This window comes from Christensenella hongkongensis (assembly GCF_000981035.1).
GTDB lineage: Bacteria > Bacillota > Clostridia > Christensenellales > Christensenellaceae > Christensenella > Christensenella hongkongensis.
Map to the genome: position 1 here is coordinate 57,672 of NZ_LAYJ01000088.1, position 114,234 is coordinate 171,905.

Annotated in this window: 109 protein-coding genes and 1 tRNA gene (2 of these 110 running past the window's edge); 43 read left to right on the top strand and 67 right to left on the bottom strand. The window is 49.7% G+C overall.

Annotated elements, in window-relative coordinates; genetic code table 11:
- Positions 1-209 carry the 3' portion of a hypothetical protein gene (locus tag CHK_RS06625; RefSeq protein WP_046443245.1) on the top strand. It extends 16 nt beyond the left edge of the window, so 209 of the gene's 225 nt are visible here — the last part of the coding sequence; its start codon lies off the left edge, out of view; it ends in the stop codon at positions 207-209.
- A 371-nt stretch (positions 210-580) separates the two neighbouring features.
- Positions 581-1,090: a helix-turn-helix domain-containing protein gene (locus CHK_RS06635; RefSeq protein WP_046443247.1), complete on the top strand. Its 510-nt coding sequence runs from the start codon at positions 581-583 to the stop codon at positions 1,088-1,090.
- Positions 1,091-1,167: 77 nt separating this feature from the next.
- On the opposite strand, the gene CHK_RS06640 is transcribed toward CHK_RS06635, so the two are convergent.
- Positions 1,168-1,797: a DedA family protein gene (locus tag CHK_RS06640; protein ID WP_046443248.1), complete on the bottom strand. Its 630-nt coding sequence runs from the start codon at positions 1,795-1,797 to the stop codon at positions 1,168-1,170.
- 213 nt (positions 1,798-2,010) lie between these two features.
- On the opposite strand from CHK_RS06640, the gene CHK_RS06645 reads away from it, so the two are divergent.
- Complete coding sequence (locus tag CHK_RS06645) at positions 2,011-2,871, top strand: putative RNA methyltransferase (RefSeq protein ID WP_046443249.1); 861 nt, start codon at positions 2,011-2,013, stop codon at positions 2,869-2,871.
- A 2-nt stretch (positions 2,872-2,873) separates the two neighbouring features.
- On the opposite strand, the gene CHK_RS06650 is transcribed toward CHK_RS06645, so the two are convergent.
- Both CHK_RS06650 and CHK_RS06655 read right to left on the bottom strand, forming a co-directional pair.
- Positions 2,874-3,563 (bottom strand): response regulator transcription factor, encoded by a 690-nt coding sequence (locus CHK_RS06650; protein WP_046443250.1) that lies wholly within the window; start codon positions 3,561-3,563, stop codon positions 2,874-2,876.
- On the bottom strand, positions 3,563-5,113 hold the full coding sequence (locus CHK_RS06655) for a sensor histidine kinase (RefSeq protein WP_046443251.1): 1,551 nt from the start codon (positions 5,111-5,113) through the stop codon (positions 3,563-3,565). Before CHK_RS06655 ends, CHK_RS06650 begins: the two co-directional genes overlap by 1 nt.
- A 270-nt stretch (positions 5,114-5,383) precedes the next feature.
- On the opposite strand from CHK_RS06655, the gene CHK_RS06660 reads away from it, so the two are divergent.
- The gene (locus CHK_RS06660) at positions 5,384-6,043 is read left to right on the top strand and encodes an SGNH/GDSL hydrolase family protein (RefSeq protein WP_046443252.1); all 660 of its coding nucleotides are present in this window, start codon (positions 5,384-5,386) and stop codon (positions 6,041-6,043) included.
- A gap of 130 nt (positions 6,044-6,173) precedes the next feature.
- Here CHK_RS06660 and CHK_RS06665 read toward each other — a convergent pair whose 3' ends face one another.
- Together CHK_RS06665 and rho are read right to left on the bottom strand one after the other, a co-directional pair.
- Entirely contained in the window at positions 6,174-6,518 is a 345-nt protein-coding gene (locus CHK_RS06665; RefSeq protein ID WP_046443253.1) for a TIGR04076 family protein, read from the bottom strand.
- 224 nt (positions 6,519-6,742) lie between these two features.
- On the bottom strand, positions 6,743-8,341 hold the full coding sequence (gene rho, locus CHK_RS06670) for a transcription termination factor Rho (RefSeq protein WP_046443254.1): 1,599 nt from the start codon (positions 8,339-8,341) through the stop codon (positions 6,743-6,745).
- A gap of 407 nt (positions 8,342-8,748) precedes the next feature.
- On the opposite strand from rho, the gene CHK_RS06675 reads away from it, so the two are divergent.
- From CHK_RS06675 to CHK_RS17010, 3 genes are all read left to right on the top strand, one after another.
- On the top strand, positions 8,749-9,027 hold the full coding sequence (locus CHK_RS06675) for a DUF4190 domain-containing protein (protein ID WP_046443255.1): 279 nt from the start codon (positions 8,749-8,751) through the stop codon (positions 9,025-9,027).
- 151 nt (positions 9,028-9,178) lie between these two features.
- The gene (locus tag CHK_RS06680; protein WP_160295606.1) at positions 9,179-9,961 is read left to right on the top strand and encodes a prolipoprotein diacylglyceryl transferase; all 783 of its coding nucleotides are present in this window, start codon (positions 9,179-9,181) and stop codon (positions 9,959-9,961) included.
- Between the two features lie 327 nt (positions 9,962-10,288).
- Complete coding sequence (locus CHK_RS17010; RefSeq protein WP_131924740.1) at positions 10,289-12,793, top strand: FILTED domain-containing surface protein; 2,505 nt, start codon at positions 10,289-10,291, stop codon at positions 12,791-12,793.
- A 55-nt stretch (positions 12,794-12,848) separates the two neighbouring features.
- Here CHK_RS17010 and CHK_RS06690 read toward each other — a convergent pair whose 3' ends face one another.
- The 3 genes from CHK_RS06690 to CHK_RS06700 all read right to left on the bottom strand — a co-directional run bounded on the left by CHK_RS06690 (position 12,849) and on the right by CHK_RS06700 (position 15,655).
- Positions 12,849-14,333, bottom strand: coding sequence for a DUF1846 domain-containing protein (locus CHK_RS06690; RefSeq protein ID WP_046443257.1), 1,485 nt, complete (start codon positions 14,331-14,333; stop codon positions 12,849-12,851).
- A 163-nt stretch (positions 14,334-14,496) separates the two neighbouring features.
- Entirely contained in the window at positions 14,497-15,165 is a 669-nt protein-coding gene (locus CHK_RS06695) for an MBL fold metallo-hydrolase (protein WP_052740431.1), read from the bottom strand.
- A gap of 55 nt (positions 15,166-15,220) precedes the next feature.
- Entirely contained in the window at positions 15,221-15,655 is a 435-nt protein-coding gene (locus CHK_RS06700) for a YwiB family protein (protein WP_082103439.1), read from the bottom strand.
- Between the two features lie 304 nt (positions 15,656-15,959).
- Between CHK_RS06700 and CHK_RS06705 the strand changes: the two genes are divergently transcribed.
- Positions 15,960-16,133: a zinc-ribbon domain-containing protein gene (locus CHK_RS06705; protein WP_046443259.1), complete on the top strand. Its 174-nt coding sequence runs from the start codon at positions 15,960-15,962 to the stop codon at positions 16,131-16,133.
- A gap of 55 nt (positions 16,134-16,188) precedes the next feature.
- Here the strand turns inward: CHK_RS06705 and CHK_RS06710 are convergent, their stop codons facing one another.
- From CHK_RS06710 to CHK_RS06720, 3 genes are all read right to left on the bottom strand, one after another.
- Entirely contained in the window at positions 16,189-16,902 is a 714-nt protein-coding gene (locus CHK_RS06710; protein ID WP_046443260.1) for a class I SAM-dependent DNA methyltransferase, read from the bottom strand.
- A gap of 165 nt (positions 16,903-17,067) precedes the next feature.
- Positions 17,068-17,538, bottom strand: coding sequence for a GNAT family N-acetyltransferase (locus CHK_RS06715; protein WP_046443261.1), 471 nt, complete (start codon positions 17,536-17,538; stop codon positions 17,068-17,070).
- A 10-nt stretch (positions 17,539-17,548) separates the two neighbouring features.
- Positions 17,549-18,403, bottom strand: a complete 855-nt coding sequence (locus tag CHK_RS06720) for an aldo/keto reductase (RefSeq protein ID WP_046443262.1) — start codon at positions 18,401-18,403, stop codon at positions 17,549-17,551.
- Positions 18,404-18,711: 308 nt separating this feature from the next.
- Between CHK_RS06720 and CHK_RS06725 the strand changes: the two genes are divergently transcribed.
- On the top strand, positions 18,712-19,344 hold the full coding sequence (locus CHK_RS06725; RefSeq protein WP_046443263.1) for an HdeD family acid-resistance protein: 633 nt from the start codon (positions 18,712-18,714) through the stop codon (positions 19,342-19,344).
- A 52-nt stretch (positions 19,345-19,396) separates the two neighbouring features.
- Here CHK_RS06725 and CHK_RS06730 read toward each other — a convergent pair whose 3' ends face one another.
- From CHK_RS06730 to CHK_RS06740, 3 genes are all read right to left on the bottom strand, one after another.
- Positions 19,397-20,563: an amidohydrolase family protein gene (locus tag CHK_RS06730; protein WP_046443264.1), complete on the bottom strand. Its 1,167-nt coding sequence runs from the start codon at positions 20,561-20,563 to the stop codon at positions 19,397-19,399.
- Positions 20,564-20,684: 121 nt separating this feature from the next.
- Positions 20,685-21,407 (bottom strand): nitroreductase family protein, encoded by a 723-nt coding sequence (locus CHK_RS06735; RefSeq protein ID WP_046443265.1) that lies wholly within the window; start codon positions 21,405-21,407, stop codon positions 20,685-20,687.
- 13 nt (positions 21,408-21,420) lie between these two features.
- Positions 21,421-22,314, bottom strand: coding sequence for an amino acid kinase family protein (locus tag CHK_RS06740; RefSeq protein ID WP_235811557.1), 894 nt, complete (start codon positions 22,312-22,314; stop codon positions 21,421-21,423).
- A gap of 142 nt (positions 22,315-22,456) precedes the next feature.
- On the opposite strand from CHK_RS06740, the gene CHK_RS06745 reads away from it, so the two are divergent.
- Complete coding sequence (locus CHK_RS06745) at positions 22,457-23,326, top strand: MBL fold metallo-hydrolase (protein ID WP_046443266.1); 870 nt, start codon at positions 22,457-22,459, stop codon at positions 23,324-23,326.
- Positions 23,327-23,636: 310 nt separating this feature from the next.
- On the opposite strand, the gene CHK_RS06750 is transcribed toward CHK_RS06745, so the two are convergent.
- From CHK_RS06750 to tkt, 3 genes are all read right to left on the bottom strand, one after another.
- Positions 23,637-24,077 (bottom strand): OsmC family protein, encoded by a 441-nt coding sequence (locus tag CHK_RS06750; protein WP_046443267.1) that lies wholly within the window; start codon positions 24,075-24,077, stop codon positions 23,637-23,639.
- Between the two features lie 133 nt (positions 24,078-24,210).
- Positions 24,211-24,702 carry a hypothetical protein gene (locus CHK_RS06755; RefSeq protein ID WP_131924737.1) on the bottom strand — a complete coding sequence of 164 codons (492 nt, stop codon included), beginning with the start codon at positions 24,700-24,702 and terminating at the stop codon, positions 24,211-24,213.
- A gap of 233 nt (positions 24,703-24,935) precedes the next feature.
- On the bottom strand, positions 24,936-26,918 hold the full coding sequence (gene tkt / locus CHK_RS06760; protein WP_046443269.1) for a transketolase: 1,983 nt from the start codon (positions 26,916-26,918) through the stop codon (positions 24,936-24,938).
- Between the two features lie 381 nt (positions 26,919-27,299).
- On the opposite strand from tkt, the gene CHK_RS06765 reads away from it, so the two are divergent.
- Positions 27,300-28,061, top strand: a complete 762-nt coding sequence (locus CHK_RS06765; RefSeq protein WP_046443270.1) for an SDR family NAD(P)-dependent oxidoreductase — start codon at positions 27,300-27,302, stop codon at positions 28,059-28,061.
- Between the two features lie 55 nt (positions 28,062-28,116).
- Here CHK_RS06765 and CHK_RS06770 read toward each other — a convergent pair whose 3' ends face one another.
- From CHK_RS06770 to CHK_RS06800, 7 genes are all read right to left on the bottom strand, one after another.
- Positions 28,117-28,665 (bottom strand): hypothetical protein, encoded by a 549-nt coding sequence (locus CHK_RS06770; RefSeq protein ID WP_046443271.1) that lies wholly within the window; start codon positions 28,663-28,665, stop codon positions 28,117-28,119.
- Positions 28,607-30,496, bottom strand: a complete 1,890-nt coding sequence (locus tag CHK_RS06775) for a DUF2207 domain-containing protein (RefSeq protein ID WP_046443272.1) — start codon at positions 30,494-30,496, stop codon at positions 28,607-28,609. Before CHK_RS06775 ends, CHK_RS06770 begins: the two co-directional genes overlap by 59 nt.
- A gap of 33 nt (positions 30,497-30,529) precedes the next feature.
- Positions 30,530-30,937 (bottom strand): hypothetical protein, encoded by a 408-nt coding sequence (locus tag CHK_RS06780; RefSeq protein ID WP_046443273.1) that lies wholly within the window; start codon positions 30,935-30,937, stop codon positions 30,530-30,532.
- A gap of 36 nt (positions 30,938-30,973) precedes the next feature.
- Positions 30,974-33,070, bottom strand: a complete 2,097-nt coding sequence (locus CHK_RS06785; RefSeq protein ID WP_160295607.1) for a M13 family metallopeptidase — start codon at positions 33,068-33,070, stop codon at positions 30,974-30,976.
- Between the two features lie 107 nt (positions 33,071-33,177).
- Positions 33,178-33,993 (bottom strand): LytTR family DNA-binding domain-containing protein, encoded by an 816-nt coding sequence (locus tag CHK_RS06790; RefSeq protein WP_046443275.1) that lies wholly within the window; start codon positions 33,991-33,993, stop codon positions 33,178-33,180.
- Between the two features lie 233 nt (positions 33,994-34,226).
- Positions 34,227-37,337 carry an isoleucine--tRNA ligase gene (gene ileS, locus CHK_RS06795; protein ID WP_046443276.1) on the bottom strand — a complete coding sequence of 1,037 codons (3,111 nt, stop codon included), beginning with the start codon at positions 37,335-37,337 and terminating at the stop codon, positions 34,227-34,229.
- A gap of 380 nt (positions 37,338-37,717) precedes the next feature.
- Positions 37,718-38,518, bottom strand: a complete 801-nt coding sequence (locus tag CHK_RS06800; protein WP_082103441.1) for an IclR family transcriptional regulator — start codon at positions 38,516-38,518, stop codon at positions 37,718-37,720.
- Between the two features lie 138 nt (positions 38,519-38,656).
- Here CHK_RS06800 and CHK_RS06805 point away from each other — a divergent pair, with 138 nt between their 5' ends.
- Together CHK_RS06805 and CHK_RS06810 are read left to right on the top strand one after the other, a co-directional pair.
- Positions 38,657-40,075 (top strand): four-carbon acid sugar kinase family protein, encoded by a 1,419-nt coding sequence (locus CHK_RS06805; RefSeq protein ID WP_052740432.1) that lies wholly within the window; start codon positions 38,657-38,659, stop codon positions 40,073-40,075.
- 18 nt (positions 40,076-40,093) lie between these two features.
- The gene (locus tag CHK_RS06810; protein ID WP_046443278.1) at positions 40,094-40,753 is read left to right on the top strand and encodes an aspartate/glutamate racemase family protein; all 660 of its coding nucleotides are present in this window, start codon (positions 40,094-40,096) and stop codon (positions 40,751-40,753) included.
- Between the two features lie 57 nt (positions 40,754-40,810).
- On the opposite strand, the gene CHK_RS06815 is transcribed toward CHK_RS06810, so the two are convergent.
- Together CHK_RS06815 and CHK_RS06820 are read right to left on the bottom strand one after the other, a co-directional pair.
- Complete coding sequence (locus tag CHK_RS06815; RefSeq protein WP_046443279.1) at positions 40,811-41,377, bottom strand: DUF3795 domain-containing protein; 567 nt, start codon at positions 41,375-41,377, stop codon at positions 40,811-40,813.
- Between the two features lie 57 nt (positions 41,378-41,434).
- Complete coding sequence (locus CHK_RS06820) at positions 41,435-42,751, bottom strand: replication-associated recombination protein A (protein ID WP_046443280.1); 1,317 nt, start codon at positions 42,749-42,751, stop codon at positions 41,435-41,437.
- A 183-nt stretch (positions 42,752-42,934) separates the two neighbouring features.
- Between CHK_RS06820 and serC the strand changes: the two genes are divergently transcribed.
- From serC to CHK_RS06835, 3 genes are read left to right on the top strand one after another with little or no spacing between them, the layout of a single operon-like run.
- Entirely contained in the window at positions 42,935-44,017 is a 1,083-nt protein-coding gene (gene serC / locus CHK_RS06825) for a 3-phosphoserine/phosphohydroxythreonine transaminase (protein WP_046443281.1), read from the top strand.
- 10 nt (positions 44,018-44,027) lie between these two features.
- The gene (locus CHK_RS06830) at positions 44,028-45,197 is read left to right on the top strand and encodes a phosphoglycerate dehydrogenase (RefSeq protein WP_046443282.1); all 1,170 of its coding nucleotides are present in this window, start codon (positions 44,028-44,030) and stop codon (positions 45,195-45,197) included.
- Between the two features lie 14 nt (positions 45,198-45,211).
- Positions 45,212-45,421, top strand: coding sequence for a hypothetical protein (locus CHK_RS06835; RefSeq protein ID WP_046443283.1), 210 nt, complete (start codon positions 45,212-45,214; stop codon positions 45,419-45,421).
- A 66-nt stretch (positions 45,422-45,487) separates the two neighbouring features.
- Here the strand turns inward: CHK_RS06835 and CHK_RS06840 are convergent, their stop codons facing one another.
- Both CHK_RS06840 and CHK_RS06845 read right to left on the bottom strand, forming a co-directional pair.
- Positions 45,488-46,174, bottom strand: coding sequence for a DUF308 domain-containing protein (locus CHK_RS06840; RefSeq protein ID WP_160295608.1), 687 nt, complete (start codon positions 46,172-46,174; stop codon positions 45,488-45,490).
- Positions 46,122-48,365, bottom strand: a complete 2,244-nt coding sequence (locus CHK_RS06845) for a penicillin-binding transpeptidase domain-containing protein (RefSeq protein WP_046443285.1) — start codon at positions 48,363-48,365, stop codon at positions 46,122-46,124. Before CHK_RS06845 ends, CHK_RS06840 begins: the two co-directional genes overlap by 53 nt.
- Before the next feature lie 268 nt (positions 48,366-48,633).
- On the opposite strand from CHK_RS06845, the gene CHK_RS15660 reads away from it, so the two are divergent.
- Positions 48,634-50,058, top strand: coding sequence for a 3D domain-containing protein (locus CHK_RS15660; RefSeq protein ID WP_052740433.1), 1,425 nt, complete (start codon positions 48,634-48,636; stop codon positions 50,056-50,058).
- A 126-nt stretch (positions 50,059-50,184) separates the two neighbouring features.
- Positions 50,185-51,027, top strand: coding sequence for a 16S rRNA (adenine(1518)-N(6)/adenine(1519)-N(6))-dimethyltransferase RsmA (gene rsmA / locus CHK_RS06855; protein ID WP_046443286.1), 843 nt, complete (start codon positions 50,185-50,187; stop codon positions 51,025-51,027).
- A 93-nt stretch (positions 51,028-51,120) separates the two neighbouring features.
- On the opposite strand, the gene CHK_RS06860 is transcribed toward rsmA, so the two are convergent.
- From CHK_RS06860 to spo0A, 3 genes are all read right to left on the bottom strand, one after another.
- Positions 51,121-52,188 carry an HAAS signaling domain-containing protein gene (locus CHK_RS06860; RefSeq protein WP_046443287.1) on the bottom strand — a complete coding sequence of 356 codons (1,068 nt, stop codon included), beginning with the start codon at positions 52,186-52,188 and terminating at the stop codon, positions 51,121-51,123.
- Entirely contained in the window at positions 52,181-52,531 is a 351-nt protein-coding gene (locus tag CHK_RS06865; RefSeq protein WP_046443288.1) for a PadR family transcriptional regulator, read from the bottom strand. The genes CHK_RS06860 and CHK_RS06865 overlap by 8 nt, the downstream gene beginning before the upstream one ends.
- 395 nt (positions 52,532-52,926) lie before the next feature.
- A complete protein-coding gene (gene spo0A / locus CHK_RS06870) occupies positions 52,927-53,700 on the bottom strand; it encodes a sporulation transcription factor Spo0A (RefSeq protein ID WP_046443289.1) in 774 nt (257 codons plus the stop codon).
- Positions 53,701-53,900: 200 nt separating this feature from the next.
- On the opposite strand from spo0A, the gene CHK_RS06875 reads away from it, so the two are divergent.
- From CHK_RS06875 to CHK_RS06885, 3 genes are all read left to right on the top strand, one after another.
- The gene (locus CHK_RS06875) at positions 53,901-55,265 is read left to right on the top strand and encodes a TrkH family potassium uptake protein (protein WP_052740434.1); all 1,365 of its coding nucleotides are present in this window, start codon (positions 53,901-53,903) and stop codon (positions 55,263-55,265) included.
- Between the two features lie 51 nt (positions 55,266-55,316).
- On the top strand, positions 55,317-55,976 hold the full coding sequence (locus CHK_RS06880; RefSeq protein WP_046443291.1) for a potassium channel family protein: 660 nt from the start codon (positions 55,317-55,319) through the stop codon (positions 55,974-55,976).
- Between the two features lie 90 nt (positions 55,977-56,066).
- A tRNA-Ser gene (locus tag CHK_RS06885) sits at positions 56,067-56,158 on the top strand.
- Between the two features lie 75 nt (positions 56,159-56,233).
- Here the strand turns inward: CHK_RS06885 and CHK_RS06890 are convergent.
- A complete protein-coding gene (locus CHK_RS06890) occupies positions 56,234-56,452 on the bottom strand; it encodes a hypothetical protein (protein ID WP_046443292.1) in 219 nt (72 codons plus the stop codon).
- A 238-nt stretch (positions 56,453-56,690) separates the two neighbouring features.
- A complete protein-coding gene (locus CHK_RS06895; RefSeq protein WP_131924725.1) occupies positions 56,691-57,110 on the bottom strand; it encodes a sigma factor-like helix-turn-helix DNA-binding protein in 420 nt (139 codons plus the stop codon).
- Positions 57,111-57,600: 490 nt separating this feature from the next.
- Here CHK_RS06895 and CHK_RS06900 point away from each other — a divergent pair, with 490 nt between their 5' ends.
- From CHK_RS06900 to CHK_RS06910, 3 genes are all read left to right on the top strand, one after another.
- Positions 57,601-58,077: a sigma-70 family RNA polymerase sigma factor gene (locus tag CHK_RS06900; RefSeq protein ID WP_046443294.1), complete on the top strand. Its 477-nt coding sequence runs from the start codon at positions 57,601-57,603 to the stop codon at positions 58,075-58,077.
- 69 nt (positions 58,078-58,146) lie between these two features.
- Positions 58,147-58,548, top strand: coding sequence for a hypothetical protein (locus tag CHK_RS06905; RefSeq protein WP_046443295.1), 402 nt, complete (start codon positions 58,147-58,149; stop codon positions 58,546-58,548).
- A gap of 36 nt (positions 58,549-58,584) precedes the next feature.
- Positions 58,585-59,352 carry a hypothetical protein gene (locus tag CHK_RS06910; protein WP_046443296.1) on the top strand — a complete coding sequence of 256 codons (768 nt, stop codon included), beginning with the start codon at positions 58,585-58,587 and terminating at the stop codon, positions 59,350-59,352.
- A gap of 76 nt (positions 59,353-59,428) precedes the next feature.
- On the opposite strand, the gene CHK_RS06915 is transcribed toward CHK_RS06910, so the two are convergent.
- From CHK_RS06915 to ttdA, 3 genes are all read right to left on the bottom strand, one after another.
- A complete protein-coding gene (locus CHK_RS06915; RefSeq protein WP_046443297.1) occupies positions 59,429-60,127 on the bottom strand; it encodes a DUF1361 domain-containing protein in 699 nt (232 codons plus the stop codon).
- Between the two features lie 230 nt (positions 60,128-60,357).
- Complete coding sequence (gene ttdB, locus CHK_RS06920; RefSeq protein ID WP_046443298.1) at positions 60,358-60,975, bottom strand: L(+)-tartrate dehydratase subunit beta; 618 nt, start codon at positions 60,973-60,975, stop codon at positions 60,358-60,360.
- Positions 60,972-61,871: a L(+)-tartrate dehydratase subunit alpha gene (ttdA, locus tag CHK_RS06925; protein WP_046443299.1), complete on the bottom strand. Its 900-nt coding sequence runs from the start codon at positions 61,869-61,871 to the stop codon at positions 60,972-60,974. Before ttdA ends, ttdB begins: the two co-directional genes overlap by 4 nt.
- Positions 61,872-62,000: 129 nt before the next feature.
- Here ttdA and CHK_RS06930 point away from each other — a divergent pair, with 129 nt between their 5' ends.
- From CHK_RS06930 to nifU, 5 genes are all read left to right on the top strand, one after another.
- On the top strand, positions 62,001-62,933 hold the full coding sequence (locus CHK_RS06930) for a LysR family transcriptional regulator (protein ID WP_052740435.1): 933 nt from the start codon (positions 62,001-62,003) through the stop codon (positions 62,931-62,933).
- 185 nt (positions 62,934-63,118) lie between these two features.
- Complete coding sequence (locus CHK_RS06935; protein WP_046443300.1) at positions 63,119-64,456, top strand: MATE family efflux transporter; 1,338 nt, start codon at positions 63,119-63,121, stop codon at positions 64,454-64,456.
- Positions 64,457-64,774: 318 nt separating this feature from the next.
- A complete protein-coding gene (locus CHK_RS06940) occupies positions 64,775-65,227 on the top strand; it encodes an RrF2 family transcriptional regulator (protein WP_046443301.1) in 453 nt (150 codons plus the stop codon).
- A gap of 25 nt (positions 65,228-65,252) precedes the next feature.
- Positions 65,253-66,431, top strand: coding sequence for a cysteine desulfurase NifS (nifS, locus tag CHK_RS06945; RefSeq protein WP_046443302.1), 1,179 nt, complete (start codon positions 65,253-65,255; stop codon positions 66,429-66,431).
- A gap of 18 nt (positions 66,432-66,449) precedes the next feature.
- Positions 66,450-66,863 carry a Fe-S cluster assembly scaffold protein NifU gene (nifU, locus tag CHK_RS06950; protein WP_046443303.1) on the top strand — a complete coding sequence of 138 codons (414 nt, stop codon included), beginning with the start codon at positions 66,450-66,452 and terminating at the stop codon, positions 66,861-66,863.
- A 50-nt stretch (positions 66,864-66,913) separates the two neighbouring features.
- Here nifU and CHK_RS06955 read toward each other — a convergent pair whose 3' ends face one another.
- A complete protein-coding gene (locus CHK_RS06955) occupies positions 66,914-67,417 on the bottom strand; it encodes a hypothetical protein (protein ID WP_046443304.1) in 504 nt (167 codons plus the stop codon).
- A 205-nt stretch (positions 67,418-67,622) separates the two neighbouring features.
- On the opposite strand from CHK_RS06955, the gene CHK_RS06960 reads away from it, so the two are divergent.
- Complete coding sequence (locus tag CHK_RS06960) at positions 67,623-69,245, top strand: putative polysaccharide biosynthesis protein (RefSeq protein WP_046443305.1); 1,623 nt, start codon at positions 67,623-67,625, stop codon at positions 69,243-69,245.
- 81 nt (positions 69,246-69,326) lie between these two features.
- On the opposite strand, the gene CHK_RS06965 is transcribed toward CHK_RS06960, so the two are convergent.
- The 11 genes from CHK_RS06965 to CHK_RS07015 form a co-directional block, all read right to left on the bottom strand.
- Complete coding sequence (locus CHK_RS06965) at positions 69,327-70,088, bottom strand: DeoR/GlpR family DNA-binding transcription regulator (RefSeq protein ID WP_160295609.1); 762 nt, start codon at positions 70,086-70,088, stop codon at positions 69,327-69,329.
- 76 nt (positions 70,089-70,164) lie between these two features.
- The gene (locus CHK_RS06970; RefSeq protein ID WP_046443307.1) at positions 70,165-70,839 is read right to left on the bottom strand and encodes a D-lyxose/D-mannose family sugar isomerase; all 675 of its coding nucleotides are present in this window, start codon (positions 70,837-70,839) and stop codon (positions 70,165-70,167) included.
- 20 nt (positions 70,840-70,859) lie between these two features.
- A complete protein-coding gene (locus CHK_RS06975; RefSeq protein ID WP_052740436.1) occupies positions 70,860-71,798 on the bottom strand; it encodes a carbohydrate kinase family protein in 939 nt (312 codons plus the stop codon).
- A gap of 32 nt (positions 71,799-71,830) precedes the next feature.
- Entirely contained in the window at positions 71,831-73,201 is a 1,371-nt protein-coding gene (gene lpdA, locus CHK_RS06980) for a dihydrolipoyl dehydrogenase (protein ID WP_046443309.1), read from the bottom strand.
- Between the two features lie 45 nt (positions 73,202-73,246).
- Entirely contained in the window at positions 73,247-74,455 is a 1,209-nt protein-coding gene (locus CHK_RS06985; RefSeq protein ID WP_046443310.1) for a dihydrolipoamide acetyltransferase family protein, read from the bottom strand.
- Positions 74,456-74,470: 15 nt separating this feature from the next.
- The gene (locus tag CHK_RS06990) at positions 74,471-75,376 is read right to left on the bottom strand and encodes a class II fructose-bisphosphate aldolase (protein ID WP_046443311.1); all 906 of its coding nucleotides are present in this window, start codon (positions 75,374-75,376) and stop codon (positions 74,471-74,473) included.
- Between the two features lie 12 nt (positions 75,377-75,388).
- On the bottom strand, positions 75,389-76,408 hold the full coding sequence (locus CHK_RS16795; RefSeq protein WP_046443312.1) for an alpha-ketoacid dehydrogenase subunit beta: 1,020 nt from the start codon (positions 76,406-76,408) through the stop codon (positions 75,389-75,391).
- On the bottom strand, positions 76,408-77,385 hold the full coding sequence (locus CHK_RS16800) for a thiamine pyrophosphate-dependent dehydrogenase E1 component subunit alpha (protein WP_046443313.1): 978 nt from the start codon (positions 77,383-77,385) through the stop codon (positions 76,408-76,410). Before CHK_RS16800 ends, CHK_RS16795 begins: the two co-directional genes overlap by 1 nt.
- Before the next feature lie 37 nt (positions 77,386-77,422).
- Positions 77,423-78,571: a sugar ABC transporter permease gene (locus tag CHK_RS07005; RefSeq protein ID WP_046443314.1), complete on the bottom strand. Its 1,149-nt coding sequence runs from the start codon at positions 78,569-78,571 to the stop codon at positions 77,423-77,425.
- Positions 78,568-80,085, bottom strand: a complete 1,518-nt coding sequence (locus CHK_RS07010) for a sugar ABC transporter ATP-binding protein (RefSeq protein WP_046443315.1) — start codon at positions 80,083-80,085, stop codon at positions 78,568-78,570. Before CHK_RS07010 ends, CHK_RS07005 begins: the two co-directional genes overlap by 4 nt.
- 99 nt (positions 80,086-80,184) lie before the next feature.
- A complete protein-coding gene (locus tag CHK_RS07015) occupies positions 80,185-81,321 on the bottom strand; it encodes a sugar ABC transporter substrate-binding protein (protein WP_052740437.1) in 1,137 nt (378 codons plus the stop codon).
- A 396-nt stretch (positions 81,322-81,717) separates the two neighbouring features.
- On the opposite strand from CHK_RS07015, the gene CHK_RS07020 reads away from it, so the two are divergent.
- Both CHK_RS07020 and CHK_RS07025 read left to right on the top strand, forming a co-directional pair.
- On the top strand, positions 81,718-82,881 hold the full coding sequence (locus CHK_RS07020) for a uroporphyrinogen decarboxylase family protein (RefSeq protein ID WP_046443316.1): 1,164 nt from the start codon (positions 81,718-81,720) through the stop codon (positions 82,879-82,881).
- Between the two features lie 336 nt (positions 82,882-83,217).
- Positions 83,218-83,988, top strand: a complete 771-nt coding sequence (locus tag CHK_RS07025) for a DeoR/GlpR family DNA-binding transcription regulator (RefSeq protein WP_052740438.1) — start codon at positions 83,218-83,220, stop codon at positions 83,986-83,988.
- A gap of 91 nt (positions 83,989-84,079) precedes the next feature.
- On the opposite strand, the gene CHK_RS16600 is transcribed toward CHK_RS07025, so the two are convergent.
- From CHK_RS16600 to CHK_RS07035, 3 genes are all read right to left on the bottom strand, one after another.
- Complete coding sequence (locus CHK_RS16600; RefSeq protein WP_160295610.1) at positions 84,080-84,235, bottom strand: hypothetical protein; 156 nt, start codon at positions 84,233-84,235, stop codon at positions 84,080-84,082.
- A gap of 49 nt (positions 84,236-84,284) precedes the next feature.
- A complete protein-coding gene (locus CHK_RS07030) occupies positions 84,285-84,902 on the bottom strand; it encodes a hypothetical protein (RefSeq protein WP_131924719.1) in 618 nt (205 codons plus the stop codon).
- 105 nt (positions 84,903-85,007) lie between these two features.
- On the bottom strand, positions 85,008-85,289 hold the full coding sequence (locus CHK_RS07035; RefSeq protein WP_131924716.1) for a hypothetical protein: 282 nt from the start codon (positions 85,287-85,289) through the stop codon (positions 85,008-85,010).
- Positions 85,290-85,633: 344 nt separating this feature from the next.
- Here CHK_RS07035 and CHK_RS07040 point away from each other — a divergent pair, with 344 nt between their 5' ends.
- The 4 genes from CHK_RS07040 to CHK_RS07055 all read left to right on the top strand — a co-directional run bounded on the left by CHK_RS07040 (position 85,634) and on the right by CHK_RS07055 (position 89,709).
- Positions 85,634-86,182 carry a DUF308 domain-containing protein gene (locus CHK_RS07040; RefSeq protein WP_046443319.1) on the top strand — a complete coding sequence of 183 codons (549 nt, stop codon included), beginning with the start codon at positions 85,634-85,636 and terminating at the stop codon, positions 86,180-86,182.
- 100 nt (positions 86,183-86,282) lie between these two features.
- On the top strand, positions 86,283-86,906 hold the full coding sequence (locus CHK_RS07045; RefSeq protein ID WP_046443320.1) for an SOS response-associated peptidase family protein: 624 nt from the start codon (positions 86,283-86,285) through the stop codon (positions 86,904-86,906).
- A gap of 259 nt (positions 86,907-87,165) precedes the next feature.
- Positions 87,166-89,208, top strand: a complete 2,043-nt coding sequence (locus CHK_RS07050) for a hydantoinase/oxoprolinase family protein (RefSeq protein ID WP_052740439.1) — start codon at positions 87,166-87,168, stop codon at positions 89,206-89,208.
- Between the two features lie 36 nt (positions 89,209-89,244).
- A complete protein-coding gene (locus tag CHK_RS07055; protein ID WP_046443321.1) occupies positions 89,245-89,709 on the top strand; it encodes a VOC family protein in 465 nt (154 codons plus the stop codon).
- A gap of 24 nt (positions 89,710-89,733) precedes the next feature.
- Here the strand turns inward: CHK_RS07055 and CHK_RS07060 are convergent, their stop codons facing one another.
- The gene (locus CHK_RS07060) at positions 89,734-90,024 is read right to left on the bottom strand and encodes a hypothetical protein (RefSeq protein ID WP_046443322.1); all 291 of its coding nucleotides are present in this window, start codon (positions 90,022-90,024) and stop codon (positions 89,734-89,736) included.
- A 124-nt stretch (positions 90,025-90,148) separates the two neighbouring features.
- On the opposite strand from CHK_RS07060, the gene CHK_RS07065 reads away from it, so the two are divergent.
- Complete coding sequence (locus CHK_RS07065; protein ID WP_046443323.1) at positions 90,149-90,388, top strand: helix-turn-helix domain-containing protein; 240 nt, start codon at positions 90,149-90,151, stop codon at positions 90,386-90,388.
- 261 nt (positions 90,389-90,649) lie between these two features.
- Here the strand turns inward: CHK_RS07065 and CHK_RS07070 are convergent, their stop codons facing one another.
- Positions 90,650-90,850 (bottom strand): DUF3006 domain-containing protein, encoded by a 201-nt coding sequence (locus CHK_RS07070; RefSeq protein ID WP_046443324.1) that lies wholly within the window; start codon positions 90,848-90,850, stop codon positions 90,650-90,652.
- A gap of 50 nt (positions 90,851-90,900) precedes the next feature.
- Complete coding sequence (locus CHK_RS07075) at positions 90,901-91,950, bottom strand: DUF2776 family protein (RefSeq protein WP_046443325.1); 1,050 nt, start codon at positions 91,948-91,950, stop codon at positions 90,901-90,903.
- Between the two features lie 314 nt (positions 91,951-92,264).
- On the opposite strand from CHK_RS07075, the gene CHK_RS07080 reads away from it, so the two are divergent.
- The 4 genes from CHK_RS07080 to CHK_RS07095 all read left to right on the top strand — a co-directional run bounded on the left by CHK_RS07080 (position 92,265) and on the right by CHK_RS07095 (position 97,883).
- Positions 92,265-92,975, top strand: coding sequence for an ABC transporter ATP-binding protein (locus CHK_RS07080; protein ID WP_046443326.1), 711 nt, complete (start codon positions 92,265-92,267; stop codon positions 92,973-92,975).
- Positions 92,968-94,563, top strand: a complete 1,596-nt coding sequence (locus CHK_RS07085) for a hypothetical protein (RefSeq protein WP_046443327.1) — start codon at positions 92,968-92,970, stop codon at positions 94,561-94,563. Before CHK_RS07080 ends, CHK_RS07085 begins: the two co-directional genes overlap by 8 nt.
- A gap of 222 nt (positions 94,564-94,785) precedes the next feature.
- Positions 94,786-96,270 (top strand): polyphosphate:AMP phosphotransferase, encoded by a 1,485-nt coding sequence (gene pap / locus CHK_RS07090; RefSeq protein WP_046443328.1) that lies wholly within the window; start codon positions 94,786-94,788, stop codon positions 96,268-96,270.
- A 218-nt stretch (positions 96,271-96,488) separates the two neighbouring features.
- Positions 96,489-97,883, top strand: a complete 1,395-nt coding sequence (locus CHK_RS07095) for an APC family permease (RefSeq protein WP_046443329.1) — start codon at positions 96,489-96,491, stop codon at positions 97,881-97,883.
- 29 nt (positions 97,884-97,912) lie between these two features.
- On the opposite strand, the gene murJ is transcribed toward CHK_RS07095, so the two are convergent.
- From murJ to CHK_RS07115, 4 genes are all read right to left on the bottom strand, one after another.
- Positions 97,913-99,451, bottom strand: a complete 1,539-nt coding sequence (gene murJ, locus CHK_RS07100) for a murein biosynthesis integral membrane protein MurJ (RefSeq protein ID WP_046443330.1) — start codon at positions 99,449-99,451, stop codon at positions 97,913-97,915.
- A gap of 143 nt (positions 99,452-99,594) precedes the next feature.
- Positions 99,595-99,960 carry a VOC family protein gene (locus CHK_RS07105; RefSeq protein ID WP_046443331.1) on the bottom strand — a complete coding sequence of 122 codons (366 nt, stop codon included), beginning with the start codon at positions 99,958-99,960 and terminating at the stop codon, positions 99,595-99,597.
- Complete coding sequence (gene mscL, locus CHK_RS07110) at positions 99,957-100,478, bottom strand: large conductance mechanosensitive channel protein MscL (RefSeq protein WP_046443332.1); 522 nt, start codon at positions 100,476-100,478, stop codon at positions 99,957-99,959. The genes CHK_RS07105 and mscL overlap by 4 nt, the downstream gene beginning before the upstream one ends.
- A gap of 49 nt (positions 100,479-100,527) precedes the next feature.
- Positions 100,528-100,836 (bottom strand): MGMT family protein, encoded by a 309-nt coding sequence (locus tag CHK_RS07115; protein WP_046443333.1) that lies wholly within the window; start codon positions 100,834-100,836, stop codon positions 100,528-100,530.
- A gap of 112 nt (positions 100,837-100,948) precedes the next feature.
- On the opposite strand from CHK_RS07115, the gene CHK_RS07120 reads away from it, so the two are divergent.
- Entirely contained in the window at positions 100,949-101,212 is a 264-nt protein-coding gene (locus tag CHK_RS07120; RefSeq protein WP_046443334.1) for a glutaredoxin family protein, read from the top strand.
- A gap of 171 nt (positions 101,213-101,383) precedes the next feature.
- Entirely contained in the window at positions 101,384-102,199 is an 816-nt protein-coding gene (locus CHK_RS07125; protein WP_046443335.1) for a methyltransferase domain-containing protein, read from the top strand.
- A 12-nt stretch (positions 102,200-102,211) separates the two neighbouring features.
- Here the strand turns inward: CHK_RS07125 and CHK_RS07130 are convergent, their stop codons facing one another.
- From CHK_RS07130 to CHK_RS07170, 9 genes are all read right to left on the bottom strand, one after another.
- Positions 102,212-103,228 carry an LCP family protein gene (locus tag CHK_RS07130; protein ID WP_160295611.1) on the bottom strand — a complete coding sequence of 339 codons (1,017 nt, stop codon included), beginning with the start codon at positions 103,226-103,228 and terminating at the stop codon, positions 102,212-102,214.
- A gap of 70 nt (positions 103,229-103,298) precedes the next feature.
- A complete protein-coding gene (locus tag CHK_RS07135) occupies positions 103,299-103,910 on the bottom strand; it encodes a hypothetical protein (protein WP_046443337.1) in 612 nt (203 codons plus the stop codon).
- A gap of 60 nt (positions 103,911-103,970) precedes the next feature.
- Positions 103,971-104,966 (bottom strand): class B sortase, encoded by a 996-nt coding sequence (gene srtB / locus CHK_RS15665; RefSeq protein ID WP_052740440.1) that lies wholly within the window; start codon positions 104,964-104,966, stop codon positions 103,971-103,973.
- A gap of 336 nt (positions 104,967-105,302) precedes the next feature.
- Entirely contained in the window at positions 105,303-109,013 is a 3,711-nt protein-coding gene (locus CHK_RS07145) for a phosphoribosylformylglycinamidine synthase (RefSeq protein WP_046443338.1), read from the bottom strand.
- A 119-nt stretch (positions 109,014-109,132) separates the two neighbouring features.
- On the bottom strand, positions 109,133-110,089 hold the full coding sequence (locus CHK_RS07150) for an AEC family transporter (protein ID WP_046443339.1): 957 nt from the start codon (positions 110,087-110,089) through the stop codon (positions 109,133-109,135).
- 28 nt (positions 110,090-110,117) lie between these two features.
- Positions 110,118-111,434, bottom strand: a complete 1,317-nt coding sequence (locus CHK_RS07155; protein WP_046443340.1) for an aspartate kinase — start codon at positions 111,432-111,434, stop codon at positions 110,118-110,120.
- A gap of 3 nt (positions 111,435-111,437) precedes the next feature.
- Entirely contained in the window at positions 111,438-112,766 is a 1,329-nt protein-coding gene (locus tag CHK_RS07160; protein WP_046443341.1) for a DUF1015 domain-containing protein, read from the bottom strand.
- 220 nt (positions 112,767-112,986) lie between these two features.
- Positions 112,987-113,451, bottom strand: a complete 465-nt coding sequence (locus CHK_RS07165; protein WP_046443342.1) for a TM2 domain-containing protein — start codon at positions 113,449-113,451, stop codon at positions 112,987-112,989.
- Between the two features lie 175 nt (positions 113,452-113,626).
- Positions 113,627-114,234: the 3' portion of an alanine-zipper protein gene (locus tag CHK_RS07170; RefSeq protein WP_046443343.1), read on the bottom strand. 613 nt of this gene lie beyond the right edge of the window; the window shows 608 of its 1,221 coding nt (coding positions 614-1,221); its start codon lies off the right edge, out of view; its stop codon occupies positions 113,627-113,629.

A 114,234-nucleotide genomic window follows, 5' to 3' on the forward strand; every position in this document is an offset into this window, starting at 1 on the left:
ATAGTATTAATGCCAGTGCACAAGATAGCGGTACAAGCGTTGCAACAAATCATAAAAAATATACTATTCTAGACTCAGGTAGAACCATTGCCTGTAATTTCAGTATGACGCTTGGTGTCAAGCAATTTGGCGGTGGTTTTGCATATTACGATAGAGCAGCGTATGTTGAAATTGGGGCTAGTGGAAAAGGCGGATATGTAAGAATGTAATTGTAATATCTTAACATAAACACATTGAGAATGCAGGATATACCAAGGCCATACCTTTACAGGTATGGCCTTGGTGTGTCCAGAAAATAACGTCTTTTCTGATCCTGTTTTTCATCATAACCAATCCCCTTTTCCCACTCAAAATAAACCATTGTAATATTTCGAGACCTGTTCATTTGATTATATCCCGAAAAACAATTTATTTTATCTGTTTTTATATTGATAAATGCTTCGAGTTTCAGCTCTTTTTTGCAAGGTACCAAACAGCATATCACGGCCATAAAGCTTGAATGTTAATATGCGTTGCTTGTGGCAACGGGCAGTTTCTCATACAATAGTGGTAGCGATTGAAAGAAAGGCGGTTATACCTGATGTTAAACGAAAACATGAAAGCAATCAGAAAATCAAAAGGACTTTCGCAGGAAGAGCTCGCTATTAAGCTGAATGTGGTGCGGCAAACAGTCTCTAAATGGGAGCAAGGATTGTCAGTACCTGATTCTGATATGCTGATTTCTATATCAGAAGCGCTTGAAACACCAGTAAGTACTTTGCTTGGAGAATCTGTTATTGAAACAAAGGTTAATGACTTAAAAGCTATTTCCGAAAAATTGGAGATTATAAACTTACAGCTTGCACAAAGAAAGATTACACGACGAAAAACGTTTCATTGGCTGCTTATCTCATTGTGTGTTGCCATAGTAATAATTTCTGCGGTCTTAATCGTATTAAATAGCCCTTACTTAGGTTGGGACTATAATGATCCTGAAACCGCCGTTGTCGGAGTCGCTTTTCACGCATTTGAATGGCTGTTTGTCAGATTGGTACCGATTATCCTTATAGGGGCAATCATCGGAATTATCCTGACACGGAAAAAAGTATAAAACCGCTCTATGTTGTGGGTAAAGTTCAGGCTTCAAAAAAGACCGTGCAAAGCCACGGTCTTTCCTTCGCCGTTTGTTTATTCCTTTTCAGCCTCAGCCTTTTTTGACAGCCTCTTTTTATAGAACAAAATCCCCGCAACCGCCACGACTGCAATGATAATTACCAGAACAATATGCGCATAGGTATCGACTGCCGCCGCAATCTTCTCCCACGAGGCCCCCGCCAGCACGCCCAGGTTTACGAGCACCAGGTTCCAGAGGAATGTCCCCGCAGTGGTAAACGCTGCAAATTTGCCCGGATTCATCCCTGTCATTCCTGCCGGTATGGATATCAGGCTGCGTACGATTGGAATGAACCGGCAGAAAAACACGGCCTTTCCACCACGCTTTTCAAACCATCCCTGCGCCTTCTCCACGTCATCCGGCTTTAAGCGAAGGATACGTCCTGCCTTGCCGGAAAGCAGGCGTTCCAGGCGTTCCGCATTCAGGATACGTCCAATCAGATAAAGCACAACCGCACCGATGACAGATCCGATTGTCGCCGCGAGCACTACGCCCCATACGTTCATACTCGTATAGGTCGTCATAAACCCTCCAAACGTCAGAATAACTTCCGAGGGGATGGGCGGAAAAATATTTTCAACTGCGATCAGCAGCGCGATTCCAAAATATCCAAATTGGTCCATAAGCGTAATGATCCAATCCATATTCTTCACCTCCACCTCTATTACTACGCCATATTTCTAAATAATCTATAAACGCGTTCTAAAAAAACCAACAAATCCGAACGATCTTCTGCCGCTTTTGTTTTTGAAGGGCTGTTTTCATGGTATGATAGAAACAGAACGGCAAAAAGGGAGCTCTGCAACAGAGCTGTAAGGCTTCTGTGAATTTTGACGACAACGGGGGAAAGTCCTGCGATGAAAATAAGTACGGTGGTCAAACAATTTGACGGGAGCGGGCATGTTTTGCGCTGCCCTTTGTGTAAGGGCAATCTTATGCCTGTAAGCACCGGCAGCTTTGTATGCTCAAACGGGCACTGCTTTGACCTTTCATCCAAAGGATACCTGAACCTGATCCCCCATCAAAACCAAAGTAAAATAAAATATGACGGGGCGCTTTTTGAAAGCAGGAGCCTCGTTTTCAATGACGGATTTTATGCGCCCGTTGTTTCGCAGCTGCTTGACGCCCTGCAAAAACACGGACAGGAAAAGTCCCCGCTTACCATGCTCGATGCGGGTAGCGGGGAGGGTTATTATTCGCTTGCGCTCAAAAAAGCCTTGCCGGACGTGGACGTATATGCGGTTGACAACAGCCGGGACGCGGCGCTTCTCGCGGCGCGCAGATCCAGAGAGGTCAAATGGATCGTTGCAGACCTTGCGGAGCTGCCCGTTAAAGACCATTGCGTCGATCTCCTGCTTAACATCCTCACACCCGCCAATTACAATGAATTCATGCGCGTGCTCGCCCCCGGCGGCATACTTTTAAAGATCGTGCCGGGAGACAGCTATCTACAGGAAATCCGCAACTGCATAAAATCCGGATTACACCGCAAAACATATTCCAATCAAAAAGTCCTGGACTATTTTTATGCGCATACGAAGCTTCTGGAACAAAAAAAAATCAGCTACCGGCTGCCTGTAGACAGAAGACAGCTGGAAGCCTTTTTTCGCATGACTCCAATGACGTTTGGCATAGATGCAGGCCCGCTGGATTGCGGGGGCGTCACGCACATCACAATCGACCTCATTCTTCTTGCAGGAACGCATCCCTCAGAATAACGCTATGCCCGGAACCGGTATCCCGATCCCCATACGGTTTCGATGTATTTTTCTTCCCCATTTTCAATTTTCTCACGTATCCGGTTAATGTGCACCGTTACAGTTGCCGTGTCCCCAAGGGACTCCATATCCCAAATCCGGTCAAACAGTTTTTCCTTACTGAATACGATATTCGGATTCTCCGCCAGAAAAATAAGCAGCTCGAATTCCTTATTTTTGAGCGTTACTTCCTCCCCCTGCACAAAAACCCTGCGCGCATCTGCGTCGATCCTGAGCCCTCCTACGGTAATAACCCGTCCGGCCTGCGGCTTTTCCTGCGTTTGCGTCAGCCGTTCAAAACGTGCGATGTGGGCCTTTACCCGCGCGACCAGCTCGGAAGGACTGAAAGGCTTCACCATGTAATCGTCAGCGCCCAGGCCCAATCCGCGAATCTTATCAACATCGTCCCGCCTTGCCGAAACCATGAGCACAGGCGTATCTTTTTCCGTCCGTAGCCGCCGGAGCACCTCAAACCCGTCCATGCCGGGCAGCATCACATCAAGCACAATAAGCGCGTACTCCTGCTTTTTTGCAAACCGCAGGCCTTCATCCCCGCAGGCGGCTGTCTCCACCGCAAATTCGTTCGCTTCGAGGTAATCCCGTTCCAGTTCCGCAATGCTTTTATCGTCCTCTATGATCAATATTTTTTTCATTACGACCTCCCTGTTTCCGGCAGCACGATCGTCACGATCAGCCCAAGCTGCGGGCTGCCCTTGGCAACTACGCGTCCGCCCACGCGTTCGACAATCTGCCTGACGATTGATAATCCAAGCCCGCTTCCCTTTTCCGTGTTGCTGCGCGCGGGATCGGTACGGTAAAAGCTATCGAATATTTTCTCTTCCTCCGTGCTTTCAATCCCAATTCCATTGTCCGCAAACCGAATCACAGCATACGCATCTTCGCTCGTCAGGCTGATTTTTATTTTCAGCTTCACGCCCTGCTTCCGGTATTTTACACTGTTATCCACAAGGTTTGACAGCACGCGGTCAAACTGCAGCCTGTCTATTCCTGCATAAACAGCCCTGTTGCATTCGTTCTCAAAGGACACCTCCGCGCCGTCCTTCTCAAGCTTGATCCGAAGGCCTGCACAATATTCCTTCAGATATGCGCCGAGCTCCACCGCTTCCATGTGAAACGGCTCTTTTTCCATATCGAGCTTGGAATACAAAAACAGGCTTTCCACCATTTGTTCCATGTCGGCCGCCCGGTCGTAAATCGTCTGTAAATAATGCCTCTTTTTTTCAGGCGTATCTGCGATCCCTTCCATCAGGCCGCTGGCATATCCCTTGATCGACGTGATCGGTGTGGAAAGGTCGTGCGAAATTCCCGCTACCATTTTTTTGCGTTGCTGCTCATATTTGCGCTGCATAACCATGGACTCCCGCAGACGCAGGCGCATTTCGTCAAATTCCTCGCAAACCTGTCCAAGCTCGTCGTTTGAAACGTATCCGACAGGACTGTCAAGGTTTCCATTACGCACCTGCACGGTTGCGGCGGAAAGCCTGCCAAGCGGTATGAGGATGCTGCCGGAGAGCTTTTTTGACAGCCATATCCCCGTAATTACGATGATCACAATCGCCGCGCCAAACACAGCCACCAGTATCAATTTCAGGTAATCCTTCATTTCCTCATAGCTGTAATATTCGCCGTTTTCATACAAAAACCCCGGCGCGGACGCTTCGATCAGGTACTCGCTTCCATCAGGCGTGCGTAAAAGCTCACGGTACGCAAAACCGTCCTGTGTGCGGCTGAACAAATGCCCATCGCCGCCTGCTAAATTCCGAACCTCGCTTCGCACCTGCCCCGCTGTCTTTCCCGGCGATACATAAAGCGCGCGCCCGTCCGATTCGATTGCCACGCTGATCCCCATCTGTTCAAGTTCCCCGCAGATTTCAAGCAATGCGGAGCCTTCTTCAAATGCCCTGCTGTTTTCCACAATATCCTCGCTGACCGAATCCATCATAAGCTGCAGCTGGTAATTCGTGGTGGTTCCACTCAGCTTCTCCACAGCGGCAATCGTAAAGCTTGAACCCGCACCGGCGAGGATTCCGATCAAAATCCCCACCATAATCACGACCACAAGAGCCACCGGTATTATGATCATCATAAAATTGGTAAGCGTTATTTTTTTATGTAACGGCAAATCGCGCAGCTTCAAATTTTTATGTTCCTTCCCTGTTGTTTCCTTCTTACTGTATAGCATAAAAGCCGCCTGAATACAAGTATTACCACCTATATACGCGTCCTGAAAATATATCGCGCGGCATTGCCATCCCGTTGATTTTGATGTATCCTTATGATGTAGTAATTAAAAGAATGAGACAAAACATTTGTCGGAATTTTTTTGCTGGCGCAGCATACAGCCTGCATGATTGTCCTGATCATTATTCAAAAGGCTGAAAAAGGAATAAATGGCGCCTGTTGTAAGATACCGGCATTCATAATCCAATCATAATCACAGGAGATTTTGACGATGAAAACAATTCTTTGTTATGGAGATTCCAACACCTGGGGATTTGATCCTGACGGTCACAACGAGGAAGCGGGAACCGAAACCCGATTTCCTTACGACGTTCGCTGGACGGGCGTACTGCAAAAGAAACTTGGTGCGGATTACCTTGTATGCGAAGAGGGGATGAACGCGCGAACCACTGTGTTTGACGATCCCATCTGCCCCTACCGCAACGGGCTTGCCTATATCACGCCCTGCCTGCTTTCCAAAGCGCCGGTTGACCTTATTATGATCATGCTTGGAACCAACGACGTCAAAGTACATCTTCATCAAACGGCCTCCACTATTTCCAAGGGCCTCGAGCGCATTGTCACCACTGCGCAGGATCCGGTCTTTGGGGTAAATGGCAAGGCGCCGGAAATATTGATCGCAGGCCCGATCGATGTAGGCCGGAAGGTCGGCACGCGCTGGACCGGGGCTTATTACAATGAAGACGCGCATACGCTGATGAAGAAACTGCGTCCGCTCTACGAAAATATAGCGCGCATCCACGGATGCCACTACATCGACGCTTCCCTGTATGCACAGCCAAACGAAGCCGATTACCTGCACATGGACGCGCAGGGGCACGCAGCCTTTGCGCAGGCTGTAGCGGGCAAAGTAAAGGAAATCCTCGGCTGACCAAAGCAAACCGCGGGCATTTTGCCTGTTATTTTATGAAAAAGCTCCGGCTGCTGTTGCATTCGGAGCTTTTAAATCCTTACAATATTATACAAACGCGCCGCAAAACCGGCAGCACAAAAAGCGCAGGCTATTCCACCGGATCGTAATCGATTTTTGACTCCTCGTCCGTTGCTTCTATTTTAAATATGACCGGACGCAGTCCGTCGTTACAACTGCAAATCGCCACGCCCGGTTTCCTGATCCAGTCCCCATAATAAAAGAGCCCGTCCTTTGCGCCGTGCGAAAGGGCAAACACATATTGGTAAATAGCTTTCCACGCTTCGTCGCACAACCCTTCCGGTTTTGCATAGTCCGCATAAAATACTTCCCCTGCCCTGTGCATTGGGCAGGCTGTCAGGCCTTCCACGCCATATTCCTTTGCCAGTTCCTCATCCAGCGTTTTTTTCAGAACGGTAATCTTACATTTTTTCATTTTTCCTGATCCTTTCCGCTGACTTCCATCCATAGCTCACCCTCGCCCGGCATATACGGCCACCGCCTTGTTATCTGCACCATCCTTAGAAACACGCCTTTCTCAAATGTAAAAATGGCAGAAGGTTTTCTTCCTCCTGCCATCCGTTTCCATAGAGAATACCTGCGTACCGATTACAAGCAGGAATACGGTTATTCGCCCTTTTGCTTCCCATCCAAGGCGGCTTAATACCTACTGTTTCCCGAACGCGAGTTATAGCCTTCCTTTTCCCAGATACGGAACCACTCGTGCAGCCTCGCCAAAAACTCTTCGTTTGTCTGCGTACGCACGATCATACCGATCAGCTGCTCCGTAACCTCTGTCGTATTGCCGGAGGAAAGGGCCTTCCTGAGCGCCCACGTACCCTCGAGCTCCTTCTGGGACAACAGCAGATCCTCACGCCGCGTACCGGATTTCGCAAGGTCCACCGCAGGAAAAATACGTTTTTCCGAAAGCTTGCGGTCAAGGTGGATTTCCATGTTGCCAGTCCCTTTAAATTCTTCATAAATGATCTCATCCATGCGCGAGCCCGTCTCTACAAGGGCCGTTGCAATGATGGTCAGCGATCCGCCGCCTTCAATATTCCTCGCCGCACCGAAAAACCGTTTGGGCTTATACAGCGAAGCGGGATCAAGACCGCCGGACAGCGTCCTGCCGGAAGGCGGGACAATCAGGTTGTATGCGCGTCCAAGGCGCGTAAGGCTGTCGAGCAGGATCACAACGTCGCGCCCATGCTCTACCAGCCGCTTTGCACGCTCGATCACCATATCCGAAACGCGCGCATGGTTTTCAGGCTTTTCATCAAATGTCGAGTAAACGACTTCCCCTGCAATCGACCTTTGCATATCCGTCACTTCCTCCGGACGCTCGTCGATGAGCAGAACAAGGAGCTCCACCTCAGGGTAATTTGTTGTAATGCTGTTTGCGATCTTTTTCAGCAGGATCGTTTTACCTGCCTTTGGCGGTGCGACAATAAGTCCGCGCTGCCCTTTACCGATCGGCGATATCAGGTCTATCATCCTGATTGCAAGGTCGCGCGACGCACGCACGTTCTCGAGCGTAAACCGCTCCTCAGGATAGATTGGAGTCAATTCCTCAAACGGCCTGCGCGTCTGGCAGTTCTCTACCGGCTCGCCATTCACAGTTTCAATATACAGCAACGCGAGCAAACGCTCTCCGTCCTTGGACGGACGCGTCTTCCCATACACCTTATCGCCTGTTTTCAGGTTGAATTTCCTGATCTGGGCCTGGGAAACATATACGTCCTTTGTGCCGGGCAGGTAATTTTCGCTGCGCAAAAAACCATACCCCTCCGAATGCACCTCCAGGATGCCGTTTGCTTCCTTGCATTCGCCGGTATTCAGGATTTCATTGACCGCATCGTTGTTCGGCACATATTCAATAATCCTGCGGCGGCGGGAATCATGATGCTGTTCTTCCTCATCCTGTCCGTCGTCGCTCAAATCCTGCATTTCAGGTTTTTCCGATGGTACCGGCTGCGTTTGCTCTTCCACCGGCGCTTCCACTTTGGGGGAACGCGCAGTACGCCTGCGCTTTTCCACAACCTTTTCAGGTTCCGCCGGAGCCTCAATGGCCACTTCCGGCGCCACGGCCTGCATCAGTTCTTCTGCCTGCGGCGTTTCTTCCGGCTCATCCTGCTCCAGCTCAAGCAATTTCCCGAGCAAATCGGCTTTTTTGTACTTGGTTGGGGACTTCACGCCAGCTAATTTTGCAATCTCCCGCAGATCAGCTAAGCTTTTCGATTCTAGTAAACTGGTATCCACAAAAATACGCTCCTTAAATATGATAAAAATATGAAAAATTTTAACAAACTATTAATCAAATAATTGAAAAAAAGGAAGAAAGTGACAAAAATACATTCGCAAGAAAGACGGCCGGATCTCCGTCTGAATAAATTTCCACTATCTGTCTTCCTTTATTATGCTAAAAAACAGCAGTTTTGTCAATGAAAATCAACTTTTTTTATTCGAATATATACATAATATACTGCTTTGCCACAACTGAAACAAAAATTTCACTAAAAGTTCATATTTTACGTGTTTTTTCGATGAATCGATTTGACTTTTACGGGGTTTTCCCTATATAATATAGTTGGAAAGAAGAGGGAGTTATTTCCTGTTTTTTCTGGAACTATATACCATAATAAAATATATATCACGGAGGTATCATTATGGAAAACAACAACAACACACTCGCAATCGTATCGCTTGTACTCGGTATCGTTTCGGTCATCTTCGCATTCGTATTCGTATGGGTTGGCCTTATCTGCGGTATCGTTGGTCTCATTCTTGCTTCCAAAGCAAAGAAGCAGAACCCCAACGGCATGGCGACGGCAGGCTTCGTTCTTTCTTTGATCGGCCTGATCCTTTCCGTCATCCTGGTCATCGTTGCACTTGCTTGCGCAGGCATGATCATTGGTGGTATGGCAGCAGCAGGAATGCTTTCCTAAGCGCATTCTGGAAATTAACAGGCAAGCCTTTCATGGTTTGTCTGTTTTTTTATCCTGACACTGCGCGCTCGCGCGCAAATAATATTTTCCCGGATACGGCCGCTCCTGCCGGATGCAGGGGCGGTAATGAGGTAATAATGATATGCACCCTATGATAGAACTTTTTGGCCAGCCCATTTCCACCTATGCCGTTATGATCATAATCGGCTTTGCCCTTGGCGTCGCCGTGGCGCTTTTCCGCCGAAAGATTAATGGCATGCGGGCTGACGATGTCATCGCCTGCCTTGTACTTACCGCCGCGGGCGCAATGCTTGGCGGAAAGTTTTTCTATATGGCGCAGGGATTTCCGCAATTTTTGGAGCTCGCACGGACTACAGGCTATACGTTCCTTCAATATTTCAGCGAAGCAGGGCTTGTGTATTACGGCGGTTTTATCGGCGGCATACTGTTTTTGCTGCTCGCCGCAAAAGTCGTCAGGGTTCCTGCATGGTCGATGCTCGATACGGTGCTTCCTTCCGTTCCCCTTGCCCACGCCCTCGGGCGGGTTGGCTGCCTGTTTGCAGGCTGCTGCTACGGCCTTCCAAATGATACGTTTGGTTTTTATTTCAACGCCTCTCCATTTGCGCCGCACGATGTACGCCTTCTTCCTGTGCAGCTGATCGAGGCCATATGCGTATTCGGCCTGTTTCTCTTTATGGTCTGTTACGGCAGGAAAAAACGCGCGCCCGGAAGGATTCTTTCGATCTACCTGATTGGCTACGGAATCATCCGTTTTATTCTCGAATTTTTCCGCTACGACGCATACAGGGGCATCTATGGGGAATTCTCCATTTCCCAGTGGATCAGCCTTATCCTGATTGCGCTCGGGCTGTTTTTTGTATTCCTCTACCCGCGGCTTTCCAAAAAGGTCTCGCCGGATAAAGCAAAGTCCTGATAAGTCCTTTGCGCTTACCGGGACGCTTCGCTGCATTCCAGGCAGCAACAAACAAATACCCTGCATACAAAACCGCAAATGCGGTTTTTTTTGTGCCTTGATACAGATGGTATCATATTCGATTTTATCCTGAAAATATAATACACAAGCAAAAAAGATCTGCAAAACATGCTTTTTATTACCGGTTTTGTGACCGGTGCGGAATAGAATGGATATATAGAAAATTCAAATGAGGTGGAATAAATATTGAAACTCAGAAACCAAAAAAGAAATAGGAACGGGAAAAAATTACGGCTGAGAATTTTATCTCTCGGTATCATTGTTGTTATGGTCTTCGGATTTAGCGGCGTTGCCTTCGCCGCCGACTGGTATCTCGACGACGGAGACATCAGCGTTGAAGCCGGTGAGGGCGGGCATAACGTAACCCAGAATAATACGACACAGTGGGACGATACAGAGGTTGTGATCAAGCAGCATGACAACGAAGTCCCAACAGATCATACGCTTACCGTAAAGGGTGACGAAGACAACAAAGCGCAGGTAACGCTCGACGGCGTCAATGTAGAAGCAAAAGACGGACAGGCCGGTATCAAGGTGGAAGGCGACGCAGAACTGAACCTCGCGGAAGGCTCCGAAAACAAAGTGACCGGCGGAAAGAATGCCGCAGGCGTCGAAGTGGAGGATGGAGACAGCGTCACAATCAAAGGCGACGGCAGCCTGACGGCGAATGGCGGGCAGGATGCAGCCGGGATTGGCAGCGGCAACAGCCAAAACGCCGGCGACATCACGATTGAAGAAGGTACGGTTAACGCAACCGGCGGCGGATATGTGCAGGGCAACGGCGGCGGTGGCGCAGGCATTGGCGGCGGCGCAAGCGGCCATGGCGGCACGGTTACCATCGACGGCGGAAATATCACCGCACAGGGCCAGGGCGGCGGTGCAGGCATCGGCGGCGGCTCCAACGGATATAACAGAGAAACAGGCAACGGCGGTACTGTCGTCATCAACAATGGAACGGTAAATGCAACCGGCGGCCTTCAGGGCGCGGGCATTGGCGGCGGTTTCCAGAGGACAGGGGATGTAACGGTCAACGGCGGCAAAGTCAACGCGCAGGGCGGTAATGGCAGCGCGGGTATTGGCGGCGGCCTCTACAACTGGGGCGATACCAATAAGGTAACGATCACTGGCGGCGATATCACCGCAAACGGAGGGAATTCAAACGGTGCAGGCGGTGGCGCAGGGATTGGCAGCGGCGCAAGAGGAAGCAGCGACGGTACCGGCGGTACCATCACCATCAAAGGTTCCGCAACCATACGCGCGACTGGCGGCGAGGGCGGCGCAGGCATCGGCGGCGGTGCAAAACAGGGCAGTGGAACGATCGCAATCTTAAACGGCGTTATCAGTGCAATCGGCGGCAATAACGCGGCAGGTATCGGCAGCGGTTCGGACGGCGTTGCGGGTATCATCACGATCAGCGGCGGCAAGGTCAATTCCACTGGCGGTTCAGGCGGCGCAGGCATTGGCAGCGGCGCAAGGGGAACATTCGGCACGATTGAAATTGGAATGGACGCATCCGTTACGGCAGTCGCGGGAGCGGGCGCCGCAGGCGTGGGCGGCGGCAGTTATTCAAAATCAGGCGGTACGGTTATTGTCAAGGAAGGCGCTAAGGTATATGCTTTTTCAGACGGAACCCAAAAATGGGCCATCGACGTTTCCGCAAGCGATCTGTCAGCCGTCGAAAATATGCTCAACGGCAGGTTTGACGGTATCAGCGCATCAGGAAAAGTCGATGATACAACGGCTCTTCCCCTCGGTACCGAGGTTTCGCTCGACATTGTAAATGAAAACGGCGAAATAATCGATACCATTACCTTGCCTGTATTTGTAGAGAACAGAATCGTTAAAGACGAAAACGGGAAAACAATATGGGAAAACGGCGAACCAAAAACAGAGCAGGTATTCCATACCTTCCATTCTTTTGCGCTTCAGCTTCCTGACGGCGCATACTATATCAAAAACAGCGACGGACAGTATGACGGAAAATTTACGGATTATCCGTTTGACCTTTCGGATTTAAGCAATAGAGGCATGTTGTTTGTTGTAGAAAACGGGCAAATGAAAAACTACGACGAGATACGGTTTACGGACGCGAATCCGCTCCCTACACCCACGCCGGAGCCTACGCCCACACCGGAACCTACGCCTGCGCCGGAATTAATCCCCGGGACAACAGAGTCGCAGCCCCCGGTTGGCCCCGGCGCACCGGTTGTTCCTGCAGCGCCGGATGCGGCAGTGCCTGTAGCGGCAGTTGTACCGGAAGCGGCAAATCCTGTTGCATCGGCAGAAGCGCAGCCTGAAAGCACAACCATCCCGGATAATCAAACGCCGCTTGCAGGCACAGGTACAAACGATACCAGCCAGCCAGCGGAAACCATCCCCGAAAACCAGACGCCGCTTGCAGGCGGGCTTAGCGGATCGTGGGCATTGCTGAATCTGATTCTTGCAATCGCGACGGCAGTCGTTATGCTCGTCCTCCTGATCGGCTACTTCTTTGGAAAGAAGAAAAAGAAGGAGGATGAAAATGACCAGCAGGATGAAAACGGGAAGCTGAAACGAAAGGGAATTTTCCGTGTTCTCAGCATTCTGCCCGGAATTGGCGGCATCATAGCGTTTATCCTGACGGAAAACATGAACAATCCGATGATTTTCGCAGACCAGTGGACGCTCCTGATGATAGTGATCGCATTCGTACAGGCTATTTTCACAATATTCAGCGTCAAAAAGCGCAAAGATAAAGATGACGAGACGCCGGAACCTCAGGTTCAGGCCTGACGGGAACCGACAAAAAAGCGACGGCAATTTGCCGTCGCTTTTCATTTGCTTCTATTTATACGTAATATAAATCCTTGGACGGATAAGTCGGCTCGCACGTCAGGTTGATGTTGAGCTTTTTTAATATGGATTCGTCCACCTGCGTCAGCATGCACGTAGAGTGCACCTCGCAGCCTGCAAGCTCCTTCAGCTTCTCCATCCCCACCTCTGCCATGGGGTTCATCGCCGCACTGATGGAAAGCGCGATCAGCACATCTTCAATGTTCAGGATCGGATCGAGCTCCTGCAACGCAGAGCTCTTGAGTTTCAGGATCGGCTCCAGTACCATTGGAGCAATCAGGCGAATTTCATCCGCAATATTGCCAAGCTGCTTGACCGCATTGAGTACCATACTGGAAATGTTGTTCATCAGCTCCGTCGTTTTTCCGGTCACAATGGTGCCGTCCTGCATTTGGATTGCCGCGGCAGGCACGCCTTCTTTTTCCGATTTCCTGAGCGCCGGCCCAACCACCGCGCGGTGATCCGGCTCAAGCTCAAGCTGCTTCATCAGCATCAGGTTTTTTTGCAGCGCATCCGGCGAAATCAGTCCCTTTTTAAAATCGCACTGCGCGTTGTAATAACGGCGGATCACTTCCTGACATGCGGCCTCACGGCACACTGCGTCGTCTGTGATTGCATAGCCCGCCATGTTCACACCCATATCGGTTGGCGACTGGTAATAATCCTTATTGCCGGTTATTTTCGCGAGGATTGTTTTTACAATCGGAAACGCATCAATATCGCGGTTATAGTTGACCGCCGTTTTGCCATAAGCTTCCAAATGGAACGGATCGATCATATTCACGTCGTTGAGGTCGGAGGTCGCCGCCTCATAGGCCATATTCACCGGATGCTTCAGCGGAAGGTTCCAGATTGGGAAGGTCTCAAACTTTGCATAGCCGGCTTTTGTGCCCTTTTTGTACTCATGATAAAGCTGTGAAAGGCAGGTTGCCAGTTTACCGCTGCCCGGTCCGGGCGCGGTCACCACAACAAGCGGGCGCGTCGTCTCGATATACGGATTCATGCCATACCCCTCGTCGCTCACAATCAGCTCGATTTCCGATGGATATCCCTTTGTGTGTTTATGGATATACGTTTTAACACCGCGCCGTTCCAGCTTTTGCCGGAACATATCCGCCGCCTGCTGCTCGGTATACTGCGTGATTACGACGCTGCCAATCAAAAGCCCCATGCCACGCAGGTTATCAATCAGCCTCAAAACGTCAAGGTCATAGGTAATCCCAAGGTCGGCACGGATTTTGTTTTTTTCAATATCCCCCGCATTGATGCAAAAAATGATCTCCGCCTGATCCTTAAGGCTTTGCAGCAGCTTTGCCTTTCCGTTTACGTCAAATCCGGGCAGCACGCGCGACGCATGGTAATCGTCAAACAGCTTGCCTCCAAACTCAAGGTACAGCTTGCCCTTGAAAAGCTCGATGCGCTCCAAAATCTTTTCTGTCTGCTTCTTGATGTATAGCTCGTTATCAAACCCGGTTTTCATTGTAAAGCCTCCTCATTGAACCTCTTCCTTCCCACGTGCTTACCCACATACTTAAACAAAACGATACGCACCTGCCAGCCCATGCCCGCAGATGCGCATCCTTAAAAAATCCTCTTGAACAGCATATTAACAAATCGCCGTGCCCGTTTGCCGCATAAAAATATTAGCAGCTTGTGCACTCCATCACAACAATCCTGTTGCGTTTTTTGAGGTTATCTGCCGTAATGTCAAATACCCCGCCCCCAAGGCGCGAAACGTCGTATTCCCTGCTTGACGCACGCGCCAGAAAATCATGCGCGCTCGCAAGTTCGGTCATATTGAGCGTACCGGTCAAATAGTGCATTGGGATGGTGATATTCGCATGAATAATATCCATAATGTTAAGCGCTCCCTTTGCATCCACAGTGTAAAAACCTCCCACCGGGATCATCAGGATATCGATCTTGCCAATTTTTTCAAAATATGCAGGCTCCGGCATTGCGCCAACATCGCCCATGTGAAGCAGCCTCATTCCGTCCGTTTCTATCACATAGGTGATCACGATACCGCGCTGCTTTCCCTGCTCTTCGTCGTGAAACACAGGAATCCCCGTAATTTTCACGCCATCCACCTCATAGCTTCCCTCTTTTTCAATCACCGTACTTTCTTTGGGAAGCGCGTCAATATACTCCTGGTTGCGGTGATCAAAATGATCATGCGTAATCAGGACAATATCTGCGGGTTTCGTTGCGACTTTCAGTCCGATCGTATTGTCATACGGATCGATGATAATCGTTTTCCCATCCTTTGTTGTAAGATAAAAGCACGAATGTCCAATCCATTCCATCAACATTGTATCAATCCTCCTTGGCTACCTCAAACTCCTGAAAAATTTATCCGCGGCAACTTTATGCCTTCGGTATTTTTTTGTAATTGATATTCAGCTTGTTGACCGCCTGCTGGTCGCCGATACGGATCACATACTCAAGGTCAATCTTTCCGCTCTCTTCCGATACGTCGCTCAATATCTGCGTGGGCAGCACCGACATCTGCATCATGCCAAACGGCGTTTCATACGCTGTCTCAAAAACGCGGCTTTTCAAAAACACAAACTCCGTTTCTACGGGGCCGGTGCGCTTAAGCTGCACCCTCTCGCCTTCCACCGTAAGCAGTGTTTTGGTGTTTCCCATACCCGAAAGCTCGCTTTCGTCGTACTCTATGATATATTTTCCGTCCGAATGCGTCAGCATTCCTTCGGTATAAAGCTCCATCGTATTACTGTCCTGCTCGTCCGCTTGCGTGCCACGGATGTTGACCATAATATTCTGTCTCGTAACCGTCATAACCAATCTTTATCTTTCTGCTCCAAACCTGCATGGGTAAAGGCTTTTTCAGGCTTTGGAGGCTTCTTTGCTCTATAAAAAATAACATATACCCATGATATATTATTTTTATTATAACACAAATTTTTGACACAGAAAAATATTTTCACAGAAAAAACTGATTTTTATTGTCATTTCCGCATTTTCTGTGCTAAAATACAATCAGAAAAAGAACCAAATTTTAAAACTTGCCTTCGAAAGATTTTTGGGGGAAATTTTTAAGCCGGTCTCTTTTCCCAAAAATTTTTAGGAGGATGCTATTACCATGGCAGACAGAACGTTAACTTGTAAAGATTGCGGCAACGAATTTGTTTTCACAGAAGGCGAACAGGATTTCTACAAAGAAAAAGGATTCGAAAACGATCCGGTCAGGTGCCCGGCTTGCAGAAAAGCAAGAAAGCAGCAGAGAAATAACTTCAGAAGAGGTTATGACGACTAAACATAAGACGTCAAAAAAGCCATCCCAATGGGATGGCTTTTTTTGTCTATGCTTTTTACTTTGTGCACACAAACGCGCCCATGCGAAACTTCTCTTCCGCCAGGCGTTCACGGATTGTAAATCCGGCGTTTTTAATTGCCCGGATGTATTCCGTTTCCGCAAAAAGCGTAATATGCTGCGTATTGTGGAATTCCCTGATCTCCCCGTCCTTTGCGATCAGATGGTACATATCCACTAAAACGCTTCGTTTTGTTTCCCTTTTTACGCTTTCCATACGGCAAAACTTTATCGCGCCGCATTCGCCGCTCTGCGCTATGGTTCCCTCACGAAAGGTTTCCCCGGTTCCCCATGGCGTCAGCAGAAATACCCCGCCCGGTTTGAGGCAGCGATATACGCACCGGAGCCCGTCTTCCATTTGCCCCGCGCTGCTGGCAAAACCAATACTGCCATAGAGGTTTACCACACATCCAAACGTTTGTCCAAACGAGAAATCAAACATATCCGCTTTTATAAATTCCGCTTTTGGAACCTTGCTGCGCGCTATACGCAGCATTTCTTCGGAAAGGTCAATTCCCGTCACATGAAAATCCCGTGCAAGATATTCGCTTTGTCCTCCCGTCCCGCAGGCAATATCGAGCAACGCGTTGCTTCCGGATTTGTTATACCGCAGGGCTATCTCCAAAACCCGCTTTGCTTCTCTTTCATATTCTTCCTGTTGCACATACATCGCATCGTAATACCCTGCAACTTCGTCAAAATCAATAGACATCATATTCTCCTTTTTTCCTGGATTGTGCCGGCAAATATAATCCTACCATATTGCAAACAAAATACTAGACTTATACTTTTGATCGTGATATAGTAACTAACTAGACGTATCTAAAAACGCCCTTCCATACGGAACGGCGTTTTTTTATCCCCGCAAGGTTTTTTTCTATTCCTTATTTTCAGACGTTTGTTTGTGCAGGCAGCACATCATAAGGCCGGGCGCAAATTCCTTTTTCGCAAATTCCACATATCCCGCCCGTTCATAAAACCCAATGTTTTTCCGGCTGTCCGCGCTCGTAAAAAGCTCATACCTGCATTGTGGATAAAGCTCCTCTATCCTTGCGAGCAGCTTTTTTCCAAGTCCTTTGTTTTGCCAGTCCGGATGTACCATCAGCTTTCCGATAAAAAGCGTTCCCTCCTGCTCTCTCCCCCGCACAGAACCAACGATTTTTTCTCCCGCCACAGCTTTTAAAACCACGCCTTTTAAATACTCGCCCCGCAGCTCGTCCAGCGTCTGTGTGGGCGGCTGGATCGAGAAGTCACCCACAAGCTCCGCCTCGCTCCGGTACGCAAGGTACTGCAACGCCAAAATTTCTTCCAAATCCGTTTCTTCCGCTATCATCAATTTTACTTCCATAACCTTACCTTTACTCAACGTCAAGCGGAACCTTTTGCGTTGGAGCAGGGAACGCCCGCTCAATCCGTTCCAGTTCTTCCCCGCTGAGGCTGATCTGCGCGGCCTGCGCGTTTTCTCTGGTGTGGGCCGGGTTCGACGCTTTGGGGATTGCGATCACCTGCGGTTTTGACAATACAAACGCCAGCAAAAGCTGTATTACTGATATGCCATGCTTTTCCGCAATTTCGCGCAGTGCAGCATCATTCAAAAGCTGCCTGCGCAGCTTGCCCGCCTGCGCAACCGGGCAATACGCCATCACCGGAATACCGTGCCCGCGCAGCCATGGCAAAAGGTCGTACTCGATCCCCCGCGAGCCAAGGTGGTACAATACCTGGTTTACCGCGCATTGGTCCCCGCCCGGCACCGACCACAGCTCCTCCATATCGTCCGTGTCAAAGTTGGATACGCCCCAGCGCCTGATCTTCCCCCGCGCCTTCAGTTCTTCCATGCACTCCACCGTTTCGCGAAGCGGGACGCTTCCGCGCCAGTGCAACAGGTAAAGGTCGAGATAACCGGTACCTATCCTTTGCAGGCTGTTGTCACAGCTCGCAAAGATATCAGCCCGCCCGGCGTTCCATGGATAAACCTTTGACGTAATGAACAACTCATCCCTTTCGCACCCGGCAATCGCTTTGCCCACCAGCCGTTCCGCCGCGCCTTCCCCATACATCTCCGCCGTATCGACCAGCGTCATACCAAGCCCGACGCCTGTGCGAAGGCTCTCTATTTCGCCTGATTCCCGTGCTGCCGAATCGCCCATATGCCACGTGCCCTGCCCCAGTGCCGGAACCTTTGTCCCATCTGGTAAGGTTACTTCCTTTTTCATGTTGCTATCCTCCTTTGCCTGAGCTTTCAGTTTTATCCAGTATATCACAAAAATTTCCCTGTTTCCTGCCGTTTAGCTGTTCACGCAAACAGCATGCCGATTTGCAGCAATTTGTTTTATCATATCAAAACACGTTTAATATATAAACGTGTTATTGGCATGCGGTTCCCTTCCGTTTGACATTTCACGTCAAAATCAAGGGATTTAGCGGCGCCTTACATAGACATTTCATGTTGTATCGGCTATACTGGGTGTAGTATTCATATATTTTTGATTGCCTTATTAACGATTGATAGGAGGATTTATTCATGATTGAAGAAACAAACAACAACCCCGGCGGCCAGAACGAACCGCCAAAGTCCAGAATGGACCTGAACAACGTAGCAAAGAAAATTACGGGTGGGCATAAAACGTCCGGCATCATCATCTCGATCTGCATGGTCGTGCTTGGTGTGCTGCTGTTCATCAAGCCGGTGTATTCGGCAATCGGCCTCGCGTACATTGTAACAATCGGCTTTATCGTTTACGGTGTATATGAAATTATTGCGTATTTCAGGACGCCCGCGGACTACAGGAATGGCTGGACGATTGCCAACGGTATTATCTTCGCGTTGCTTGGCGTGCTGATCCTGATCGATTCCTTTGGAATTACCGGTAAGGTTGCAATGATCGAAACCTTTGCATTCATCATCGGTTTCTTTGCATTGTTTGGAGGTATCACGCAGATATCCTCCTACGGCGTATTCAAGAAATCCGGCGAACCGGGCTCCGGCTGGATTCTCGCAAGCGGCATCATCAACCTGATACTTGGTATTCTGATCATCATCGCGCCCTTTGCAGGCGTTCTCACGATCAATATCATCTTTGGTATTTACCTTGTGATCGGCGGTATCGCATTGTTCGCAGAAGCCTGTTCCGGCAAGCTTGCCCGCAAACAATAAATTTGAACAGAAAAAACTCCTGCGGTTGCAGGAGTTTTTTTATATCTTTTTCTTATAACGAAAATAATTCTATTCCGTTATCATGCCACACCCTGTCTGCAATATAAAACGCATACTCCTTCGAAATCGCTTTTTCCTCCACCATATCTGCAAGCACGCCCGATATCATTTCGCGTCCCGCAAGGACAGCGCCGTAGCTTTCCTCGCAGGTCCATGTGTCGCAGCCCCACAGCACCCTGTGAGCGTCTCCCACCTCGAGCGCATCGCGTAAAAAACGCTTGGCTGAAGCCGTGGATATCAGCGGCATCCAACAGGTATCCGCCCATACGTTTTTGTAATTATGCACGAGCGCAAGCATATCGTCCATCCATGGGAATCCGCCATGGAACAAGTCAAACCTTACCTCCGGGCATTCGTCGATCAGCCTTTTCAGGTATATGGGGGAAGATTTATTGAGGTTTGCGAGCCCCGTATGTATCTGCACGACTACGCCAAGCTCTCCCGCCATCCTGCAAATCCTGTAGATCATATAATCATAATAATCCTTCTTTTGCGCAGCCGTCGCGTCTGTATTGTTAAAGGCCGCAAGCGCGCGCCGCTTATCAAAGCAAAGGATTTCATTATCCAAATCGTAGGCAAGCGCCAACTTGATTGCCTTATGCTTTTTCATTCTCGCTTTGAGCGCATCCATATACGCTTCAAAATCATCGAATTCTTCCCCAAGGAATTCAAACGGATTGTTTCCGTTGTGGTCGTATACGCCCTTTGCGTTGCCAACCGCAAATGTATTGCAGCGCAGCACCGGCACAAAAAGGTCGCCGTGCCCGAGATCGTCTCCCGGATGATCGTAGTAATCGAGCATAATTTTGTCGTACCCGCACCATTCCCTGAGCACCCGCAGGTGCCAGCCGCCATCTTTATGGGCTTCGCGTACCCGGCTTGCAATCCCATCGAAATTTTCCGCGGTAAAGGGCAGGCCGTACAACGCCTCAAGCGACGCAAACATCCATCTGAAATAGCTGTTGCACGCATTCTTACGGATATACACCTGCGCTTCTTTCGCGTCCTTTGGCGGCTCGTCCATCCAGCCGCAATAGCTTTTTTCAAGGATGCGCCCAAGCGTCATTCCTTCATGCTGTGCATCCGACAAATGATGGCTGTGCGTGCTGAACGCCTTCTTTGTTTTCAAATATTCTTTGATTTCTTCCTGTAGCAACATGGCCGCCTCCCTTGCGAGCGATAGAAAAAGGCGCTACAACTATATCATTCCAGCGCCGGTATCTTTTGATCCGGGGCTTCTGTCCGTTGCCCCATGTTTCCGTGATATTTGTTATTTTGGCTTAGACCACCTTTGCCCGCGCCATAAAGATATGCTTGTCCGGAACCGTCTGCGGCTCAAAGGAAAATTCAGCATTTTTGCCCTGATGCTTTACCGCAAGGAAAAAGCAGCAAAGCGCGATGCCGACATCCACTTGATTCAGGTTGCCCAGCAACAGCGACTTTTTCCGGCTCACTACCACATCCTCCGCCGTCCCGCTGAAATACCATGGCTGTTTATTCATGGCAGAAGGGGCCAGCCTTACGGCTTCCAGCACATGGAACAGGTCCGTAATCGACGATATCTCATTGAGGCTCTTCCGGTTGAACTGCTCTGCGCCTTCCCGGTGCATCGGCTGCGCGGGCGTTCCAAAGCACAAAGAAATCACCCACTCCATTCCCGCGGGCGCGGCCACTTTGTTTTTATCCGGCTTGGTCGTTCCAAGCCAGCACGCTCCAATATTTTTGGAGGACAGGTACAGGTCGATCTGCTCCGCCAGAAATCCCGCATTCATGCGGTGGCCTTCTTTTTTCTCAGAATAGACGCAAATGCAGTGCGGCGCGTTCGTCCTGATGTCCCCCGGCCCAAGTATCCTGATATCAGTCTGTATTTCCGGCCGCAGCGGAATCAGCTTTTCAATGACCTCCGCAAGCTCCGCAATCGTTTCGTCCGGAAGCGGCGCACTGTCGTATTTCCGCACCGACCTTCTGTGAAAAATGGCTTCATATAACGCTTCATAATCCATCGTGTTCCCCACCTTACTGAATTTGTAATATTGTGCGTTTCACCTTTCCATCGATAATATCCGAAAGCTTATGCCGCGCATGCGCGATAATCACCGTCGTCCCGTTTTTTAGCGGCTCCTTTGCAAACTGCAGCTTTGCCCGCGCTCCATTTGCGCCCTGGCGTGAAGCTCCGTTGCAATTTTCCATCATTTTATCGATCTGCGCTTCCACTTCCTCATAGGTCGCGCCGGAAACCTTTTCGATCAGCGTGGATTTATCGCTTGCGTCCGAGTAAATTCCCTCTACGCTTGTAAGCAATACAAGCACCTTCGCATTCACCAGCTGCGCGATCACCGCAGCCGTTTCGTCGTTGTCTACGCATTCCACCACATTATCCGTTTTACGCTTCAGGTCAAGCAGCTCAAGGTGCATGTTTTCCGTATCGGATACCGCGTCGTTATAATTCACAATCGGCACTGCGTTTTGGTTCGCCGCCGAAAACAGCAGGTTGCGGATGTGGTTTACCTTACGCTCGTCGTTAAAGTGGCTGTGCTCTACAAGCACCTGCCGTACCGAATACTTCGGCTTTATAAACTGGCGGTACATTTCCATCAGGATAGGCTGCCCCTGTGCGGCGTACGCCGTTTTGATTGCCGCAAGGTTTCCCTTCAGCTCGCGCCCGCCGTTACGCTTCATGTAGTCGATCCTGCCAATTTCCGTAGCTCCGGAGGACACGAGGATATACCCCGGCTTCAGTTCCGCCGCAAGCCGCGAAAAAATATTGTAATCGATATCGTTGTCTTCCTTGCGGATCAGCGCCATAGAGCCGATCTTTACGACAACGTCGAATGTTATAAGCTCTTCATCGTCCGGATTCACCGGAAAATTGGAAAAACTGCCGTGCAGCTTCTTTTTTTGTTCTGTCATACTAGCGTTCCTTCTTGTCTTTAGGTTTTAGCGAATCACACTAAATATACATCATTTTTGTAATTAGCACAATAGCCTGCTGACAGGATAGTAAAAATGTATTACAATAAAAAAAGCGATTTTTCTACAGAAAGAAGGCATCATGTATACAATTACACAGGTAGGCGGAGCCGCGGGCGGCGAGGCGTTCCTCCTCATGACAGAAACAAAGACAGCGCTCATCGATTCTGGCTTTTCATTCAGCGCGCCGGCAATGGTAAGCCGCATCAGGGCAGAGCTGAAAGGCCGGCCCCTCGATTACGCATTGCTCACGCACTCCCATTACGACCATGCTTCCGGCAGCGCATACCTGCAGGAAGAGTGGCCGGACGTTGTGATTGTCGGCAGTGCATATGCAAAGAAAATATTCGAAAAACCCTCCGCACGCGCAGTCATCCGTGAAATGAACGACAATGCCGCAGAGCTTTACGGCGCACACGGATATGTGGATCAAACAGATAACCTGCACATCGATCTTACGGTGGGCGGGGACAGCATAATCGATCTTGGCTCTATGACGTTCCGCGTCATAGAAACGCCAGGCCACACCAAATGCTCCATCGCTTTTTACAGCGAGGAGGAAAACCTGCTTATTTCAAACGAGACGCTGGGCGTTCCTGTTGCGGGCCGTGTCATGCCCTGCTATCTCGTCGGCTATGAAATCACCATGGAATCTATTCGAAAAGCAGCCCGCTGCTCTGCGCAGAACATACTCATTCCACATCTTGGAATAATCAAAGGCGGCGATTGCGCTCATTTTATGAAAAACAGCCTTTACTGGAATGAACAAATCATGCTCCAGGTAACGAAAGGCTATCGGGACGGAAAAACCATAGAAGAACTCTCCTTGGAGTTTAAAGAGCTCTTCTATAAGGACGATATCGTTCGCTTGCAGCCGGAAAAGGCATTTTTGCTGAATTTGAGTTATACGATCCCCATGCTTTTAAAGGAATGCCCCGGTGAAACGGTATAGCAGCTTTTCCGATGCCGTTTCGTGGTCGATTCGAGGGATTGTAGCTTCTTTCCACCATGCAGTTTTGAATCATAGACGCGTAAGCGCATATCATTCAAAAGGAATCAAATCAAACCCTGTATCGCCTGAAAGCATGATTTTGGAAGCCAAATGTTTGTACCTGATATCCCCAATGCCGACGCAGTAAAAAGACCAATGAAACAAATTTTGCTCATCGGTCTTTTTTCATTTATCCTGCCTGACAGCTATTCTTTTAGATTCCCTGTCCTATAATAGCCGTCTTCGGGCTGCCGCTTTTTTATATCTTCCCTTATTCCACCACTACGCCTGCACGCACGAGCTTAACGCCGTTTTCAAGGCAATCTCCCACCGGGCAATGGCTCTCGATATAATCGGCAAGCTTTTCAGCCGCTTCCTGTCCGGATTTCGTTTTAAAGTGCATGGTAAACCTGATCTCCTGAAACCCGTTACGTACATCGGCAAGGTCGAGAAATCCGTCAGGATCGAGGTCTCCCTCCACTTCCACATGGAAATCTTCCAGGTCGACGCCGCATTTTTTTGCAAACGCCGCCGCGCAGATTGTCTGGCACGCGCCAAGCGCGCACAATACAGCCTCCACCGGATTCATCCCTTTGTCCGTTCCGCCCAAATCAGCCGGCTCGTCCAGTAAAATCTTGAATCCACGGGTATTTGCCTCCACCTGCAGTCCTCCCGGAAGCTTTTTTACATCAGCCTTAAATGTTGTTAACATAAATTCCTACCTTCTTTCCTTTTATTAATAGTCGTCAGGGGAATAAAATCATCCTTATGTTATATATAAGGCAAAAAAATGCCGCAAAACAAAAAACGCCTCCAAATCATGAAGACGTTTCTTAATTTTTGATTTACTCCTGCTGATTGTTTACCGCTGCTTCCATCACTTCCACAAGCTGGCTCAGCGTTGCGCTGGGCATCATTTCAAAAAATTCGTCGATGCTCGTGATCAAGGCTTTTGCGCCTTCCTCGATTTCCGCTTTCGCGCTTTCATCCGATTGCGCAAGCTCCATCAGCTTTGTAAAGCCTTCGCCAACCAGCTTATCGCCCGCTTTTCCAAGCAATACCATAGCCGCTTCCAATTTTTCCTCATCTGTCGCGGCGCTCCAGTCTTCGCCGGTCCACGACATATAATCCGTTTCGCCCGCAGCCAAACTCTCCTGAGCAGACGGCTCTGCCGATACGCTCGGCGAGGGCGACGCGCTTGCGGATTCCGACGGGCTCGGGCTTGCGGAGGGCGTTTGCGATTCTGCCGCCACCGGCACCGGAACGGGAACCGCGCAGCCTGCAAGCAGCACCGTGCACAGCACCACCGCAAGTACGATCATACCAAACTTTTTCATTTCATGTTCTCCTTCTTGTGTCAAAAATATTATATGAACCGCTGCGCCTTTTGTACAGCGTCCCATTCGCCATCATTATTATACCGGTACGCGGCCCTCCTTGCAAGGAAATCGTCACTCCGCGAGTAGCTTTGCAAACTTTTTCACATTCCGGATGTGCATATTTTTTGCATAATAAAACGTCCCGCAAACTTTATCTCAGTCTGCGGGACGTAATCCTTACAGCGTTCGGACTATTTTCCGAGTACTTCTTTTGCCTTATCCACAACAGCCTTCGTTGTGAAACCGAATTTCTCAAACAGCACGCCTGCCGGTGCAGATGCGCCAAAATGATCGATCGTCACATAACCGCCGTCGAGGCCAACGAATTTCGCCCAGCCAAAGGATGTAGCAGCTTCCACCGCAACCCTTGCGCGAATGCTCCTGGGGAGGACGCTTTCCCTGTATGCCGCATCCTGCTCTTCAAACAGCTCTACGCAGGGCATGGATACTACGCGCGCCGAGATGTTCTCTTTTCCAAGCTCTTCCGCAGCGTTCATAGCGAGTTCGACCTCGCTGCCCGTTGCAATCAGGATCACATCCGGGTTTGCTCCGCCGTCCTTCAAAATGTAGCCGCCTTTGAGCGCGCCTTTGCCTGTTTCCTTAAAGAGAGGCAGGTTCTGACGCGAAAGCGCGATTGCGCTCGGCGCATTGACGCTCATTGCGGACTGGTATGCAGCAGCCGTTTCATGACCGTCAGCCGGCCTCCACGTATATACGCCCGGCGTTGCGCGAAGCGCAGCCAGATGCTCAATTGGCTCGTGTGTTGCGCCGTCCTCGCCAACTCCGATGGAGTCGTGGGACAGGACATATGTAACGGGCAGCTTCATGAGCGCCGACATACGGATAGCGCCTTTCATGTAATCGCTGAATACAAGGAAGGTCGCGCAGTAAGGAACGATTCCTCCGTGCAGCGCCATACCGTTGCAAATTGCAGCCATGGCAAATTCCCTGATGCCAAAGTGAACGTTCGTCCCTTTGCGGTTTTCCGGCGAGAAGAACTCCCTGTCCTTCATCTGCGATTTATTCGCAGGGCCAAGGTCCGCGCTGCCGCCCATGAGGTTTGGCAGCTTGGCTGCAAGACGGTTGATGATCATGTTGGACGTATCCCTTGTTGCCATCGGTTTATCTTCAAACTGATAGAAATCATCGTCAAATACCGACGCCGGAACAGGCTCCATATATTCTTTATACTGCTTAGCAAGCTCCGGATATTCCTTGCTGTATTTGGAGAACAGCTCGTTCCACTGTGCTTCCTCAGCCGAATAAACCTCCTGCAGCTCTGCAATATGCTTTTTCACTTCCTCCGGAACAAAGAACGGCTCCGCGTGATCCCATCCCAGGCATTTCTTCATCGCATCGATGTTTTCCTGTCCCAGCGGGGAACCATGGCTCGAAGCGCTACCCTGCTTTGCGGGGCAGCCGTAAGCGATCTGTGTTTTTACAATGATCAGGGAGGGCTTTTCTTTCTCTGCCTTTGCTTCCTCGATCGCCTGTTCAATCGACTTGATGTCTTCGTTTCCGTCCTCAACCTCAAGCACCTGCCAGCCATAAGCTTTGTAACGCTTTTTCACGTCCTCGTCAAACGCCGTATCGATGCTTCCTTCGATTGTAATGTCGTTCTTGTCATATAAAACGATCAGCTTGCCCAGCTTAAGCGTTCCCGCAAGCGAGCTTGCCTCTCCGGATACGCCTTCCTGCAGGCAACCATCGCCTGTGAGCGCGTATGTATAATGATCTACTACATTATAACCCGGCTTATTGAACTGCGCCGCAAGGTGCGCTTCCGCCATGGCAAAACCAACGGACATCGCAATACCCTGCCCAAGCGGGCCGGAGGTTGCTTCTACGCCTTCCGTGAGGCCGTGCTCCGGATGTCCGGGCGTAATGGAATCCCACTGCCTGAAGTTTTTGATATCCTCCATGCTTACCTTGTATCCAAACATATGCAGCAGTGAATACTCCAGCATGGACGCGTGCCCAGCGCTCAGGATAAAGCGGTCGCGGTTATCCCATTTCGGATTTTTGGGATTGTGCTTTAAATACTTGGACCACAGCGTATACGCCATCGGCGCGCTGCCGATTGGCAGGCCCGGATGCCCGCTGTTTGCCTTCTGGATTGCCTCTGCGGATAAAACACGGATCGTGTTAATCGCAAGTTTATCGACTTTACTCATAGAAATAAAACCCTCCTGTGAATTTGATAAAAGTTTGGACGTTTGGGAAATCTCCCCCATCCTAAATTCAACAGATTTATTATAGCGGATTTAAACGGCTATTTCAACAAAAACACCTGTTAATCTTTCATGGAATTTGTTAATTATTAACATAAGTATTATATTTTTGTTCATTTCAGGCCTGTTGTTTCATTTTTGCGGGTTTCTGCTCCCCTGTTTTTGTATGAATTTCAAAATCCCACCGCACAGTTCCTGTTCCCTGCAAGCCATCTGTGCCAAAAAGACGCTTGCACCCGTGCGGATTCGTTATTGACATCCGCTGCCGCAAAATTTATGATGAGTTTAGTTCTATTATTATTAGAAACACAGGAGGGGATTATCATGAGCAGAAATGTTGTTGTAACCGGCGGCAGCCAGGGGATTGGAAGAAAGATCGCTGAGGCGTTTTTGGCGGAGGGAGACAGGGTTGTTATTACTTCGCGCAGGGAGGAACCCGCGCAGAAATTCTTAAGTGAAGCCAGTACCGACCGTCTTTTTTACCTGAATTGCGACTGCGCCACAGAGGAAGGCGCAAAAGCGCTTTACGAATTTACCAAAAAAAGCGTGGGCGTATGCGATGTGCTTGTGAACAACGCCGCGATTTTTATCGGCGGGCCAATTCACAAAACGAGCGTTGCGGATTTTGATAAGCAAATGGGAATTGACGTACGCGGCGTATTCCTGATGTGCAAAGCGTTTTTGCCGGATATGCTTGAGAAAAAGAGCGGCAATATCATCAACATCGCTTCGCTCGCCGCCCTGAACGGCGCGTACAACATGGCGGTATACGCGATGGCAAAGGCGGCGATTGGCAGCATGACAAAAAGCATGGCAATCGATTACGGGCGCGACGGTATACGCGTGAACGGAATCTGCCCAAGCGCGACGCGTACGGAAATGTTCGTCAGCGGCAATACCCAGGAGGTTTTCGATCTGTTTGACGCGAACAACCCCATGGGCAGGATCGGCAAACCCGAAGAAATTGCGGACGCTGCGGTTTTCCTCGCTTCAGATAAGGCGTCCTACATTACCGGCCAGCTTCTGAGCGTGGACGGCGGCCTTTCCTCCTGGAACGGCGAGCCCAAGCAAAGCGACGGCAGGTAATTTTATCAAAGAAAAAAGGGAATTATATGGAAGGCCGGCCTTTCATATAATTCCCTTATTCGTTCTCTTTGCGGTGCTGCTCGTAAAATTCTTTATACACCGCATAATCCTTATATTTGATTCTTTCCCTTAGCTTGGTCGCGCCAAACAGGTACAGGTAAGCAGGAACCAACGAAACATAAACGAACGCTTTCTCCATAAAATCCGTGAACAGGTTTGCCATAAAGGTCGAAAGGAGCACCATAACCATCGCCATAATGGACGCTCCCAAATGCTTCTGCGGATGCCGGATGAAATAAAAGGCAAATCCGCCCGCCACAAGCTCTACTACCGGCATGACGCCGTCGAGAAGCACAAGTTTCCAATCGGGTTGGTAAGAAAGTACCATATTCATTCCAAGCAGGTAAAAGGAAAGCACGCCTACCGCGTCAAGCGCGCCAATGATGAAAAGCAGAACGCCCGCAACCTTAAGCAGTTTTTCTGCCTTGATCCCTTCCGCAAAATCCACGATTTTCCGTATCAAATCAAACTCTCCCCGCTTTGTCTTACCATCTTCCGAAGCTGCTGCCTCCCGCGCCGCCGCCCGAGAAACCACCGCCGCCATATCCGCTGCCGCCGCCCGAACTTTTCGTTGCCGCCATGCTCGCCAGCGCGGTCTGCATGCCCCGGTGGAGCGACCGCGTGAAATACAGCGCAGACCATGTGCCGCCGTAATAGCCGTAATACCAGTGCGGCGGCTCGAGCGCGATGCTCTCAAAGCGCTTCGCCCATGCGTCCGTCACACCCAGCACATACGCATAGGGCAGAATGTGATAAAAGCTGGCCGGATCGTCTTTTACCATCGTTTTGATTCTGTCTGCTTCCGCTGTTTCAATAAAGCGTTTCAGTCCAAGGATGCGCCCTGCCCACTGCGCGCCCTGCTCCGTCCGCCTGGGCATCAGGCCGGACAATAGGGACATGATGAGCGCCGCCGCTGCGGGCAGCACAACCCACCATCCCAGATAAGTGGAAAACAACAGGCAGGAAGCTGCCGTGAGTCCCGCGAGAATCAATATCCCACCGATCATTTTTCCAGCACGTGCAGACTTTTTATCCGACTTCCGCTTGCTGACCGAATCGCTGATCAGCAGCGCGCCCAGCCAGCCGATCAACCCCATGAACACGACTCCCATGATGATAGCGGCAAGCAGCTCCATGCTGTCAAGATAGACCGCAACTACCGTGACCGCCGCAATGGGAACTGCCGCAAGTAAAGTCGAAAGATATTGGAACACAACCGACTTTTTCGTGTAAACACGGTTTTGAGCGGTATTGTATTTTGCCCTGATCCTCTTTTTCGCACTGTTGACCGTATCGGCAAACTCATACCGCATATCTCTCACGTCAATGCTGTCCGAAAGCACGAACATTTTGCTGAACAAAATCTTTTCGTAATCGTTCGCGTCCTGTGGAAGATCTTTCAGCTTTTTGAACGTCATGTTTTTTTCATCCGGCTGGTGTATCTCGATGAAGCCCTTGTCTGCCCAGAAAATAAGCAGGGAAACGACGTCCCGGTTATCCGTTTCGCCGTCGATGATATACCCGACGTCCGCGCTGTTCATGCCCTCCGGCGGGCCAAATTCCACCGTTTCTACCTCGCTGCGCCGCCTCCCGGAGGCCGCGAGCAAAATGACCACGAGCACAAAGGCCGCGCCGCCCGTGCACAGCGCCGGGATGAAGTAGGAGAATGCCAAACGCGCGCCTGCGTAATATCCCTCCGGCAGCTCGATGCGCGCGCCTACGCCATAGCCGCTTTCTACCGTTTTTGCCATCTCACCGCGAATGGTATTCCCCTCCACCGTATAGGTAAGGGCGTTTTCGTCATAGGTGCCGCTTCCCGCCGCTCCGGTGGTGAAGCCGAGCTTTTCCGCGTCAAACGCCTTTGGCAGCTCGATCGTAAAGCTGAGCTCTTCAATGGGAACCGTGTTTTCCGGGCTCACAAGGTTGTAGTAAAACTCGTCCGCACCCGAAAGCGTGTCCGGCCCCATGTCGTAACGGTAGCTGTATTCATATTCCACCACGCCCGTCACCGTCTCGTCCGGGTCGCCGAGGCGAATTACCATATTGTTCCCATCCCGTGAGACTTCGCTCGGAACATTGGCCTCGAGATCCGTCACAACAGCGTGCGCGCCCGATTCCTCATACTGCCCGTCCGTCATGCGCCGCAGCTTCATATCCACCGGGACCGTTTCCGTAATGCCGTGCGTTTCTCCCACGCTCTGAGAAAAATCCGCCGTTATTTTTTTGGAGATATCGTATGTGTTGTCCTCATTGACCTGAATCGTGATCTCTTCGCTTTTGATCACGTAATCCGGCGCCGCCTGCGCAAAAGCGGTCAGCGGCAGAAGCAAAACAAACGATACCGTGAAAAGCAGAACTCTGACCAGTTTTTTCATATCCACATTCCTTTTCCAGTTTATTCTGAGCGCTCAGCCCAATTTGGCGATTTCATTGGCCGTATTGGAATGAATGGCTGCCGGAACCAAAAGGATAAAAAATATCGCCCAGTCCACGATTTCGGCATCCAGCATAAGAATAAAAATACTGGTCAATATGACCCACGCGGCCATCCCGACCATATAACATTTCTTTCCCTTTTTCGCATCTTTTACCGCACGGAATCCAAACGCCGTCTGTATTGCCGTCAGCACAGTATAGGCAAACATGCACGCGAGCAGGATCCATGGCATGGAGGCGATCCACGCTTCCATCCTCATGCCAAACGGCAGTTCCCCCGCCGCCGCAAACCAGACCGCGAGTACCGCCGCAAAGGCGACCTCCGCAACCATGATGCCGTTCCATATTTTTAACTGTTTTATTTTACGTACAGCTTCCATTTTTCACTTCCCCTTTTTGTATTTCTCATGACTTTTTTACCAAACGGAGAGCCTTTCCTCCGGCGCGAGGTACATCCCGTCGCCCTCTTCTACGCCGAACGCATCGTAAAACTCCTGAAATTGCTGCACGTTCACATTTGCGCGTAGATAGCCCGGCGCGTGCGTGTCAGTTTGCAGCATATATTCAGCAGTCTCCTCCGATTCCTGCAACTTCCACACCTTTGCCCAGCTTTCAAAAAATGTTTGGTAATCGAAGCCGTCCATGCCCTTTGCGAGCTCGAGCATGCAGGACATCCCGCCGAGGTCGGCCACCGTCTCGCCGATGGTATAGTCTCCGTCGATATATTTTCCGGGAAGCACCTCGATGCTCGCGTAATACGCGCCCACCTTGTCCGTGCGTTCCTTGAATGCCGCGCGGTCTTCATCCGTCCACCAGTTGGAGAGGTTTCCGTCCTTATCGTAAAGGCTGCCCATGTTGGAGTCGAACCCGTGCGTGATTTCGTGCCCGATGACGATACCGAGCGAGCCCATCTGCTGCTCGACCGTTCCGTCCGGATCATAAAAATCCCCGCCCAAAATGCCCGCCGGGATATTGATGGAATTATCCGTCGGCTGGTAAAAAGCGTTTACTTCCTGCGGAGAGGTCATCCACAGGTCCTTATCGATCTCCGCCTTTGCCTTGTCCACCTTCTCCGACATACTTTTTTCCCGCACCGCGAGCATGTCGTCTATGATCCCGCCATCCTCCGGCAGCGCATAATCCGAATAATCGTACAGCGACCAGTCGTCCGGATAAGCCACGCGCACCTTGAGCGTATCGAGCTTTTCGAGCGCCTTCGCTTTGGTTTCATCGCCCAGCCATTCGTTTTCTTCAAGCCTTTGCCGGAACACCGCCACGGCGTCGTTTACCAGCTCCGTCACGTCCTGCTTGGTCTCTTCCGTCACATAGTTCTCCGCGTACAGCTTGCCAATCGCCATATCGAACGTTGTGGAGCACGCCTGGTAGGCAAGCTGCTCCACCGGCAGCTCTATCTGCGTGCTCCCCATTCTCGCGCCGCTGTATTCCGTCATGATATCAAGGCATTCCTGATCGAGCATTCCCGCCACGCCTGTCAGCGTCTGATAAATCAGCCACGCCTTGAACGCCTCCAGATTCTCCTCCGTATACAACCCGTTCATCTTCGCGAGCCATTCAGGCTCGGTCAGGATGAAGCGGTCGATGCCGCCTTCCGTATAGGGCTTCAGAATTTCCATGAGCGGGAAATCGGGCGACATCTCCGCAAGCTCCGCCGCGCTCTTCGGGTTATAGGCCTTGTCGCGTATGTCAGCGGAAGCTCCCTCCGCGTTCCCGATCGACGCCTGCGCGATCTCCGTCTCAAGGGCAAAGAACGCTTCCCAAAGGCCTGCCGCTTCTTCTTCCGAATATCCTGCGCGGGCAAGCAGCTTTTTGAGCATCACTTCCTCCGCGTCTTTTGTCCGCTGCCCTACGTCCGTTATGCTTTTATATTCGTCCGCATCCGAGAGCGCGAAGCCTGACGGCCCGATGTAAACGGTATTCTTCGTGCTGTCCTTCCAATCCGCCGCGATATCCGCTTTCACCGGCGCGCCCGCGAGGTTCCCCCAGTCCGCAAGGTATGCTGTCAAATCGTCCAGCGTTTCAATCGCTTCGATTTCCCCGAGCAGCGGCAAAACCGGCTCCATGCCAAGGGCGTTGCGGCTTTCCATATCCACATAGTCGTTATAAAATTCCCGCACGAGCTGCGCCTCATGGCTCGTCTGCGACTCGTCTGTGATGAGCGCCATGACCTGCGCCATCACTTCATTACTGCGCTCGGTAAAGGTGCTTGCCTGCATTTGCGTGCCAAGCTCCGTCCCTGCCATCCATTCCTGATTGACCGCCGCATTGAAATCGTCTTTTGGATCTGTCTTGGTGTCCGCCGTCACGCTCCCGGAAATATCCGAATTAGTCCACGCCGCGCCCGGCGCGCTTTCTTCCGCTCCGGCTTGCGCGCTCCCCTCTGCCGACGCGGACGGGGCCGCGCTATTCTCCGTCTGCGGCTGCACGCTGCACGCCGCCGCAAACAGCAGGACAGCCGCAAGCAAAATTACTAAAATCCGTTTGGCTATTTTCAATGTTTTGTCCTCCTCGTTCTTCCCATCCAAATAAAAAGCCCTCCGATTCGTCCGCAGGAAACCGGCTGGCAGGCTCCATGCGCACAGTTAAGCTGCGGAATACATCCTCAGCCTTTCTTTTCCTTTTTCCCTATGATGTTCGTAATGTCGTCCCGTATTTGAGTGTAGCGCATTTTGGGCACCGGAAGCTCCTCCCCCGTTATCAGCGTCAGCTTATACCGCTCAATTTTCGCCACATAATCGCAGTTGATAAAGTAACTCCTGTGCAGCCGGTAAAAATGAGACGGCAACTCCGCTTCCAGCTCCTTGATGGAAGCCTGCACCTGCCTGTGCTCGTTTACCAAATACAGTATGCTTTCCCGTTCCAGCGCCTGAATATACTGAATCATTCCCGTATCTACAAAGCAGAGCGAACCGTTTGTCTTTACCGCAAGCCGCCGGTTATTGTTTTCCCCGCTCTCTTTCAGCAGACGCTGCACATACCGGTAAGTCTGTTTTGTGACCTGTACGGGAAAAACTTCCTCTCCCACCAGCTCGCTGTATTCATTGGAGACGTGCATGTGGTACAGGCGGTATCCGCCCGTTTCCTTCCGGTAGCAAAACGTCAGTCTTTGCTTCGCCGTACAGATCATATCCGCCTGCCCGGAAGCATAGAGCGTATATCCGCCAAGCACCATCAGCTGGTCTTCGCTTCCCGTTTCGATCTGCCGGAAATTCGGTTCTTCCAGCTCAAAGGGCGGCATAATAAAGCCGTTTTGAAACTGCGCCTTGATCGCTTCCGCACCCGAAACGAGAAGATTTCCTATTCCCAGCCAAACGCAGTCGCTGGCCAGCACGTCAAACAGCGGCCCTGTATTCAGATGGTAATATTCCCTGATGATATACAGGGTATCTTCACATACGGTTTCTTTTTTGACTTCCATAAATACGGTCCGAATACACTTTTTTCTTTTATTATTATATTGATTTTAAAAATATTGTCCATTAAATTACATGAATCGGGTATATATCGTGTTGAATATGCAATTCTGTTTTTTTGTGCCTCTTATTAAGCCGCGCCGTTCCGCCGCAAATGCGTATTCCAGTATCTGAAAGCAAAAAAAGGGCGTTATTCCTAACGCCCTTTTTTCTTACCGTATGCCTTTTCCATTATAACTCATGCTTTTTTCACGCCCAGCACGACTTTCTCGCCATTGATATTCCATTCCTTTTCATAGCCTTCCGCCCTGCCATACTGCACGCCCAGCGCAAGCACCTCTTTTTCGATCTGGTCTTCGTTGTTCTGGACGATTACCGTAATCTTTTCATTGTCCTTCACATACAGTTCGATTTTATCTGTGACTTCGAATCCGGCTTCTTTACGCATTGTCTGTATCTTGCTGATCAGCTCGCGCACATTGCCCTCCTCGATAAGCTCCGGCGTTAACGCCGTATCGATAATCACCGCAAAATCCCCGCTTGTTTCCGCTACAAAGCCTTCGCGCTGCGCCGGCTCGATCAAAATATCCTCTTCCATAAGCGTAACGGGCATTTCGTCTACGCGGAATTCATAAGGCTTGCCGCCTCTCACCGTGCTCACTACAAGCATTCCGTCAGCCTGCGCCAGATGTTGGCGAATGCCGTTAAGCAGCTTACCGTATTTCGGCCCAAGCGTACGCATCTGCGGTTTTACATTGTAGGTAATGTATTCCGCCGCGGCCGCGCCCAATTCTACCTCTTTTGCATTCAGCTCCCCGCGGATAACCTCCAGAAACGTTTCATCCAGATGGTCGATGCCGCTCACATAAATCTTGCCGATCGGCTGCCGGTTTTTGATGTTCGCCGTATTGCGGCATGCGCGCCCCAGATTGACGACATTCAGGACTGCGTCCATGTCGCGTTCAAGCTGCGCATCCATCAGAGCCGCATCCGCTTCCGGCCACCTCGTCAGGTGCACGGACTGCGGCGCGTTCCTGTCATTCGTACGTACGAGGTTCTGGTAAATACTTTCCGTCATAAACGGCGTAAACGGCGCAAGCAATCTTGCCATTGTTTCAAGCACAGTATACAGCGTCATAAACGCGTCTACTTTATCCTGCTCCATCCCGCTTCCCCAGAAACGGTCTCTGCAGCGGCGCACATACCAGTTGGAAAGCTCGTCCACAAACTTATTCAGCTCACGCGACGGCTCCACAATACGGTAATGGTCAAGATCATCCGTTACCGATGCTACAAGCGAATTCAGGCGCGACAGCACCCATTTATCCATGATGTTTGTGGGCTTCAGTTCATATTTCGTCGGATCAAAGCTGTCGATATCTGCATACAGGATATAGAACGCATAGGTGTTCCACAGCGTACCCATAAACTTACGCTGCATCTCGCTCACCGCTTCGTCGTAAAAGCGCGAGGGCAACCACGGCGCGCTCGCCGAATAGAAATACCACCGGACCGCGTCTGCGCCCTGCCTGTCCAGCACGCTCCACGGATCGACGACGTTTCCTTTATGCTTGCTCATCTTCTGCCCGTCCTTGTCCTGCACGTGTCCAAGCACAATACAGTTTTCAAACGGAGCCTTGTCAAAAATCAGCGTTCCGATCGCAAGCAGCGTATAGAACCACCCGCGCGTCTGGTCGACCGCCTCGCTGATGAAATTTGCCGGGAAATGGCTTTCGAATTCCTCTTTGTTTTCAAAAGGATAGTGCCACTGTGCAAACGGCATGGAGCCGCTGTCGTACCAGCAGTCGATCACTTCTGGCACGCGGTGCATGCTGCCCCCGCACACCGGGCATTTTAACGTAATCGGATCGAGGAACGGCTTGTGCAGCTCGATATCCTCAGATACTTCCTGCTCCGCCATGTCCCTAAGCTCCTGCCTCGAACCAACCACATGGATTTCGCCACAGTCGCACACCCAGACAGGCAACGGCGTTCCCCAATAACGCTCGCGGGAAATTCCCCAGTCGATGACGTTTTCAAGGAAGTTGCCCATCCGTCCGTCCCGAATATTTTCAGGCAGCCAGTTGACGCTGGCATTGTTTTTCAGCAGGTTGTCCCGCAGCTCGGTCATCTTGATAAACCATGTGCTGCGCGCGTAATAAATAAGGGGCGTATCGCAGCGCCAGCAGAACGGATAGCTATGCTCGTACGGCATCTCCGCAAACAGCAGTCCGCGCTCCTTCAAATCTTCAGTGATCAGCTTGTCCGCTTTTTTCACAAATACGCCCGGCCATTTGGTTTCCTCGCTCATCGTGCCGTCCGGCTTTACAAGCTGCACGAACGGAAGCCCGTATTTCCTGCCAACATTCGCATCATCCTCACCGAACGCGGGCGCGATATGTACGATACCGCTGCCGTCCGTCAGGGTAACATAAGTGTCGCACGTGATATACCATGCCTTTTCATCCGTACGCGCAAAATCGAAAAGCGGTTCATATTCCTTATATTCAAGCTCCTTGCCCGTAAACTTGCTGACGATATGTGCGTCCTCACCCAAAAGCTGCTCGCACAGCGCCTTTGCAAGGTAATACTGGTCGTTGTTCTTATCCTGCGCAAGCACGTATTCCTCGTTTGGGTTTACGCACAGCGCGACGTTGGACGGTAGCGTCCACGGGGTGGTCGTCCACGCAAGGAAATACGCATCTTCGTTTTTTACCTTGAAACGCACAAAGATAGAAGTTTCCTTCACGTCCTTATAACCCTGCGCCACCTCGTGCGAGGAAAGCGCCGTCCCGCAGCGCGGGCAGTACGGGACGATTTTATGTCCCTTATAAAGCAAATCCTTTTTGGCAATTTCCTTCAAAGACCACCATACGGATTCAATATAATCATTATCATAGGTAATGTATGGATCTTCCATATCCGCCCAGTAACCCACGCGGTCGGACATCTTTTCCCACTCGCCCTTGTATTTCCACACGGACTCCTTACATTTCTGGATAAACAGCTCCACGCCATATTCTTCGATCTGCTCTTTTCCGTCCAGGCCGAGCATTTTTTCCACCTCGAGCTCCACCGGCAGCCCATGCGTGTCCCAGCCCGCCTTGCGCAGCACGTTATAGCCCTGCATGGTTTTATAGCGCGGAATCAGGTCCTTGATGCAGCGCGTGAGGATATGCCCTATATGCGGCTTTCCGTTTGCCGTTGGCGGCCCGTCGTAAAAGGTAAACTCAGGATTTCCCCTGTTCTCCTCCATGCTCTTTTCAAAGATCTTGTTCTCGTGCCAGAAATCAAGGATTTCCAGCTCGCGTTCGTTGAATTTTAAATCGGTGGGAACTTTCTTATACATCGTAAACTCCTTATTTTATAGCCGTTTTTCACGGTTTTGCTTTCAATTTGTCTTTTTCCGGCAGGCATGCGCCGCATCAAAAAAAGCCTTCCTCCTGCATCAGGACGAAAGCTCGCGGTACCACCTGAATTCTTTCCTGCTATTTACCACAGAAAAGCACTCCTCCCCGCTGTAACGCGCGGGACGCGCGGCGTTTAGCAAACACGTGATAATCCAAAATGGCGTTGCCGCGGGTCTTCCACCCTCTCCCGCTCGCTTCGTGGGCCACCATAAAGGACGTTTGTCGGTTCTGCGCCGATCTATTTCCAGTTTTTACCATTATATTGCATATAATCCGCTTTGTAAAGACTTTCAGGGCAGGTAAACAATTCCTTTTTCCCTCACCCGCGCTTCAGCGCCGCCGAAATCCGCTTTGCCGCCTGTGCGAGCACCGCCTTAAACTGCTCCTGCCTCTCGGGCGGGCAGGGGCGCAGCGTCGTGACGCTGATTCCCGCTTCTGCGATTCCCCCGGCGGAAAACACAGGGTATGCAATACAAAACATATCCTTATGATATTCCCCGTCGTCCACGGCATATCCCTGCTCCGCAACCGCGCCCAGCTCTTCCAAAAGCCCCTCCTGCGTGCAGATTGTGGTATCCGTATACTTCACATAATCCAGTCTGGGCACAATACCCTGCTGCTCGCGCAAAGGGCGAAACGCCAGAATTGCTTTGCCGATCGCGCTCGCATGAAGGGATTTGCTGCTGCCGATCGGCGACAGGCCCTGCAGCGCCTTTGCGTTTCCATCAAGCCGGTATACGTGCGTCATCTCCATGTGGTTGCTCGAAAGCATGCCAAGATTGATCGTTTCACACAGCTGTCCCGCGGCCCACTCCATATGTTCACGCGCTACGTTTACAAGGCTGTGATCTTTTGACATATGATAGGAAATCGAATAGAACTTCATGCCCAGGCGGTAAAGCCGCGTTTTGGGATCGTATTCAATATAATCCATATGCAGCATCGTATTCAAGAGCCGGTGCACACGCGCCGTATCGAGTCCCAGCGCCTGTGCAATATCCTTCACGCGCGACCAGTCCTTCCCCGTCAGATAATCAATGATTTCAAGCGCATGGTAAACCGACTGATTCAGCCCCGCTTTGTCCCTGCCTGTCATTTGTGTCGTCCCTCTCTTTGCCATGTGTGCATTCACAGCCTCTTTTTTTCTCTATCATATCTGAAAAAAAACAATTTGACAATCGCTTATTTAGGTTTTATCATTAGAATTAATAATCATATTTTAAAACAAATGTTCAAATATTGAAATTTAGAGGTCCTTATGAAACCAGATTTTTGCAGTATCCCCCCACGCAAACCGGGCAGTGCCGATCTGGCGCTCGAAATTGCCCTGAGCCGCCAAAACAATAAAATTATCGTTTTGGACGACGATCCAACCGGCACGCAGACTGTGCACGATATTCCTGTTTTTACGAGCTATGACGAGCAGAGTGTGAAGGCCGGCATGCAGGCTGAACAAAATCTGTTTTTCCTGCTCACCAATTCACGCAGCTTTTCCGCGGATAAAACTGCGCGTGAGCACCGTAAAATTGCACAGAACATCTGTAGCGCCGCGCGCGCGGCGCGCACCGGTTTTTTGATCATCAGCCGTGGGGATTCCACCCTGCGCGGGCACTGGCCCCTTGAGACTGCCACGCTTAAAGCAGAGCTTGCCAAAAGCGGATATGCCGTGGACGGCGAAATCATCTGTCCTTTTTTTCCTGAAGGCGGGCGTGTTACAGCGGGCGATATCCACTATGTAAAGCAAGGGGACGATTATATTCCCGCAGGCGAAACGGAGTTTGCAAAGGATGCGACGTTTGGCTACCGTTCCTCCAATCTCAAGGATTGGATAGAGGAAAAAACGCAGGGCAAGATCCGCGCTGCGGATGTTTCCAGCGTGTCGCTTGAAGAGCTGCGCGGCAATCTTGACGCGGTGCAAAATAAACTTTTGAATTTAAACGGCGGCGTCATGGTCGTCAATGCCGTGGAATATTCCGATCTTGAGGTTTTTGTGATCGCCCTGTGCGGAGCGCTCGGGCAGGGAAAACGCTTTTTGTTCCGAAGCGCCGCAGCGTTGCCACGCGTGCTGGGAGGCGTTAGCGCAAAGCCTTTTTTGCAGGGAGAAGAATTGCGCGGCGATTCCTCCCATGGCGGGCTTGTGATCGTCGGCTCCCATGTGGCGCGCTCGACACAGCAGCTAAATAACCTGCTTGAGCTCGACGGCCTGTGCCCGATAGAACTCGATACGGACCTCGCGCTCTCGCCCGGTCTTTTGGCTGCGGAAATCAGGCGGGCTTCCAGGGCAGCGGAAAAGGCAATCTTTTCCGGCGAGACCGTTGTGCTTTATACAAAGCGCAAACTGCTCGATCCAATCGGAATGTCTCCTGAAGAAAAACTCGCGCTTTCCGTTCGTATCGCAAACGCAGTAACAGAAACCGTACGGCGCATCTCCGTACGGCCTTCCTTTATTATCGCAAAGGGCGGCATCACAAGCAGCGAGATCGCCACAAACGCACTCGGCGCAAAGCGCGCATGGGTTTTGGGACAGGCCGCGGCAGGCATCCCCGTATGGAAGCTCGGCCCGGAAAGCCGGTATTCAGGCCTGCCATATATCATCTTCCCCGGAAATGTAGGGGAACCGGATACGCTCAAAAACATCGTTTCCGGGATCATGGAAACTCAAACAATACAAAAATAGTAAACGGGAGACAAATCAATGGGCAAATCAATCGCAATCGTTCAAACGAGCGCCGTTTCTTCAACGGAGCTTTCCGCGCTGTGCAAGGAAATCATTCCAGACGTCAAGGTCTGGGAGATCATCGACAACAGCCTGATCGCCGAGGTCAACGCAAACGGAGGCGTTACAAAGGCAGTGCGGCGCAGGCTGCTTTCCTATTATGAAAACGCGCAGTCGCTTGGCGTGGACGCAATCTTAAACCAATGCTCGTCAGTAAGCGAGGTCGCAGAGGATTTCAAAAAGCTGATCGACATCCCTATTGTAAAAATCGACGAAGCAATGGCGCGCGAAGCGGTACGACTGGGTAAAAAAATCGGCGTAATCGCCACGGTGGAAACCACTCTGGGCCCCAGCTGCGGCCTCATCGAAAATGCGGCAAAGCAAGCCGGTAAGGAAATCGAGATCGTCCGTTACCTCGTGGAGGGCGCGATGATGATACTCATCGAGCAGGGCGATAAGGAGCGCCACAACGCAATGGTGCTCGGGGAAGTGGAACGCGCCGCACGCGAATGCGACGTCGTTGTTTTGGCGCAGGGCAGCATGACCGTCCTTTTGCCGCTTCTTACCCATATTAAAACGCCCGTACTTTCAAGCCCCCGTATGGGTATCGAATACCTTAAAGAAGTCCTTGGAGAATAACCGTTCTCCGGTTGCCGGACAAAAGAGCAAAAAAGCCGGACGTTTTGTCCGGCTTTTTCAATGCTTCTTTTTTCGCAGCTTCAGTTCCATATTCCGCTTTTTTGCCATGTCCTCAAACAGCCTGACTGCAACGGCCGCGTTCTCCTTTACGGTGTTGCCCGGCTTTTCTTCCTGTTTCAACTGCGCCATCAGTTCCCTGACGTCTTGCAATTCCAATAAATTGACCGCAAGGCAAAAGAAACTTTTTTTGCGTCCGTCGTTATACTGTTCCAGCAGTTCCTCCAGAATCGCGACTTTCTCATCGAGCTCCGCCTGATACGCACTGAGCCCGCTTTTCCTGATTCTCTCAAAATTTTCCCGCATATTCCGGTGCGTGATAAACGAGTCGCTATCCTGCGCGCCGTCAAATTTCCCACACGGGTATTCCCTGCAAAGGTAGCAATATTCGATTCCGCCGTTCCGCTTATTGCAGCTGAGCACCCCGCAGGAGGGACGCTTTGCAAAAAAATCTTCCCCGCCGCAGCCCGGGCAGCGCGACGCGCCGTCCGTATGAAAACGCGGGCAAAGGCCGCAATTCAGCCCACACGCCGATAATCGTGGATATGCTCTTTTACCGCCCTGCATACTTTCAGTTCCCTTCGCATTGTTTTTATTTGTACCAAATAAAATTTTGCTGTCGTTTTATTCCGGCTTTTTTTCCTTGCCTGTAAACCGCCGGTACTCATGTACCTTCTGTTCATAGCCCTGCATGGAGGGCTTGTAGAATACCGTTCCTTTGAGCTCGTCCGGCAGATATTGCTGCTGCACATAATGCCTTGGATAATCGTGGGCGTATTTATATTGTTTGCCCTTTTGCTCGTGCTTTGCCTTTTCAAAGTTTGTATCCTGCAAATGAGCGGGCACATTCTGCCGCTTTACCTCTCTGGCTGCACGCGCAGCGGAATCCACCGCGAGCAGCACGCTGTTGCTCTTTGGCGACTCGCACAGGTAGATGATCGCCTGGGCGATATTGAGCCGCGCTTCCGGCATTCCGTTGAAGTCAAGCGCCTGCATGGCAGCGACGCACTGGTTCAGGACGCTTGGGTTGGCAAGCCCCACATCTTCGGAGGCATGCGCGATCATACGGCGCACAGGCACACGCGGATCCACGCCCGCGTAAATCATGCGTGCAAACCAAAACAGCGCCGCGTCGCTGTCGCTGCCGCGCAGCGATTTACAAAATGCGGACAGCATATCGTAATATTCGTTGTCGTCCATACGCACCGCGCGCTGCTGGATCGACTGTTCTGCGATTTCAAGCGTGATATGCACCTTTCCCTTTTTATCCGGCTTTGTGGTTAGCACCGCAAGCTCGAGCGCGTTAAGCGCGCTCCTGATATCGCCGTTCGAAACCGAAGCCCAATGCTCTACCGCATCCTCGTCAAGCGTAAGGTCCATATTGCCAAAGCCATTTTCCTGATCCTCCGCCGCACGGTATACGGCTTTTTTTACATCCTCCTCCGTCAGCCCGTAAAACTCAAACAAGCGGCAGCGCGAAACGATAGCGCTTGTCATTGCAGCCATGGGGTTTTCGGTGGTGGAACCAATCAGCTTGATAACACCGCTTTCCATTGCAGGCAATACGCTGTCTGACTGCGATTTGGACCAGCGGTGGCACTCGTCGAGCAGCAAAAAGCTTTCCCTGCCGTACATCTTGAGGTTGCTTTCCGCCTCGTCGATTACCTCGCGCACGTCCTTTACGCCGCTCGTTACAGCGTTCAGCTTATAAAAATCGCTGCCCGTGGTCTGTGCGATGATCGCGGCAAGCGTGCTTTTTCCGCAGCCCGGCGGGCCCCAGAAAATACACGAGCCAAGCTTATCCGCCTCGATCGCCCGGCGCAGCAGAGTGTTTTTCCCCACGATATGTTCCTGCCCCAAAAATTCATCCAGCGTCTTTGGACGCATCCTGTCTGCAAGGGGCGCATTTTTCTTTAAGTTTCCAGAAAACAAATCTTCCATGGATTTCCTCTTTTTCGATCATATAGTTTCTACTATATTATATACCATTCCCGTTACAAAAGCAGTCAATTCAGGCTTAATTTTAATCCGATCTTTCGATCCGGTGTGAATTTTATTGAAAACAAAGCCTTTCCGTATTATAATTGTATCTGTATTTACATACATTTTAGGAGGATTCGACCAATGGAAAGAGTGTATAATTTTTCGGCGGGCCCTGCGTGCCTGCCAATCGAGGTTTTAAAGCAAGCCCAGGACGATTTCATTTCGTATGGCAACAGCGGTATGAACGTCATGGAGATGAGCCACCGTTCCAAAGAGTATCAGGACATTATCGATACGGCGGAGGCTGATCTGCGTGATCTGATGAATATTCCGGACAATTACAGCGTGCTGTTTCTTCAGGGCGGCGCTTCTTTGCAGTTTGCAATGGTTCCTTTGAACCTGATGACAAAATATAAAAAAGCGCATTTTGTCAAAACAGGGCAGTGGGCAAAAAAGGCCATCGAACAGGCCAAAAAGTTTGGCGAGGCAAATGTTGTGGCGTCTTCTGAAGATAAAACGTTCTCGTACATTCCGCAGCTTAATGCCGATATGTTCACACCGGACGCAGACTATGTGCATATCACATCCAATAATACCATTTATGGAACCAGGTTCACAAAGCTTCCCCCTGTGGGAGACCTTCCGCTCGTTTCCGATATGTCCTCCTGTATTCTTTCCGAAGAAATCAACGTTGCGGATTATGCCCTGATTTATGCGGGCGCACAGAAAAACATCGGCCCTGCTGGCGTTACGATCGTCATTATCCGCAACGACCTCATTGGCCATGCGCCGGACAGCGTGCCTACAATGCTTAATTATAAGACCTATGCGGATAACGGCTCTATGTTCAACACGCCTCCGACCTATGCGATTTATATTGCAGGCCTTGTGTTCAAGCATTTAAAGAAGCTTGGCGGCGTGGGTGAAATGGAAAAAATCAACAAGGAAAAGGCTGCCATGCTTTATGAATTTATTGATAATTCGCCACTGTTCCAGGCAACGGTAGAACCAAAATACCGTTCGCTGATGAACGTACCGTTTATTACGGGCAGCGAGGAGCTCGACAAGGAGTTTGTGGCGGGCGCCAAAAAAGCGGGCCTTGTCAATCTCAAGGGCCACCGCAGCGTAGGCGGTATGCGCGCCAGCATCTACAACGCAATGCCTGAGAGCGGCGTGCGTGAGCTGATCGCCTATATGGCTAAATTCGAAGCGGAGCATAAATAAGGAGTTTATTATGGTTAATATTAAAAAGCTGAATAAAATATCGCCTGTGATCTATGACTTCCTCCCCAAGGAAAAATACAACGTATCTTCCCATTTGGAGGATAGTGAGAGCGACGCGTTCATTGTGCGCAGCGCAGATTGCCACGGCATGGAATTTACGGAAGACGTCCTCGCGATTGCACGCGCGGGAGCAGGCACCAACAATATCCCGATCGATAAATGCACCGATCAGGGCATCGTTGTATTTAATACGCCGGGCGCAAACGCCAACGGGGTAAAGGAGCTTGTGCTTGGCTGCATGATCGCCGCGTCGCGCAACCTTCCTGAGGCATACGACTGGGTAAAAACGCTCAGCGGACAGGGAGACGAGGTTCCGAAGCTTGTGGAAAAGGGCAAAGGGCAGTTCGTCGGCGGCGAGCTCAAGGGCAAGACGCTTGGCGTCATCGGCCTTGGGGCCATCGGCATCATGGTTGCCAACGCCGCTTCTGCGATTGGCATGAATGTGATCGGCTACGATCCGTTCCTTTCCGTAGATAAAGCATGGACGATTTCCATGTATACGCATAAGGCTGAAAAGCTTGATGAGCTTTTGGAAAAATCCGATTTCATTACACTGCATATTCCGCAAAATGATAAGACCAAAGGATTTTTGAGCACGCCCGAGTTCTCTAAAATGAAGGACGGCGTGATCATCCTCAATTTTGCGCGCGGCGGGCTCGTCAAAACAACTTCCCTGTTTGACGCAATCGAAAGCGGAAAGGTTAAAAAATATGTGACCGATTTCCCGGATGCGGATACGCTTTGCCATCCGAACGTGCTGGCGATCCCGCACCTTGGAGCGTCTACACCCGAAAGTGAGGAAAACTGCGCGGTTATGGCTGCACAGCAACTGCGTGATTTTATCGAGACAGGATCGATTGTCAATTCCGTTAATATGCCGGAATGTATTATCCCGCCGTCCGATACGGTGCGCCTGACCATCCTGCATAAAAATTCGCCGAATATGGTAGGGCAGATTACCAATAAAATTGCAAGCTACGAGCTTAATATTGCGGACATGGCAAATAAATCACGCGGGGATATCGCTTACACTGTTATGAACCTTGACCATGAAATTTCCGCCGACGCGATCGCGGAGCTGTCTCAAATTGAAGGCGTGATCAAAGTTCGCGTGCTGTAGACCGGGTATCGCTTATGACAGATAAAAAATGGGGTATTATCCTCATCATCACCAGTATTGTCCTTGTCACCGCGATTTCGCTGTTGTTCTTCACAGTGAAGGCGCCGGATATGCCGGAAGGTACCAAGTGGGGCTTTCGTATCTTTGCAATCGCGGCATGTGCCGCACAATTTATTGTATTCATGATGTTTGCAAAGTCCTATAAAAAGAATAAAAAGTGGTAATCAAAAACGCGGATGAAATCATCCGCGTTTTTTGTAATATAAAAGGCAAAACCCTCTTCCCGCCGTTTATTCGCCATCCTTTTTATCATCCTCGTGGAGTTTTTCCTCGAAACGGTAAAAATCCGCGTTTTCCTCCGCGGCAATCTCTTCATCGGTGAGGGGCCTCCTGTTTGCAACGAACATATCGCTTAAAATAACCAGCCCGTAAATGATGGAAAATACTGCGATCAGTATGCCGATCGTATTCATCGCGATAATCCACTGCAACACCACCAGAAGAACGCCGCCAATGATGGAAATTACGCCGATTCCAACGTTTCTTTTCCATCCCTGCTTTGCATTCTTTTTTGCGTCGGCGCCTTCCATAATGCGCATCACGCCCAAAAGCACCAGCCAGATTGCCACAAGTACCGGCAGGAAAAGTACAATCGCTTTATCAAATACTAAAATCAAAATTCCAAGCAGGATATTCACGATTGCAATCAGCGCGTCAATCGACAGAAAGGCCTTTCGCGAGCTTCCCAAAAAGCGAAAGACAAGCTGCAATGCTCCAGCGGCTACCAGCGCTACCGCCGCTACCCTGACTGCCACAACCACCGTAATAACCGGTGCGGCGAGCATCAGGCACCCAACTGCCAGCAAAAGAATGCCCAGTATGATCTTCACGATCCGATCCAGCTTATTCGTCTTCATCATTTCCTCACTCGCCCTGCGTACCAGAATCTCCTGTATCTCCGCCGGTAGTATCATCATCCTGCGTGCCGGAGTCATCGCCGCTACCGGAAGTCGGCCCCGGTGTTACCGTCTGCAGAGCTGCGTCATAGCTTTCTTCGTCCACCAGCCCGCGAAGGATCGCAAGCTTGGGCACATTCCCTTCGTTGACTGCGGTTTCCACAACTACAAGGTACAGCTTTCCATCGTCCTCGTTGAGCGCAATTACCCAGTTCACTTCACGCTTCAGGCTGTTTTCACCAACCTGCGCCGTTCCGGTTTTTCCATATATATTAAACTTGTTACCCAATAATGCGTTATAGCCTGTACCGTCGACCATAACGCGCCGAAGTGCGGGCTTTTCAATATCGATGACATTCTGGCTCATCGTGTTTTCCTTGTAATAACTGACCTGCTTCTCCTCCACTGTCGTCTCATTTTCATTTTCATCGATTGTAAAGGTTCGGCTTACAAGCGTCGGATTTACCATATTGCCGTTGTTTTCCAGTGCCGTATACATCGTTGCAAGCTGGAGCGGGCTGATTACAAGCTGCCCTGTTCCATAGCCTGTACGCGCGAGCCAGTCGAGCCAGTCTATGCTCTCCTCGTCACCGCTGACCATGCTTGACGCTTTGACCGGAAGATCAAACGCCGGCGGTTCTCCACCGATGCCAATGCTCTCAAGATAGGACTTAAACGGCTCAAGCGTTGTTTGCAGCGCATAATACGCAAAGTAAATGTTATCCGAAGACTTCATCGCCATTTCGTAAGTCCCCGGGGATTTTGCCACATCCTTTGAATAAATCGCTCCGGAATGCCAGCCTTCGATGTCCGGCGTCCAGCTATAGGAGCCGGTTTCATTCCCCTCGGAATGCGGCGGTGTTTTTTTGATCGGCGGCACGGAATCCGCGTTCAGTACCCCGGCATTGATCGCGGGCACAGAAGAAAACGGCTTGAAAGCCGAACCCGGCATAAATGTCGATTGTGTCGCGCGGTTTAAAAGCGGATTCCCGCTGTCTTCATTGCTGTAATAATCCCATACGGCAGGATCGAGGGGAAAGTTAAACAAATTATTGTCAAAGGACGGATACGACACCATGGATTCCACAGCGCCGGTCGCGTAATCCATGACAATGACCGCGCCGCCTTCGTCGTCCTTGAGATTTGCCGCCATCAGCGTATACGCCTTCTGCTGCGTTCTGGAATCGATGCTCAGCTGCACGTTCGTTCCGTCCGTCTTGCTGTCCTCGTACAATATTTCCTTTTGATTGCCCTTCTCGTCCTCGATATAAATGATACGCCCGTCTTTGCCGCGCAGGGTTTGCTCCAGCTGCTGCTCCAGACCGGCCTTTCCCACGCTGGAATTTTCTGTGATCGTATCGTCCTGTTCGAGCTGTTCCTCCGAGGGCGATCCCATATATCCAATGATATGCGCCGCGTCGTCCTTATAAGGATAATAGCGGATTGGCGAAAGCCTTTCCTCGTCAACCCCAAGTCCGTTAACCTCTGATATCGCCTGCTTCTGCTCGTCGGTCAATGTGTTTTTGGGATAGGTGAGCAACACTTCCAGTGGATAACCTTTTTCTACGGCATTATCGTATTTCTTCTGGATTTTTTCCGCATCCGCTGAAAAATTTGCGGTCAGGAAGCTTTTCACCTCTTCAATATCAGGATTTTTTTCCAGATCAAGGTAAACACTCTGTGCATAATCGTTTTTTGCCAGCACCGCGCCGTCCGCGGAAAAGATCTCTCCGCGCGCCCCGGTCTGCGAAGCGGTACGAACCTTATCTCCCTCCTCGAGCGTGGGAAGAATCAGGCTCGGCGTATACAGGATCGAATATCCCTGCGGGCCGGATACGATATCCGCAGTATAGTCATAAGTGACGTCGCCCAAAAGATCGCTGGAAAACTGTAGCGTATAGGTGAGCGTGTAATCCGTTTCGGACTGTTTTTCCACCACCTGGCGGCCAATAAGCTTTACGTCTGTAAACTCAAGCGCTTCATAGATATTATTGAAGCGGGCCGTAAACTGGTCGCGCGTCTTAACGTCCGACGTCAATACATACACATAGTCAAACGCCCCGGAATAATCCTTTGCAACAAGCTTATTCACAAAGGAATTTGCAACGCTCTCCGCGCTTTCCGTGATGGACGAGCAGCCCGTCAGCAACGAAGCGCCCAAAGCCAGAATAAAAATTGCTACTATTATATAGGTAAGAACTCTTTTTTTCATAGATACCTTCAATTCAGATTTATTGTTGCCTGCATAACTATTCGAGCTGCTGCAATAATTATCATGATTATACTATTATTTCAAAAAAATTGCAAAACCGTCACAATTTATTTATAATTTTAAAACCCTCATTTTTTGCGGCTTTTCAGGCGTTTCATCCCCCATTTCCCGGTATAAAACAGGCTGGAAAATTGACTTTTCCTCCATTTTGGGATATAATACGTATACTTTCATGACAGGTCATGAAATTTTTGGAGGTTAGATACATATGCCAATCGGTAAAAAGAAAAAGGATGTAACGCTTCATCCGGATACGAAGTATCAGGACATTCTCTATACCGCAAAAAAATATTCCAGCACGGAAGACGAGCTTCCCGTGCCCACGCGGGCCGGAAGAAGGCGCCGCAGGAACAGGAGCAAGCTGGAGTCCCTGTTTTCCTCTATCAGCCTGTTTCATGTCGGACGTCCAAAAAACAGCAGTGTAAAGTCGCGCCAGAAGGGCATTCCGGCGGAATCCCTTTCCTCTTCAAACGGAAGAACCGGCAAGGTGATCCTTCCGTCTGACGGCGGCAACCGTTCTTCCAGAAAAGGCGGCTTTTTTAAGGATAATTTTTTCCGCACAACCGCACTTGCGTGCATCGCGGTCGCTCTTGTTTCTGCGATTGCGATTCCAACCACATTTGCAAAACCAACGACACAAATTACCCTCAACGACAATGGGCGCATTTTATCGGCGTCCACTTCCGCGCGTACTGTGGGTGAGTTTTTAGAAGATAATAATGTTGAGCTTGGAGCAGACGACGTGCTCGAAGCCGAGCTTTCCGATCCGATTTCCGAAGACCAGGAGATCATTATCCGCCGTGCGATGCCCCTCACCGTGAGGAGCAACGGCCAGGAAATTGTGGTTAGCATGCTTGCAGGTACCGTGCAGGAGGCGCTTGATAAAGCCGGCGTTGTGCCCGGTCCGGACGACGAGGTTTATCCCTCTGCCGATTCCTTTATCTCGCCCGGTATGACGATCGACCACATCATTGTGACGACCGGTACGCGTACGGAGGAGCAGCCGATTGCGTTTGAAAACAAAACGCAGGAGGATTCAAAGCTTGCGAAAGGAAAAACGCAGATCGTGCAGGAAGGCCAGGAAGGCACCCTGCAAATTACCTATAAGCAGTTGTTTAAAAACGGCGTGCTGATTTCTGAGGACGACGTTTCAAGGGATGTAATCAAGGAACCTGTAGACCAGATCATGTCTGTAGGCACCTACGTAGAACCCGAACCGGAGCCGAAAAAGGAAACGACCAAAAAGAGCACCTCAAGCAGCTCGAGTTCAAGCAAAAAGAGCAGCTCTTCCAATAAGGGTTCGTCTTCCAGCGGCAGCTCCAGCTCAGGCAACAGCGATCCTGATCTTGGCGGAAAGACCGCAAGGAATATGCAGGTGACCGCTTATTGCTCGTACTGCAACAGCGGAAACCGTACTGCATCCGGGACGTATCCGCGCGCAGGCGTTACGATTGCGTGTAACTCGTTGCCAATGGGCACAAGAGTCTATATTCCGGGCTTTGGCACAGGCATCGTTGAGGATACGGGCGGTATGGGCGGAAACGTAATCGACGTTTACCTTGGAGACCAGCCCAACGACGACGCGTGCAACGCATGGGGCCGCAAGAACCTGACGGTTTACATCTTAGGTTAGAACGCACAAGGCTGCGCCCCGTCCGGTAAAAGTCGTGCAGGGACAGTCCTTTTGATACGACGCATGAGAGACGGCGGGATAATCCCGCCGTTTTTTGTACACACGACGCTATTTGGAGAAACGCCCATGAAGGTCACTTCCCCGCGTGAGATATCGCAGCTACTGAAAGAAAACAATTTATCCCCATTGAAAAAATTTGGGCAGAATTTTCTGTGTGATGAAAATATCGTTCAAAAAATTGCGGACAGCATCGGCCTTACGGATAAGGATTATGTCCTTGAAATCGGCACCGGGCTCGGCGCGCTTACGCAGGCGCTTGCCGCCCGCGCCAAAAAAGTCGTTTCCGTGGAGATCGATAAAGGCCTTCTCGCTTTACACGCGCAGACGCTTGCGGGCTTTGAGAACGTCACCGTGCTGGAAGGCGATATCCTGAAATGCGACCTTTCCCAAATCTGCCGTGAGCAATTTGAGGGGAAGCCTTTTCACGTATGTGGGAATTTGCCTTACTATATCACCAGTAAAATACTGATGCAGGTCCTCGAGTCGGATGCGCCGGCGCTCAGTATTACAGCAATGGTGCAGAAGGAAGTCGCCGAGCGGCTCAGCGCACGTCCCGGCGATACGGATTACGGTGCGCTTACCGCTTCATGCAACTATTATACGCAGCCTGCGCTCCTGTTCACCGTCTCCCGTAACTGCTTTTATCCTGCGCCGGACGTGGATTCCGCCATTTTGCGGCTGGACCTTACCCACCCCTGCTTCGACCTTCCGCGCGAACAGTACGCAGCCGTGGTGCGTGCGGCGTTCGCCATGCGCCGGAAAACGATCTTCAACAACTTAAAGGAATTCTGCGGGAACCAAAAAGCGGTTTTAGCGCTCGATTCCTGTAAAATAGATCCTAAAACACGCGCGCAGGATCTTTCGCCGGAAGATTTTTGCTGCCTTGCAGCATCAATTTTTCAAGATTGACGCTTTCTATACAGAAAAATTGCGATGTCTGTTTTTTAAATCAGATTACAGCTACAAAAAAAACGGCGCAGATTGCGCCGCTTTTTTTGATATTTACGATCTTCCGTACCGGATTCCTTTATAGAGCGACACCGCGCTGTCCAGAACAAACGCAAAGATCAGAATACAGCCAAAGTAGCTTGTAAAATAGCCCCAGAACACACCTATCTGAGCCGCCGGGAAGTCCGCAAACGCCCCGAAGGCCGCAACCTGCTGTATCAGGTTCTGATTCCAGACCGCCGGATTGAAAAAGACAATACACGACAAAACAAGCGCCGCCACATTCAGGATTGCAGTCGCAACCCCCAGCATAACGGTATGCCGCCCAACCATAACGCGCATCACCTCACGCACAATGCCCAGCAGGAAACAGACATTCAGCAGGGGCATCACTGTTTTGAGTATTTCGAGGTCAAACAGGGGAATCACGCGCAGCGTTCCGTTATCCGATAGAAAAATCCCCATCAGGAATGGTACAAAGTTAAACAGGATAATAACCGCCACCGTGAAAATGATTCCCGCGATGGATTCCCCTTTTTTGAGGACTGCTTTTTCAGTTGGTACAGGCATGTCTTTCAGATCCTGCGGTTTCCACGCGCTGTTCACCGCCCCCGTAATATCTACCTTGAGCGCGCAATGCTCGATAATCACAAAAATGAGCGTTACCCATGCAAATCCCTGAATCAATCCCATCATCACGCCTGCAACCGCATTTCCAATACCCGACGCGATCATGCCGATCATCTGTGCCTGATCCTGCGCTGAAGGCGCTTCAACCGCCCATACCGCGCCCTGAACGATAGAGGCAATTACCATCCCAACTGTCACGGCAATCAGCACGATCTTCAAAACAAACCAGTACTGCTCATAATACGCAGGGCCTATCAGGTATTTCTTGGAATCGCGGTATTTTCCTGCGAGCGCAAACGGCGAGCCAAGCTCCTTTAAAACCTCCTCCGCATTTTCCTGCTCTGTTCTTCCGTTGTCCGCACGTTCTTCTATCATGTCGTCAATCAGGGTTCGCAGCTCCCTGCTGATGTCTTCGCGCTGCGACTGCGGCAACCTGCGTACCACGTCGTACACATACCGCTCTATCATCTCCCGCATGGTCATTTCACTCATTTTCCTGCCCTCCGTCCGTCATCCGTGCGATCGTCTGTGCCAATTCCTTCCATTGAAGGAGCAGCTTTTTATAAACCTCGCCGCCCATTTGCGTGATCACATAATATTTTCGCGGTTTTGCTCCGCCTGTCTCCCATTCGCTTTTCAAAAGCCCCTGCTTTTCGAGCCTTCTCAGCAATGGATATAAGGTGCCGGCTTCGGTCGGCATTCCCGCTTCATTGAGCCGCTGTACCAACGAATAGCCATATCGCGGTTCTTCCAGCTGGCTTAGTACGCCCATTACAATCGTTCCCCGCCGCAGCTCCTGTAGCAATCCGTTCAGGATTTCTTCTGCCGTATCCATTTGCCCGCCTCCATTTAACATACTGTGTGTCGTACACTATATTTGCATTATACTGTGCGCCGCACACTATTGTCAAGTGCACAGTATAAAAAATAGCTTGCCGCGCAGGTTTCTATCCTGACACAGCAAGCTAAAAAAGAATATATATCCAATATTATTGTATTTTTATTACTTTTTATACATTTTTTTCTAAAAGAATAACTGCCCCTGAAACTCAATTATTCATTAAGAAATCCCCATTATTCATCCCTTTATCCACGTTTTCCACAAAGTCATGCACAAAAGGGCAATGCCGCCCTGTTTTGTGACCGGGTTTTCCACAATGTTATCCACGTTTTCCACATTTATACATTTTGTGAAACAATCCTGTGAAACAGAAATCATGAATATTTATTCTAAGCTTCATCATCGCTGATCAGCTTATCCGCGAGCAGGGCAATAAATTCTCCGTTTGTCGGCTTTTGCTTGCTTCCGCCCACCGGGAACCCAAGTACAGCGCTTACATTTTTCATTTTATCCCTGTCGTACATGACCTCAATGGTGTGCCGGATCGCCAGTTCCACCTTTGTCGCCGTTACATGGAAATGCTCTGCAATTTCAGGATACAGGCGTTTTGTAATACTGTATATAATCATCCTGTCTTCCACAGTCATCTTCACGGCTTCCTTCAAATACTGGTATCCTTTGAGATGCGGCGGTACGCCGATTTTTAAAAACAGGTCTGCAACGCGCTGTTCCAGGCTTACCTTCCCTTTGATCACAATTCCTGCTGTCTGGGTTGCGCCCCGCAGGCTCAGCACATCCCATATCCTGCGGTAAAGCACGTCGTTTTGATACGGCTTAACCATATAGTACTTTGCACCCATATCAAATGCTTTTTTGATAACGTCCTCGCTGCTGATTGCCGACACTACAATCGTATCAGGAATTTTTGGCATGTGCTCGTTGTGCAGTTTTTCCAAAAAACTAAAACCGTCATGCCCGGGCATCACAAGATCGACAATCGCCACATCATAGGGGTGGACGTTGCAATATTCCATCGCTTCCCTCACCGAACCGGCACAGTCTACGTGCTCAATATCCTCCCGTGTTGCCAGGTAGGATTCCAGAGAATGCGATATTGTTCCATCGTCATCGATTACCAGAACATCGATAGCATTTTTATCCATGGTTATTTCTCCTTTTCTATCATCTTTCGATATCTTATATATAAATATATTCATTAAAATTTTAAAATATTCCATTTTTCATTAATTTTTTTTAGAAAACTTTTATTTTTTAGGTCTGTACTTTTTGGGGAAAGGGAGTATAGTGTATAATGTATGTTAATTTGCAGAAATGTGAATGAAGGGACACAGGAAACTTGAGCGTGATCAGAAAAAGAAGGCGGCTTAATCCTGCTGAAATATTGGTATTTGGTTTTGGCGGAATGATTGTGATCGGCGGGCTCCTTTTGTGCCTGCCCATTGCATCGAGTACAGGAGAGTCTGTTGGAATCCTGCCTGCGTTTTTTTCTTCCACATCGGCAATTTGTGTAACAGGGCTTTCGGTTGTGGAAATCGGCACGGCCTACTCCCTGTTTGGGCAAATCGTGATGCTGATCCTGATCCAGCTTGGGGGCATCGGGTTCATGACCGCAACCTCCATGGTGTATATGCTGCTTGGGCGGCGCATTACGCTCAAAGACCGCATGGTGATCAAAGACTCCCTCAACGAAACAAACCTGCAGGGCGTCGTCCATATGACGCGCAACGTTTTGCTTGTAACCCTGCTCACCGAGGTCGCGGGTATCCTTCTGCTTTCCATCCGCTTTATTCCGGAGTATGGATTTGGGCAGGGCCTTTATTACAGTATTTTCCATTCAATTTCTTCCTTCTGTAACGCGGGCTTCGATGTATTTGGGCTGGGAAACAGCCTTGTGCCATACGCATACGATCCGCTTGTTACAATTACGGTTATGGCCCTCATTACAGTCGGCGGGCTCGGCTTCTTTGTCGTCGTAGAGCTTTACAGGAAGGCTCTTTTGGGCCGCAAATATCATCTGAAACTTCATACAAAAATTGTATTGATCGTCTCTGGAGTGCTCGTCCTCGCGGGCTTTTTGTTCTTCCTTGCTTTGGAGAGCAACAATCCAAAAACGCTTGGAGCGGAAGGCCTGAGCGCAGGCGATAAGGTGCTGGGCGCGATGTTCCAGTCCGTCACTCCGCGTACCGCGGGCTATGCAACGATCCCGCAGGCAGACCTTACCCCCGCTTCGAAAATCGCGACGACTGCGCTGATGTTTATTGGCGCTTCTCCGTCCGGTACGGGCGGCGGTATCAAAACCACAACTGCCGTTATGCTGCTTTTCCTTGTCGCAACGATTGTCACAGGCAAGCAGGACACTGTTGTCATGAAACGGCGCATCAACAAGGATGTTATGATGCGTGCGATTACCATCGCAACGCTTGCACTGGTATTTGTAGGTGTGATGGTCACGTTGATTTCTATCGTAGACCAGTCGCACGTCAGCGTTTCCGATATTTTATTCGAGACAGTATCCGCGTTTGGAACCGTCGGTCTTTCCACAGGCATTACGGCCTCGCTTTCGCCGTTCAGTCAGGTTCTTCTGATGATTACAATGTTTGGCGGCAGGGTTGGTGTGTTTACAATGTCTATGGCGGTGGCAAAGCGTATGTCCCATCAAGATCAATGCAGCATCCGTTACCCTGAAGACAGGGTAATGATTGGATAAGCGAATCATGGTGCGCCGTATACCAAAAAGGCGGCAAATGGAGTTATCGTTATGAAAAAACAGTATGTAGTAATCGGTCTGGGCCGTTTTGGTACCAGCGTTGCCAAAACACTGGTAGATCAGGATGCGGAAGTCCTCGTGATCGATGCAAATGAAGAAAAGATCAATCAGGCGCTTTCCTACGCCACCCATGCCGTGCAGGCAGACGCAACAGACGAGCAGGCGTTAAAGTCGCTGGGCATCCGCAACTTCGACGTGGCCTGCGTATGCCTTGGGGAAATCCAGTCCAGCATTATGGCGGCGTTAATCTGTAAAGATCAGGGCATTGACCTTGTGCTGGTTAAGGCACAAAGCGAGGTTCACGCAAAGGTTCTGTATAAAATGGGCGTGGATAAGGTGGTGTTCCCCGAGCGGGACATGGGTATCCGCGTAGCCCACAACCTTCTTTCCTCCAACATACTTGATTTTATCGAGCTGTCTGAGGACTACGGCATTGCCGAGCTGGAAGTACATCCCGCATGGGCGGGGCAGACGCTGATCGACGTGGATTTCCGCAAAAAATACGGGATCAACATCATTGCGATCAAAAACGCGTCCGGTTCCGTCAATGTAAGCCCATTGCCCGGCGATATCATCATGTCAGACGACGTACTCGTGGTAATCGGATCGGAAGAACAGATTGGCAAGCTCGAGAGGTCAGGCGAGCGGTAAAGCTTTTTTAAAAAAGCAAAATAAAAAATTGGAAAAAAGCTTGTTACGGCGCCACACTTATGGTAAAATAATTAACGCTGTATAAAGCGTGGAGCAGTGGCTGAGCTGGCTTAAGGCGCACGATTGGAAATCGTGTGAACGTTAATAGCGTTCCGGAGGTTCAAATCCTCTCTGCTCCGCCAAATACCATTTTACGCACGATGTGCGTGGAATGGTATTTTTTTGTTGAGGCCATAACGCGCCGCAGCCCGTACCCTTCATTTCTTGCTCGGTTCCTTTGTATTTTTCTTTAGACTGAATGTGTAATTCATTGCCCTGAGGGCTTTTAAAAAATTGGTACATGGATAAAATTCCTGCCGGTATTCACTTTTACTTTCCGGAAAATCCTCCCTGCTGAAATCCTTGCGCGCAATGATCCGGGCCTCGTAAATCCCATCGCGATAATACCTTTTGACAACCATGTATTCCCAATCCATAAAATCCCCTCCTATTTGTTCTGTAATTCTTTTTCTGAATCAAAAGACAGCCGCATCCTTCTTGTGGACGCGGCTGCCCGAATAGCCGTCATTTGCATCGATCTGGCGCAAATTTTATCCGGTGGCGGCTATTCCCCTCTGATTTTTTCCAAGACGTCCTCCATTATACACCAGAACTACGCCCCGTTTTTTTACCCCCTTTCCAAATTTTTTTCATTAAAATCAGATTTTTTTACCGTCAGTCTTTCTTCAACAGCTTTTTCAGGTTCTTGCGTCCTTTTTTAATGGACTTTGAAATTGCCGGAATTACCACTCCTTCCTTTTTTGCCAGTTCTGTTTCCGCCATGCCTTCGATATAATACCGGAAAAGGCGCATCCTCTGTTTTTCAGGCAATTTATTGATTGCGTCAAATAGCTCTTTGACCGCGACCGCTTTCAGGTACAGTTCCTCGGCGGATTCCACAGGCTTGATTGCTTTCCCTTCAATTCCATCCCCAACATCGAGCGAATAATATGCGTTGTGATAGGATACGCGGGCGTCGTATGCTTTGTCGGCCTTCAGGCTTTTCTCCAGCAATTCGGCAACCTCGTCTTCCACCTCCACAAACAGGTCTGTATCCAGTTGATAGTATCTCCTCAGATTGATTATTTTCATCATTTAACCTCCATTTCATTTGCATAAAACAACTTCAAAATGGAGGCTGCCGGAGGACTGCGCGCCCGGCAAACAGTGATACAAAAAACATCCCTACCGGCTGATGCCATAAAGATGCTTTTACAGTATATTTTTTTTTAACAAACCAAGCTTATGCTTTGATTTTTCGCGTTTCAATATTTTATCATAGTGATGACTTTACTTTCCTGCCTTGTATCCTTGGCTGAATAAAAGCAAGTAGCGTAGCCAATATGGACGCTTCACAATTATTTCCCGGCCGGGCTGCCGTACTTTTTTCATAAAACAGTTCGCTTCATTGCAAAAATCCCCCCTCACAAAACAGCGTATATTTATCCTTTCACTTATATAACGAAACCGAATGTGGTAAAGGAGTAAAATTATAATATTTTTTTAATGAAAACTGTGATAGAATTGGAAATGAGTAATTTTGGTATTTTCATCAGGCTACGGTTTGTTTCTGATTGGGGCTACTATGAATCGTGCAGTTATTTTATTTCAGGTATTCTATAAGTATTACGGGTTCTATTTCCGTATCATTTTCAGGATCGTCGGAAACAAAGAAGATACCGAAGACATCCTGTACTTCAAGTTCTCAAAAGTGCTCTATGAGAAAAATTATCCTACCAATGAAGACGACCTGAAGCCATGGCTTGTCACCGTCTTTAAAAACGAGGCTGTTTCCTTTATCAAAAAACGTCAAAAGGATAAAGACCGGGAGGAAATGTATTACCTCGTCCATCCGCCCGAAAGAAATTTTGAAGACGATCTTTTCTTCAGGCTCACCGTTGAAGAGTTGATCAAAGAAATGCCCCTTGATTTGCGGAAATCCTTTCAGGAGCATTTTCTGGACGGCGTTCCAATCCGCGTCGTGTGCAGGAAAAATGGCGTAAGCAGGGACAGGATGAGGTATTGGATGAAAAAATTGCGGAAAATTATTAAAAATTTGTGATGGATTCCCCCTTTGACTGCTTTTGTTTCGTTATAACAGTACTACAATAAATAAGGAGGACTCTAAACAATGAAAAAACTAATCTCTCTCTTATGCGCTGCGGTGCTGTGCCTGTTGATGCCGGTGGCGGCCTTTGCCGCGGAAACGCCAAGCCCGCAAGAAGCATTGCAGGAAATTACGGTTTCACCGCGGGCTTCTCAATATACATGCGGAATTGGAATGGCTACCAATTACTCCATAAATATAAACGCGACGGCCCGCTCAAATGGCTCGGAATACATTACCATATCCTGCCAGCTCCAAAGGAAAGTGAACGGTTCGTGGGTAAATTTCGGTACGGGGGCCAGCGGAAGTGGTAGAGGAAGCGCTACAGCGACTAATACCATTGCGGTCGTTAAAGGGTACGAATACCGTACGATGGCATATTGCAACCTTTACGGTACCAAGTATAGTTACGTGCTGAGTATGTAAGCAAAAACCAAATTAGAAAAAGGGGGAAAAACGGATATGAAAAAACGCGATTTTTATAAAAAAATAAAGCAGTATCCCGAGCTGTTCGACGAAGTTGAGCAAAACGAGCAGGAGGAAGATGCGGGCTTTCAGATCGCCGAAAAGGACATTCCGCCTATCCCCCAGTGGTTTTACGATTACGAGGAACAGGAGCGGCGCAAAGCCAAACGGAAGCGTAAGGCAAGGACTCTGGCGGCGGTACCCGTCTGCGCCGCGCTTGTTTTCGTGTTCCTGATAACGCCGATTGGAGGCGTATTCGCCGACAATGTATACAACTTTTTTGTGGCTTTAAACCAAAATTCCGGCGAGGTTTCGACCTATTATGGACCGGATGACAGTCATACTTTCATACAGGAAAAGAGACCTGAAAAGCAGCAGTTCCCGGATACGAAGGCGGTCAGAAGTCAATATGACATTGTTTTTGCTGAAAACGAAGTTTACCAACCAGATCAGATCACTGTCTCAGAAATCGAAAATCTTGGCTATCAAGTTGAGCTTTCTTATACGGTTGATTCAAACGTGGTGACAATTATAAATCTGTATTATTTTGTTCTTATGCAGCAGACTGGTAGTACCATTGCGACCAGTGAGAATTTTGAGCAGATCGATACCTCATTGCAGGACGGCACCCATATAACAGGCATCTACGACGATGAAGGCGCTATCGCCTCCGGTTTTAACGATAAGCTGGACGTGACCTTCATGACGGACACCCTGCCCTACGATCAGCTGATCGATTTTATCCAAACGACGACGATCAGGTAGAAAACGAAAGCAGGCGGAAAAAGTGGGCAACAAAAAGCATACGGTGCAAAAATACCGTATGGCGTGATTCCCTTTCCTAAACTGCGGTAAGCACCGACCACACGACAATCCAGTACATGATAAGAAAAAAGGCCGCGTAGCAAATCATGAAAATAAACAGCTCCCTGACCTTGCCCGGCTGCGAGAAATGGTTTTTTAAAATTCCAAAAAACTTTTTCGGTTTCAGGATATCCCAGCTGTAAAAGCGCAGATATCGTCCAATATAAATACCAAAGCTAATCAACAGGAAAACAACGGTAATCACAATCCAAAAATTCCTGTTATTTGTAAAGCCCATATGGAATGCGTCGATCGGGTTGACCACAACCGCATACATCAGTTGGAGCAGCATCACATTGAGCAGGGTATTCATCACACCGGACATCGACAAAGACAATACCGCAATGATATCGTACCATATTGGCACTTCTTTTTTATCCACCGTCCTGTGGTTCAGGTTCAGCTCCGTAACAAGGTAGCCTGCATTGGGCAAAAGCAGGAACCATATGATGATTCCAACGATACCAACAACCACCCCAACGACAAAATTGAAAAATATCATGATCGCGCCCATGAGTGCCACGGTAATAATCAATACCAAAAGCGGCAGCAAAGACAGTCCGATATTTTTCAGCATTGGTTTATACAGCTTTGTGTGGAACAGCTTTGGGCGCAATAAAATCAGCAATACTGCAAATAGATTAATAGCCGCTATCCCGTAGATTAATATACTCATATCTATCCTTTCCTGTTATTTTTAATGTAACCATTCTACCGTATGGGTAATCCTCCAATCCGTAACTGCCGTTTCGTTTTTAAAATGCGCGGTGTCTTTGCCCCTGCGTCTGCCTGAATCGCAGGCGTACTTCCGGCAGCGATGCAAATGCAGCGCCTGCCCGTCAACCAAAAGCCCGCGCCTTTAGTGGCGCGGGCTTTTGGCCGTAAAAGATGTGTGGTAAGCAATCCTTATTCCAGATAATCGACGTGCTGATTGATCCCGGCGACTATCCTTTCCTTTTTTTCATTGAACAGCTTTTTGTTGTTCTCAAACAGGTTATTCCCTTTTGTGTCAATCGAGATAATAAGCGGCCCAAACTCCCTGACGCGCATTACCCACATTGCCTCCGGCATTCCAAGGTCAAGCCACTTGACGCATTCCACCTCTTCCACCTGGCTTGCCGCCAAAACAGCACACCCTCCGGGGAACACTGCATGCACCGCTTTATAAAGCCCGCATCCTTCGGCGGTTTTGTCGCCCATGCCTCCCTTGCCTACAATCAGCTTAATGCCCGTTTCGGCTATAAATTCCTTCTCGTATTTTTCCATTCGCATACTGGTCGTTGGCCCAATGGAAATTACATCATATTTACCCGGCTCATCCTGCCGTTCCTTCATGATCGGCCCCGCGTGGAAGATCGCTTTTCCGGCAAGGTCTACAGGCAGCGGTTTATTTTGTTTGATCAGGCGCTGGTGTACGTCGTCCCTGCTTGTGATCAGATATCCGTTTAAATATACGATATCGCCGATTGTAAGCCCTTCAATGTCCCCGTTTTGAATGGGTGTCGTCAGTATTTTTTTATTCATAAAATCGCTCCTTTGTGTGACAGCATTTCATACCCCAGTTCCGCATCAATCCGGATCAGCGCGCGCCTGTGCGCCCAGCATCCCGTAGAAAGGCCGACGGCAATCGTGGAAGGATGCCTGCCCGCCTGCTCGATGTGCACGCCCATCACAGAATTTTTGCCCGTGATACCTCCGGGGCCAATCTCGATTTCATTTAATCCCTTTTCGATCATAAGCTCGAGCTCTGCGCCGCGCGGGTTGCTGTTGCGCGTTCCAATCGGGCGCAAGAGCGCCTTTTTGGATAGCTTTGCCGCAACCTCTGCAGAGCCCGCAATTCCAATGCCAATCAGCAGCGGCGGACATGCGTTGATTCCATACGAGGTGATCTGGTCAAACACAAATTGAACCACGCCTTCATAGCCTTCGAGCGGCGCAAGCACCTTTGCCATGCCCGGAAGGCTGCATCCGCCTCCCGCCATATACACATATATTTTTACCTCGTCGCTGCCCGGGACAAGCTCCCAGTCTATCCACGGGATTCTTGTTCCTACGTTATTGCCCGTATTTTTTTCATCAAATATTTCCACGACATTGTGGCGCAGCGGAGCCTCTGCCGTCGCGCGTTTCACAGCCTCCCGCAGGCATCCTTCTATTTCATCGATCAGCGGGAATCGCGAACCAACCTGCACAAAGTACTGGATTACGCCCGTATCCTGGCAACAGGGCCGATCCATTTCATCCGCCATTTTAAGATCCTCAAACATCGCGTCATAAAAAATTTTTGCCATGGGCGTGTTCTCTTCCGCCCGCAGCTCCTTCAGCTTTTGCATCACATCGTCCGGAAGATGCTTGCCTGCATATCCCGTGAATTTTGCCATAATGTCGATCAGCCGCTCGCGCTTTATATCCTGCTCCATATAGTTTCTCCCCTTATTTTTTATTTGTAATCCCATGATCAAATTGTATGCTTTGCCAATATATAGGTCAAATACTTTAAATACTATTTATTCCATAGTATAATAGCTATATTAAATCAGGAGGAGCAAATGATGGAGGATCGCGCGTTTTATTATATTCAAAAAATTCTGGAGGAAGGCAGCATATCGCAGGCTGCAAAAAGGTTGTTTATCGCACAGCCGTCCCTGAGCCAGTATATCAAGCGCATCGAAAACGATTTGGGCGCAGAGCTTTTTGAAAAAAATGCAAAGCCCGCAAAATTAACGGGCGCAGGTCAAATCTATTTACAGACGGAACAAAAAATACACCAGCTGCGGCAGCAGCGTAAAAACCAGATCGACGATCTGTTTGATTTAAAGATCGGACATTTGACCATCGGCAGCTCCAATTACAGGAGTATGTATCTGCTGACAAGCGTGCTGCCCGTTTTTAAACAGCGTTACCCCGGCATCAGCATCAGCCTTGAAGAGGGGATTACAGAGGAGCTTGAGGAACGCGCCATGAGCGGCGTCACCGATTTTTCTATCGTGTTGTTACCTCTCAGCTATCCGGCGCTCGCTTACGAGGAGCTTTTTGACGAAGAAATCCTGCTGGCGCTTCCTGCAAACCATAAACTTTGCGATGCGATAAAGCCCGGCAAGCAAAACCGGCCATATCCGCCTGTTGATTTCGCGCTTCTCAAAAACGAGTCCTTTATCGTCATGAAAAAAGGGCAAAAACTGAGGAACTCATTTTTTGATTTGTGCCACAACGCAGGTTTCCGTCCTGACGTTATCCTGCAGACAAACAGTATGGAGGCCGCGCAGGCGCTTGCAGCAGCCGGGCTTGGCGTCACAATCATTCCGGACGTTCTCGCACGCAGCAACAAATTTCCGGAAATGCCGCGGTATTTCTCGCTGAATCAACAGGTAAAAGTGCGCAAGGTGGTAGTCTCTTATTCAAAGCAAAGGCCGCTTACCGGCGCGGCAAAAGCGTTTATCCATGTCATGAAGGAGGTTATCGCCAGTTCAGGCCTTTCCTGATTTTCAAAATTTGTTCCATTTTGTACTTTTCCCGCAAAGAAACTTGACAAAATTTTTTCTTTTTGTTATATTTTGTGTTGTTCACTCGGAGGGTGAGTCGTTCTGAAGAAATGACGAGCTGGATAAGGTGGCAGGCTGAGACGCCTGTACCTTGTCCGGCTCTTTTGTTTTTTAAGGAGGATGTTATGAATCTTTTACAGGGAAACGTAAAAAAGCTCTATTCCAAATACTTCGCGGCTGCTTTTGGCAGCGCGCTCATCAGCTCTGTCTATGGGTTGGTGGATATGGCAATGGTCGGGCAATATGCAGGGCCGAGCGGTACGGCTGCGCTTGCCGTAGTCGCGCCGATCTGGAATATCATATATAGCCTCGGGCTGTTGACGGGAATCGGCGGTTCCGTTTTATTCAGCACCATGCGCGGGCAAAATGAAGACGGAAACGATTATTTCACCACGGCATTTATCGGCACGGTGTTTTTTGCATCAGTCAGTTGGATTGGAATCGCTTTTTTCGATAAAGAGCTGCTCATGCTTTTCGGCGCGTCGCAGGAAATTTTACCCATTGCGCAAAGCTATCTGCTGCCGATCAAATTTGCAGTCCCCCTGTTTGTATTTAACCAGATGCTTGCCGCATTCCTGCGAAACGACGGCAGCCCGGGGCTTGCTACCGCCGCAGTGCTTGCCGGGGGCGTTATCAACGTATTCGGGGATTTTTTCTTTGTATTTACCATGAACATGGGCGCAATGGGCGCGGGGCTTGCAACAGCATTATGCGCGTTGATTACCTTTATTATCATGCTATCCCATTTCTTTTCGAAAAAAAATACGCTGAAGCTTGTAAAGCCGGTACGGTTTTTCCTGCATCTGAAAAAAATTCTCGTTACAGGATTTTCGACCTTTTTTATCGACGTGGCGATGGGCATTCTTACCATGCTGTTCAACCGGCAGATCATGACCTATTTTGGCGCGGATGCGCTTGCGGTATATGGCGTCATCGTCAATGTCGGTACAATCGTCCAATGCTGCGCTTACAGCGTAGGTCAGGCCTCTCAGCCCATCATATCCATGAACTTTGGCGCGAAGCAGTGGGCAAGGATCAGGGAAACCCTGAAGTATGCGCTGCGGACCGTTTGCTTTTTCAGTATTGTGTGGACTGCCGCAACCCTGCTGTTCCCTGACGGCTTCATTCGCATATTTATGTCTCCCACAAACGAGGTTCTCGCAATCGCGCCGGCTATTATGCGCAGCTATTGCATATCGTTTTTGCTGTTACCGTTTAATATTTTTTCCACTTATTATTTCCAGGCGCTGATGAAACCGGGGACGTCCCTGTTTGTTTCAGTTGCACGCGGCCTTGTAATCAGCGGACTGCTGATTTACCTGCTGCCCGTGCTTGCGGGCGCAGATTCGCTGTGGTTTGCGATGCCGATTACAGAGCTCGTGATTGCAATCGTTGTCGTGTGGCTTATGGTCAAATACACAAAGGAGCTGGAAAAAAATTCGCTTTACAGCAGTAAGGCCTGACACTCCCCCCGGGAAACGGGGCTCTGTTTTGTCCGGTATTTCTTTTGTAACGGTGGCATAACATAATAAAAGCAATGGTATAAAACCCGGACATTTTGATCTTGGAAAGGATGTTCTGTGGAATCCGGAGTATAGTGCAGATATAGTGATGTACACTGCATAACGGTTTCCGGCAAAGGCTGCTTTCGCAACCATTTCATAAAAACAGTAATAATTTCCCAGTAAAATAGTAGAAATTATGTTTGACATTCTGTGAAAAGTGTATTATTATATCAGAGTAATTTAGTGGGAATTGATTGCAAAGAGGTGCAACAGAAAATGAAATTATCAACAAAAGGAAGATACGGGCTGCGCGCTATGATCGACCTTGCAAAAAACAGTGAAGCGGAGGCTGTTCCCATCAGCAGCATTGCTGCGCGGCAGGAAATTTCCGAAAGTTATCTGGAGCAGCTCATTGCAAAGCTGAAAAAAGCGGGGCTTGTGAGCAGCATACGCGGCGCGCAGGGCGGATATATGCTGACAAGGCAGACGGACGATATTTCTGTAGGCGACATCCTTCGGGCATTGGAAGGCGATCTTAGTCCAATCGATTGCCCGGCTTTGGGAGACGAGGACGGATGCTCAAAATCCGGTTCCTGCGCTTCAAAATATGTTTGGCAACGCCTGAATGACGGTATTAACGAAATTGTAGACGAGATTAAGCTGAGTACGCTGATCGAACAGGAAAACGGGGCCTGCGCCCCATGCAGCGGCGCTCACGCGACAAAATAAGATTTGACAGAGGAGTATGGCGGATATGGGAAAATTTATTTATCTTGACAACGCGGCAACAACGGCAACACGCCCGGAGGTGGTGGAAGCAATGCTTCCGTATTTTACGGAAAAATACGGAAACCCGTCCAGCATTTACGAGTTTGCAGCTGAAAACAAGGATGTAATCGATACGGCGCGTGCGACGATAGCCGATACGCTTGGCGCAAAACCAAATGAAATTTATTTTACAGCGGGCGGCACGGAGTCAGACAACTGGGCAATCAAGGAAACAGCGGAAGCGTACAAGAATAAGGGCAACCATATCATCACTTCCAAAATAGAGCACCATGCGGTTTTGCATACGTGCGAATACCTTGAAAAGCATGGATATGAGGTCACCTATCTCGATGTGGATGAGAATGGATTTATCAGCCTTGACGAGCTTGAGGCCGCCATCCGCCCTGAAACCATCCTTATTTCCATCATGTATGCGAATAATGAGATCGGAACCATAGAGCCGGTAAAGGAAATCGGCGAGCTCGCCAAAAAGCACGGCATATTGTTCCATACAGATGCGGTGCAGGCGTATTGCCAGGTGCCGATCAACGTGGACGAATGCCACATCGATATGCTCAGCGCAAGCGGGCATAAGCTGAACGGGCCAAAGGGCATTGGGTTCCTTTACATCAGGAACGGTGTGAAAATCAAATCGTTTATCCACGGCGGAGCACAGGAACGCGGCAAGCGCGCAGGTACGGAAAACGTACCGGGTATCGTGGGCTTTGCAAAGGCGGTCGAGATTGAAGCCGCTACCATGAAGGAGCGGACTGAAAAGGAGATCGCGCTGCGCGACCACCTCATAGACCGCGTGCTGAATGAAATCGAATACGTACGGCTCAACGGAGACAGGCAAAAGCGCCTGCCCAACAACGCCAATTTCTGTTTCCGGTTTATCGAAGGCGAATCGTTGCTTTTGATGCTTGATATGAACGGCATCTGCGGTTCGAGCGGATCGGCGTGTACGTCAGGATCGCTTGATCCGTCCCATGTGCTTCTGGCCATCGGCCTGCCGCACGAAATCGCACACGGATCGTTGCGGCTGACGCTGGGTGAAAATAACACAATGGAAGAAATGGATTATGTTGTGGACACACTGAAAACTGTGGTACAGCAAATCAGGAATATGTCGCCGCTTTACGACGACTTTATGAAGTCAAACTAACGAAAGGATGAATCGATTATGTATAGTGAAAAAGTTTTAGATCATTTCCAGCATCCGAGAAATATGGGAGAGCTTGAACACGCGAGCGGCGTCGGAACAGTCGGCAACGCAAAATGCGGGGATATTATGAGGATTTTCCTGGACGTTGACGACGACGGAATTATCCGCGACGTTAAGTTCAAGACCTTTGGCTGCGGCGCTGCGGTGGCTACCAGCAGTATGGCGACCGAAATGATCAAAGGAAAAACCGTACAGGAAGCCCTGCAGGTTACCAATAAAGCTGTAATGGAGGCGCTCGACGGCCTGCCGGCAGTCAAGGTGCATTGCTCCGTACTTGCAGAGGAGGCAATTCAGGCTGCATTATGGGATTATGCTGAAAAGCACAATATCAAAATCGAAGGCCTGAAAAAGCCCGAAAATACCGAGGAATAAAAATAGAAATAGCGTTTCCGGTTTTGGAAACGCTATTTTTTTGTTTTCCTTCAGTCGTCCTCACGTTCCATGATAAACACATCCCTGTACGCCTCGCATTTGAGCATGCCGTTGGGCTGTAGCGTCAGCACAGAGAAATAATCCTTGGGGATATTCCCGCTCGTGGAAACCTCGCCCACCATCATATGCGCCGTGCCGTCTTCCTGTAACTGCACAGGGTAGACCGCTTCCGGTTCATTGTTCTCAAAGCTTGCCTCATTGGGATAGCTGTACGCCTTGTCCCCGTCTACCACAAGGTACCATTCCTCGGAATCACTGAGCTCGCGTTCCTCCGTGCGGTCGGCTTTCCATATCCCATCCATTTTGGACGCGCTGGACGCCTCTTGTGAGGTTGCCGGTTGCTGTGACGTCTCCGGCTGCTGTGAGGGCTGAGCCGTACTCGCCGTTTCCGCGGGAGAGGGCTGCACGCTTGCCGTTTCCGGCGCCGCCATGCACGACATCAGAAGCAACGCCGCCATCCCTACGGCCAAAACCATAATGACAGTCTTTTTCATAATTATTTCGCGGCAATTTTCCTTTTATGCCGCTCCAACCACCTTTCCTCTTATTTATCTCATTATATTAAAATAATAAAGGCCCTGCAAGAACCGCAAACATATTTTGCTTTTTCTGTACGCCATGGCCTTAAAATTTACCGAACTTTCAATTTTTATAATATGTGGTATAATAAATAGGCATCAAAAAAGATTGGGGTATCTTATGTCCAATACTACGAAAAGTTTGATCAAAAGCACAATGATCCTCGGCGTTGCCGGCGTCATTGTCAAAATAATCGGAGCGTTTTTCAGGATCGCCCTTACAAACCTCATCCACTTCGAGGGAATGAGCTACTACCAGCAGGCATTTCCTGTTTATTCCGCGCTCCTGATCATCTCCACGGTCGGCCTGCCGATTGCAATCTCAAAGCTTGTTTCCGAACGGGTGACCGTTAACGACTACCGGGGCGCTTACGCCGTATTCCGTACGGCGCGTACCTTCCTGTTCTTTGTCGGCCTTGCGACGTCCATCCTCATGTTCTGTTTTGCGGGGCAGATCGCTGCGCTGCAAAAGCTGCCTGACGCAAGCTATTCGCTCATGGCAATCGCGCCGTCGCTTTTCTTCGTTTCGGTCATGTCGGCATACCGCGGGTATTTCCAGGGCTTGCAAAACATGAAGCCCACCGCCTTCTCACAGATTATCGAGCAGCTTGTAAAGGTCGCTATGGGCCTTGCGCTTGCTTACTTCTTCCTGAAATGGACAGGCAGGCTGGAATTCGGTGCAATGGGTGCGCTGATCGGCATCACAATTTCCGAGGTAAGCGCTCTTTTGTATGTCATGGGAGCCTTTGGAAAACAAAAACGCCGGATGACGCTTGAAATAGCTTCCGCTTATAAATCAAAGCTCATGTGGTCGGAGGTTAAACCCCTCCTTGGAAAAATACTCGTAATTGCGCTACCCGTTACGGTTGCGGGCCTTGTCATGCCCATCATTACCTTTGTGGACTCGGTTATCATCCCGCGCAGCCTGTTTGCGCTCGGCTATGATACGCAGACTGTCCGCAGTATGTACGGCGCGCTCACCGGCGGCGTGCTTACCCTGATCAACCTAGCGGCCATCGTATCGCAGGCCCTGCAAATGAGCGTCGTTCCGGCAATCTCAGAGGCCCTTAAATTAGGCGACAACGCGCGCGTCAGGGGCAACGTGCTGCATGGAATTAAATTTGCATTCCTCGAAGGGATTCCCGTTATGGTTGCCTTCTTTGTGTTTGCGTCGCCTTTGCTGCGCTTTTTGTATCCCAGCGCCAGTGCGGATGAGCTCGCCCTTTCAACAGGCCTATTGATGACAATGTGCTCTGTTACCGTGTTCCTGCCCTTTATGCAGACCATGACAGGCATTTTGCAGGGCATCGGAAAGCAAAACCTGCCGCCGATCTCCCTTGCGGTAGGCGCAGGCGTCAAGGTTGCGCTCAGCCTGTTTTTAATGAGTATTCCGCAGATCAATATTTATGGCGCGGTTATCGGTACCGTGGTGTGCTACATTATCGCTGCCTGCATGAACTATTATTTTGTACGCAAATATACCGGGGTACGTATGAACTTCCCGGAGCATATTTTAAAACCGGTCGCAGCGACCGCCGTCATGGCAGCGATCGCTTATCTGGTCTATACGCTCATCGCTCCCTTCTCCAATGCGGTCGCGGTGATTGCCTGCGCGGTGGTTGGGCTGATCATTTACGTATTTATGCTGATTCTTGTCAAGGCCGTTACCGAGCGTGAGCTATTGCAGATTCGCGGCGGGAAAAAACTTGTGCAGTTGCTCAAAAAAGTCCATGTATGGAAATAACAGGCAGATTCAAAACCGCCCAAAAGGCGGTTTTTTTATTGCAACAAAAAACGGGGCAAACGCCCCGCTGTATCACTTTTCCTATACGACCTTTACCTCTACGCCAAGCTCCCGCAATTTTTTTACCTTGTCTTCCGGCGTGCCGGTGTCTGTAATAACCACATCAATATCTTCAAACCCAACTGCAAGGCACATCGCGCTTTCATTGAATTTACTGTGATCGGCAAGCAGTACCACTTTTTTTGTGTTCCTGACCATCGCGTTTTTGATTTCAATAAGCGGCAGGCTGGTCTCGTAGATCCCTCCGGGGAGCGAAATCGATTTGGTAGAAATGATCGCAAGATCTGTGTGGAATTTGGAGGCCGATTCGATTGCAAGGTTATTGACCGCCGAGTAGGAGGAATGATGGATTTCTCCCGCCAGTATAATGACCGTAATATTGGGCTTGCCCGCAAGCTCAACCGCCGTTTGCAGGCTGTTTGTGATAGCCGTAAACGCAAGGTTTGCCGGAATGATTTTTGTCAGGTAGAGCGGCGTTGTTCCCGCGTCAAAAAACACGCTGCTGCCCGGCTCGATCATTTTCAGCGCTTCTGCGGCAATCCTGCGCTTTTCCTCGGTATTTTGTACCACGCGCCGGTTGAAGCTGGGCTGCAGGTCGTCGTTACGCTGTAACACCACGCCGCCATGAACTTTTCTCACCAGAGACTGCTGCTCCAGTTCTTCGATATCCCTGTGCACCGTCATCATGGAACACTGCAGCAATTCTGCCAGAGCTGAAATCTGCATGGCGTCCTGCTGCTCCAGGAGCTTCAATATCTCGTTATGCCTCTGTACCTTAATCATGTGATTACCCGTTCTTTTCTGTGTTATATTGTTATTATAGGAAAAAGCAGTCCCAATATCAATACTTTGCATCACATTATTTCGCATCCGGATATTCGCTGAACAAAAGATGCAGGGGCATTTCATCTTCCTCGATCTTAGGGAAACGGGCGGGCGCGTCCAAAAAATGATTGTCCGTATTATCGTCGTTCACTCTTGAAACCTCCATAATAAGCGCAGTTCCCCCTTCCGCCCAAAACGTATGGTATTGATACGGCGGAAGTGTGATTCCTTCGCCCGGTTTCAGGCGCAGCACAGTACCTGCCGGCACCTGGAACCGTTTGCCGTCCACATATGCCGTGACGGGCGTATCCGCAAGTTTTCTTTCAGGCGTTGCGTGATACAGTTTGATCATGAGGTCTGCGCCGCCGCGGTTGATAATATCCTCCATCTTGAAAAAGTGGAAGTGCATGGGCGTAACCTGCCCATCCTGCACGATCAGGCATTTTTCCGCATATGTTTTAAAATAATCCGGATTTCCATCGATTCCGTTGCGCAGCGTAATCACAAGAAGGCCCGTTTTATCAAAATCACCCGTGCCAAAATCCGTGATATCCCAGCCAAGCATACAATCGCGTATCTCGTCGTATTCGTGCCCCTTTTCCTTCCATTCGTCCGGGGACCACAACACAAAAGGCGGCACAACAAAATTCATCCGCTCCAAAAACGCTTTACCCTCCCTGATTTTCCGGTTGATTTCCGAACGCTTCATTGTTTTTCCTCCGTAAATCCTCACCCGTCCTGCCGGGCGTATTCCTGTGTTTCCGCAAAGCTGCGTATACCTGTTGTGGTTCCGACCTGTGTGACGCACATCGCTCCCGCCGCATTGCCGACGACTGCCGCCGCATCTACGGAAAGGCCGTTTACAAGCCCCGCCAAAAATCCCGCGCACCATGCGTCTCCCGCGCCTGCCGTATCTACGGCCTTTGCCGGGAAAATACCAAAGTAACGTCCCTCTTCTCCCTGCGGCTGCACATAGCAACCCCTGCTGCCAGGCTTTATCACCACGTTTTTCACACCGAGCGCGCGGAACGCTTCGGCAAGCCTCCCCGGCTCGCGCGTGCCAATCATCTGTTCCGCCTCTTCCACACTGGGCATAAACCAGTCAAGGTGCGCGAGCATCGGACGAATCAGCGAAAGCCACCGTCCCCGTGCGTCCCATGCGGTGTCCATTGCCGTTACGACTCCGCTTTCCTGCGCGATCTTCAAAAGCCGCGCCGCAGCTTCGCCGTCAAACGCGGGCATCAGGAACACCCCGCCGATAAACAGGTAGCGCGCATCCAGCACCTGCTTTATATCGATATCATCAAAACACAACGATTGGTTTGTCCCAAGGCAATGCAATATGGTGCGCTCGCCATCTGCGCCGATCGTTACGACCGACGCAGAGGTCATGGCGCCCTTTTCCAGCAAAAGCCCGTCGGTGTTCACACCGCTTATACGCAATGTTTCTTTCATGAATGCGCCAAACCCATCGCCGCCCACCTTGCCTGCAAGCGAGGTTTTAACGCCAAGCTTTGCGAGTCCGATTGCCGTATTCATCGTACAGCCGCCTGTGTATTGATGGATGGAATCCACCAGTTGAAGCTTTCCTTTTTCCGGAAGCGTATCCACCGGCTTCACAAGGATATCCGTGCACATATGTCCTACGCAGCAAACGTCAAATTTCATAGCCAGTTCACCTCCCCGCTGTTTTTTGTACTTTATTTCCGTTCCGGAAGGTGCAACGCCTCCCCCATAATATCCGCAGCCGCCTCTTTGATGCCCTCGGAAAGCGTAGGATGCGGGAATATCATGCCTGCCAGTTCCTTTGCAGTCATCCCCCCGTTGACCGCCACGAGGGCCGTGGAAACCATCTCCGCGGCTTCACCGCCGAGGATACTGCATCCGATCAGTTTTCCTGTTTCCTTTTCAGCGATCCATTTTATAAAGCCTTCCTCCATACCGCCCGCGATTGCTTTTCCGTTCGCGCCAAAGGGAAATTTCCCTGAAACCGTCTCACCCGTGGCATTTTGTTCCGCCACACCAACCGCCGCATAGGGCGGCGACGTAAAAATACAACGGGGCATTACGTTAAGATTTACAGTTTTATCAGCCCCCAGACAGTTTTGTACGGCAGTTTCAGCTTCTTCGTATGCGCTGTGCGCCAGCAGGCAGCCCCCAATGAGATCGCCCGCCGCGTATACGTCCTTTTGGGATGTGCGCAGCTTTGCGTCCACCTTTACAAATCCCTTTTGATCGAGCTCCAATCCCAGTTTCTTTGCCACTTCGTTATCAGGCTCGCGTCCAACGCCGATCAATACATATTCCGCCCCCAGGCCGCGCAGCTCCCCGTCCTGCTCCACCGTCACTCTCTTCCCGTTTTCCACGTCTTCAATTCTGACGACACGGCAGGAAAGCTCAAATTTGATCCCCTGCTGTTTTAAAAGGGCAAACAACGCCTGCACCGTTTCCCTGTCCTCATTCGGTAATATTTCAGGCAAAACGTCCACGGCTGTCACCTCGCATCCAAAGGCGTTCATTATGCACGCGAATTCGAGGCCAATCACGCCCGCTCCCACGATAACAAGGCTCTCAGGCAGCCTTTGCATGGCAAGCAGGCCTGTGGAATCCAGTACGTTTACGCCGTCTACGCCCGGGATCGGCGGGATAAAATTCCGCGAACCCGTGGCAAGCAGTATTTTTTTGGTCCGGTAGGTTTTTCCACCCGCCTCTATGGTGTGTGCATCTTTGGGGAGCGCTTCCCTGCGGATAACCTCCACCTTTGCCGCGCGCAGCAGCGCGTCTATGCCGCCGGTGAGCTTTGCGACCACCTTTTGCTTTTGTTCGAATATCTTTTTGAAGCTGAATACGCCTGCTTCTTTAAAAATTCCAAGCTGTGTGTTCTGCCTGATTTTTTCGATCAGCTCTGCCTGCGCGACATAGCTTTTTGTAGGAATGCAGCCTGCGTTGAGGCATACTCCGCCAAGGTTTTCCCTCTCGAACAGAACGACCTTCGCCCCCATGCGTGCGCCTTTCAAGGCGGCGCTGTAGCCCGCAGGGCCGCCGCCGATTACCGCAATATCATATTCCATTGTCTTTCTCCTGATTTTCATCGTACCAAAAGGCGCGCAAACGCCTTACAATAAAACGCTTACCGGATGCTCGACCAGCCTTTTCAACTCCGCCATAAACAGCGCGCCCACTCCGCCGTCGATCATCCTATGGTCAAAAGAAGCTGTGATATTCATCAATGGGCGCAGCTTTACAGAACCATTCCTGCCGACAGGCGTATCGATGATTCCGCCCACTGCGAGGATCGCGCTCTCCGGCCGGTTCACAAGCGCGGTAAAATTGTCGATGCCATACATCCCAAGGTTTGAGATTGTAATTGTCCCGCCCTGCATATCCGCCGCCTGTAACCTTCCGCGCTTTGCTTCGCCCACCAGCTTCGCGCTTTGCCGCGCAAGTCCGGCAAGGGTGAGGGTATCCGCATTTTTCACAACAGGCACCACCAGTCCGTCCGGCAGCGCCGCAGCAATCCCAATATTCACATGGCGGTAAAGCCTGATCTCTTCATCGCTGACGTATTGCGCGTTGATATACGGTGCTTTTTTTACCGCCATACATACGCATTTTGCAAGCAGGTCGTTGAAGGACACCCTGCTGTCCTCCGCCAAAACGTCGTTAAGCTGTGCCCGCAACGCGATCATTTCCGTCATATCCGGATTGATCGAAACCGTGAACTGCGGCGCCTGCGTTGTGCTTTCGAGCATCCTGCGCGCAATCACCTTACGCATAGCGGACGGAGCCTCGACGTCGTAACCGGCGTCCTGCTGTGTCTCGTTTTGCACATCGGCAGCTTTCACCGGCCTTCCCAGCCTTTTATAAAGCGCCGTAATGTCGCGGTTTGTTTCCTTTGCAAGCTTGCGCGCCGCGGGAGAAGCCTGCACAACGTCGTTGCCGGCCTCCTGTTTCCCGGGCTGTTCCGCTTGTTTTTCCCGGATTGGTTTTGCGGGCTGTTCCTTTTTCATGATCGGCTGGTATTCGTCCTCTTCGCATCCCCTCCGGGCCTCTCCATGTTCCGGCTGTACGCCGCCGACCTCTTCACCCGGCTTTCCGATGTAGGCCACCACTTTACCGGCCTCCACCTTCTCGCCCGCAGCAGATACGATCTTCAGCAGCGTACCCTGTGCAAAGCTCTCGACCTTCATTGTCGCTTTGTCCGTTTCGATCTCAAAAAGCACGTCTCCACGTCTGATTTCATCGCCTTCCGCCACGTTCCACCGTACGATCAGCGATTCCGCAGCGGTCTGCCCGCTGGCGGGCATAGTAATTTCATGCGCCATAATTTACTCCTTTTGTCAGAATATGCCGGCCTTCCCCGCGCTACCAAACATATCGATAAATTCCACTGCCTTTTGGGTGACCGCGTCCCTGCCCACGCTCAGCATATCGTCTTGCCCGCCCCAGCCCATCGTAATGTGCGGATCTATCTTTTCAAGCTCGCGCGAAGCGATAAAGCCGCTTACTGCATCAATATACGCACGCTTTAAAACAGTGCCTACATTCACTTTGGAAATACCCATATGAATCGCCTTCTTCATATCTTCCGCGGAAACCCCCGTACCGCCGTGCAGCACAAGCGGAACCGGAATTTCCTTTCTCAGCGTTTCGAGCAGCCCGTAATTCAGCTGCGCCTTCGCATCCTCAAGCAGGTGTATATTGCCGATCGCCACAGCAAGCGCGTCGATTCCCGTTTCCTCCACAAAATATTTGGCCTGCTCCACATCCGTATCGTGGCCCGGCGACTGCGTTCCGGTTGAGATATCCGCGCAGGAAAGCTCCCCAACTTCGCTTTCCACATCAATCCCCATGAAATGGGCGGCACGGCAGATTTCTTTTGTGATACGCACCGTATCTTCGAAGGCTTCGCCTTCCTTTTGGTACATCACCGTATTAAAGCCCGCGTTCATACCCTGATAGATCATTTCTTCCTCATTGGCCTCGTTTAAAATCACTGCCACAGGAACTTTGGAACGCTTTGCGGCCTCCTTCGCAAGCTTGCCGTAAAGATAGATATCTTCTTTATAATTGCGTTTGGGACTTCCGATAAACTGGCCGCCAAAGCCGATGATCACAGGCGAGTCCGTTTTTTCCGCCGCATTGAGCACCGCTTCCATACAGTCCATGTTAAACGCCTCGAAATATCCAACCGCGAAACGGTTCTTTTGCGCATGCAGCAGCAGCTTTTTCATTGAAATTAACATAGCGAGCCTCCTCTATTCAGTCATCAGCTGTTTGATTTCCGTTATGATGCGTTCTACGGACGGCACGACAAAATTTTCCATTACCGGCGCGAACGGAATCGGTACGTTATAGGTGCATATCCGCTTGATTGGCGCATCCAGATAATAGAGCGCCTCGCTTGCCACCTTAGCGGCGACTTCGGCTCCCCAGCCGTTGCGCTGCACATCCTCATGGACAATCGCGAGCCGCCCCGTCTTCCGGATGGAAGCGTACAGCGTATCGTAATCAAACGGCACAAGCGTACGTGGATCGATCACCTCGCAGCTGATCCCTTCTTCCTCAAGCTGCGCCGCTGCCTGCATTGCGTTGTACATCATCAGCAGGTTTGCAACAATCGTCACATCCGTTCCTTCCCTGCGTACCTCTGCCTTTCCAAAGGGTATTGTGTAATATTCGTCCGGTACTTCGCCAATCGGCGAGAGCGCGCCTTTTTCCGCACGGTTTCCTTTGGAGCCGTACAGCTTTTTGTGTTCGAACATAACGACTGGATCGTCGTCATGGACAGCCGTACGCAGCAAACCCACCGCGTCGTATGCCGTCGCCGGGCAAATCACCTTAAGCCCCGGCACGTGCGTAAAAAAGCCTTCCAGACTTTGCGCGTGCTGCGCACCGCGCGTTGTCGCGCCGACCGGAGCCCGCATCACCATGGGAACCGTAATCTTCCCGCCGGACATATACCGCATTTTTGCAGTCTCGTCTACAAGCTGGTCCATCATGCAAAACAGGAAATCCCCATATTGTACGTCCGCGATGGGCCGCATTCCCGTCATGGCGGCGCCCGTCGCCGCGCCTGCGATCAGTATTTCCGATATGGGCGTATCTATGATTCTGTCGTGCCCGAACTCCTTTTCAAGCCCCAGCGTTACGGTGAACGCCCCGCCAAAGCCGCCGTCCACGCCAATGTCTTCCCCAATACAGAAAACCCGTTCGTCCCGGCGCATCTCTTCAGCGATCGCTTCGCGTAACGCCTCTGCGATTGTTTTTTGTGCCATTACAGTAAGCCCTCCTCTGTATAAGCGTATTTCAAAGCATCTTCAGGCAGCGGCGAGGGCTGCGCCTGCGCGTAATCCACCGCTTCCTCGATTTCGCCGTCCACTTTCTGTTCCAGCGCCAAAAGCTCCTCTTCCGTACACGTTTTCTCTGCGACCAGGCGTTTGCGCAAGGTCTGGATCGCATCGCGTTTCGCCCACTGCGCTTCCTCTTCACGTGTGCGGTATCCGCACGCGTCGTTCCTGGAATGCCCGCCGATACGGTAGGTCTTGAGTTCAAGTATCGTCGGCCCGCCGCCCACGCGCGCCCGCTTAATTGCCCTTGCTGCCGCTTCGTTTACAGCGACCACATCCATCCCATCCACGATTTCCGCAGGAATCCCATAAGAAGCCCCGCGCTCCGCAAGGTCTTTGATGTTTGTTGTCGTACTGATTGGCGTAGAAGCGCCGTACAGGTTGTTTTCAATCGCAAAGATTACAGGCAGCTTCCAGATTGCCGCACCGTTCATCGCTTCGTGGACTGCGCCTTCATTTGTGGCGCCGTCGCCCATAAAGGCAACGCATACATTGTCCGTCCTGCGCATTTTACAGGAAAGCCCGATGCCCGCCGCAAGCGGCACGCCGCCTCCCACGATCGCAATCGCCGGAACCATGCCACGCGACATATCTCCCGTGTGCATCGCGCCGCCATAGCCGCCACAGCAGCCTGTCTTTTTCGCAAACATTTCCGCCATCATATCCTTTAGCGGCACGCCCTTTGCAAGGCTGTGTCCCGCCGGCCTGTGCGTCGATGTGCAATAGTCCTTCTCGCTGAGATCATAGAGCATACCCACCGCGCACGCTTCCTGCCCGTGGCTCTGGTGGATTGTTCCGGGCATCACGCCCTCCAGAAACAGGTAATAAATCCGTTCCTCGTATTTCCTGATCAGGTACATACGTTCGTACATACCCTTTAGCTTTGTTTTGCTGAATCCTTTCATTCCGTCACCGCCTTCTTTGTTTCATATAGGATAAATTTTATTTCTTCTGCTGGTTTGCAACATCGAACCATACCGCCAGGATAAGCACCAGGCCCTTTACAATGCTCTGGTAGTTGTAGGACAGGTTCATCAGGCTCATACCGTTGTCAAGGCATGCAATGATCAGCGCGCCGATCACCGCCCCCATAATGGTTCCCTTGCCTCCCGCAAGACTCGTGCCGCCCAGTACGCACGCAGAGATCGCATCCATTTCAAAGGAATTTCCGGCAGAAGCCGTCGCTCCGTCCATACGCGCCGTGAGCAGGATACCCGAGAGCGCAGACAAAAGTCCCGTGATAATATACAGTCCCAAAACGTTGCGCTTTACGTTGATGCCTGAAAGCCGCGCCGCTTCTACATTACCGCCTATCGCGTAAACATTTCTGCCAAACCGTGTTTTTGCCGCGATAAATGCAAACAGTATGATCACGCCCACCAGGATAAGCACCGGCACCGGAATACCATTGTAGTCGTTCATGATCAACACGAAAATACCGATCAGCGCTGAGAAAATCACGATTTTAACGGCCGTCTGCCACATCGGCTCCATATCGAGCGCATACCGCTTGCGGGAATTGCGTTGTTTGAGCATAAGCACAACCACTGCAAGGATTGCAACGCAACCAATGATAAGCCCCGCCTCCTTCGGCAGGAACCCCTGCCCGATAAACGTGAAATCCGGATTCATGGGCGTAATCGTGATGCCGTTGGTGATAACAAGGTACAACCCGCGGAACATCAGCATACCGCCCAGCGTTACGATGAACGACGGAACATTACGATACGCCACCCAAAAGCCCTGCCATACGCCGATTGCAATGCCTACCGCGAGCGCCGCCAGTATGACCATGGGGGTGCTCCAGCCAAACGTCACCTGCATAATTGCAGCGATGCCGCCTGACAGCCCTACGATTGAACCTACCGCGAGGTCGAAATTTCCGGAAACGATCAGCAGCACAACGCCCATAGCGATTACGCCCGTAATAGACATGGTCCTGATCAGGTTCGAAAGGTTACGTGATTTGAAAAAAATACCATCCGTGATGATCTGGAAAAAAATAGCGATCAGGATCAGCGCAAATATCATCGTGTAAGTACGCCAGTTTACCTTCTGCAGCCATTTTTTGTTTGTCAGTTCCTTGTTCATGCTTTCTTCCCCCCCGTTGCTCGTTCCATTACCATTTCTTCGGTAACTTCCCTGTTATCAAATTCACCTGTGATCTCTCCTTCCCTGAGAACCACAATCCGGTCGCTCATGCCAAGAATCTCCGGCAGCTCGGAGGACACCATAATGATCGCCATTCCCTGCCGTTTGAGCTCGTTCATCAACACATAGATTTCATATTTTGCGCCCACATCGATGCCCCTTGTCGGTTCGTCGATAATCAGCACCTTTGGGCTGAGCATCAGCCACTTTGCCAAAACCACCTTTTGCTGATTGCCTCCCGACAGGTTCATTGCCAGCATTTCAAGCGAGCTCGCTTTGATGCGGATACGCTGCGATATCTCGCCGCATTCCCGGGCCACCCTGTTTTCATCGATCACTCCGTGCCTGCTGAATTTACCAAGGCTTGCCATCGTGATGTTATCCGCAATCGGAGCGATAAGGTTCAGTCCGTTAAACTTCCTGTCCTCCGTTACCAAACCAAGTCCCTTGTTGATTGCGTCGAGCGGCGTTTTGATTTCCACCTTTTCGCCATCTATTAAAATCTCGCCGGACAACCTCCCTTTGAAATCGCCAAACAGGCTGTTTACAAGCTCTGTCCGTCCCGCGCCCATAAGGCCGGCGATTCCGAGTATTTCTCCCTTTTTTACCTGAAAACTGATGTCCCTGAGTATACTTCTGCCTGTATTCCCGAATTCTTCCAGATTGATGTGCCTGACTTCGAACACCGTCTCTCCAGCCGCACAGTTTTCCCTTGGCGGGAAGCGGTCCGAGAAATCTCTGCCGACCATCTTTGATATCATCTTCTGTTCATCCAGCTCCGCAATATCGTCCGTGCTGATCGTTACGCCGTCCCGCAGCACCGTCACACGGTCGCACAGTGCCATAACCTCTTCAAGCTTGTGTGAAATATAAATACAGGTCACTCCCTGCTCCCTGATTTCGTTCAGCTTCCTCAAAAGATGCGCGACCTCTTTTTCCGTCAGCGCCGCTGTCGGCTCGTCAAGGATCAACAGCTTTGTATTGAGCGAAAGCGCCTTGGCGATCTCTACAAGCTGTTGCTTTCCTACGCCGATCTCCTTTACAAGCGTTGTGGGCAGCGCGTCGAGGCCCACCTGATCCATCCATTTCTGCGCTTCGCTGTTCATTTTGTCCCAGCTGACAATATTATCGCATCTTCCAAGAAATATATTTTCCGCAATCGAAAGCTCTGGGATCATCATCAGCTCCTGATAAATGATCCCGATGCCGGCGCTTTCCGAATCCCTGATCGTTTTGAATTCCGCCGTCCGGCCTTCTATCTTGATTTCACCGCCGTATTCCCCCTTTGGATATACGCCGCTCAGTATCTTCATTAAAGTGGATTTTCCCGCGCCATTCTCGCCTACAAGGCCGTGGATATGTCCCTTTTCGATCTGCATCGTTACGCCGTCAAGCGCCTTTACTCCCGGGAATTCCTTTGTAATGTTGTTGATTTCCAAAATAAACTCTGACATACCGCACCCCATTCCAGGGGAACTTACGTTCCCGCCGATCTTTTAAGGAAGTCCCGGAGGTTTTTACCCTCCGGGCTTCCTTACAGAGCCCTTAGCCCTTTATTCAGCCGTTTTCGAATAAACGTCTTCCTTTGGATAGTAGCCTGCCGCAATAATCGTGCTGTCCATATTGTCCTTACCGACCGGTACCGGATCAACCAAAACCGCTGGAACGTCCTTCACGCCGTTGTTAATCGAACCATTGATGTCGGGTTCCTGTCCGTTTACGATTTTCAGGCACGCGTCGATCACCAGCCTTGAAAGCTCGTTATCCGGCTTCCATACGGTCATCGTCTGGTCTCCCGCCACGATTCTCTGGCAAGCCGCAAGCTCGCCGTCCTGCCCCGTAACAAGCACCTTTCCATTGAGGTTCCTTCCCTTGAGTGCCTGTACCACGCCGCCTGCCGTGCCATCGTTCATCGCGAGGATTACATCCACCTCGTCGTTATTCACTGTCAGGAAATTTTCAACGTTTTCATAGGCAATATTCGGATCCCAGTTTTCACTTGCCGCGTCGCCTACAATTTTGATATCGCCCTTATCGACTGCGTCGCCGATCACACGCATCCAGCCGTCTTTATATACCTGGCAGTTAGGATCCGTAGGCGCGCCGGAGATCAATACGTAATTTCCCTTGGGACACAGGTCGTACACATATTGCGCCATCATATCGCCGATCGCATCATTATTCATGCCGATATAGTAATCGATATCCGCATCCGGGATCATCCTGTCGATCGCGATGAATGGAATGTCCGCTTCCTTCGCCTGGTCTACCATAGGCTTTGCGGCTTCTGCATTCTGTGCAAGTACCACGAGCGCATCCACTTCCTTTGTGATCAGGTTTTCCGCCTGCTGCATCTGAACCTTTTCATCTCCGTTCGCATCAAGGAATATCAATTCCAAACCGGCTTCCTTTGCATACTGCTCCAGATAGTTCTTTGCAAGCACACGGCGTTCTACCTGAAGGAAGTCGAACAAAACGCCTATCGTCTTACCCTCCCCGGAAAGCTTGCCCTCCGCCGCAGGGGCAGCGCCAGCGCTGTCTTTCGCAGTCGAATCGCCTGCGGCAGGCTCCCCGGCATCGGACGCAGGGGCTCCGTTTCCTTCCGCCGGTTGCTGCGCGCATCCCGCAAACGCGCCTGCAAACATGAGTACCGCAACCAGCAGACAGATCAGTTTCATTGATTTTTTCATCTTTTTCCTCTCCTTTTACTATTTAATATAAATGTCTTTATCTTCTTCCCTTTGCGAAAAATATCGCAAAAAACTATTACGTCATTCATTATTATTTTGGAAATTCGCTGACAGAGCAAGTTAGATTTGTTATTTTGTGTTTGTAATTGTTATATTATGTTATACATTGAATTTTGTCAATACCGTTTTTTGATGAATTTTTATAATTTGATTTGATCTATACTTTTTTAAATTTATTTCATGTCATGCAATTTGTTTTAATAACGATGTTTATTGCCTATTTATGCCATTGACTTTTTTCTGCTCTCCATTTATACTCAGATACAAATAGCAACATTTTATAACACATTATGTAACATTTATTCCATTATCCAAACAAAAAGGAGTGTTTGACCTATGACTATGAGCGCAAAGCAAAGATTTTTAACTGCCCTGGAACGTAAAAAACCGGACAGACTGCCTGTCGCCAACCACTTTGTCATGCCGTCCTTCCTGAAAAACCATATGGATGGCATAAGCGTAAACGAATTTTTTGACGTAACGGGAGTAGATCCTATCCTATGGACCATCTCGCATAAGGGAGACGGCACAAAAGGAGAATATTTCGATCCATTGCAAAAGGAGGTCGGTTTTCTGGAATCGCGCAGGATTTCCTCAGATAACTGGCGTATTATCCCGGAAGAAATCCCCGGGCAAAACTACCCCACCACAAAATACAACTTTGTCACACCGGAAAAAACACTCACTATGATACTGCAAAGCAACGAACACACAAGCTGGGTGGTGGAACATCTCGTTAAGGAAAAAAGCGATATCGATATCATCGCGAAGTATGCGACAAAGCCGGTGTGCGATGTGCAGGATATCAACGCGCAGGCCGCGGAGTTCGCAGAGCGCGGACTTGTGCGCGGCTGGATTTGCTGTTTTGATATCTTTGGCCAACCGGGTACATGGCAGGATGCGTGTTGCCTGCACGGTGTGGAAAACATGATTATGGCAGCTTATGATGATCCTGAATGGATACACGCCTTCCTTCAAATCCTCTTTGAACGCAAGGCCCATTACATTCGTTCACTCGAAGGCGCAAACTACGACATCCACGAGCTTGGCGGCGGGGACGCCTCGAGCACAGTCATCAATCCAATGATATTCGATAACTTTGTTGCCCCCTACGACAGCAGGTTGATCTCGTTGCTGCATGAGATGGGGCAGCGCGTCTCTTACCACACCTGTGGCGGCATGATGCCGTTTTTGGAACGAATTGCAGATATGGGCCCGGATGCTATGGAAACCTTTACGCCGCCGGCTATGGGCGGGGATGCGGATCTTGCCGAGGCCAAACGCCGCATCGGCGACAGGGTTTGCATGATCGGCGGCTTCGACCAGTTCCATTATCTCACCGGGTGCACGTCTCAGGAAACGCGCGAAGCGGTACGCGAATGCTTTCGTACGGCTGGGGAAGGCGGAGGGTATATTCTGTGCACCTCAGACAACTATTTTGACGCCGATCCGCAATTAATTGCAGCTTTTGCTGATGAAGCCAAAAAATGTGTCTATTGAAAGAAAGCAAAAGCCGCATTGAAAAAGATTTTCACGATCCGTTTGATTCTGCCTGCGGTTCCTGTTTCAGGCGGTCAGGTAAATTGAACTATTTTTGATCTGCCAATCATTGATCATTTCGTTTCGTTTTTGATGCCAGAATGCTGTATTGGGAAAAGCATACGTCTTGTGTTCATATCTGTTTTCCTTTAAACAGAGAAATATTTTTATATTACATCCATTTTTAAACCGAAAATATTCGAACATATTTTTTCCTTTTCGCACACCTGTACTATTGCTTTTTTAAGCCTGATTTGATACGATAATAAAAATACAAAAGAAACGAAGGTCCTTTCCATGCTGGCTGCAGAACGAAAGCTTCTTATTTTGGAGCTTGTCAACAGGCGTAAATTTGTAAAGGTTGTAGATTTGAGCCGGGAGCTCAAAATCACAGAGGTTACGGTTCGCCGCGATCTTGAAGAACTTGACGAACAAAAAAAGGTGCGGCGCGTACACGGTGGCGCGATTGCCATATCTCCTGTCTCCAAGGTGGACGACCGCACAGAGCTTCTGGTGCGTAATATGGATGAGAAAAGGAAAATCGCACAAAAGGCGTACGAATTTATCGACGATAACGACGCGTTGCTGATGGATTGTTCCACTACGGTTTTAGAGCTTGCGAAGCTGATGGCGCAGGGTGATTTGAAACACGTGTCCGTCATCACAAATTCCTTTGATATCGTTTCCATTCTGGGCGTTAACCCGAAGATTGACGTTTTCCATACGGGCGGCCTTTTGGTTCCGGCTTCTAATTCTTCAGTGGGTACAATCACCGCCGATACGCTCAGCCGGCTGCGTGCGGATAAATGCTTTTTGGGCGCAAACGGTATCAGTTCGCAGTACGGCTACTCCTGCCCCTCTTTTGACGAAGCGGCGGTTAAGGTTGCCATGCTGCATTCCGCAAAGCTGCGGTTCATCCTTGCCGACCGTACCAAATTCGGCGAGACCTATCTGGGAAAATTTGCAGATTTTACGGACTATATCGATTTTTTGATCACAGACGAGGTCCCAGAGGAGCTTGACGGCGAACCATTTCCGGAAGGCGTGAACGTAGTTTGCGCCACATAATTCGATTTTGACAATATCGCAATAAAAAAATCACAAACTCCCTTCGGGGATTGTTTGTGATTTTTTACTCTGTCCGCTGGCTTTTGCACGCCTACTTATTCTTTACCTTGTGTTCTACCTTGGTTGTGCCGGCAGGGCTTTTCTTTGCCGTTGTTTTTTCAACGTGCTTGCTGCCGTCTGCGTATTTTTTGACCTCTTTGTCTACCGTTTTATGCGGCGTTGATTTTGTTGTTTTCTTTGTTTCCATTTTTGTTTCCTCCAGATTTTTTCAATATCCTATGTTTGTTCTTTGCCTGTCAGGATTTTTTACTGACTGTTTTCTTTGTCTCCTTATGGCTGTTTGAACCGGAGCCGCTTTTGGTCGTTTCCTTTTTCACTGTCTTTTGATTTCCGGATGCAGAGCTTTTTGTGGTTTTCTGGCTGCTCTGGCTTTTCGCAGTGCTGCCGGACGAACCTGCGCTCTTAGAGCTGCCTGCAGAGCTGCTTTTGCTCTTCGAACCGCCGCTCGCGGAGCTGCTTGAGGACGAACCGGTTTTGGCGGACGAATTGCTGCTTCCGGATTTCTGGTCTTTATTGCCGCTGTCCGAGCTGGCTGTGCCGTTCATTTCATTAAGCTGCGCTTCAACGTCCTCGAGACGCTTCTCGTTTTCGGCAATTTTATTTGCGATACTGTCCATTTCGTCTGTGTATTCCCTTTTTTCACGGACAAGCTGTCCGAGCTTCTGGTAATACATATCGTTTTCGCCTTTGATTTGCGCCTTCTGCGTATTGAGCCTTGTGTTATCCATCACTTCCTTTGATTTGCTTGCGATGGTTTCCCCAAAGGACATAATACCTTCCTTTGCCTGGTTCAGAACGTCGCCGAGCACCTCGCCCACGCCTTTTCCCGTTGATTTTTGTTGTGTTTGTGCCATTTTTAACATCTCCATTTCTGTTTGGTAGCGCCTGTAATACCCGCCCATCAGCGTTTCTTACAAAATGCAATCCGCATCCATGCGCAACCGATTTTTATTCTTCAGTTACCTGACATTTTGCCGGATATCTTTAGCGGTATCCTTTTCCTGTGCTTTTTGCTCGATGCGCGTATTGTTCTCTATTTTCGCGCTCTCAAGCTGGGTTTTTTTCATTTCAACGTCTCTTTGATTTTCAAGCTTTGTCAGCTTTTTCTCTGTTTTGAGCTCTTCCACCTTTAATTTTGCGTTGATTTTTTCCAGCTTTTCATCTGCTCTTTTCTTCCGTAAGGTCTTCCTGTAATTTTGCAATTTTCTCTTCTCTGGACATTTTGTTACACTTCCTTTCATTTTTCGCACCGTCATGCGGTGCAATGTTATCGTGACAATAATTTAACCCCCCGCATTTTGGATAAACAGATTTGAGAAACATTTTTACATTAAAATCTTTTCGGATCATTTTGTTTTCTGATTTTGGCACTCCCTTGGATCAGACTTTCTACAAATTATATAAAGGCCTTACTATAAGGCCGGTATTTCCCTACAAAAAGCATATTTGCGGTGAACATTAAAATTTTGACAGTCTCGCATTATTTTGTTTAAGTGATTTTTGCGCGTGTATTTATGTTACACAAATTCACAAACAAAGTGTGTGGAGAAAGATTATTGATTTCATTGAAAAGGAGTGTTTTAAAATGACTGGAATGACACAAAAAAGTGAAGGGTCAAAATCGAATAACTTATTTAATTTGATTTTGTTTATCATACTCTTCGTAATCGGCATTGCGCTGCTTGCAAACCCCGTAGGTGGAATGCAGGCAATCGTAATTATTTTGGGCATCGCCCTTATCGCCTATGGCGCTATCAACATTATCATGGACTATTCGCGCCACATCAAAACGGGCAGCGCATATGTATTGCCTGTAGTCCTGCTGATCCTCGGAATCCTGCTGATATTGTTCAACGGGCCGACGGCGGGTGTAATTCTTCCCCTGATCGTAGGTATCTGGGCCATCATCCAAGGTGCAATCAGCCTTTCAAATGCGTTTAAGGCAAAGAATTCCGGCAATGGCTGGCTTGCCAAAATGATTCTCGCGGCGATTATTCTCGCACTTGGTATTATTATCATTGTCAGTATGATCGCAGGCGGAAACGCGATTGGCGCGATCTTCGGAATCCTTTTGATTATCTTCTCGATCGTAGGGCTTGTGCAGTGGATCGCAGAACGTTTTTCATCAAATTGATACTTCCAAGGCACAAATGTGTAACAGTTAACCGAGAGGGCTGTGATAACCAATTCACAGCCTTTTCAATTCACTCGGTTTTGAAAGGAGGGCAGGCTTTATGTGTGAACAATTCAGCCAAAACGGCGCAACACCTGAAATTCGTTCGATCCTGAGCGAAGCCAACAGTAAATACAACGGTTTTCAAATGGATGCGGGCGATAAAAACCCCAACGATATCTCGCCGGTCTTAACGATTAGCAGCAACAATAATATAGAAGCAAAGCCAATGGCCTGGGGTATCCCTGAGATTGAAAACAGAAAATATATATATCAGGTGGAGAGCGATATGGCTCTTCATGAACGCTCCCTCAGGAGATGCCTGCTGCGCTACCCGGTTGCGGTTCCTGTTACCGGATTTTACGAATGGAAAAAGGAGCCCCTGCGGAAAAAGTGGCATAAAACCTATTTCCACGATTCTGCCGACGCTATTTTTTACCTTGCCGGATTTTGCAGGCATTCTGATGAAAACGGCGAGCCGGTTGACCATTATACGCTGTTGCGCTCAAGACCAAACAAATATCTGATGCTGTACCACATCCGTATGCCCCTTCTCCTCAAAAAGGAAGAGGTAAGGGACTGGCTGAATGGAACTAATATTTCCTATTATTTGAATCGGCAGCCCTTCCGGCTAAAGGCCGAGCCAGTCGGTACTTCAAGGCGTGCCCGCATCCCCAAAACGTAAAAAACGGTTTTGGCATAGCCTATATAATATGAAAACGGCACAGGAGATTCCTATGCCGTTTTTTTGTTATTGTTGAAAGCTTTTTCAGCAATATGGCAAGCCAGAAAGGAAAACTCAACCGCCCGCACCGGTCATATTTCCCAACCGCCAAATCCGGCGCCCGCGCATATCCGTGTAGAAACCCTTCATAATTTTACAAGACAAAATCGATTTTTAAATTTATACTATATAAATTATATCCTTATCCCCGGAGGAAAACATGAAACTCGGCATCGGCATCGATACGGGCGGTACCTACACGGACGCTGTCATTTATAATTTTGCAAGCCAGGAAATACTGGCCTGTGCGAAAGCGCTTACCACCAGGGAAGACTTATCTGTTGGTATTGGCGGCGCTCTTGACGGGCTTCCCAAAGAATACCTGCAAAAAGCGCAGCTCGTTTCCCTTTCCACAACGCTTGCCACAAACGCCTGTGTGGAAAATAAGGGAGGCCGCGCCCGGCTGCTGCTCATGGGAATCGAAAAAAAAATCATTGACTGGGTAGGCGCAGATTACGGCCTTTCAGACAATGGAGAGCTTTTCTTTTACGATATCAAAAAGGATGGGAGCGGCAACATAATCGAGCCTGATTTTGACGAGCTGCTGAACGGTACGGCAAATTGGCTGCAGGACGCCGACAGCCTTGGCATTGTCGAGCTGTACGCCATGAAAAACGGCGCGGTTTACGAAAAGAAAGCAAAGCAGGCGTTTTCCCGGCGTTACGATTTCCCACTCATATGCGGCCACGAGCTTTTTTCAGAGCTTAATTCCGTACAGCGCGGAGCAAGTACGCTTCTTAACGCAAAATTGCTTCCCGTTATCCGCGAATTTCTTGCCGCCGTCAAGGCCTCCCTCAAGGAGCGCGGCGTAGACGCGCCCCTTGTGATCGTCAGAAGCGACAGCAGCCTGATGTCTGAGGAATTTTCTATGCTCCGGCCCGTTGAGACCATTTTATGCGGCCCTGCTGCAAGCGTGCTCGGCGGTCTTAAGCTGACTGGCGAAAAGGACAGCGTCATAATCGATATGGGCGGTACCACAACGGATATTTCCCTTGTAAAAAACGGCGAACCCGTCAAAGTGAAGGATGGCGTCAGCATTGGCAAATGGAAAACTTTTGTCAAAGGGATATTTATCGATACCTTCGGCCTCGGGGGAGACAGCGCGATTCGCCTTGTGGACGGGCGGCTGGCCCTCGATACGCGCAGGGTAACGCCCATATGCGTCGCCGCGCAGGCCTGGCCTTCCATAACGCAGGAGCTTAGGCGCCTGATCGCATCCGGCAACAGGCACCTTTCCTTTCCGTTGCATGAATTTTTTTACCTGATAAAAGCCATGCCCGACCGCGGCAATTATTCCGAACGGGAAATTGCACTTTGCGATGTTTTAAAGGACGGCCCCCTTCCGATTGGCAAAGCCGCCGAAGCAATCGGCCTCGACCTGTATACGCTCGACACGCAGCGGCTGGAAAAGGAAGGCGTCCTGATGCGGTGCGGCCTGACGCCCACGGATATCATGCACATCAAGGGCGATTTTAACCGCTATGATACGGCAGCCCCGGCGCTTGCCGCAACATTCCTGATGCGTTCGCTCGGCCTGACGGACGATCAGGAAAGCGATACGAAGGACGCGCTTATGGATTTTTGCGAATCTGTATACGACATGGTCAAAAAGAAAATGTATTGCAATATCGTACGTATTTTATTGCAGGATGAATATGAATCCCTGCGCGCGGATGGAATCGGCCCCCAGCTTGAAGAGCTGATTTCCCAAAGCTGGGAAGCCTCCAAATCACCGCGTGGTTTTACAAGCGCCGACTTTTCTACCAAAGCCGTCTTGGTTGGCATTGGCGCGCCCACGCATATCTTCCTGCCGGACGTAGCAAAGGCGCTCCACACCGTTTGCCGGATTCCGGAATATGCGGGAGTGGCAAACGCAGTCGGCGCGATTGTAGGCAATGTAAACGCAACCGCGGTCATCGAGATCGCCCCCTCCTACGGGCCGGGCGGGATTACCGGCTATACGGTTTTTGGCAGGGATAAAAGCATTGCTGTAAAAGAGCTTGACGAAGCGGTCTGCATTGCACGGGCCGAAGCGCAAAGCGCGGCTGCCGATGAAGCCCGCAGGCGCGGCGTGCAGGGTAATATTGACGTCAAAACAGAAGTTTTCAGTAATGTTGGCGTAATAAAAGGAAACGTGGAGATCGACCTTGGCACCAAAGTAATCGCTACCGCTGCAGGCGATATCGCCGCGCAGCAGGAGTAAATATCTATTATCAATCAAAAAAGAGAGGTACTTGGAATGAAATATGTTGCCCCGTTGCTCGTCATTGACGACATGGAACGCTCCAAACAATTTTACAGCGAGGTGCTCGGCCTGTGCGTCATCTGTGATTTTGGCGCGAACGTCACCCTAACAGGCGGAATGTCTTTGCAGACAAGGGAATCGTGGAAGGATTTTATCCACAAACCGGACGGGCAGATCGTATATCATGGAAACGATGCTGAGTTGTATTTTGAGGAAGCAGATTTTGACGGTTTCGTTGAAAAGCTGCATTCCCTTCCCATCGAATATGTGCACGATGTCCAGGAGCACCCGTGGGGACAGCGCGGCGTGCGGTTTTACGATCCCGACTACCACATCATTGAAGTAGGCGAACCAATGGAAAATGTTTGTGCACGCTTTCAAAACCAGGGGCTTTCCCCGGAAGAAATCGCCGTGCGGATGGATATCCCCCTCGAAATGGTCAAAGAATTGCTGGCATAAAAAAAGAAGCGGAATATGCGGCGCCTACATAAGATAATATGAGTATTTGAAACGGTATAGCGGTTTTCCGCTATGCCGTTTCTTCGTTTTTGGCGAGTGTGGTCGGTGGCAATATCCCGTATATGTCCCCTCACTACTAACACAATCCGAAGCATCCAAAAAGGAACCTTTTCCAGAAATTTTATAGCGATCTATTTCAATATCTATCATCAACTCATCAGCCGTCAATTCTTCGTTGTATTGTATGAAATATACCAGCTGCTCCACGCCCTCTATATTTTGCTCTAAACTTTCCAATACTTTTTTATTTGACATTAGTATGTATCTCCTCGTAACTAATTTATAATTGCAATGTATTAATTGCAATTATAAATCTTTTTTCTGATATTGTAAAGAAAAGAATGCAATGTATTTATAGCAACAATCGGGAGATATAATCATGTCACAAAAACTTAGACAAGATATTTCAATAGGTTCAACAATCCAAAGACTTCGTAACGCATCAGGGCTTACACAAGAGCAGGTCGTCGCTCAACTGGAAATTATGGGTTGTAGTATGTCAAGAAGCGCTTATTCACAAATTGAATTAGGTACATACAACATACGCATTAGCGAGTTGATAGCGTTACATCAAATTTTTGGTGTTGATTATGCTGATTTCTTTTCTGATTTGCCTTAAAAATAAGTATCAGTCGAATAATCTTTAAGGTGGTTTAAATCATGATAATGTTGAATCCTGTACAAGAAATTGCATATGAAATGATCCAAAGCGTACTTTTTAAGAGGTAAGGTGTTTGTACCTGAATCCCCAAAATGGGGGTTAAAATGTCGATGCAAAAAGGCCAATGGGCAAATTTTGCCCATTGGCCTTTTTGCGTTAATCCTGTTTGGCAGCTATTATTTACTATCTTTTTGGGGAGTTGCCATATCCGCTTCTTTTTTATTTATGAAACAGTTTCTTTACGCGCTTCTGGATTCGCTCTCCCCGCGCGCGCGTCTCTTCCTGATCGATCGTCACCTTGATGACGTCGCCTTCCTGCACACAGTCGGGCAGCGCTTCGCATGGAACAGACACCATTTTTTTATTTTCCAGCTCCACAACGGCATATGCCCCCTCAAACCTGTCGATAATATAGTTCATGAACGCGCCTCCGTTCCCTTTTTTTCTTTATTGTACCACAAGCGGCAAGGTCATGTCTCCAGCTTTGCGGTTCCGCTCTCCAAAATGGACACGATTGCAAACAGGGTAAAGCAAACCGCCCCAAGGCCCACCATGATATGCGCCGGTACAAAAAAATTCGGATTTGCATAGGATGCTTCAAACAAAAACGCTGCAATAAAAAGGCAGCAAAGCGCTGTCATAACAGGAATGAGCGGAATCCGTTTGCCCAGTGGCGCCTTTCTCCTCCATACCGAGGCAAGCAGCAAAACCTTACTCGATACGCTGTAGCATATGAGTCCCAGACCTACCAGTACAAACCCTGGCGCGACCGCCGCAGCCGAATATGGATTCATCAACAATATGCCCCAGACAAGGCACACCGTTCCCATGCACGCCACAAAAACAGACCATTTCCAGCGTTCTTTCCCTGTGAACAGGTTCTGTATCTGCCGCAACACCGTGCCCACAAGCGCAATCAGGCTCGCGCAGATCAGCCCCAGACCAATCATAACGTGCCCCGCTACAAAGCCCGGCGTAGTTCCCAGCGACAGCAAATAAACGCCGCGTATGAGTGCAATCGCGGCGCAGATCACGGGGATGCTGAAATAAACGTAATAAGTCGTTTTGGAATAGCCGTCCCTCGCCACCTCACCATCCTTCAGGTTCGCCGAGTTAAGCGGTATTCTGGAAAATTTTCCTGACGATATGGCCACAGTCGCCACGCAGCATGCAATCAGCCCAACGCCAAACACAACGTTGCCTGAAACCACGTCCGCAGATACCGATTCATGGGAAAACAACATAATACCACATACTACGGCTGCAATTCCCGCAGCATAGCCAAGTATGGGCAGCAAAATCCTGTCCGCTTTCGTGTAATGGCTGATAATCTGGCGGATGATGGTCGCCGCCGTTGCGTAAAGTGCGATACAAATAGCCGTCAATGAAATGATTACGTTTCCCGCAATGATAAATCCATCCCCAACCGCCATCTGCCGGACATAAATCCCAAAGGCAAGGCATATTGCGCCCATCATAAGTGGAATCGCCCTGAAAAACACACTTATCTTTAAATTCATAGTTTTTCTGATCTCCTTCCTTTTTGTACAGCGTATTAACTTATGGCGTCGCATGGCTGCGCCGCGTTCTCTGCATAGCAGCTTCTAACAAATACTTGCTGCGCAACTATTTGGCAAACTGCAATAATCATAAACACACCACTTTCCTGTAACATTAAAATGGATTAAAAAGCCAATTCTTAATATTTTATAAAAATCACATGAAAATCATTGACAGTCATATGACCACGTATTATAATGAAGATGTTTTCAGGGGGAAGCTTCCTTAAAAAAACGGCAATTATGAGTTCTGTTCTGGTTGAAAGGAGCAAAAAGTGTTAACGATTAAGAATTTTACCAAAACCTACAAAGGCGGAAAAAAAGCGGTGGACAACCTTTCGCTTAGCGTTGAAGACGGCGACATCTACGGATTCATCGGTCACAACGGCGCAGGAAAGACAACCACCATCAAAGCTGTAGTCGGCATCATGGACTTTGATGAAGGACAAATCGAAATCGACGGGATGTCCATCCGCGAGCGTCCTGTGGATTGCAAACGAATCACCGCCTATATTCCGGATAACCCGGATCTTTATGAGAACCTGACAGGAATCCAGTATCTTAATTTTATCGGCGACGTCTTTGTGATTCCAAAGGGCGAACGCGAGGAGCTGATTTCACACTACGCCGACCTGTTTGAAATTACACAGAACCTTGGAGACCTGATTTCATCCTATTCGCATGGTATGAAGCAGAAGCTTGCCATCATAGGCGCGCTCATCCACAAACCAAAGCTTATGGTGCTCGACGAACCGTTTGTCGGCCTCGATCCCAAGGCGGCGCATACGGTTAAGCAGCTGATGCACGAGCTGTGCGACAACGGCGGAGCGATCTTTTTCTCCACTCACGTGCTGGAGGTTGCCGAGAAGCTTTGCAACAAAATCGCCATCATCAAAAACGGCAAGCTGATGCGCGCGGGAGAAATTGAGGACGTCAAGGGCGACGAAAGTCTGGAAGACGTATTTATGGAGTTAATCGATGAATAATCTTGGTACATTAATCAAAATACATATCAAAACCTCGTTTGGTTTTAACAAAGCAAAATTTTCCACCGACAAAAAGGCTGCGGGCAGGTCAACCGGCATGAGCGTGCTTCTTATCATCTGCTATATACTGATTTTGTTTGCAGTGTTTGCAATGGCGCTTGGAATGACCTACAGCCTGCAGGCAATCGGCGCGGAATATATTATGCTTAACATTATGATGATGGCGGCGTCGCTTGTGACGTTGTTCACGTCGATCTATAAGGTGAACGGTACGCTGTTTGGCTTTAAGGACTACGATATGCTGATGTCCCTGCCCATTAAAACCAGCACGATCATCAGCAGCCGCATTTTGATCCTTTATGGCATGAACATCCTGTTTGTGCTGATGCTGATGGTACCGGCGGCAATCGCCTATGCAATCGTGGTTTCCCCACCCGCAATTTTTTATCTGCTTTATGTTGTCACGCTGATTGCAATTCCCATGCTGCCGATTATCCTGGCTACAATCATCGGCTCGCTGATTGCAATGGCCGCCTCCCGTTTCAAGCGTAAAAACGGCTTTAACGTCATATTTACGATCATTTTCTTTATGGCGTTTATGGTCGTATGGCTTGGATTCTGGACCAATTCGGACAGTATCCTGATCAATTTCGCAAACCTTGGCGGGACGATTAACGATGTGCTTGTGAAGGTGTATCCTATGACGGCGCTGTATTCGCAGGCTCTGAGTGGCAACGGCCTTTCCCTGCTGCTGTTCCTGCTGATTTCCCTGGGTGCGTTCGCTGCCTTTGTTGCGGTGATCGCCAAATCTTTTGGGAAAATCAATACCGCACTCACAACCAACCGCGCTGCGGGTGGTTACAAAATGACAGAGCTGAAGCAGACTACGCCCAAGCGCGCGCTGTACAAGCGGGAAATGAAGCGTTACCTTTCTTCGTCGCAATATGTGCTGAATACGGCGGTAGGGTTACTCCTGCTTACAGTGGTATCTGTAGTGCTCGTGGTTGCGGGTGTGGACGGGCTTGGCGTATACGCGGATATTCCGGGTTTTGCCAGACTGCTTTCCACAGCCGGGCCAATCGCGCTTTCATTCTTTATCGTCATTTCCTGCACCACTTCCTCCTCCGTTTCGCTGGAGGGAAAGACGCTGTGGCTCGTGCGCTCGCTGCCGGTGGACACACGCGACGTGCTCAAGGCAAAGATTAATGTTGCGCTCACACTGTATTATCCGGCGGTTATCATCAATGCGACACTGTTTAGTATCGCCTTGAAGCCCGATATTACCGGCGTGATCCTGATGTACCTGCTGCCGCTTGCATACGGGTATTTTATCGCGCTGTTCGGCTTATATTGTAACCTGCACAACGTGAACCTTGACTGGACCAACGAGGTATCCGTCATCAAAAACAGCAAAGCCACGCTGGTTGTGATGCTGGTAGGTTTCCTGATCACGATTTTACCCGCAATACTCGCAGTCCTTTTTGGCGGGCTTGTCCTGTTCATCATGCTTGCGCTCATGGTCATCCTGAGCCTCCTTATTTACAGGTCCCTGATGACAAAGGGAGTAAAGCTGTTCGAAAGCTATTAATCAAACCTCTACAGCAATAACGGAACACGGCGGAATTACGACTTTCCACGCCGTGTTCTTTGTTTTATTTGATATTTCTGCAAAACCGGATTATGATAGAACTGCCTGAAAGCATTTCAACTTTTGCATTCCCAAAGATTCCGTTATGGGCAGTTATCTGCATACGCGCGCAGATCGTTTGGGCAAGCCCTGTCTTAATAAAGAAAGAAACGAGGCCTTATCATGTTAAAGGAACTTGATTTAACCCGGAAGCTGTCAAAGGAAGAATACGCCCCCATTGCAGAAGCATTGGGGCCGCGGCTTACGATGCTGCAACAAAGGATTATACAGGCAAAAATCCCTGTAATCATCCTTTTTGAAGGCCCTTCCGCCGCCGGAAAAGGCGCTATGGTAAATTCCCTGATCCTGCATTTTGACGCGCGTGGCTTTACGGTGTTCAATACACAGGATCCTGAACCAGGCGACCTGCGCGTGCCGTGGCTTGCACGCTTTGCAAAACAAATGCCCGCCTATGGCCGCATGGCGATTTATGACCGCAGCTGGTATGGCGGATGGTTCCGCCGTTTCGGCAGGAAAACCGGCAAGGGAAAATATACCCGCTATTTTGAGGAAATCAATACGTTTGAGCGCCAGCTCACGGACGACGGTTACCTGATTTTGAAATATTTCCTGTATATCGACAAAAAAGAACAGAAAAAACGCTTTGAAAAATTAAAACGTGTCAAAAGCACATCGTGGCGCGTAAACAAAGCAGATTTTAAAAACCTGAAATTTCATAAGGAGCTCATGGAAATTTCTGACCAAATGCTCGAGGCCACAAATACTTCCTACGCTCCCTGGCGGCCTGTTGCCGCGACGGACAAACGGTATGTTCGTGCCACTGTTTTTTCTTCGATTGCGGACGAGCTGGAATCCGCCTTAAAAATCAGGGAGGAAAAACCGGCACAGGAAACGGACTTTGCTCCGCAGGTCAAACCATGCTTTCATCTCCTGCCGCACAAAACCATCGAAGAGCTTGACCTGACCAAAGCCATTGCGGAGGAAGAATACAAGGAACGGCTCAAAAGTCTGCAGAAAAAACTCTTCAAGCTGCAAAACAAGCTATATCTTGCAAAAATACCCGTTATCATAGCTTACGAGGGAAATGACGCCGCCGGTAAGGGCGGCAATATCAGGCGGGTTGCTTCCGCGCTTGACGCACGCGGTTATTCGGTTACTCCCATTGCCGCTCCCACGCCGGACGAGCTTTCCCATCAGTATTTGTGGCGGTTCTGGAAGGCGTTGCCGCGCACAGGCCATTTTGGTATTTTTGACCGCACATGGTATGGGAGGGTGCTTGTGGAACGCGTAGAGGGTTTCACGCCTGTTTCACGTATCAACCAGGCATATAACGAGATCAACGAATTTGAATATATGCTGCACCGCTGGGGTGCTGTCATCTTCAAATTCTGGCTGGCAATCGACCAGGACGAACAGCTCCGGCGTTTTGAAGAGCGTGAAAATACCCCTGAAAAGCAGTGGAAGATCACGCAGGAGGACTGGCGCAACCGCGACAAGTGGAATCTTTATACCGCAGCGGTAAACGATATGTTCCGCTATACCAATACGGATTTTGCACCATGGACTGCAATCGAAGCGGGCGATAAGCGCTATGCGCGTATCAAAACGCTTGAAACAATGATTACGGCAATCGAGAAACGGTTATAAATGAAAGCATAAAAGGTGAAACCGGCGGGTTCTGCGGGATTAATCCTTGCAGTACCCGCTTTTTTCCTTTTGATATGGAATATTTTTACGCTGTATGTAACAATCATTCACATTGCGGAAACAGCTTCCCATTCCTCCTGTGCGCATTATCATTTTACAGGGAACGTGTTACCATAAGGTATATTTCATATCCGATTTCATTTGTAAAGGATAACGCTATGGCAAAGAAAAAACTTCGACTGTTTGATGCCATTTTAGCTGCCGTGTGCGTCGTGCTGACGATAGACGCGGTCGCGCCCGCCGCGGCGATTGGAAATTCACAGTATTTCTGGTGGATTCTGCTGTTGCTCGGTTTTTTTATTCCTTACGGCCTTGTCAACGCAGAGCTTGGAACAGCCTATGAGGATGAGGGCGGACTATGCGACTGGGTAAAACGCGCGTTTGGTATACGCACCGGTTCACGCGCGGCGTTTTATTACTGGATCAATTTTCCAATCTGGATCACATCTACGCTCGTAATGTTTACGCAGGTTTTTACCGCGACGACGGGAATACCAATTCCTCCCCTTACCGCGCTTTTTGTGCAGCTCGGCATTGTGTGGCTGGTGGTGCTGCTTTCCAACTTCCACATCAGCGAAAGCAAGTGGCTCGTAAACATCGGCGCGCTTTTGAAGGCAGGCCTTATCCTTGTGCTGGGCGGCTTGGGCGTTTATGCAGCCCTGACACGCGGAGTCGCCAATCCCGCTACCTCGTTTACGGATTTCCTCCCAAACGCAGCGGGTCTTTCCTTTATCTCAATCATTATTTTCAACTTTATCGGCTTTGAGGTGGTTACCACCTATGCGGGCGATATGCAGAACCCCAAAAAGGAGCTGCCCCGTGCCATCATCGGCGGCGGTATCCTCATCACAGCGTTTTACCTCTTTGCATCCTTTGGCATCGGCGTAGCGATCCCAACGGCTGAGCTTTCCAAAGCGAGCGGCTTTATCGACAGCCTGCGCATCCTTGCCGGTTCCCAGGGAGGGCTTCTCGTACTGATCTGTGGGTTGTTGTTCCTGTTTACGCTCGTAACAAATATGCTGACGTGGTCGCTGGGAGTCAACTATGTGACGCAGCACGCCGCACAGTATGGCACGCTGCCCAAATTCCTTGCCTCCAAAAGCAAGAAGGAAGGCATGCCCTTGGGCGCCAACCTGACAAACGGCGTCGTGATCTCCATACTCCTTACGGTAGCCGCCGTTATGGAGCTTTCAGGCAGCGGAACGGATGTGTTCTGGATGTTCTTCGCGCTCAACGTAGATTTGCTGTTGGCGTGTTACCTGTTTTTATTTCCCTCATTCTGGAGGCTGCGAAAAATCGATCCGGACAGGGAACGGCCTTATCGCGTCAAAGGCGGTAAGGTGCGGATTTTCCTCGTTGCAGCCATCCCGTTTTTCCTGCTTTGCATGACGCTCTTCTTTACCTTCATAAACGAAACGCCGGAAGGCGGCCAAACGCTCAACGTTCCGCTGGTTGTGGGCGTGGCAAGCGCTGTTGCGGTCGGCGAGATCGTCGCATGGCACAGCGTACAGAAGAAGAGGAAGGCTGAGCAGCTTGCGGCCGAAAAAGGATAACAAAAAAGCAGGAGATGTTCCTGCTTTTTTTATGTTTTTTTCCGTCTCAACCTGTTTTTCGCCCCGCGCATCAGCTTTCCCGCCATTTCAATTTTCAAAAGATACGCGACGATGGCAAACACTGCGATCCCTGAAAGGCCGCTCGACAGCAGCCGCGCGGCATTATGTCCGAAATCCGTTCCTTCGATCGGCAAAAACTGGTGCAGCAGGATCGTCACTACAGCGCAGGCCCCTGCCGCGATCAATATTTTGATAAACTGTACGCTGCTTCGTTTCAGGTGCATATTGCCGATCCGCTTACGCAATACAATGATCATGATGATCGCGCCGGCAAAGCTCGCTACCGAGGTTGCAAGCGTAAGACCCTTCGCTCCCAAAACATCCTTAAGCAGCATATCCAGCACAATATTGAGCGTCACGGAAAAAATGCCGATGAACATCGGGATTTTGTTGAGCTGCAGCGCATAAAATACGCGCGTAAGGAAATTACGCATTCCAAAGGCAAAGATTCCCAAAATGTAAAACGCAAAAATCGGCGCGGTAAAAAGCGTGTTTTCCAGAGTAAATTTGCCCCGCTGGTAAAACATGCCGATGATGTCCTGGCTGTTTACAAACGCAACTACGATAATCGGCAACGTAATCAGCGCGACAATCTCCAGAGACTGCCGTACCGTGCTTTTCAGCTTATCGTGCTGCTTTAACGCCGCATATTGGGAAAGCTGCGAAAACATAATCGTCGTAATCGGCACAACGAGGATGCCAAGCACCGCTTGCACAAGCGTATAGCTGTTGCCAAGCGCCGTCACAACGCTCGTGCCCATTGCTGTGCCAAAAAACTTATCCGCCATATTATTGATCTCGTCAAACGCCATGCTGATCACAGCAGGAACAGCCAGCAAAAAGGTGCGCTTGATCTCCGGGTTTCGCACATCCATAACGCGTTCATAGCGGTAATTTTTTCGAAGATACGGGATCAGGATCAAAATTTGCAGTGCGGCGGAAATCGCCGTTGCCACCGCCACCGCTTCAATCGAGCCAAACGCCATGCACGCAAAGATCATGCAAAAGCTCAGAGAAAAATTGGTAAGCTGTTCGGGGATGAATATTTTGCGCGCGTTGAGCACATTGGTCAGCACGCCGGAAACCGCCCAAAACACAAGCGCGGGAAACATCATCTGCGTCAGCTTTATGGTGAGGTCGAGGCCCTCGGGGTTTTGCCAGATCAGGCCACATATGGCAGGCGTAACAAAAAAGCCGATCACGCTTACCACGATTGCGCAAATAATGTACAGGTTCAATATGCTGCTTGCGTAACGGTTCGCGCTTTCCTCCCCGCGGTTCAAACGATTTTTGGTGTAAATCGGGATAAAGGTGGAACCAATGCCTGTTGAAAACAGGATCATCAGTATGGTAATCAGTGAATATGCAAAGGAATAGGCGTCGTTCTGGATGGTTTGCCCAAAGGTAGCGCTGCGTACGATCTCGCGGGCAAAACCAGCGGTTTTGCTCAATATGATAATGAGCGTAAGCATCATTGTTGTTTTCAGCGTTTTGCTCTCTCTTGCCATTGCGCGTCCGCCTGTCGTTCATCATTCGTGTTCAGTTTGCATTAGAGTTTATTATAACGCTTTTTTTGCCGAATGCAATTTAATTTTTTGTGAACAAAAACAACGGAAGCATAACGTCATGCTTCCGTTGCCTTATTTTCCGCTTATTCAGGCAATATTTCCAGCCAGTAACCGTCCGGATCTTCGATAAAGTAAATCCCCATCTCTTCATTTACAAAGCAAACGCAGCCCATTTCCTGATGCTTTTTGAAAGCGCCTTCATAGTCCTCTGTGGTAAACGCAAGATGAAACTCGTTATCGCCAAGGTTGTACGGCCCGTCCCAGTCCCGCAGCCATGTAAGCTCGAGCTGGTGCTCCGCGTTTTCGTTCGCCAGGTACACAATATTGTATTCGTTATGATCGCCTGTCTTACGGCGTACCTCGTATAAATCCAGGGCCTTTGCGTAAAAATCAAGCGATTTTTCAAGATCTCGAACATTAAAATTATTGTGAACCATTTTGAACTTCATTCTGTGCTGCCCTCCGTAAGCTTACGACCAAAGGATTTCTTTTTCTGGACGGTTTCCTCCATCTCTTCCACGCACGGATCCTCCGGCAAAACCGAGGTGCAATGCGGGCAGCGCGTGGCGTCGTCCGCTATCTCCGTCCTGCAGTACGGGCACAGGCGCGCGGGCTTTGCTTCTTCCACCGGTTCCGGTTTTTTCAGATGAATGCTGTTGATGCCCTTGATCACAAGGAAAATCACAAGCGCGATCAACAGGAAGTTGATCACTGCATTGATAAAGGAGCCAATCATGATTGTGGCCCCGCCAGCCCCTGCCGATGTGAGGGGAATCTTCCATTCTGAAAAATCGATGCCTCCTGTTAAAAGCCCGATCACAGGGTTCACGATATCGTTCACCAATGAATTTACGATCGATGTGAACGCCGCGCCGATAATTACACCAACCGCGAGGTCGATCACGCTTCCGCGGGATATGAACTCTTTAAACTCCTGAAAAAAACCTTTTTTCTTTTTTTCCGCCATTCTTTTTCACCCTTTCCAAATCATTTCGTGACAAAATCTATTATACCTGTCATTTACCGTTCCAGCAATATTTTTTGATATCCACATATCCCTCTTCATCGACCTTCACGCCTTCGGCTTCCAGCAGCTTTCGCTGCGCGTCCGTTCCGCCGAACGCAAATGCCGGCGCAAGCCGTCCTTCCCTGTTCACGATCCGGTGGCAGGGTATTACTCCCGGCATAGGATTTACATGCAGCGCATAGCCAACTGCGCGCGACGCGCGCGGACTGCCCGCCATACGGGCGATCTGCCCATAAGACGCAACGCGCCCCTCCGGTACGCGCCTTACAATTTCATAAACTTTTTGATAGAAGCTCAATCACAATCACTCCAGTTTTTTTCATTATACAATAAATCTTATTGTTTCGCAAAGAAGATTACAGGTTATAATACATACAAGACAAACAGCTACATTGAAAGGATTTGACAAAATGGCAAAACAAGTAAAAATGATGATGCTGGACACCTGCCCGCATTGCAAAAGGGCGCTTGAACTCATAGACGAACTGGAACAGGAGCATCCGGAATATAAGCAGGTTCAAATCGAAAAAATAGAAGAGAACCGCGAAGCCGACAAAACAAAAGGTTACGATTACTGGTATGTTCCCACTTTTTTCGTGGATGGCGTCAAAGTCCACGAGGGCGTGCCCACCAAGGAAAAAATCAACGAAGTATTTGTCCATGCCCTGAAATAGCTTTTTCTCCCCCCATATAAATGGTTTACATAAAGGAACCCGGAGTGCTTGCAGCTCCGGGTTCTTTTATGTGCCTTTTCAACCGGCTGTGGAATCTGCCCGGTATTTCCTCTCTCCGGTTATTGCCGCGCCCATAAAATCATGGTATAACAAAACAAAAGGAGTTTTGATATGAATAATTTCGCTCACAATGTTGCTCGGCTCAGGAAAAAGCTTGGCCTCACGCAGGAGGCGCTTGCCGGTAAACTGCATCTATCCTTTCAGGCAGTTTCCAAATGGGAAAACGCGCAGTCAAGCCCTGACATCAGTCTGCTGCCGGATCTTGCCTGCGCCCTTGAAACGGATATCGATTCATTGCTTGGCTACCTGCCCAAAAAGAAACAGATCACCGCATACGAGCAGCGCTACCGCACAAAGGAATATTACTGGGGCGTCGAACCTCAGGCCATGTGCTATGACATACTCAGATTGCGTCCGCCCACAAAACCGCTGCACCTGCTTGACGTAGGCTGCGGCGAGGGAAAGGACGCCGTCTTTTTTGCCAAAAACGGTTATATTGTTTCCGCGTTTGACGCTTCTTCCCACGGCATCGAAAAGGCAAACCTGCTCGCGCAGAAGCACAATGTTGACGTTAATTTTTTTACTGCCGACCTGCGCGAATTCCGGCTTGGCCACACCTTCGATATTATTTATTCCAGCGGCGTATTGCACTATCTCCCGCCAGACATTCGCAACGACGTTTTACGCGATTACCAGACGCACACCCCCAAGAACGGCATCCACGCCCTCAATGTTTTTGTGGACAAACCGTTTATGCCCCTGCCGCCGGATGAAGAGCTTTCCGAGCTCACATGGAAATCCGGCGAATTATTTACCTGTTATGCAAATTGGTGCTTTCACACATGCGATGAGCGTATATTTGACTGCGAAAGCAGCGGAACGCCTCACAGGCACTGTATGGATGTGCTGATTGCGGAAAAACCATGACAGGTGCCCGGTCTAGCCCGCAGGAACAAAATAGATTTCTTTGACCAGCTGCCCGAGGCTTTCCTGATCCACTACATATCCTTCCTTTGTCTGCTGTCCGTCCAGATTGATGATTTTCATCTGGTCCTGTCCCGCACTAAGAATAGAAGATGCGGTGAACATCAGCTCTTTTGCCGACATATCGGTTCCCATGTATTGCTTCATTTCACTTAAAAAAGTAAACAGGAAAAACGGATTGCTTTTTGCCTTATCCTTTGCAATCCGGATAAACGCATCCACAAACTGCATCTGGCGGGGTACGCGGTTGATATTTTCCCCGCTCATTCCCGGCAGCTGCCTTGAACGCACATACCATTCGGCGGTGTTTTCATCGAGCGTAAAAAGCTCGCCTTTTTTCATGTCCGGATCCACCATAGTAAAATCATCCAGCATCTCTACCTGTACGCCTCCCATAAGCCCGGCCGCAGCATTGATGCCGTCAATATCCATGGAAATATACCTGCTGACAGGAACCCCGCCAAGCAGATTGCTGACGGACGCTTCCATCAGCTGCCCGCTCTTAATGCCGCCATCGCCATAGGAATGCGCGACGCATAACGGTTTTTCAAGCGTTGTGGCATAACGCCCGTTCCGGTCAAAACACATCACGTCCGTTAGCGTATCGCGCGGAATACTGATCAGGGTAATCTCCGAGGTTTTTGTATTAATCGCCGCGGCGAAAACAGTGTCGGCCTGATAGCCGTTATCTGTTATATTATTGATCCCCCGTTGGTTTGTTTTATCAATTCCAAGCAGCAGAACCGTAACAATATCGCTGTTATACGTATACTTCTGTTCATCAATCGAAAGATTTCCGTTCGTTCCAGCTTCTTCGATACGGTATGGATTCTGGTCCAGAAACATATCTTTGGGGTTGTAATTTGTATACCTGTACAGGGTGATAGCGCCGGCAAGGAGCACAAGCGCCAGCACGATACCGATTACCGCCAGCACAAACCATATTTTTTTGGATCCTGATAATTGCTTCATCATTATAAATTACCACATTTTATGAAAAAAGGACAGGCTGAATGCCCATCCTTTTTCATAAATAAAATCATTACTTACCGGCTTTTACAGCTTTTCTTCCTGCAATACAGGTTACTGCTGCACAAGCAAGCGCTACCACGATCCATGCCATCGTGCTGTTGTCATTGCCCGTCTTCGGCGATGTTGTCGTCGTTGACGTTGTTGTCGTGTCCGGCTCTGTCGTCGCTGCCGCATTCGCACCGCCTGCATTAATCATGTATGCAAATGGCGATGTTGAACTCGTTGTGAATTCAAAATAGCCGTCATACGCAGTAGCAGGAATCTGCTCAACCGAGCCGCCGACAAGGTGAAGAACCATAACCTTATCCGCAGCCGTCACATCCGCATCATAGATACGGAAGGAAGCGCTGCCGGTATAGGCCGATCCATCCCCATTGGTCAGCATGATGTCGCCGATTTCATAGACCATACCGCCCCAGACGTCGGCATCAAAATTATCCGCCGCATACGAGAGGAACGAATCCCACTGCGCATCTGTCAGGTCGTTTACGTTGCCGCTTACGTCCTCCGGAACGCCGCTCATCTCAATCCAGCTTGCAACCGGACTTTCTTCAGCGAAAGCAACGCTTCCCAATGAAATGCAGAGCACCACTGCAAGTACGATACATAGTACTTTTTTCATTTTTCTTTTTCTCCTTTCCCGCATATTTATATATTGCCCGTTTAACGGAAATATATACGTCTATCCAAGCTTCAAAACAGCTTCTACAATCAGCCGCTTTTCAGGCTCATTCTGAATGCAGGTCGAGAGAGTGATTATTTTGCTGTCCGTATTCGGCGTTTCGCCGTCAACAACAATCGCGTCTTCTTCGTCCGCGCTTAAAATGCCATCCAGATACTCCTGGAATACTTCTTTTTTTGTGAAATCATTTTCATATAAAATATTTCCGTCGCCAACTGTCCTTACCGCAAATATATCATACAGGTACATCCCGTCCGGAACATATATTTTGACAACGCCATTCTCTTTGAGGAATGCCTCGTCTTCATACTGGTGAAGGCCTGCAAACATCGTTCCGCTTTTCATGTTATGCCCATAAATCACGGTGTTTGGATCGGAAAAATCGGTGTTGTTACCCATATCGGTGAAGATCGCGCCTTCCTTGCTTTCCTTTTTGAAGGCGTCGTGGTCGAGGTAGTACTCGTTGTCGTCCGTCTTCACGATTGGATAATCGATTTGCGTACCGGGGATGGAAATCCACGCAATAATATCTTCGTTTGTCGCCTGCAAATCCGCAAAATCAATATCCCTGTCGCTTGGGCGTTTTCCGTCCTTGTCTACCGTCTCGCTGTCCGCCGTTTCCACGGCCCTTACCTTCGTTTTTGAGGTATCAGTCGATACGATATGCTGATAGGCGTCAATGCTTTCCTGCTGCGCGAGCTGAGCGCTCACAACCTGCACGATCGCAATCACTGCAATAACAGCGGCAGCAATGGCAATCAGTATCCACGCCAGCTTCTTTTTGTCCGGCTTTTTATCGTCTGGTGTTCCCTTTGCATCGTCCGGAAGCCGGGGCTCTTCTTCCCCGGCCGGCGCTTCGCCTGTTTCCTGCACTACGCCGCTTGTGTCCTGCCCGTCTTCTTCTGAGCCGTTCACGGCGTTGCTTTGTTCCGGCATACTTTGCGCTGCGCCGTCCTGTGTTTCTTCACGGATCTCTTTTTCTTTCTCTTCCGCCATACCCAATGGAGCTCCTGTCTGCATATAATTGTTCTGAAACCGCCTGAGGTGCCCTCGCCTGAGATGTCTTATTTCAATTTTGGAGAGTCCGGCTACGCTGCAAAAAACAACTGGTTGCGTTGCCCGCCAAACCGATAATGTAAAGAATTTCGTTCGCCTGTTTCCCAAGGGATAGCCGTAGGGAGCAGGCTTGATTTTTATACTTTTTTATGCGAACGAAAAGGTTTACTTCATCTTTCTCCATAGTATTACATTTTGTCTCTATTTGCAAGTATTTCGTGTTTAAAAAAGCGCCGGCTATTTTTCCATTGCCGGCGCTCTTGTCTGGTCCTTCTGTTACCTGAAATATTTGACTCCGCTTTCAAAAATCCGTTGGTCGTATTCGCCCGGGACATTTTTGGCATTGTACTTGCCCGCCCGCTCGGTATGCCCCATTTTTCCAAGCACACGTCCATCCGGGCTCATGATGCCTTCCACCGCATACATCGAACCGTTGGGATTATATTCGACGTCCATCGTCGGTTCCCCGTCAAGGTCCACATACTGCGTCGCCACCTGCCCGTTTTTAAAGAGCTGCCTGATTTCCTTTTCAGTCGCTACAAAGCGCCCTTCCCCATGCGATACCGCCACCGTATGGATGTCGCCCGGCTCCGCGAGCGCAAGCCAGGGCGAATTCGCACTTGTGATACGCGTACGAACCATACACGATACGTGCCTTCCGATATTATTATAGGTAAGTGTGGGCGAATCATCCTTCATATCCACGATCTCCCCATAAGGCACAAGGCCAAGCTTAATGAGCGCCTGAAACCCGTTACAGATGCCCAGCATCAAACCGTCCCGGTTTTTAAGAAGCTCCATCGTCGCATTTTTGATACGCGGATTGCGGAAGGTCGTCGCAATAAATTTTCCGCTGCCGTCCGGTTCGTCGCCGCCGGAAAATCCGCCGGGCAGCATGATCATCTGCGCGTTTGCAATTTCGCTTGCAAGCTGGCTGAGGCTTTCCTCAATATCCTGCGGGGAAAGGTTGCGCATGATGACAACGCTTGGGACGGCTCCTGCCTTTTCAAAGGCCGCCGCCGTGTCGTATTCGCAGTTGGTGCCCGGGAATACCGGTATCACCACGCGCGGAATCGCCGTCTTATAGCGGCTCACCACAATATTCTTCTTTTTATAGACCGGCGTATCCACCCTGCCGCTGTCCGCCGTCTTTGTGGGGAAAACCTTTTCAAGCGGCTGCGTATATGCCTGTTGCGCGTCCGTAAGAGGAATGCTTTCACCACACACTTCAATAAACGGCTCCTCGCGAATCTCACCGATCAACGTGAAGTCAGCGTCTGTGATATCTGCCGCCTCCACCATAACAGCGCCATAGTCCTTTCTGGCAAGCGCTGCGAGGTCCTCTGAGAAAAGCTTTACGCCAAGATTATTGCCAAAGGCGCATTTTGCCGCGCCTGCAAGCAGGCCGCCGCGCGTCAATGCGTAAGCCGAAACAATCGCCTTATCGTGGATCAGCTTGTGCAGCTTTTCATATTTCCGTTTTACATCCTCAAAATCCGGTATCCCATCCTGATCGCGCGTAATCTGCATCAGGTAAAGCTTGTTGCCTACGCATTTGAATTCAGGCGTGATTACGTCCGCAGCCGGTACCGGCGCCACGCAAAACGAGCACAGCGTAGGAGGCACGTCGATATCCTTAAAGCTTCCGCTCATGGAATCCTTGCCGCCGATTGCGGCAATACCAAGCTCCTTCTGGGCATAGTATGCTCCCAGCAAAGCCGCAAGAGGCTTGCCCCAACGCTCCGGAACATCGCCCAGCCGCTCGAAATATTCCTGCAACGTAAGCCATGCGTCCTTTAAGTCTCCTCCCGCGGAAACGAGCTTTGCCGCGGAAAGCAGGATTGCGTAAATCGAACCCAAAAACGGGCTTTTGCTCATAAGGTATGGATCCATGCCATAGCTCATCAGCGTCGCAGTTTTACTGTCAGCCTTTTCGGTCGGCACCTTCGCACACATTGCCTGGACAGGGGAAAGCTGTCGCTTCCCGCCAAGCGGCATCGTGACGCTTCCCGCGCCGATCGTTCCGTCAAACATTTCCACAAGGCCTTTCTGCGAACAAATATTCAGGTCGGAAAGCAACGCAAGTAGCGTTTCCTTTGCCGTCTTTGCCGTCTTTTCTTCAAGCATACCGTCCGTATCGAATTGTTTTACCTTTGCCTTTGCATGCTGCGTCGCACCATTGGAATCAAGGAATTCGCGTGTAATATCCACAATAAATTCTCCGTTCCAGGAAAGACGCATACGCCCCGTGTCCGTCACGCGCGCGACAAGCGTCGCCTCAAGGTTTTCATCCGCCGCATATTTGAGCACCTTATCCAAATCGGAAGGTTTTACAACGATTGCCATACGCTCCTGCGATTCTGAAATCGCAAGCTCTGTGCCGTCCAGTCCCTCGTATTTTTTGGGAACCGCATCAAGGTTGATATCCAGCCCTTCCGCAAGCTCTCCAATGGCAACGCATACGCCGCCTGCGCCAAAATCGTTGCAGCGTTTTACAAGCTTTGAAAAATCGCTGTTGCGGAATAACCGCTGCAGCTTACGCTCTGTAAGCGGATTTCCCTTTTGTACCTCCGCGCCGCATTTTTCAATCGACTTTTCATCGTGCGCCTTGGACGATCCTGTCGCCCCGCCGCAGCCGTCCCGCCCCGTACGGCCTCCAATCAGGACGATAAGGTCTCCGTCCACCGGACATTCACGAACCACCTGCTCTGCCGGAGCCGCCGCGATCACAGCGCCGATTTCCAGGCGTTTTGCCTTATATCCTTCGTGGTAAACCTCTTCCACAAGGCCTGTCGCAAGGCCGATCTGGTTGCCGTAGGAGGAATACCCATGCGCCGCCTCTTTTGTAATCTTTCGCTGCGGCAGCTTAAACTCCATGGTATCGGCCAGACTCTCCCTCGGATCCGCACTTCCCGTGACACGCATCGCCTGGTATACGTACGAGCGCCCGGAAAGCGGATCGCGGATCGCGCCGCCAAGGCAGGTTGCCGCGCCACCAAACGGCTCGATTTCCGTTGGATGGTTGTGCGTCTCATTTTTAAACATGATGAGGTAATCTTTTTCGCCGTCCGGCGTGTTTACCCTGTGCCGGATGGAGCAGGCGTTGATTTCCTCGGATTCATCGATATTTTTCAGCAGTCCCGCAGCCTTTGCTTCCTTTACATAGATCGTCGCGAGATCCATCAGGCACACGTCCTTTTTGCGGCACAGCTTTTTACGCGTATCAAGATAATCGTCATACACCCGCTGCGCTGCGTTCGAAAGCGGATCGTTGTCGAATGTAACCTCGTCAAGCTTTGTTAAAAATGTTGTGTGGCGGCAATGATCCGACCAGTATGTGTCGAGCACCTTGAGTTCTGTGATCGTCGGATCACGTTTTTCGCTTTTAAAATAGCTTTGCGCGCACAGCATATCTTCAGCGGTCATCGCGTATCCGTTTTCCTTCGTAAAATCCGCGATTTGCTTGTCCGTCATTTTGATGAAACCCTTCACCGTATCTACGCTGGTCGGGATGTCGAGCTGCATTTTAAGCGTATCGTATGGCTTTAAAGAAGCCTCGCACGAATCCACCGGATTGATCACGTAGCGCTTGATTGTCTCTATCTGCTCTTTGTTTGCACCCTTGATGAGATACACCTTCCCACTCCTGACCTCAGGGCGTTCCCCCCTTGTCAAAAGCTGAACGCACTGCGCCGCGCTGTCGGCGCGCTGATCGTACTGGCCGGGCAGGTATTCCACCGCGAATACAGAATAGCTCTTTGTATCCGGCATTTCGTCAAGCGTAACCGTATCTACGGCAGGCTCTGAAAACACGTTTACAACAGCGGACTCGAAATCCTCTTCATCCATGCCCTCCACGTCGTAACGATTCAAAATACGCACCTCTTTTACAGGCACGCCCAAATTTTCTTTGAAATCCGCAAGTTTTGCCTGCGCCTCCACGTCAAAGCCCTTCTTTTTTTCCACGAACAGTCTTTTTACACTCATTCTGATTCTCCCAATTATCTTATCGCAGGCGCGCCGTTCCAATCCGTCACAGACAGCACGCCGTTTTTACCAGATTCATTATATCATACCACGCCCTTGCCGGGCAACGATATCCACAGTCATACTCCTGTCATCAGCAGCACATACAGCGGTACCGTAACAAACGAAAACAACGTCGTTACCACCACACCCTTTGCCGCAAAGGAGGTATCCGCGCCCAATACCTCAGCAAAAATCGCCGTACCCACCATTGCGGGCAGGCCGGTCTGTATGACCAATACCTGTGTAGGAAGATCCGCAAGGCCAAAGCAGGCCGCCATCAAAAGCATTGCAAGGGGCGATATCACAAAACGCCCGACAAGCGCGAGCGACATCTTTTTATCCATCTGTTTCAGGCAGGAAAGCCCGGTGCGCTGCAGGATCATTCCCACAAAAATCAGCGCGAGCGGGGATGTGATGTTTCCAGTGTACGAAAGTGCGGAATGTAGAAAATCCGGCAGCTTTATATTGCACATCACAAGCACAAACCCAAGGACAACCGCAATCATTGGAGGCTGCAATATTTTTTTGACCACATCTTTGGGGCCAAAACAGTTTTTACTCAGGCAGGCGCGCTCCATGCCGTCGCGGGCAATGCCCACATAGCCGATACTGTTGGCAAATGTGGTGTTTGCCACATAGTAAAACAATGCAAATACAATCGCCGGCTCGCCGAAAATCGCAGTCGCAATCGGCAACCCCACATAAACGGAGTTGGAGAAAGCAAACAGCGCAGTGAATACCCCGCGCTGTGTCTTGTCTATTTTTCCAATTTTGATAAAAAGCTTGCTGATCACAAAAGCGATTGCGATTGCCGCAAAGGATGCAAGAATATACGTCCATGCGTCGGAAATCGTCTCTGCCGTAAAATTATTTACAAACGCTGTAATTGCCGTACATGGAAGCGTGATGTTGACGATGAGTTTACTGATAAACGAGGTTACACTTTCCCCGCCCCAACCCTTATGGGCAACAAAATAACCGATGGCAATGATGATGATTACCATCAATATTGCCTGAATCGCGTCATAGATCATCGCTTATCAATCCGTTTCCGCAGCCTGTTCATACGAGCGCCGTATAGATCGCGTTGACAGCACGCTCAAAATCGTCGTTCTCCACACCCACAATGATGTTGATTTCGCTCGATCCCTGGTCGATCATACGCACGTTGATCTGGTTTTCCGCAAGCGCGGTAAAGAGCTTCGCAGAAATACCGACCTGGCGGATCATGCCCCTGCCCACTGTGGCAATAATTGCCATATTGGAGGAAACCTCCACGCTGTCAGGCTGGCATACCGCGTGTATTTCGTCAATAAGCTCTTCAATACATCCGCGGATGCGTATATCCGCCACCACAATCGAAATCGTATCGATTGACGAAGGCATATGCTCGTAAGAAAGACCGTATTTTTCAAGGCAGCCAAGAAGCTTGCGTCCAAAGCCAATCTCCGCGTTCATGCCGTCTTTTTCAATGGAAATAACCGTAAAATTCTTTTTTCCCGCGATCCCGGTGATGCCGTCTTTTGCACAGTCACGCCCTTCGATTGCGGGAATGATCATCGTTCCCTCGTTTTCAGGCTCGTTCGTATTTTTTACGTTGATTGGAATCGCCGCCTCGAGCACAGGGAAAATACTGTCCTCGTGCAGCACCGTCGCACCCATATAGGCAAGCTCGCGCAGCTCGCGGTAGGTGATCACATCGATTTTTTTCGGCCCTTCCACCACGCGCGGATCCGCCATCATGAACCCGGAGACATCCGTCCAGTTTTCATAGAGGTCTGCGCCCGCCGCACGGGCGACAATGGAGCCTGTGATATCGCTGCCGCCACGCGAAAATGTCTTGATCTTGCCGTTTGGCATAGAACCGTAAAAGCCCGGAATCACGGCGCGCTCGTGGAGCTTTAAAGCCCCCGGCAGGATGCTAAGCGTCTTTTTTGCGTCATAGCCGCCGCTTTCGTCAAAAAATATCACGTCCGCAGCGTCGATAAAGTCGTATCCAAGGAAGTCCGCAATTAAAAGCCCGTTCAAAAACTCCCCGCGCGACGCGGCATAATCCTCGTTCGCGCCTGTCCTGACGTCTTTATAAATCTTTTCAAGATAATCTTCAATTTTAATGGAGAGTCCCAGCTCGTCACGAATATCGGTATAGCGTTTCACGATTGCCGCATAGATTTTTTCGGTCTCCTCCATGTGCAGCGCGGCGTCATAAAGCGCATACAGCATATCCGTCACTTTCGTATCTTCCTTAAAACGCTTTCCCGGCGCAGACGGTACGACAAACTTCCTTGCCTCGTCCGCATCGATAATCTGTTTCATCTTCCGGATTTGCTCTGCTGATGCCAGTGAACTTCCGCCAAACTTCGTAACTTTGATCGCCATTTCTTACTCTCCCGCCAAATCTTCTTCTATCTCTTCCTGCGTTTCATAAGGCGCAAGCATACGCCCTTCCAGGTAGTATCTCTTTTCTTCCGCCTCGCCCAGAGAAAACGTCTTCTTGGGCAGCACGCCGCATTTTACGATCATATCGAAAAATTCTGATTTTTCCATTGGCTCAAAATAGAAGCCAAGGTTATCGTATTGCTTTGCAAGCTCCATAAACGCGTCGTCCCCGTGGATATAATCGATACCGCTGCCGTTTTCCTCGAGGTACTCCTCAAAGATATCCTGCACCTCGCCAATCGCGAGCGGATGCTCCGGCTCCTCGATTACGATCCTTCCCGCGCCGTCGTGATACAGGAACGGGATCTGGAAGGTGCCGTCAGACTCGATTTCCTTGCGCCACCTGCCAAAGATAAGCTTTGCCTTCCTGCCCTTCTCACGCAGCCGCTCCACCACAAACTGTACGCATGCAGTGGCATTTACGCCAAACATAATCCGATGGATGGGCATAAATTCCACCGCTTTGTCGCGCAGGTTGATAATTTCGCAAAGCGCAAAGCGCAGCGGATGATCCTCCCGTTCCTGCGGCGTGAGCCCTTCCTTTGCCTCATCCCAAATGGCCTTTGCCGTTGCGAGCGAATGGTTTCCATCCCCCACGCAGAACAGCATATTATCATGCCGGGGAAGCTTTTCAAACGCTTCGTTCATCTCGTCAATGGGTTTCTGCTTATCCACAAGCCACCCTTCGATCCTGCCGCCGTCCATCATCAGGTCAAAATCATACAGCTTGGGAAAGGTGTTGCGCTGCATATGCAAAGGCCCGATGACGCTGTCTTTTTCATCGTCAATCATCAGCATAATATGGGGCAGCTCCACCACCGCTCCGCGGCGTATTTCCGCACGTGGTGGAATCCGCGATAAAACCGTCTGCTCGGTTGCCCGCAGCAGCGGCCTGTTTTCTATCTGGTAGTCATATTGCTCAAGGTCCATCGCAAGGAGGATTCCTTTACGCAGCTTTCCCTTCAAATGGCGTTCTGTCAAAACAACGCCCTGCGGAAGCTGCTGCAAGATGCCGCCGTCGATATAGTCGTGCATTGTTTCTTTCATATCCTGGATACGCGCGTGCACATCCTGATCTTCGAGATATACCTCCGGCAATGTAATATGCAGCGTACTTGGCGCAGTGCCTACAAACTTTTCCACAGCCTTCCAGTAATCCGGCTGGGAAGTATACTGATCGCATGCTACGCAAGCCCACTTCGCAAGATTCACGTTTTCCGCGGGCAGAAGCACTTGCGGAATGCGAAAACCCATTTTCTGTTTTTCTTTCATGCTCTCCTCCATATTGTTGACAGACTGCGGCAAACCATGTGACGCAGCAGTTTTTCACCCCGCCCAGAGATATTCACACAATATTCTATCATATTACCAATAAATATGCGTTTTTTCAAGTAGAACCCGCAAACTTACCGCTTAGGCGCTGTGTTTTTAAGCTCTAATGGAAAAACGCCCGGACTGTATAGCCCGGGCGCATTCCTGATATGGTGTGCCGTTAATTGATCAATGGATTTCCATCCGCATCGTTTGGAATGCTTCCCACCAGAATCATGATGCCTTCGATAAGCCCCCAGATTCCGGATATCCATGTGGTGATGCCAAACGTTACGAAGCCGAGCAGCCCGAGCACCAGCTGGCAGACCGCCTTGCTCGTGAATCCAAGGTAAAAATTGTGGATTCCAAGCCACCCAAGGAAGATACCGAGGATACCCGCCGCAATCTTGGATTTCGGCTGGGCGCCTGCGGGATATGCCTGCCCCTGCGGCTGCCGCGCATTTCCACTTTTGGGCACAAGCCCCGCGCCGCATGTAACGCACACAACTGCCTCCGGATCTGTTTTTCCGCCGCAGTTCCAGCAATAATCATGCCCTTTTCCAACCGGAACGCCGCAGCCCATGCAAACGGTCTCCCCGGGATTTAACTGTTTTCCGCAATTCCTGCAGTATTTGAATTCCGCCATTTAAATTAACCTCCCAAAACGCGGCTTACACGCCGTCGTTTTTTCTTTCCTGACTTCAGTATACGAGGTCAAAATCCCTGCGTCAACCGCATTGCGGCGGTTTAAGCGATTCTTCATAAAGTCTTAATAGGTTCTACTTCTTTTGTTTAGAAATAGCGGAGTTTCTGCCTTGAAATCATGCTTTCAGGCGGTCTGCCTCATCCTGTGTCAATAATCCTTTGGAAACAAGCAACGCCTTCAATGCGACGTTTTCTCTTTCAAGGGATGCAACACGGGCCTCATGTTTTTTAATCACATGGTTCTGCGCTGCTAAAATGGGATTTATGAGAATACCTTCTACTTTGCCATCATCATTACGGTATACAAAGCGTTCGTCCAACTCTGCAAGGCGTTCCGCAATAAATGAATAGGACGCTCCTTTAAACCCGCTGTCCTTTTTCCAATCGAATGCCACTGAAACAAACGCAAGTATTCTCTCCGCTTCCTCATCTGCCATCTCCCTGATATTTTCTTTATATCGCTCGGAAGACGAGGGAAGATTTGAAGCGGTAAAATTATTGTAGGCATCTACTTTAAGATTTGTTGCGCAGCTGCCACTATCGCTGCATAATGCCAGTTTATATCCTGTTGTGGGTGTATTTGTTGAAATAATCCCTTCCCTGCCAGCCCCGGATATAAACAAGCGGTAATCTCGTGCTGAAATTCGGGTATAGTTTTTTGTATTTTTATCGACCGCACCAAAATCTCCATTTGCCCAGATTGCCGTACCTCCTACTCCCGTGT

What these genes read in the sequence shown, in the direction of transcription:
- rsmA (WP_046443286.1), top strand. Translation starts at nt 50,185, where the DNA reads ATGAAGGTCACTTCCCCGCGTGAGATATCGCAGCTACTGAAAGAAAAC.
- CHK_RS06960 (WP_046443305.1), top strand. Translation starts at nt 67,623, where the DNA reads ATGTCCAATACTACGAAAAGTTTGATCAAAAGCACAATGATCCTCGGC.
- CHK_RS06750 (WP_046443267.1), bottom strand. Translation starts at nt 24,077, where the DNA reads ATGTTAACAACATTTAAGGCTGATGTAAAAAAGCTTCCGGGAGGACTG.
- CHK_RS06730 (WP_046443264.1), bottom strand. Translation starts at nt 20,563, where the DNA reads ATGTTGCTACAGGAAGAAATCAAAGAATATTTGAAAACAAAGAAGGCG.
- CHK_RS16800 (WP_046443313.1), bottom strand. Translation starts at nt 77,385, where the DNA reads ATGAAAGGATTCAGCAAAACAAAGCTAAAGGGTATGTACGAACGTATG.
- CHK_RS07055 (WP_046443321.1), top strand. Translation starts at nt 89,245, where the DNA reads ATGAAATATGTTGCCCCGTTGCTCGTCATTGACGACATGGAACGCTCC.
- spo0A (WP_046443289.1), bottom strand. Translation starts at nt 53,700, where the DNA reads ATGGATAAAAATGCTATCGATGTTCTGGTAATCGATGACGATGGAACA.
- CHK_RS07105 (WP_046443331.1), bottom strand. Translation starts at nt 99,960, where the DNA reads ATGAAGTTCAAAATGGTTCACAATAATTTTAATGTTCGAGATCTTGAA.
- CHK_RS06650 (WP_046443250.1), bottom strand. Translation starts at nt 3,563, where the DNA reads ATGAAAAAAATATTGATCATAGAGGACGATAAAAGCATTGCGGAACTG.
- CHK_RS06840 (WP_160295608.1), bottom strand. Translation starts at nt 46,174, where the DNA reads ATGATGATACTACCGGCGGAGATACAGGAGATTCTGGTACGCAGGGCG.
- CHK_RS06755 (WP_131924737.1), bottom strand. Translation starts at nt 24,702, where the DNA reads ATGAAAAAGTTTGGTATGATCGTACTTGCGGTGGTGCTGTGCACGGTG.
- CHK_RS07095 (WP_046443329.1), top strand. Translation starts at nt 96,489, where the DNA reads ATGGCAAAGAAAAAACTTCGACTGTTTGATGCCATTTTAGCTGCCGTG.
- CHK_RS06935 (WP_046443300.1), top strand. Translation starts at nt 63,119, where the DNA reads ATGAATCTTTTACAGGGAAACGTAAAAAAGCTCTATTCCAAATACTTC.
- CHK_RS07085 (WP_046443327.1), top strand. Translation starts at nt 92,968, where the DNA reads ATGAATAATCTTGGTACATTAATCAAAATACATATCAAAACCTCGTTT.
- pap (WP_046443328.1), top strand. Translation starts at nt 94,786, where the DNA reads ATGTTAAAGGAACTTGATTTAACCCGGAAGCTGTCAAAGGAAGAATAC.
- CHK_RS06830 (WP_046443282.1), top strand. Translation starts at nt 44,028, where the DNA reads ATGGTTAATATTAAAAAGCTGAATAAAATATCGCCTGTGATCTATGAC.
- CHK_RS06765 (WP_046443270.1), top strand. Translation starts at nt 27,300, where the DNA reads ATGAGCAGAAATGTTGTTGTAACCGGCGGCAGCCAGGGGATTGGAAGA.
- CHK_RS15660 (WP_052740433.1), top strand. Translation starts at nt 48,634, where the DNA reads ATGCCAATCGGTAAAAAGAAAAAGGATGTAACGCTTCATCCGGATACG.
- CHK_RS06775 (WP_046443272.1), bottom strand. Translation starts at nt 30,496, where the DNA reads ATGAAAAAACTGGTCAGAGTTCTGCTTTTCACGGTATCGTTTGTTTTG.
- CHK_RS07060 (WP_046443322.1), bottom strand. Translation starts at nt 90,024, where the DNA reads ATGTCAAATAAAAAAGTATTGGAAAGTTTAGAGCAAAATATAGAGGGC.
- CHK_RS07125 (WP_046443335.1), top strand. Translation starts at nt 101,384, where the DNA reads ATGAATAATTTCGCTCACAATGTTGCTCGGCTCAGGAAAAAGCTTGGC.
- CHK_RS07135 (WP_046443337.1), bottom strand. Translation starts at nt 103,910, where the DNA reads ATGAAAAAAGTACTATGTATCGTACTTGCAGTGGTGCTCTGCATTTCA.
- CHK_RS06865 (WP_046443288.1), bottom strand. Translation starts at nt 52,531, where the DNA reads ATGGATACGGCAGAAGAAATCCTGAACGGATTGCTACAGGAGCTGCGG.
- tkt (WP_046443269.1), bottom strand. Translation starts at nt 26,918, where the DNA reads ATGAGTAAAGTCGATAAACTTGCGATTAACACGATCCGTGTTTTATCC.
- CHK_RS07155 (WP_046443340.1), bottom strand. Translation starts at nt 111,434, where the DNA reads ATGGCGATCAAAGTTACGAAGTTTGGCGGAAGTTCACTGGCATCAGCA.
- nifU (WP_046443303.1), top strand. Translation starts at nt 66,450, where the DNA reads ATGTATAGTGAAAAAGTTTTAGATCATTTCCAGCATCCGAGAAATATG.
- CHK_RS06695 (WP_052740431.1), bottom strand. Translation starts at nt 15,165, where the DNA reads ATGTTGATGGAATGGATTGGACATTCGTGCTTTTATCTTACAACAAAG.
- mscL (WP_046443332.1), bottom strand. Translation starts at nt 100,478, where the DNA reads ATGGCGGAAAAAAAGAAAAAAGGTTTTTTTCAGGAGTTTAAAGAGTTC.
- CHK_RS06640 (WP_046443248.1), bottom strand. Translation starts at nt 1,797, where the DNA reads ATGGATTGGATCATTACGCTTATGGACCAATTTGGATATTTTGGAATC.
- CHK_RS06660 (WP_046443252.1), top strand. Translation starts at nt 5,384, where the DNA reads ATGAAAACAATTCTTTGTTATGGAGATTCCAACACCTGGGGATTTGAT.
- CHK_RS06645 (WP_046443249.1), top strand. Translation starts at nt 2,011, where the DNA reads ATGAAAATAAGTACGGTGGTCAAACAATTTGACGGGAGCGGGCATGTT.
- CHK_RS07010 (WP_046443315.1), bottom strand. Translation starts at nt 80,085, where the DNA reads ATGTCAGAGTTTATTTTGGAAATCAACAACATTACAAAGGAATTCCCG.
- CHK_RS06690 (WP_046443257.1), bottom strand. Translation starts at nt 14,333, where the DNA reads ATGAAAACCGGGTTTGATAACGAGCTATACATCAAGAAGCAGACAGAA.
- CHK_RS07160 (WP_046443341.1), bottom strand. Translation starts at nt 112,766, where the DNA reads ATGAAAGAAAAACAGAAAATGGGTTTTCGCATTCCGCAAGTGCTTCTG.
- CHK_RS17010 (WP_131924740.1), top strand. Translation starts at nt 10,289, where the DNA reads ATGGTCTTCGGATTTAGCGGCGTTGCCTTCGCCGCCGACTGGTATCTC.
- CHK_RS06900 (WP_046443294.1), top strand. Translation starts at nt 57,601, where the DNA reads ATGAATCGTGCAGTTATTTTATTTCAGGTATTCTATAAGTATTACGGG.
- CHK_RS06680 (WP_160295606.1), top strand. Translation starts at nt 9,179, where the DNA reads ATGATAGAACTTTTTGGCCAGCCCATTTCCACCTATGCCGTTATGATC.
- CHK_RS07025 (WP_052740438.1), top strand. Translation starts at nt 83,218, where the DNA reads ATGCTGGCTGCAGAACGAAAGCTTCTTATTTTGGAGCTTGTCAACAGG.
- CHK_RS07075 (WP_046443325.1), bottom strand. Translation starts at nt 91,950, where the DNA reads ATGAATTTAAAGATAAGTGTGTTTTTCAGGGCGATTCCACTTATGATG.
- CHK_RS06655 (WP_046443251.1), bottom strand. Translation starts at nt 5,113, where the DNA reads ATGCTATACAGTAAGAAGGAAACAACAGGGAAGGAACATAAAAATTTG.
- CHK_RS07045 (WP_046443320.1), top strand. Translation starts at nt 86,283, where the DNA reads ATGTGTGAACAATTCAGCCAAAACGGCGCAACACCTGAAATTCGTTCG.
- CHK_RS06720 (WP_046443262.1), bottom strand. Translation starts at nt 18,403, where the DNA reads ATGAAAAAGGAAGTAACCTTACCAGATGGGACAAAGGTTCCGGCACTG.
- CHK_RS07065 (WP_046443323.1), top strand. Translation starts at nt 90,149, where the DNA reads ATGTCACAAAAACTTAGACAAGATATTTCAATAGGTTCAACAATCCAA.
- CHK_RS06715 (WP_046443261.1), bottom strand. Translation starts at nt 17,538, where the DNA reads ATGGAAGTAAAATTGATGATAGCGGAAGAAACGGATTTGGAAGAAATT.
- CHK_RS07015 (WP_052740437.1), bottom strand. Translation starts at nt 81,321, where the DNA reads ATGAAAAAATCAATGAAACTGATCTGTCTGCTGGTTGCGGTACTCATG.
- CHK_RS06805 (WP_052740432.1), top strand. Translation starts at nt 38,657, where the DNA reads ATGAAACCAGATTTTTGCAGTATCCCCCCACGCAAACCGGGCAGTGCC.
- nifS (WP_046443302.1), top strand. Translation starts at nt 65,253, where the DNA reads ATGGGAAAATTTATTTATCTTGACAACGCGGCAACAACGGCAACACGC.
- CHK_RS07035 (WP_131924716.1), bottom strand. Translation starts at nt 85,289, where the DNA reads ATGAAAGGAAGTGTAACAAAATGTCCAGAGAAGAGAAAATTGCAAAAT.
- CHK_RS07145 (WP_046443338.1), bottom strand. Translation starts at nt 109,013, where the DNA reads ATGAGTGTAAAAAGACTGTTCGTGGAAAAAAAGAAGGGCTTTGACGTG.
- CHK_RS06860 (WP_046443287.1), bottom strand. Translation starts at nt 52,188, where the DNA reads ATGAGTGAAATGACCATGCGGGAGATGATAGAGCGGTATGTGTACGAC.
- CHK_RS06990 (WP_046443311.1), bottom strand. Translation starts at nt 75,376, where the DNA reads ATGTTAATTTCAATGAAAAAGCTGCTGCTGCATGCGCAAAAGAACCGT.
- CHK_RS07150 (WP_046443339.1), bottom strand. Translation starts at nt 110,089, where the DNA reads ATGATCTATGACGCGATTCAGGCAATATTGATGGTAATCATCATCATT.
- CHK_RS06705 (WP_046443259.1), top strand. Translation starts at nt 15,960, where the DNA reads ATGGCAGACAGAACGTTAACTTGTAAAGATTGCGGCAACGAATTTGTT.
- ileS (WP_046443276.1), bottom strand. Translation starts at nt 37,337, where the DNA reads ATGTATAAGAAAGTTCCCACCGATTTAAAATTCAACGAACGCGAGCTG.
- CHK_RS06915 (WP_046443297.1), bottom strand. Translation starts at nt 60,127, where the DNA reads ATGAGTATATTAATCTACGGGATAGCGGCTATTAATCTATTTGCAGTA.
- CHK_RS06835 (WP_046443283.1), top strand. Translation starts at nt 45,212, where the DNA reads ATGACAGATAAAAAATGGGGTATTATCCTCATCATCACCAGTATTGTC.
- CHK_RS07040 (WP_046443319.1), top strand. Translation starts at nt 85,634, where the DNA reads ATGACTGGAATGACACAAAAAAGTGAAGGGTCAAAATCGAATAACTTA.
- CHK_RS06710 (WP_046443260.1), bottom strand. Translation starts at nt 16,902, where the DNA reads ATGTCTATTGATTTTGACGAAGTTGCAGGGTATTACGATGCGATGTAT.
- CHK_RS06930 (WP_052740435.1), top strand. Translation starts at nt 62,001, where the DNA reads ATGATGGAGGATCGCGCGTTTTATTATATTCAAAAAATTCTGGAGGAA.
- CHK_RS06745 (WP_046443266.1), top strand. Translation starts at nt 22,457, where the DNA reads ATGTATACAATTACACAGGTAGGCGGAGCCGCGGGCGGCGAGGCGTTC.
- CHK_RS06815 (WP_046443279.1), bottom strand. Translation starts at nt 41,377, where the DNA reads ATGCAGGGCGGTAAAAGAGCATATCCACGATTATCGGCGTGTGGGCTG.
- CHK_RS06770 (WP_046443271.1), bottom strand. Translation starts at nt 28,665, where the DNA reads ATGGCGGCGGTGGTTTCTCGGGCGGCGGCGCGGGAGGCAGCAGCTTCG.
- CHK_RS06940 (WP_046443301.1), top strand. Translation starts at nt 64,775, where the DNA reads ATGAAATTATCAACAAAAGGAAGATACGGGCTGCGCGCTATGATCGAC.
- CHK_RS07005 (WP_046443314.1), bottom strand. Translation starts at nt 78,571, where the DNA reads ATGAACAAGGAACTGACAAACAAAAAATGGCTGCAGAAGGTAAACTGG.
- CHK_RS16600 (WP_160295610.1), bottom strand. Translation starts at nt 84,235, where the DNA reads ATGGAAACAAAGAAAACAACAAAATCAACGCCGCATAAAACGGTAGAC.
- CHK_RS07165 (WP_046443342.1), bottom strand. Translation starts at nt 113,451, where the DNA reads ATGGCGGAATTCAAATACTGCAGGAATTGCGGAAAACAGTTAAATCCC.
- CHK_RS06635 (WP_046443247.1), top strand. Translation starts at nt 581, where the DNA reads ATGTTAAACGAAAACATGAAAGCAATCAGAAAATCAAAAGGACTTTCG.
- CHK_RS06735 (WP_046443265.1), bottom strand. Translation starts at nt 21,407, where the DNA reads ATGGATTATGAAGCGTTATATGAAGCCATTTTTCACAGAAGGTCGGTG.
- CHK_RS07130 (WP_160295611.1), bottom strand. Translation starts at nt 103,228, where the DNA reads ATGAAGCAATTATCAGGATCCAAAAAAATATGGTTTGTGCTGGCGGTA.
- CHK_RS06780 (WP_046443273.1), bottom strand. Translation starts at nt 30,937, where the DNA reads ATGGAAGCTGTACGTAAAATAAAACAGTTAAAAATATGGAACGGCATC.
- ttdA (WP_046443299.1), bottom strand. Translation starts at nt 61,871, where the DNA reads ATGGAGCAGGATATAAAGCGCGAGCGGCTGATCGACATTATGGCAAAA.
- CHK_RS06905 (WP_046443295.1), top strand. Translation starts at nt 58,147, where the DNA reads ATGAAAAAACTAATCTCTCTCTTATGCGCTGCGGTGCTGTGCCTGTTG.
- CHK_RS06790 (WP_046443275.1), bottom strand. Translation starts at nt 33,993, where the DNA reads ATGGAAGTCAAAAAAGAAACCGTATGTGAAGATACCCTGTATATCATC.
- CHK_RS06965 (WP_160295609.1), bottom strand. Translation starts at nt 70,088, where the DNA reads ATGATTAAGGTACAGAGGCATAACGAGATATTGAAGCTCCTGGAGCAG.
- srtB (WP_052740440.1), bottom strand. Translation starts at nt 104,966, where the DNA reads ATGGCGGAAGAGAAAGAAAAAGAGATCCGTGAAGAAACACAGGACGGC.
- CHK_RS06800 (WP_082103441.1), bottom strand. Translation starts at nt 38,518, where the DNA reads ATGGCAAAGAGAGGGACGACACAAATGACAGGCAGGGACAAAGCGGGG.
- CHK_RS16795 (WP_046443312.1), bottom strand. Translation starts at nt 76,408, where the DNA reads ATGGCACAAAAAACAATCGCAGAGGCGTTACGCGAAGCGATCGCTGAA.
- CHK_RS06845 (WP_046443285.1), bottom strand. Translation starts at nt 48,365, where the DNA reads ATGAAAAAAAGAGTTCTTACCTATATAATAGTAGCAATTTTTATTCTG.
- CHK_RS06970 (WP_046443307.1), bottom strand. Translation starts at nt 70,839, where the DNA reads ATGAAGCGTTCGGAAATCAACCGGAAAATCAGGGAGGGTAAAGCGTTT.
- CHK_RS07070 (WP_046443324.1), bottom strand. Translation starts at nt 90,850, where the DNA reads ATGAACTATATTATCGACAGGTTTGAGGGGGCATATGCCGTTGTGGAG.
- serC (WP_046443281.1), top strand. Translation starts at nt 42,935, where the DNA reads ATGGAAAGAGTGTATAATTTTTCGGCGGGCCCTGCGTGCCTGCCAATC.
- ttdB (WP_046443298.1), bottom strand. Translation starts at nt 60,975, where the DNA reads ATGAATAAAAAAATACTGACGACACCCATTCAAAACGGGGACATTGAA.
- CHK_RS06910 (WP_046443296.1), top strand. Translation starts at nt 58,585, where the DNA reads ATGAAAAAACGCGATTTTTATAAAAAAATAAAGCAGTATCCCGAGCTG.
- murJ (WP_046443330.1), bottom strand. Translation starts at nt 99,451, where the DNA reads ATGGCAAGAGAGAGCAAAACGCTGAAAACAACAATGATGCTTACGCTC.
- CHK_RS06880 (WP_046443291.1), top strand. Translation starts at nt 55,317, where the DNA reads ATGAAAAAACAGTATGTAGTAATCGGTCTGGGCCGTTTTGGTACCAGC.
- CHK_RS06725 (WP_046443263.1), top strand. Translation starts at nt 18,712, where the DNA reads ATGATTGAAGAAACAAACAACAACCCCGGCGGCCAGAACGAACCGCCA.
- CHK_RS07120 (WP_046443334.1), top strand. Translation starts at nt 100,949, where the DNA reads ATGGCAAAACAAGTAAAAATGATGATGCTGGACACCTGCCCGCATTGC.
- CHK_RS07020 (WP_046443316.1), top strand. Translation starts at nt 81,718, where the DNA reads ATGACTATGAGCGCAAAGCAAAGATTTTTAACTGCCCTGGAACGTAAA.
- CHK_RS06740 (WP_235811557.1), bottom strand. Translation starts at nt 22,314, where the DNA reads ATGACAGAACAAAAAAAGAAGCTGCACGGCAGTTTTTCCAATTTTCCG.
- CHK_RS06675 (WP_046443255.1), top strand. Translation starts at nt 8,749, where the DNA reads ATGGAAAACAACAACAACACACTCGCAATCGTATCGCTTGTACTCGGT.
- CHK_RS06890 (WP_046443292.1), bottom strand. Translation starts at nt 56,452, where the DNA reads ATGGATTGGGAATACATGGTTGTCAAAAGGTATTATCGCGATGGGATT.
- CHK_RS06810 (WP_046443278.1), top strand. Translation starts at nt 40,094, where the DNA reads ATGGGCAAATCAATCGCAATCGTTCAAACGAGCGCCGTTTCTTCAACG.
- CHK_RS06975 (WP_052740436.1), bottom strand. Translation starts at nt 71,798, where the DNA reads ATGAAATTTGACGTTTGCTGCGTAGGACATATGTGCACGGATATCCTT.
- CHK_RS06700 (WP_082103439.1), bottom strand. Translation starts at nt 15,655, where the DNA reads ATGACGGTTACGAGACAGAATATTATGGTCAACATCCGTGGCACGCAA.
- CHK_RS06985 (WP_046443310.1), bottom strand. Translation starts at nt 74,455, where the DNA reads ATGGCGCATGAAATTACTATGCCCGCCAGCGGGCAGACCGCTGCGGAA.
- CHK_RS07030 (WP_131924719.1), bottom strand. Translation starts at nt 84,902, where the DNA reads ATGGCACAAACACAACAAAAATCAACGGGAAAAGGCGTGGGCGAGGTG.
- CHK_RS06955 (WP_046443304.1), bottom strand. Translation starts at nt 67,417, where the DNA reads ATGAAAAAGACTGTCATTATGGTTTTGGCCGTAGGGATGGCGGCGTTG.
- CHK_RS06665 (WP_046443253.1), bottom strand. Translation starts at nt 6,518, where the DNA reads ATGAAAAAATGTAAGATTACCGTTCTGAAAAAAACGCTGGATGAGGAA.
- CHK_RS06895 (WP_131924725.1), bottom strand. Translation starts at nt 57,110, where the DNA reads ATGATGAAAATAATCAATCTGAGGAGATACTATCAACTGGATACAGAC.
- CHK_RS07050 (WP_052740439.1), top strand. Translation starts at nt 87,166, where the DNA reads ATGAAACTCGGCATCGGCATCGATACGGGCGGTACCTACACGGACGCT.
- CHK_RS06820 (WP_046443280.1), bottom strand. Translation starts at nt 42,751, where the DNA reads ATGGAAGATTTGTTTTCTGGAAACTTAAAGAAAAATGCGCCCCTTGCA.
- lpdA (WP_046443309.1), bottom strand. Translation starts at nt 73,201, where the DNA reads ATGGAATATGATATTGCGGTAATCGGCGGCGGCCCTGCGGGCTACAGC.